The sequence below is a fragment of the Janibacter limosus NBRC 16128 genome (assembly GCF_001570985.1).
Taxonomy (GTDB): domain Bacteria; phylum Actinomycetota; class Actinomycetes; order Actinomycetales; family Dermatophilaceae; genus Janibacter; species Janibacter limosus.
In genome coordinates this window covers 1-114,220 of record NZ_BCSS01000003.1, presented here as the reverse complement: position 1 = coordinate 114,220, position 114,220 = coordinate 1, and the positions used below count along the sequence as shown (strand labels likewise).

The following is a 114,220-nucleotide window of genomic DNA, read 5'->3' as shown; positions in this document are numbered from 1 at the left end:
CCAAGATGTCCTCCGCGAGCAGCAGCTCCGCGAGTGCCACGGTCGTCACGACGACGGAGTTCGACAGGCTTCGCTCGACCGTGCTGGCCAGTGGTGCACGCGGCGCGGAGGTCAAGGTGCTCCAACGTGCCCTGGGTGGCATCGCGGTCGACGGCGCGTACGGCAGCGCCACGGTCAAGGCCGTCCGTGCCTTCCAGAAGTCCGAGGGTCTGTCGGTCACGGGCATCGTGGACGAAAAGACGTGGATCAACCTGGAGCGTCAGGAGCACCCCTTCCTGCGCTACCGCACCACCGTCCTCAAGCCCGGCTCGACCGGGCGGGCCGTGCGTGTGCTCCAGGAGGCACTGGGGCTTGAGGTCGACGGCATCTTCGGATCCGCGACCCGGGAAGCGGTCCGCGCACTCCAGGCGCGGGCGCACCTGACCCGCACCGGCTATGTCGGCGGTGTGACCTGGCAGGCACTCGAGCGGGAGGCCCGCTCCCCGCAGCGCTGATCGCCATCCGCGAGGGCGTCACCGCGACCGTCAGTCGGTCAGGCGGTGACGCCCTCAGCCTGTGCCCGACGTGCGAGGGCCGCCTCGTCCGTCGGACCCAGGTGCACGACGAGCGATCCCTCTGTCGACCACACAGCCAGTGCGGTGCGCAGGAGGGCCTCGGCCGATGGGTCGACGAGCTGGACCCTCGCCCCCTTCGTCACGGGGGTCGTGGACGTGCCGATGTCCTCGTAGGTCGTGTCTCCTCCTGCCACACGGAGAGCGATGTCCTCGCCCTCGGGCTCGGCCCACGGGCTGAAGAGGTCGCCGTGGGTGGACAGGTCCGCGGCCTCGTCCATGACCCCGTCGGGGAGGCTCATGCCAGCGTTGCGGGCGAGCGCGGCCCGGGTGACGAGCACGGACGGTCCATCGTGGGGCAGTGCAGCGGGGTCATCGGTCACCACGAGGTCGGCTGTGGCCTTGCCGTCGAGGTCGAGCACGGCACCGACAGACCAGACCGCCCAGGCCCAGTAGAGCTGGCGCCAGTGTGGTCGCATCGCGATGTGCACCACGGAGCCCGGCTCGATGTCCCACTCGTCCTGGAGCGCGTTGGCGGCCTTGCTGACCCAGTTGCCCAGGACCCGCGCCGACAGCTCGACCCGTTCGCCCGCTGTGGGACCGGGCACGTCGTCGTAGCACGTGATCCTCGGTGCGGCGGAGTCGGTGCGGATGATGTGTGCGAGGACCTCGGCAGGAGTGGGCATGGGGCCAGCCTACGAAGGGCAGGGGCTGGCGGCGGTTAGCGTGGGCGCCGTGGAGACCCCGAACGCCGAGCGTCCAGACCGTGCGCCCCTGCTCGAGCGGGCCGTGGTCGCAGTCGCCCTGTGGGTGATCCTCCTCGGTTTTGTCGGCTCCGTCATCGCCTGGCTCGGCGCCTGGATCCCGGTCGTGGGCTTCACGACGGCACTCGTCACCGCGGCCATCGCGGTGCGCCTCTCCGGCCGACTGCCCAGGCCGGCTGGTCGCCCCCTGGGTCCTGTGGCCGCAGGTGCCCTCGTCGTCGGCGTGCTCGCGGTGACGGTGTGGACCGGTGTCACGCACTCGGAGCAGGTCCTGCCGCGTCGGGACTCCGCGAGCTACCTGCAGGCAACGATCTACCTGGCCGAGACCGGCAGCCGTCCCGTGTCCGTCCCCGCGGAGTCGATCGGCGGGCCGGAGACACTCGCCGAGGAGGGACTGACGCTCGAGGCGCCGGCCTTCTACGAGATCGGGTCGCCCGCGGATCCGTCGGTGCAGCCGCAGTTCATGCCCGGCCCGGCGCTGGTCTACTCGCTGCCCTGGTGGGCTGGCGGGGCGACCGCGACCCTGTGGGCTCCGGCCGTCCTGGGCGGGCTGGGGTTGCTCGCGATCGGCCTGCTCGTGGCTCGCGTCGTCGGCCCATGGGCAGCGGCGCCGGCCGCTCTGCTCGTCGGTGCCTGCTTCCCGTGGCTGCACACCGCGCGGTCGACCTACTCCGAACCCCTGGCCGGACTCACCCTCGCGGCAGGGTTCCTCGCCCTGACCCTGCTCGTGCGAGCAGCCGAGGACACGGCCGACGGTGACCACGCGGATGCCTCTCCGGCGCGGCTGCGTGGGGCGGCGTTGGTCGCGGGCGTTCTCATCGGGGGAACCGCGATCGTGCGCATCGACGCGCTCCGCGAGACGATGCTGCTCATCCCTGTCGCAGCGCTGCTGCTGGCCCGCGGGAGGCAGTGGGCATGGCCCCTGCTCCTTGGCTCGATCGGCACGACCCTCGCGGGTTTCGCGGTGGCCGGCGTCATGAGCTGGCGGTACCTCGGCGAGATCGGCGGTTCGCTCGTCCCGCTCGTCGGCCTGGTGCTGGCGATGTCGTTGGTCTCGTGGTGGTTGCTGCGCCGAGCGCGCGCCGGCTGGTCCCTGCCGGCGTGGGTCACTGCGCGCATCCCGGCGGTCCTGGCCGGGGGAGTGGTCGTCGTCGGTGTGCTCCTGGCCCTGCGGCCGCTCTTCCTCACGACCCGGCAGGACCCGCGGGACCCGGGCGCGATGTACGTCGCCCGCATGCAGGCCGAGCTGGGGCTGCCCATCGACGGCGGCCGGACCTATGCGGAGGACTCCGTCGACTGGCTCTCGTGGTGGATCGGCCCGGCCGCCCTGGTCATCGCCCTCGTGGCGCTGGCAGTGCTGGCGCATCGTCTCGGGACCTGGTGGACGAATGGAGACGTCCTCCCGGCATGGGGCGCGGCGCTGTTCGTCACCACGGGGTCGACCCTGCTGACCCTCGTGCGTCCCGGGATCACACCCGACCATCCGTGGGCCGACCGCCGACTGCTCATCGCCCTCCCCCTGGCGCTCGTCCTGTGCGTTGCCGCTGCCTGGTGGGCCGGCGGTCGGGCTCGTGGGCGATGGGGGGCCTCAGCGGGGGCGTCTGTCCTCGTCGTCCTCCTGGCGGTGACAGCCATCCCGACCGCGCTGGCCACCTGGCCCCATCGAGCAGAGCGGGTGGAGGCCGGCGGGCTGGCTGCGGCGGCGACGTACTGCGAGTCGCTCGAGCGCGGGGACGTCGTCCTCGCCGTGGACGACTGGGCGGTCAACCACTGGACCCAGATCACCCGCGGCATGTGTGGGGTGCCGGCCATCGCGACGACAGGGCGGCTGCGCGACGACCCGGACCAGGTCCTCGCGGCCGCACGTCGGCTCGATGACCGGGTCAGGGAGCGCGGAGGGCGGGTGCTCCTCGTGGCCCACCGCGAGCCGCAGACACTGCAGGATCTGGGCGCCACCGACGTGCGCGTCGTCCTCGACACCGAGCTGATGGAGGACCCTCATGCCCTCACCGAGAGGCCCGAGAGGCTGGACCCGCTCCGCCTGGTCGTGTGGACGGGTCGCGTCCCGCGATGACCCGACCGGTCGCATAGGCTTCCCCGAGATGAGCGAGTACTACGACACCGAGCCGACCTTCCCTGATGAGTGACGCCTCGTTGAAGATCGCCGTCGTCGGGCCGACCCACCCCTACAAGGGCGGCGTCGCCTCGCACACCACGACGCTCGCGCACGAGCTCGAAGCAGCGGGCCACGACGTCACCCTCGTCTCGTGGAGCCATCTCTACCCGAGCTTCTTCTACCCGGGGGAGCAGTCGGTGCCCAGCTCCGGCGACCCGGACGTCCCCCCCTTCCCCCGCACCGTGCGGGCGCTGTCGTGGGCCCGCCCGGACTCGCTCGTGCGCGCGGGGCGCAGGCTGCGTGACGTGGACCTGATCATCGTCGTCCACGTCATCCCGCCCGTCGTGCCGCTCCACCTGACCTTGCTGCGCGCTGCTGGAGTGGGGCGCACGGCCATGACCGGTCGCGGTCCCCGCAGTGTCGTCATCGCCCACAACGTCCTGCCGCACGAGCCGCACCCGGGCGATGCAGCGCTGATGCGCACCTTCTTCCGCCGCGTCGATGCGGTCGTCGTCCACTCCGCGGAGCAGTCGCGCCTGGCGCGCGAGCTCGATGCCGAGCACGTCGTCGTCACGGACCTGCCGCCTCACCTGCCGGGTGGCGACCCCGTCGGGCGCCGTGACCACCACGGTCCGGCACGACTCCTCGCGCTCGGCCTGGTGCGTGGGTACAAGGGGATCGACGTGCTCCTGCGCGCGATGATGCGCGTGCCCGACGTGACCCTCACGGTGGCCGGGGAGATCTGGGGCGACGCCGGTGACGAGATCCGCCGGCTCGCCGAGCACCGTGACCTGCGCGGCCGCGTGCAGATCCACAGTGGCTACGTCCCGGCCGAGCGGATCGCTCCGCTGCTGGCCCAGCACGACGTGCTCTCCCTGACCTATCGCAGCGCGACTGCGAGCCAAAATGTCCTGCTCGCACACCAGCACGGCCTCGCGGTCCTGGCCTCCGACGTGGGGACCTTCGGCGATCAGGTGCGCGACGACCAGGACGGCTACCTCGTGCCGCCCGAGGACGAGGACGCGATCGTCCAGGTGCTCCAGCGGCTGGTCGATCCGGCCGAGGTCGCTCGCATCCGCGCCGGAGTCACGCCACCGGACCTGCAGGCACCGTGGGCTCGCTATGTCGGCACCCTCGAGGCGCTCAGCTCACCTGACGCGATCGCCGACCCCACCCTCCCCGCGCCCGTGCGTCGCCGCTCCCGGCTCGGTCGGGTCGCCGACCGCGCGGAGGACCTCGCGACCTTCGTCCGGCTCGCCCGCGCCCGACGACGCCCCCGACTCGATCTCGATCGGTCGGACTTCCCGTCCTGGGTGCGGGCGACCGATGTCCTGGCCCACGACGACGACGCGCGAGCGGCCCGCGAGGCCGCGCGCGAGATCGGCCTGCCCCGTGGCAGCGACGAGATCACGGAGTGGGCAGCCCTCGGCGCCCTCGAGGTGCTCGTCAGCATGCGGGACCAGGGGCGTCGCGAGGCCCTGATCATCGATGCGTCCGGGGGCGGTTCCCCCTTCGGTCGGTGGGCGCGGGCGGCTGGCTACGCACCCGTGGAGGTCGAGCTGACCGGCGCCCGCTCGTCCATGACGCTGCTCGACGTGGACACCGCGACCCTGGACTTCGTCACCCGGCTGCACCCCGACGACGCCAGCGCCACGGACGTCGACGAGACCCTCACCCAGGCGGGGTGGGCGCTGCGTGCCGGCGGCCTGCTCTGCCTGACGCTGCCCATCGGTGGCGACACCGGCGATGCCATCGGGGGAGCGGCCGACCTGCGGGCCGTCATCGCGCGAGCTGCCGAAGCAGGCTTGGACCTCGTCGGTGACGTGGACGGTGACCTCACCGCGCGGCTGCGACACGCGTCCCGGGTCACCTCCGACCCGGACGCGGCTCACGCCCTCGTCCGGCTGACCCTGCGGCGCCGATGAGCACGACGGAGACGGGCACGCTGCCGTCCCGGCCGAGCGGCCGCAAGCGTGTGCTCGACGTGCTGCGCATCGGCTTCCTCGTCGTCGTCCTCGTCGCGGTCGGCATCGCGCTGTGGAGCAACTGGGCAGAGGTCCGCGAGGACCTGGGCCGGCTCGGACCGGTCACCTTGCTCGCGGCCACGGCCTTCGCGCTGATGTCGCCCTTCTTCACCGTCCTCGGGTGGCGCGTCCTGCTCGCGGACCTCGGCTCCCGCCTGCACATCGCCCCGGCGAGCGGTGTCTTCTTCGTCGGGCAGCTGGGCAAGTACCTGCCCGGATCGGTCTGGTCGGTCGTCGTCCAGACCGAGATGGCCGCCAAGCTCGGCGTGCCGCGCCGGCGCAGCGCGGTCGTCGGGCTGCTGTGCATCGCGCTCTCGGCGCTCACCGGGATGATCGCCGGCCTGCCGGCACTGCCCGTGCTGCTCACGCGCGGTGACACCGTCATCCCCTGGTGGTCGCTGCTGCTCATCATCGCGGTGCTCGGCGTCCTGCTCTGGCCGCCGGTGCTCAACTGGGGCATCCGCACACTGCTACGGGTGCTCGGCCGCGAACCCCTGGACCACGCCCTCACGCCTGCAGCGGTCGGCCTGTCCAGCCTGTGGTTCTTGCTGTCATGGCTCGTGGGCGGCCTGTCGGTGTGGGTCATGGCCCGCAATGTCGCACCCGACGATGCTGATGTCTCAAGGCTCCTGCTCGTCGCGGTCTCTGGTTATCTCCTGGCCGCCGGTATCGGCATGTTCAGCATCGTCGTGCCGGCTGGCGTGGGTGTGCGGGACGGCGTCATGGTCCTGCTCCTCACCACGCAGATGCCGCTCTCGGCCGCGACCGCCGTCGTGGTCGTCGCCCGCTTCCTCACCGTCCTCGCCGACGTCGTCTGGGCGGCCATCGGCTGGCTCTGGGCCAAGTCGCACCACTTGCTGCCCGGTGATGACACGCCGGACCTCGACCCCGCCCCCTCCTCGTAAGGTGTCCTCCCATGTCTGACTCCACCTCCTCCAGCCAGGTCGCGGCGCCTCCGGGCGGACGGCTCCTGGCCGTCGCCAAGCGCGGTGCCGAGTACCTCCTGTGGGGCCGGGTCGCCGTCCAGCGTCGCGTCGAGACCCGGACGAAGGGGGAGCGTCCCGCCCCGACGAGCGTCTCGCCGACGGCGGTGCTCACCGACACGGCCACCTGGCGTCGCGCCACCGACGAGGCCAAGCGCCTGCGCCTCCCGCTCCACCGTGACCTCCCCAAGAACTGGGACGCCCTCGGGGCCGTTGGCGCCGTCCTCGATCTCGTCGACGACGGGACCCGCAGCGCACGCATCATGGACGCCGGAAGTGCGCGGTACTCGCCCGTGCTGCCGTGGCTGCGTCTCTACGGCTTCGGCGCGGCCCCGGGGTCGCTCATCGGCATCAACCTCGAGTTCGGGTCGCAGGTCACGCGCGACGGCGTCGTCTTCCAGTACGGCGATGTCACCGACACCGGCTTGCCGACCGGTCACCTCGACGCCATCACCTGCATGTCGGTCATCGAGCACGGGGTCCCGCTCGAGGGCTTCGTCGCGGAGTCGGCGCGACTGCTGCGCCCCGGAGGCGTCCTCGCCGTCTCCACCGACTACGACCAGGATCCGCCAGACACGACGGGCAAGGTCATCTACGGGTCCCAGGTGCACATCTTCTCCCCCCAGGAGATCCGTGACCTCGTGGCGATGGCCGACCGCCACGGCCTCGAGCTCGTCGGCACCCTCGACGACGAGACCCTCGCGCACACGGAACGCCCCGTCCACTGGGGTCGGGTCGACCTCGACTACACCTTCATCCTGCTGACCTTCCGCAAGCGCTGACGTCGGTCAGGGACGGGGGTCCCCGAGGAGTGGCTCCAGCACGCGCTCGTAGGCACTGACATCGGCCGGCTGGTCGCTGAGGATGCGGAAGATCGCAGCCCGGACCATGGCCTGACGGCGGGCGCCGACGACCCACTCGTCCAGGACGTGTGGGTCCGCGTCCCACGCCATGACGCAGTCGAGGACGACGACCGCATCGGCCCACAAGGCCGGGCGCCAGTACGGGGAGACGTCGACGACCACCGGAGCGCCATGCGGGTCGATGAGGACATTGCCCGCGAGGTCGCCGTGGACGAGCTGCGCGGGGCCCAGAGGGGCCGCCTCCCGGTCCTGGACGAGAGCAGCGAGCAGCGGCTCCATCGTGTCGGGTGCTGGGGCCTCGTCGAAGGCGATGCGCTCCGCTGCGGCCCAGCGGTCCTCGCGTGGCCCGCCGGTCCAGGACCTCACGGCCCGGGCCAGCTCAGCGTGCAGGACGGCCCCGACGGCACGCACTGCCGTCAGGTCGGTCAGCTGCCGGGTCCCGGGCTCGTAGCGGGTGGCGCCCCAGCCGTCGATGACCCAGCTGCCGTCGCGTGCAGGGACGGGCATGGCGATCCGCAAATCGCGGCGGTCCCGCCCCGGCCGGGTGTCCAGATCGACTGCGAGTCGCGCGAGCCGCGGGTTGAGCTCGTCTTGGGTCGCCGGGTCGCGCCCGGGGGAGAGCAGGAGGTCGCCGGCGCAGACGCTGTGGCCCTGCCCACCCGGCACGCGGTCGAGGTCCCCGGGCACCGCAAACATGTCCAGGACGTGCTCGCTCGGTCGCATGGTCGTCACCGTAGAACACCCGGCCGGGCACAATCGTCGGCGTGAGCACGCAACCAGGGGCCAGGACCCGCCGCCACCGACCGGAGTCCCCGGTCGACCTCGATCCGGTGCTGGCCCCCTTCGTCCGGGGGAGCGGGGATCCCACGAGCCGGGTGGCGCGCGACGGGTGGTGGTTCGCCTGGACGACGCCTCAGGGGCCCGTGACGCTGCACCTCGATGACGAAGGGAGCGATGTCCGGGCCTCCGCCTGGGGAGCAGGCGCGGACTGGATGCTGGAGCGGGTGCCTGACCTCCTCGGTGCCCGCGATGATCCCAGCGGCTTCACACCGCACCACGACCTCGTCGCTCGCGGGTGGCCGCGGATGGCCCGCTGGCGGGTGCCGGCCAACGGCCTCGTGGCCCAGATGCTCGTCTGCTCCGTCCTGGAGCAGAAGGTCACCGGACGAGAGGCCTTCTCCAGCCAGCGCCAGCTCGTGCGCCGCTTCGGCACGCCGGCACCAGGGCCTGGCGAGGAACGGGGCCTGGTCTGCCCGCCCAGCCCCGCGCACTGGACGCAGATCCCCTCGTGGGCCTGGCTGCGGGCCGGCGTCGACGGAGCCAGGTCGCGCGTCATCGTCACAACCATGCGGGTGGCAGGACGCCTCGACGAGTGCGCGGACCTGTCCCTCGAGCAGGCCCACCTGCGGATGCGCTCACTGCCCGGCATCGGCGTCTGGACGGCCGCGGAGGTCGCCCAGCGGGCCCTCGGGGACCCCGACTCGCCCAGCTTCGGCGACTACCACGTCGCCAAGGACGTGACCCTGGCGCTCGACGGTGAGGTCGGCGACGACGCCCGGATGGCCGAGCTGCTCGAGCCCTACGCCGGGCAGCGGTACCGGGCGCAGCGCATCATCGTGGCCACCGCCGGTCACCGACCGCGCCGCGGACCGCGGCGGTCCCTGCCGACGCACCTGCCGACGCGGTTCTGACGCGCTCGGGCCTGACCGACGGAGCGGACGGCTGGCTGAAGGAGCGGACGACACCGGGGTGGCCCGACTCATGGGCGAAGCCGGCTGGTCGACCGGCGTGAGCCAGAGGGAGACGCGCCGGCTTCGTCCTTAGGGCCGCCCCGGTCGTCGTCCGCGACGGACGAGAACTGGCCACGCTGTGTGCTTCAGACCGAGGCGAGGACGTCGGCTGGGGTGGCGTCCGCGGCGAGCCAGGTGACGCGCAGGTCGCGGTAGAGCGAGGCGATGCCGGCGGCGGTGGGGTCGAGGCCGACGGCCGCGAGCGACGGGCCGAGGTCGTCGAGCTCGGGGGTGATGCCGACGATCGGGGCGGAGGTGCCACGGAGGGCGTCACGTACCCCGGGCACGCCGAGGACGATGCCGGTCGCGAGGACGGGGTCGGCGGGAGCCAGGAGGACGAGGTCGGTCTCGCGCAGGGCGTCGAGCACTCCCGGCGCGGCGACTGCGCGATCCATGCCGGCGACGACGAAGCGGGTCGCCGGGGGCGAGCCCAGCTCGTGTCGCCACTGCTGGACGTGGACTGCCTGCTGCTCCTGCTCGCTCTCGAGGACCGCGTGGGTCTCGACGGGGACATCGCTCATGGGAAGCAGCCGGACACCACGCGTCGAGAGTCCGCGCTGTGTGGCCAGGCGCGCGGAGACCTCGCTGAGGGTCGCTCCCTGACCGAGCCACGCGGTGCGGGCGAGGTGGGTGGCCATCTCGCGGTCGCTCACCGGGTACCACTGCGGGTACACGTCGAGGGAGGCCAGCTCGTCGGCGACCGTCGTGGAGTCGCCTGACGCGTCATCCGACAGCTGGGTGAGGAGCGAGTCGATGTCCGGGCACACGCGCAGACCCCAGAGCGAGATGTCATCGCCGGTGTTGACGACCGCCGTGACCTCCGTCTCATCGGGAGAGTCCTCGAGGTGCTCGACGAGGCCGCGGACGAAATGGGCTCCGGTGATCCCACCGGAGATGACGGTGATGCGCATGCGCACATGGTCGCAGCCCGGCCTGACTGCGTCGCATCCGGCATACCGTTCGCAGACTCCATAGCCTGCTCGGCTTGACGACGCACGCATGACACGCATGTAATTACAGACATGTCACCGCCGAGTTCATCGGTGAGGACATGAAGGACAGGGTCGGGTGCCGAGGTCGAGGAGGGACCATGCACGAACTTCAGTTGATCATGGGTGGCGAGGCCACCGACGAGTCGTCGGAGATGTCATGGCAGGAGCGATCGCTCTGTGCTCAGACGGATCCGGAGGCGTTTTTCCCTGAAAAGGGTGGATCCACGCGCGAGGCCAAAAAGGTCTGCGTCGGGTGCGAGGTGCGACAGGAGTGCCTCGAGTACGCCCTGGCGCACGACGAGCGCTTCGGTATCTGGGGCGGATTGTCCGAGCGGGAGCGCCGCAAGCTCAAGAAGCGCGCAGTCTGACTGTTGGCGAGGTCGTGACGCAGCCCAGCCCCACGCCGACCTCCGCCTCACCTTCGCGGCGGACGACAGCACCTCCGGTGACCGTCACCGCGGTCGTCGTGGCGCGCACCAGAGAAGATGCCGGACAGGCCCTGAGCGCCCTCCTCGCGCAGGACCGTCTCCCCGATCGACTCCTCCTCGTCGACGGTGCCCTGGACGGGCTGGGCGACACGAGCGATCTGCTCCAGCCGGTGGACGACGCGGGTATCGACGTTCTGACGAGCACGCTGGGGCCACGCCGTGGCATCCGCCGGATCCTGCCGGCGATGGTCGAGCGGCTACCCCGTGCGACGGTCGGCCGAGACCTCGTGTGGGTGCTCACCTCACGCTCCCGCCCTCACCCCGAGGCCCTGCGGCGACTGATCGCCGCCACCGGTCGTGGTGTCGGGATGGCCGGTCCCAAGCTCGTCGACGAGAGCGACCCCTCACGCATCGTGCGGCTCGGCCTCCAGGTGACCCGCACAGGGCGGATCGTCCCCGACCCGGTCGCCGGCACGACGGACCAGGGCCAGCACGACGCCGATGTCGATGCGATCGCGGCACCCTTGGACGGACTTCTGCTCGACCGAGAGACCTACGAGTCCCTGGACGGGCACGACCCGACGCTCGGCGACCTCGGCGGTGACCTCGATCTGGGCTGGCGCTCGCAGCGTGCGGGCCGTCGAGTGGTGCTCGTCCCGGACGCGCGCGTCGCCGTCCACCCGACGGCCGCCGAGCGGCGCCCTACGACCAGCCACCGGCGACAGGCGCGCCGTGCCGCGCTGGCGCGCGCCCACATCACGGCCGCTCCCTTCCTTGCTCTGTGGATCGCCGTGAGCAGCCTCGTCACCGGGCTCGGCCTGATGGTGCTCAAGCGACCCGGCATGGGCGCCGACGAGCTGGCGAGCCTGCCGGCTGCCCTCGACGTGCGCACGCTGCGCTCCCGCCTGCGGGGACGCGCGCCACGCGAAGTGGCCCGCAGCGACCTCAAGGCACTGTTCGTTCCCGGCCGTGATGCCCGCCGACGGCTGGTCGATGACGCCCGAGGGTCCGTGGACCGCGACGGCGGGATCGAGGCTCGCTCGCTCGAGGTGGAGCGGGGCGGCGGATGGCTCAACCATCCGCTCCCATGGCTGCTCCTCGTCACGGTCGCCATGTCGGCGTGGTCAGCCCGCCACATCACCGGCGAGCTGCGCCACCGCGTCGACTCCGGACTCGTGGGCGGTGAGCTGCTCGGAGGTCGGGCGACCGCTGGGCAGCTGTGGGACTCGTGGTGGATGTCCTGGCATGGTTCCGGCTGGGGCAGTGCGGGAGAGCAGAGCCCTGCCCTCGTCGTGCTGGCGTTGCTGAGCAAGATCATCGCCTGGGTCCCCGGCCTGGGGGCCGCTCACTCACCCGCAGGAGTGGTGCTCTCGCTCCTCGTGGTGGGTGCCCTCCCCATGGCCGCCGTCGTCGCGTGGAGAACCTCCCGCACCTTCTCCGACCGCCGATGGCTGCGGGCTGCGGGCGCGCTCGCGTGGGTCACGTCCGCGCCCGCTGCGATGGCCGTCGGCGAAGGACGCATCGGCGCCCTCTGCGTCCTCGTGCTGATGCCCCGTGTCGCCGCCGGGCTCGTGCGCGCCTCCCGGCGCACTACCAGCTTCAGCGACTCCGTGCGCACCGCGCTCTGGGGCGCGCTGCTCGCGACAGTGGCGCCCTCCGTCGGGGTGGTGATCATCGCCATCGGCCTCGGCCTGCTGCTCATCGGCGACAACCGGCGCCGGTGGCGGGGGATCGCGCTGGTGGCCGTCCCCCTTCTCCTCGCCGGGCCGTGGTTGTTGACCCTCCAGTCCCAGCCCCGCCGCATCCTCGCCGGGTGGGGCCTGACGGACACGCCCGAGGCCGGCTCTGCGGGCATGCTCGCGCTCGGGCAGCTGTCGGGCGGTGCCGTCACGACCTGGTGGACGGCGGCCATCCTCGCTCTCGGTCTGCTCGCCCTGCTCGTCCCCGGCCGGCGCCCCGCATCATGGGGTGCGGCAGTGGTCGCGCTCGTGGGCCTCGGATGGGCCCTCGGCGCTCCACACGTCGTCATCGGGCATCGACCCGCTGGGGGCGCTGACGCAGGCGCTGCCATCACCCCCTGGGTCGGGACCGGCCAGATCCTCATGGTCGGTGCAGCCGTGGTGGCGGTCCTCGTCGTGGCAGACGTGCTGCCGCACGGGCTGCGTGATGGCGGGCGCCGCCGGTGGCTCCTGCTCCCGGCGATGGTGCTGCCGGTCGCGGCGATTGGCAGCGGCGTCATGGTGGCGCAGCACTCGTACGGCGACGACCTGACGACGTGGAAGGACCCCCGACCCATGGTGGCCACGGGTGCAGCGGAGAGCCCTCGAGCCTCACGCGCGCTCGTCATCGAGGCGAGCGACGAGGGCATCAGCTACCGCCTGATGGGCTCCGAGCCGGGCCCCCTCGTGAGGGATCTGCCGATGCCCCAGCCGCCGGTGCCGGGCGAGGAAGAGGTCGCCTCCGCCGTGGCCCAGATGCTGGGAGAGGGCGAAGGGGAGCAGGTCCCGGGCGATGTACTCGCTCGGCACGGCGTCTCCCACCTCGTGGTCGTCACGCCCACCGAGGCACAGCGGCGACTCGTCGACGCTGCGCCCGGCCTGGCTCGACTCGGGTCGAGTACGGGAACGACCACCTGGGCCGTGCGCTCCCCGGTCACGGCGGGGGAGATGCCCTCCCGTGTCCGCGTGACGTCCGCGCGGTCGAGCCACCCCGTCCCCACGCGGAGCCACGCCGACACCGACGGCGCGGTCCACGTGCCCGCCGCGGATCAGCTCGTCGTGGCGGAGTCCCTCGACTGGAGCGACCGCGCCCGAGTGCGCGCGGACGGCAGGCTCGTGCAGGCCCAGACGCACAGCGCGATCCCGACCTACGAGCTGCCGGACGGGACGGACGAAGTGAGCATCGACGTGGGCGCTGGGCACGCAGTCTGGAAGTTCATCCAGGGCTTGGCCCTCGTCCTCGCGCTCTACCTCGCACTGCCGATGGAACGACGTCCCGACCCCGAGGAGAAGCGATGAGCAGGCGGCGGCCCTCCGGGGGATGGGTGCATGGTGCCGGGCGCGTCGGTGTCGTGGCTGCAGCAGCGGCCGGTGTGGTCATCGGGGCCGGGCACATCGGTGCCGCGCCCGCGCAGCTGGACACGTCGTCCGACGGGGCACGGATCGCCGCGTCGCTCACGACCTCCTTCTGTCCGGGAGACCCCTTCAAGGGAGGCGACAAGGGAACCCCGCGTGTCGACGTGACCGGTGGTGTCGCAGCCCATGCAGCCCCGGACAAGGTCCTCGACGGCCTGGTCACGCCGTCGCAGGAGCCCGGTGAGATCACGATCGATGACCTGGGTGCCGTCACGCCGGACACCTCGGACAGCAAGCCGCGCAGCGGGCCGACGAGCGCAGACGTCGACTCTCTCGACGAGCAGCCCCAGCGGGTACGGGGGACGGCAGACCATGCGCCGGGGCTCGAGGCGACCCAGAGCTTCACCGCCTCCGGCAAGCGGGTCCGAGGCTTGGCGGCGACGCCCTGCCTGGCCCCGACCGCGGACGCGTGGCTGGTGGCCGGTGGTGGCGAGCGAGGGCGTCAGGAGCGCCTGGTGCTCGTCAACCCCGGCGGCAATGCCGTGACCGCGCGGCTGGACGTCGTGGGGACCACACAGACCGACTCCCCAGACCGCTCGGTCGTCGTCCCCGCGCACGGCCGCGAGGTCGTTCTGCTCGACGCGATCGGTGGGACCAGCGCGCCCCAGGCCGTGCACGTGACGGCCACGGGCGGTCTCGTCGTCCCGACGATCGTCGACAACCACCTCGACGGGCTGACCCCGGCCGGTGTCGAGACCGTCTCACCGACGATGGCGCCGGCCACGCGGCTCGTCCTGCCCGGAAATGCGCGGGGAAGCAGCCGCGGGATGGTCCTGGCTGCGCCCGGCACGCGGGACGCCGTCGTCCAGATCCGACGCCTGGGTGATGACCCGTCGCGCGGGGTCAAGGTCGTGACGATCCCTGCCAACGAGGTCGTCGATGTCGACCTGCCTGCCGGTGGCGGCGGGGTGCACAGCTGGGTCGTCGAGTCGGACGAGCCGGTCGTGGCGGCCGCCCATGTGACCACGACCGATGGCTCGGGCAGGTCCGACATGGCGTGGTCCGTGGCGACCCCCTCCTTCAGCGGTCTGGGCGGCGTCGCCCTCCCCGCTGCCCCTGCGGACGTCCAGCGTGCCGTCGACATCACGGCGACCGAAGGCCCCGCCAGTGTCGACGTGCTGGTGCTCGACGACGGTGCTGTCACGACGGAGCGGATCGAGCTCGAGGAGGACCGCAGCGCCGCGCTCGCGGTCAAGAGCTCGAGCGCGAGTGCGGTCTGGGTGCGACCGAGGTCCGGTCGCGTCCATGCCTCGGCGCTGTTCCTGGGGCGCGACGGGGGCCCCAAGGCCATGGCCACGTCGGTCCCCGTCCTCCCGGCGCGGGTCTCCGTGCGTGATGTGCCGGTGACGCAGGCCCGCTGACCCGACGGGCAGCCATTGGTCTATCGGCGGTCCGGGTCCACCTCACCGGGGTCCACGCCGAGCAGGAGAGCCACTTGCTCGACCATGACCTCGTGCACCAGGTCGACGTGCTCGCCTCCCCGCGCGGCGGTCTCGACTGGGCGTCGGTAGATGACGATCCGAGCGGGGAGGTTGCCCTGGGCGGGCCAGAGCCGCGCCAACGGCACGGCCTCCTCCCAGCCAGCCGGATCCGACGGGGGCACGTCCTCCACGGCGAACTCCACCGCAGACCATCGGCGTCCGAGGACATTCCGAAATCGCTGGGCCGTGTCGGCCACCAGATCGTCGAATGCCTGGGAGCGGGTCACCATGGCGGGCACCGAGGGCTCGGCCAGTGGCCCGCGCAGGCCCCGGCCACGACGATCCCGATGACGACTCACCTGTCCGATCGTAGAGCCCCTGCCACGGCGTGCCTTCGCCGATCGGGAGCGACGTGGCCTAGCCTGCACGGGTGACCCTCTCCCGCCAGTGCTCCCGCGCCGCGTGTGCGCGCCCCGCAGCCGGGACCCTCACCTACGTGTACTCCGACTCCACCGTCGTCCTCGGTCCCCTCGCCACCTATGCCGAGCCACACGCCTACGACCTGTGCGAGGACCACGCGCAGCGGCTCACCGCTCCGCGCGGGTGGGACGTGGTCCGGCTGGCCATCGACCAGCCCGCTCCGGCGACCTTCGACGACCTCGTCGCCATCGCCGAAGCGGTGCGCAAGCGACCCGAGCCGGCAACCGACTCCCAGCGGACCGCGCACGTGGCCACGAGCGCCCGACCTGAGCCGTCGAGCGTCACCGAGACCGGCCGCCGCGGTCACCTGCGTGTCCTGCGCGACCGCGACTGAGGCGCCCTCCGGGGTGGGGCGGAGCCGGTCCCGCGGCAAACTAGGCTGACGGTGTGACCACCAAGCTCTCTGACTTCGTCAAGGCCTATGACGTCCGTGGCGTCGTGCCCGATCAGCTCAACATCGATGTGGCACATGCCCTGGGTGCGGCCTTCGCCGAGGTCGTCGCACTCGCTGACGGCGCCTCCGCCGTCGTCATCGGCCACGACATGCGGCCCAGCTCTCCCGAGCTGGTGGACGCTCTGGCGCGCGGCATCTGCGCGCGTGGCGTCGATGTCGTCCTCATCGGTCTGGCGAGCACGGATGGCCTCTACTACGCGAGCGGCGCGCTAGGGCTCCCCGGGGCGATGTTCACGGCGAGCCACAACCCTGCGCAGTACAACGGGATCAAGTTCTGTCGCAGCGGTGCCCGACCCGTGGGGCAGGAGACAGGACTGGCCCAGATCCGGGACCTGGCCCAGCAGCACCTCGATGCGGGCGTGTCCGCCTTCGACGGTGTGCGACCCGGCACGATCACGCAGCGCGACGTCCTTGCGGACTACGCAGGCTTCCTGCGTGGGCTGGTCGACCTGTCGCGCAGTCGCCCGCTGCGCGTGAGCGTCGATGCCGGCAACGGCATGGGGGGCTTGACCGTGCCGGCTGTCCTGGGCACGGGCTCGGGGCTGCCCGAGCTACCACTGACGATCGACCCGATGTACTTCGAGCTGGACGGCACCTTCCCCAACCACGAGGCCAATCCTCTCGACCCCAAGAACCTGCTCGACCTCCAGGAGCGCGTGCGCTCCCACGGGGCTGACATCGGCATCGCCTTCGACGGGGATGCCGATCGCTGTTTCGTCGTCGACGAAAAGGGCGACCCGGTGAGCCCGAGCGCGATCACCGCGATGATCGCCCGGCGTGAGATCGCCCGCGAGGTCGCGGCCGGTCGTTCGGCCGCCGACGTGGCGATCGTGCACAACGCCATCACGTCCGCAGCCGTGCCGGAGATCATCTGCGAGGACGGAGCCCGCCCGGTGCGCACCCGGGTCGGTCACTCCTACGTCAAGGCGGTCATGAGCGAGCACGACGCCGTCTTCGGTGGCGAGCACTCAGCCCACTACTACTTCCGTGACTTCTGGTTCGCCGACACCGGCATGCTCGCCGCCATGCACGTGCTGGCCGCGCTCGGGGAGACCGATGCGCCGCTCAGCGAGGTCATGGCCCCCTTCGAGCGGTATGTCGCCAGCGGGGAGATCAACTCGACGGTCACCGATGCCGCGGCGATCACGCAGCTGGTCCGGGAGCGGTGGGCCACGGACGAGACGGTCGTCGACGAGCTCGACGGTCTGACGATCACCCGCTCCGGAGCGGCTGGTGAGCCCATGTGGTGGATCAACCTGCGTCCGAGCAACACCGAGCCCTTGCTCCGGCTCAATGTCGAGGCCGCCGACGAGACGACGATGGCCCGAGTGCGCGACGATGTCCTGACGATGATCCGAGAGGCCTGAGATGAGCGAGTCCACGATCGAACCCTGGTTGCGCGAGATCCTGCGCTGCCCTGCCTGCCGAGCCGAGCTGCGTGACGAGACGGGCTCTGGCGGGCCCGAGCTCGTGTGCACGGGGCCGGACTGCGGTCTGGCCTACCGCGTGGAGGACGGGATCCCGGTCCTCCTCGTCGACGAGGCCCGGCCGAGGGTCTGAGGCGACCATGGCCCCCTTCGACGAGACACTGCTCGACGACGAAGGGCGCCGTCACGCCGTCGACCGGAGCGACCTGCTGCGCGCCCTCGCGGGCGCGGGTGCCCAGGTGCGGGAGGCGCTCTCCCTCGCCAGCGAGAGCGACCTGACGAGGGTGGCCGGGGGCGAGCGACCCCGCGCCGTGCACGTCGCTGCCGTCGGCGGGGCCGACAGCGTCAGCACGGTGCTCGACCTGCTCATCTCGCGCAGTGGCCCCGTGCTGCTGACCTGCGACGGCTCCGGTCCGCTGCCGGGCTGGGTGGGCCCGCTCGACCTCGTCGTCGCGATCTCCCTGTCCGGCCGCGCCGAAGATCCCGTGCGTCAAGCGCGTGAGGCAGCCCGCCGTGGGGCGCACGTCCTGACGATCGGGGCCGCGGACAGCCCACTGGCGGCGGCGTCGGCGGCCGCGCACGGGGTCCACCTGCCGATCCGCCCGGAGGTCAGCCACTCGCGGACGGCGTTGTGGGGCATGGTCGCTCGCGCAATCCTGGCCATCAGTGCCTGCGGAGTCATCGACATCCGTCCCGCGGTCCTGTCGGCGGTCGCGGACCGGCTCGACGAGCAGGCGGAGCGCTTCCGGCCGGACGCGGAGTACTTCGTCAACCCTGCCAAGATGCTCGCGCTGGACCTGTCGGCCCTGACCCCCGTCGTCCTCGGGGACGGCCCAGTCACCGGTGTGGCGGCCCGGCGGGCGAGCGCCATGCTGGCTCGGACCGCCCGCACTCCCGCGACGTGGGGGCGGCTGCCTGATGCCGCAGCCCAGGTCGTCGCCTGCCTCTCGGGTCCCTACGCCAGCCCTGCGCGCACTGGCGGCGGAGCCCACGACATCTTCGCGGACCCCTACCTGGACGGGCCGAGCGGACCCACCTTGGGTCTGGTGCTGCTGCGTGACCCCGTGCCCTCCGCAGAGGGCGACCCTGCCGAGCACGAGCGTCACAACACCGCCCAGTCGGTGGCCGACCACGCGGCCTCGTCCGGCGTGCGGGTGCTCGAGCACATGTCATCTCCCGGCCACGACCTGGAGCGGCTGGCCGAGATGGTCGTCCTGACCGACTTCGCCGCGGCCTACCTCGCGATCGGCCACGGGCTCGACCCGGCAGCGGTCCCCGGACTCTCCGACCTGCACCTCCCACGGAAGGCAACAGAGTGATCGACGTCGACATCGCCGTCATCGGCAGCGGATCGGGCAACAGCCTGCTCACCGATGACCTGGCGGATCGCACCTTCGCCGTGATCGAAGGAGGCGATGTCTTCGGCGGGACGTGCCTCAACGTCGGGTGCATCCCGACGAAGATGTACGTCCACGTCGCCGAGGTCGCCACGACCGTGCGCGAAGGGGGGCCCCTCGGTGTCGACGCCGTCCTCCAGGGGGTGCGCTTCACCGACGTGCGCGATCGGGTCTTCGGCCGCATCGACCCCATCGCCGAGGCGGGGGAGACCTACCGCCGCGATGGCGAGGGCGTCGAGCTGCTGCGGGGCCACGCCCGCTTCACCGGGCCGCGGACCCTGTCCGTCGAGATGCCCGACGGCAGCACGCAGGAGGTGCGGGCCGGCCAGGTCGTCATCGCGACAGGCGCGCAGGCCGTCATCCCGGACGAGCTGAGCCGGTCGGCCGAGCGGGCCGGGATCACCCTGCACACCTCCGACACCGTCATGCGACTGCCGGACCTGCCCCGCCGGATGCTCGTCATCGGTGGTGGGTACATCGCCGCAGAGATGGCGCACGTCTTCTCCGCCTTCGGCAGCGAGGTGGTCATCGCGGTGCGCAGTGACGCCCTGCTGCGTCACCTCGACGAGGACATCTCCCGTGCCTTCACCGCCGCCGCCCTGGAGCAGTGGGACGTGCGCACCGGGGCCACCGTCACGGACCTCATCCGTGACGAGGGCGGCATCACCGCCACCCTCTCCGACGGGTCGACGGTCGAGACCGACGTGGTCCTCGTCGCCACCGGTCGCGCGCCGAGCACCGGCGACCTCGGGCTGGAGCACGCAGGGGTCGACCTCCACGACGACGGCAGGGTCGTCGTCGACGAGTACGGCCGGACCACCGCCGCAGGGGTGTGGTCCCTCGGGGACGCCAGCTCCCCCTTCCAGCTCAAGCACGTCGCCAACCAGGAGGCCCGTGCGGTCGCGCACAACCTCGCCCACCCGGACGACCTGCACGTCTTCGACCATGGCGCCGTCCCGGCTGCCGTCTTCACCCATCCACAGATCGCCTCGGTGGGCCTCACACAGGCCGAGGCCGTGGAGCAGGGGATCGACGTGACCGTCAAGGTGCAGGCGTACGGCGACACCGCCTATGGCTGGGCCATGGAGGACACGTCGAGCCTGTGCAAGGTCATCGCCGACCGGCGCACGGGACATCTCGTCGGCGGGCACCTCATCGGACCCCAGGCCTCCACGCTCATCCAGCCGCTCATCCAGATGATGGCCTTCGACCAGCCGGTCGCCGAGATGGTCCGTGGTCAGTACTGGATCCACCCGGCACTGACCGAGGTGGTCGAGAACGCGCTGCTGGGCCTCGAGCTCAACCCGGCCGAGGACGTCCTCGAGTCGCCGCCCGCGGCGTGATGGCGCCTCGGCGTCATTGCCGCTACTACGCTGTGCCCGTGCTGACGACCTACGCGACCGCAGGCCCCATCCGATGAGCGGCGGCCTTTTCGCCCTGCTGGACGACATCTCCGTCCTGGCGCGAGCTGCGGCGGCGTCCATCGACGACGTGGCTGCTGCCTCGGGCAGGGCCAGCGTCAAGGCCGCCGGTGTCGTCGTCGACGACACCGCGGTGACGCCGCGCTACGTCGAGGGGATCGACCCCAAGCGTGAGTTGCCGATCATCAAGCGGATCACCATCGGTTCGCTGCGCAACAAGCTCGTCTTCATCGTCCCGGCGATCCTGCTGCTCAACGCCTTCATCCCGTGGCTGCTGTCGCCGCTGCTCATGCTCGGTGGCACCTATCTGTGCTTCGAGGGCGCGGAGAAGATCTGGGAGAAGCTCTCGGGCCACGGGCACGCGGCCGAGGAGGACGCAGCGGCCGCCGGCGAGGACACGATCGTCAAGGGCGCCGTGACGACCGACTTCATCCTCTCGGCCGAGATCATGGTCATCTCGCTCAAGGCCGTCCTCGACGAGGGGCTCAACGACTCCTTCTGGTACCTGCTCGCCGTCATGATCGTCGTGGCGATCGTCATCACGCTCGTCGTCTACGGAACCGTGGGCCTCATCGTGAAGATGGACGACATCGGTCTGGCCCTGTCCCAGCGCGAGTCAGGTCTGTCGCAGCGCGTTGGTCGCGGTCTCGTCAACGGCATGCCCAAGCTGCTCACCGTGCTGTCCGTCGTCGGTGTCGCCGCGATGCTCTGGGTGGGCGGGCACATCATCCTCGTCGGCCTCGAGGAGACCGGCTGGCTGCCGCAGCCCTATGAGTTCGTCCACCACCTCGAGGTGGCCGTCCACGACGCGACCGGGGCACTCGGGGGAGTCCTCGGCTGGCTGACCAACACGGTCTCCTCCGCGATCCTCGGCTCGCTCGTGGGCGCGGTCGTCGTCGCGGTCATGCATGTCCTGCCCTTCGGCAAGAAGCACGAAGGGGAAGAAGCCGCGGCCCACTGAGATGGCTCCGTCGGATCTGCCGCTCGCTGCGCTCCGTGTCGAGGACGCGGAGACGATCGCGGTGCTGCAGAACAGCTTGTGGCGACTGACCTATGCAGGGCTGCTGCCGCCGGAAGTTCTGGCGGCGCGGGATGACCAGACCAACATCGGGGTCTGGCGTGACCGGGCGGCTGCCCATGAGAGCGCCGGGGTCTCGCCCGAGGGGGCGCGCACCCTCGTGGCGCATGACGAGCGCGGCACGGCCATCGCGTGGGCTACGACGGGGCCACCGAGGGACGCGAACCCGCCGACGACCATCGAGCTGTGGTCCCTATACGTGGCGCCCGAGCACCACGGGTGCGGGGTGGCCCTGCGACTGCTGGCCGCGGTCCTCCCTTCGTCCGCTGCCGCGCACCTGTGGGTGGTGAGGGGCAACGATCGGGCCATCGCCTTTTATCGCAAGGCGGGTTTCGCGCCCGACGGGGCGCTCAAGCACGACGAGCGCCTGGGCGCGGACGAGCTGCGCATGGTGAGGGGCATCTCCCAACGAGGGGCCCCTGGTTCGCGCGGATGGGACTCGGGCTCGCCGAGCCCCTAGACTGCTGGGTGCCGGCGTGGGTGATGACCCGCGAGAGCCCAGAAGGGCCGCGCCGGGTCCACACCCCACCTGTCACAGGAGTTTTCACGTGTCCTTCGACTACAAGGTCGCCGACCTGGGCCTCGCCGAGGCCGGCCGTCACCAGATCCGCCTCGCCGAGCACGAGATGCCCGGCCTGATGAGCATCCGCGAGGAGTTTGCGGAGTCGCAGCCCCTCAAGGGTGCGAAGATCGCCGGCTCGCTGCACATGACCGTGCAGACCGCGGTCCTCATCGAGACCCTCACCGCTCTGGGCGCCGAGGTGCGCTGGGCCAGCTGCAACATCTACTCGACGCAGGACGAGGCCGCTGCGGCCATCGTCGTCGGCGCCGGCACCCCCGAGGACCCCCAGGGCGTCCCGGTCTTCGCCTGGAAGGGCGAGAGCCTCGAGGAGTACTGGGACTGCACCGAGCAGATCCTCACCTGGCCCGACGACGCCGCGCCCAACATGATCCTCGACGATGGTGGCGACGCCACGATGCTCGTCCACAACGGGCGTGCATGGGAGCTGGCCGGCCAGGTGCCGCCCACGACGGAGGATGACCCCGAGGAGTTCACCGTCGTCAAGGCGCTCGTGCGCCGCACCCTGGAGACCGACCCGCAGAAGTGGACCAAGGTCGCCGCCAACATCAAGGGCGTCACCGAGGAGACCACCACGGGCGTCCACCGCCTGTACCAGCTGGCCGAGGCCGGGGAGCTGCTCTTCCCGGCGATCAACGTCAACGACGCGGTCACCAAGTCCAAGTTCGACAACAAGTACGGGACCCGCCACTCGGTCCTCGACGGACTCAACCGCGCCACGGACGTCCTCGTCGGTGGCAAGGTCGCCGTCGTCGCCGGCTACGGAGACGTGGGCAAGGGCGTCTCGGCCGCGCTCTCCGGTCAGGGCGCTCGCGTCGTCGTCACCGAGGTCGACCCGATCTGTGCGCTGCAGGCCGCCATGGACGGCTTCCAGGTCACGACCATGGAGAAGGCTGCCGAGTACGGCGACATCTTCGTCACGACCACCGGGTGCTACGACGTCATCACCGCGGACCACATGGCTGCGATGAAGAACAAGGCGATCGTGTCCAACATCGGTCACTTCGACAACGAGATCGACATGGCCGGCCTCGCTCGCACCGAGGGCATCACCAAGACCGAGATCAAGGCACAGGTCCACGAATGGACCTTCGCCGACGGCACCTCGATCATCGTGCTGTCCGAGGGGCGTCTGATGAACCTCGGCAACGCGACCGGACACCCGAGCTTCGTCATGAGCAACTCCTTCGCGGACCAGACGATCGCCCAGATCGAGCTCTTCAGCAAGGCCGAGGAGTACGTCGACGACAAGGGCAACCCGACCGTCACCACGCTGCCCAAGCACCTCGACGAGAAGGTCGCGCGCCTGCACCTCGACGCCCTCGGTGTCGAGCTGACCGAGCTGACCAAGGCCCAGGCCGAGTACCTCGGCGTCGACGTCGCCGGCCCGTACAAGCCGGAGCACTACCGGTACTGAGTCTTCTCTCGGTCCAGCACGGCCCGCGTGGTCGAACTGGATTGCGAGGCCCAGGGCCCGTTGAGTCGCGCCACAACGGCCCTGGGCCTCTTCTTGCTCCGTCGCCCCTCGGTGTTTCGGGCCGATCTATCGACGCCTCAGGACGACGGCGTCAGTCCCTGGGGTGGGAGGGGACCAGCTTGAGGCCGATGACGGCGGCGATGATGCCGGCGAGCAAGAGGGCCTTGGTGGGGGAGAAGGGCTCGTCACCGGTCGCCATGGCCCAGGTGACGGTGAGGGCGGCGCCGACCCCGGTCCAGACGGCGTAGCCCGTGCCGATCGGGATGGTGCGCACGGCGAAACCCAAGCCACTCATGCTGAGCGCCAGCGCGGTGAGGAAGACGGCCGTCGCCACGGGATTGCTGAAGCCGTCGGAGTGGCCGAGCGCCGTGGCCCACACGGCCTCGAGGATGGCGCTGAGCAGCAGGATCGCCCACGGCATGTCAGGCCACCACCTTCAGGCCGACGACGCACCCGACGAGCAGGGCGAGGAGTGCCAGCCGGGCGAAGGAGGCGAGCTCATCCCCCTTCGCCATGGACCACGCGACGGTAAGGGTGGCGCCGATCCCGACCCAGACCGCATACGCGGTCCCGGTGGGGATGCCCGTCATCGCCCGGGCCAAGCCGAGCATGCTGGCGGTCAGTGAGATGACGAAGACGGCCGAGGCGACGGGCCGGGTGAACCCCCGGGAGGCGGCCAGGGCGCTGGCCCAGACGGCCTCGAGCATCCCCGAGACGACCAGCACGATCCAGGACATGGGACTCCTCAGTGAGTCCGTCTTGTCGTGGTGCGGGTACGGCTCCCTCGTCCGCAGACCCGGTCGCGGGCCTCGCGCCACACACTATCGGCCACGGCTGCAGGGCGGGGCAGCTGCCCTGTGTGATGATTGGCGAACAGGTGTACACGTGGGAAGGGAACTGTCGTGAAGGGACGTGTCCTCGTCGTCGACGACGACCAGGCGCTGGCCGAGATGCTCGGGATCGTCCTGCGCAAGGAGGGCCTCGACGTCGCGCACGTCGCAGACGGCGCTCGCGCGATCGACGCCTTCCATGAGGCTCGTCCCGACCTCGTGCTGCTCGACGTCATGCTCCCGGGCATGGACGGCATCGAGATCTGCCGACGGCTGCGTCAGGAGTCCGGGGTGCCGATCGTGATGCTGACCGCGCGCACCGACACCGTCGACGTCGTCGTGGGTCTCGAGTCAGGCGCGGACGACTACATCGTCAAGCCCTTCAAGCCGCAGGAGCTCATCGCTCGACTGCGTGCCCGACTGCGTCGCGGAGATGAGCCGGAGCCCGAGCGGCTGACCATCGGCGACCTGGTGATCGATGTCGCCGGACACTCCGTCAAGCGGGGCGAGCAGTCCCTGGGGTTGACCCCTTTGGAGTTCGACCTGCTCGTGGCCCTGGCGCGCAAGCCGTGGCAGGTCTTCAGTCGTGAGGTGCTCCTCGAGCAGGTGTGGGGCTACCGGCACGCCGGCGACACCCGCCTGGTCAATGTGCACGTGCAACGACTGCGCAGCAAGATCGAGCACGACCCGGAGAACCCCCAGATCGTCGTCACCGTTCGGGGTGTCGGGTACAAGGCAGGACCGTCCTGACGATGTCCTCGGCCCCCGTCACGGAGGAGACCGAGACCTCGGACACGTCAGGCCCGGACGCTGCGGATGGGCCCGTGTCGTCCGGTGACGGCTTCATCGTCCGTCAGGTCAAGGCACTGGTCGGCCTGTGGCGTCGGTCGCTGCGGTTCCGCGTGGTCACGAGCACATTGCTCCTCGGCCTCGTCGTCGTCTCGATCATCAGCCTGACGATGTACCGGTCGATCGCGGACGGACTGGTCGACAACCGGATCAGCCTCGCCCAGGCCGAGTCCCGCAAGCTCACCGACGACGCGCAGGCTGGGTTCAACGGCTACACGGGCACCCCAGATCTGCCGGTCTTCGCGAGCAACCTCGTCAACCGCACCCTGAAGGCTCCAGCAGGGGACGAGAGCCGGTACGTGATCTTCACCCGGAGCGTCGACAACTCGTCCGACCTGAGGATCCCGTCAGAGGAGTCCGATCACGTCAGTCTCGAGTCGGTCCCCACCGCGCTGCGGCAGGCGGTGTCGGCCGACCCGACCCGTCAGCAGACGATGGTCATCGAGCTCGATCGGCCGACGACGGACGTCGTCGGCACCTCATTCCCCAGCCGCTCGACGGACTCGGAGACCGTCCCGGCCGTCGTCGTCGGGTCCCAGGTCGAGGTGCCGAGCGCGGACAAGTACGACATCTACTTCATCTACCCGATGGACCAGGAAGAAGCCACGCTCGGGACGATCTCCCGGTCCTTCATCCTCGGGGCACTCTTCCTCATCGCGCTGGTCTCCGCCATCGCCTACATCGTGACGAGCATGATCGTCACCCCGGTCCGTCGAGCCGCCGCTGCCGCCGAGCGACTGTCCTCGGGCCACCTCAACGAGCGGATGTCGGCGCGAGGGCACGACGACCTGGCGTTGCTCGGTCAGTCCTTCAACGAGATGGCTGACAACCTGCAGACCCAGATCCGCCAGCTCGAGGGCCTGTCGCGGGTGCAGCAGCGGTTTGTCTCGGACGTCTCCCACGAGCTGCGTACCCCCCTGACGACGATCCGCATGGCGGCCGACCTGCTGCACGCTTCCCGGGACGAGATGGACGCTGTCGCCGGTCGGTCCACCGAGCTCCTGCACGACGAGCTCGACCGCTTCGAGGAGCTGCTGGCGGACCTGCTGGAGCTCAGCCGCTATGACGCGGGGGCCGCAGTCCTGGAGCAGGACCCCGTCGACCTCTTCGCGATCATCGACCGGGTGGTCAACTCCACTGCGTCCATCGCTGATGCGCGGGGCAGCGATGTCACCGTGCACCGCGGGCCGGGCCAGACGGCTGTGGCCGAGGTGGACGCCCGTCGCATCGAGCGAGTCCTGCGCAACCTCGTGGTCAACGCCATCGAGCACGGCGAGGGTCGTCCCGTCGATGTGTGGGTCGCAGCTGACGACGAGGCCGCCGCCGTCCTCGTGCAGGACCACGGCGTGGGACTCAAGGCGGGTGAGGCATCTCTGGTCTTCAACCGCTTCTGGCGGGCCGACCCGGCCCGGACCCGCACGACCGGCGGCTCGGGCCTCGGCCTGGCCATCGCGCTCGAGGATGCGCGCCTGCATCACGGTTGGCTGCAGGCGTGGGGTGAGCCGGGCGCCGGCTCTCGCTTCCGTCTCACCGTCCCCTGTGCAGCGGGTGGGCCACTCACGCGTTCCCCGCTCCCGCTCACTCCTCGCGAGGGAGACCTCCCCGGGAGGTCAGGATGAGCAGCGAGTGGGAGGCGACACGGCGGACCGTGCTGGGCCTGGCCACCCTCGGGGCGCTCGCCGGGTGCGGGCTGGACTCCGACTCGACCGTACGACCGGGGCTCAAGGTCGATGGCGCGGCACCCGTGCCGCTCAACCGCATCCCCAACAAGCCGGATGAGGGTGCATCGCCCGAGCAGATCATCCTGGGCTTCCTGCATGCCGGGGCCACGAGCGGTCAACGGCTCGACATCACGCGCTCCTACCTCACCGAAACTCTTGCTCGCGCCTGGATCCCCGACAGCCAGACGGTCATCTACGACGGTGGGGAGCTGGAGGTCCGAGCCGTCAAGGGCCAACCGGACACCTACCGGACCAAGGTCCACGTCAGGGCCACGATCGACACCGAGGGTCGTTACTCGGTGGCGCCACCCAATCTGTGGCAGATCTTCGAATTCGCCGTGACCGCGATCGACGGCGAGTGGCGGATCGACCAGCTCGAGGACGGCTTCGGTCGGGTCCTGCAGATCCAAGAGGTCGGCTTCATCTTCCGCGACTACCCCGTCCACTACCCGGCCATCGGGTGGAACACCCTCGTCGTCGACCAGCGGTGGTTCCCACAGGACCAGTTGGCTACGCGACTCGTGCGGGCGCAGCTGGGACGTGTGCCCGACTACCTCGAGGACGCCGTCTCCACGGACACCGGCGCCCGACTGGTGGTCGACGCGGTGCCGGTGAGAGATGGCGTGGCACGGGTCGACCTCGACAGTGAGTCGGTCGCCGACGATGCGACGACGCGCAAGGCACTGGCCGCTCAGCTCGTCGCGACCCTGATGTCCTTGCCGGCCGTCACCGAGGTCGTGATCACCTTGTCGGGCAACGAGCTCAAGCTGGGGATCACCGAGGCGCTCACGACACCGGAGCAACTGGGGTTCGTCGACCGCACCCAGACCAACAGCCCGGTGGTCATGGCGCGACATGGCACCAAGCTGATACGCGTCGGGGACCGGCTCGGATCGGTCTCTCGTCAGCACATGAAGTCCGCAGCCTCGAAGTTCGAGCCCATCCCCACCAGCTCCACACGACTTGCTCTGCGCCTCGACGGCAAGGAGATCGCCGCCGTCTCGGGCAAGGGCAGCGAGCTCGTCAGATACCGCGAGGACGGCACCCACACGGAGGTCGCCTCCTTCGCGGCAGACATGGCCTACCCCTGCTACGACTACGGCGGCGTCCTGTGGGTGGGCGGCTCCGGGCTGGGCCGAGAGAGCGGGCATCGACTGTGGGCCATCAACGCGACGGTCGACGTCACCGATGAGGACGCCGCGGCGCCGAAGCACATCCCGACGCCGTGGCTCGGAAGCCGCCTCGTCCAGGCTGCCGTCGTCTCGCCCGAGGGCAGCCGTATCGCCGTCATCTCGGAGTTGATCCCGGGCGCCGGCAGTCGGCTCGAGATCGCGGGGGTGGCTCGGCAGGCCAACGGCCTGCCGACCAAGACCTCGCCACAGACCTTTCGGGTCGGCGCATCGCTCGTCGAGATGATCGAGGCGGTCTGGGTGGGGCCGACGACCTTGGCGGTCATCGGGCGGCAGGACAAGCAGGCGGTGCTGCAGCCCTACCTGGTGCACGTTGGCGGCCAGGTCGAGCCGATGACTGAGCGTCCGGGCGCGGTCAGCATCACGACGACCGGTGACGACAAGGATGTCGTCCTGACGAGCGCCGGCGGACGGGTCTTCCAGCGCTCCGGCGGGCGGTGGCAGGAGCTCAAGGCGCTCACCGGCGTGGTCACAGCGGGCGTCTGATCCACAGCCGGTACTGACCGGTCGAGGTCGTCCACCGGACGTGACCACGAGGGTGCTCAGCGCCGTGGGCCGGCGAGACTGATCTCGTGGACGCTGCACAGATCGGTCGGGTGCTCAGCTCAGCATTGGACCTCGTCCTGCCGCTCAGTTGTGCAGGCTGCAGCCGGCCGGGGCCCTCGATCTGCCCGACCTGTCGTGAAGAGCTGGCAGGGCTGGCGCTGTCCCAGCTCGGGGCAGTGGCGCCCAGCCCGGTTCCGCCGGGCTGGCCGGGGTGCTCGGGGACGCTTCGTTATGCAGGGGTGTCTGCCCGGCTCATGAAGTCCTTCAAGGACGGCGGACGACGCGACCTGACGGGTCCTCTCGCGCGTCTGCTCGCGGACTCGGTGGGACGTGCGGTCGCGGCCGATCCCGACGCGGGTCGCCAACAACCCATCCTGCTCGTCCCGATCCCGTCGTCACCGGCAGCGGTACGTCAACGCGGCGATCGTCCGATGCTGGTGCTGACCAGGCGGGTCGCCAGGATCCTGGGCCCGGCAGTCGCCGTGGCCCCCGCTCTGACGATGGCCCACGGCACAGCCGACCAAGCAGGTCTGGACCGGTCCGGGCGCCAGGCCAACCTGAGGTCGGCCATGCAGGTGCGGCAGGTGGAGAGGGTGCAGGGACGGGACTGCGTGCTCGTCGACGACGTCCTCACCTCAGGGGCAACGCTCAGTGAAGGCCAGCGTGCACTGCAGGCCGCGGGGGCGCGGCGCGTGGGGATGGCCGTCTGCATGGTCACGCAGCGAAGGTCGGCCACGCTCGCCCTACCTTTATGTCCGTCCTCGGACTAACGTGTCGTCATGGGCCCCTCACTCGACCGGAAGAGCCGGTGCGGAGCAGGGGCCCTCCACGTCCTCGGGCGGCAGCCCGCGACGATCGCACGTCCCCCTCGGGAGGTGATGCTCCGGTCACGACGCCCTCGCCAGGCGTGACAACTCGCATCACCGACGTCCCCAGGAGGACTCCGTGGAAATTGCCATCACCGGACGCAATGTCAACGTCTCCGATCGACTGCGCGAGTACCTCGACACGAAGTTGTCGAAGGTCCCGCAACTCGATCCCCGCGTCCAGCGGATCGAGGTCATGGTGAGTCACGAGCCCAATCCACGCCGCTCCAAGGCCAGCGAGCGTGTCGAGATCACCTGCCGCTCCAAGGGCCCCGTGATCCGTGCAGAGGCCTGTCACGACGACCGCCAAGCCGCCGTCGACCTCGCCGTCGAGAAGCTCCTGGAGCGACTGCGCCGAGCACACGACAAGCGCAATGTCCTCCGTGGCCGGCGTCGCACGTCGGTCGCTGAGGCGACCGCGGAGCTGACCGAGCCGCTCGCGACCGACCTGCCCGCAGAGGACTCCGCGGAGGAGCCCGATCCGTTCGGAACGATCGGCGACAGCCCGATCGAGGTCCGCGAAAAGGTGCACGAGTCGGCGCCGATGCAGCTGGCCGAGGCCGTGCGCCGCATGGAGCTCGTCGGACACGACTTCTTCCTCTTCCACGACTCCGACAACGGCCGCCCGAGCGTCGTCTACCGCCGACGCGGCTGGTCCTACGGCGTCATCCACCTCGATGTCCAGGAGCACGTCAACGGCACCGAGGTCGAGGAGACCGTGCCGGTGGGGTGAGTGATCCATGCCCCGACCACACACCTGTGGCTGGGGCGCGGATGAAGGCCGAACGCCCCCACAGGACGAAGCCCGGCTCGGACGACCACCCCTCGCGGGCGGTCCTTCGGCCGGGCTTCGCCCATGAGTCGGGACAGGTTGTCGGTGGGGTGCGGCAGTCTGGGAGTGTGACTCGCACACTGACACCGGGAGCCGCCCGCAGGATCGCGATCGCTGCGCAGGGGCTGGCGCGGCCGAGGCCGCAGCACGGGCCGACGACACGAGATCTGCAGCGCGTGGTCGACACGGTAGGGCTGGTGCAGATCGACAGCGTCAACGTGCTGGCCCGCAGCCAGTACCTCCCGTTCTTCTCTCGACTTGGGCCCTACGACACCGGGCTGTTGGACCGGATGCGCGACCGGGCACCACGGCGGCTCGTGGAGTACTGGGCGCACGAGGCGAGTCTGATGCCGCCGAGCACCTGGCCGCTCATGGAGCACCCGCGGATGAGGCGGGCTCTCGACGGCTCCTGGGGCGGCATGCAGCAGGTGGCCGGAGAGCATCCCGAGGTGGTTGCTGCCGTCCGTGCAGAGGTCCGAGGAGGGCGACCTCGGACCACGCGTGAGCTGGAGGCTGCTCTCGGCCACACGCGGGAGGGGGAGCGAGAGCACTGGGGCTGGAACTGGTCGGTGGCCAAGCACGCACTCGAGTACCTCTTCTGGGCCGGCGAGATCTCCTCCGCGGGACGCACCCCCCAGTTCGAGCGCCGGTACGCCGCGCTGGAGCGGGTCGTGCCGCCGGCGGATGCGCACGTCTGGCTCGATCCGGCTGCCCGACCCTCGGAGCCGGACGCCTATGTCGAGCTGGTCCGCATCTCCGGTCTGGCCATGGGCGTGGCGACGGAGTCCGACCTCGCCGACTACTTCAGGCTGGAGCGCCGGCACGTCCGACCGGCGATCGACACTCTCGAGCAGACCGGGGCGCTGGAGCCGGTGGCGGTGCAGGGCTGGTCCCGGCCCGCGTGGCTGCACGTCGACGCCCGGCGGCCCAGGGCGGTGCAGGCCAGGGCGCTGTTGTCTCCCTTCGACAGCATGGTGTGGTGTCGGCCGCGGGTGGAGCGTCTCTTCGACTTCCACTACCGCATCGAGATCTACACACCGGCAGCCAAGCGTGTGCACGGCTACTACGTGCTGCCCTTCCTGCTCGGCGACGACCTCATCGGTCGGGTGGATCTCAAGGCGGACCGGTCTGCGGGTGTGCTGCTGGCTCGGCAGGTCACGTGGGAGCCGGGCCGAGGGGGAGTCGACGATGCGCGGGAGCTGGGCGAGGAGCTCCGGCAGATGGCGACCTGGTTGGGTCTCACCGACGTCGTCGGGCCCTGATCAGGAGAGCCGCTCCCAATGGGTCGCCGGCCCGACGCCTCCGCCGGGTGCGTCAGCAGCCTCTTCGCGTCCCCATACTGAAAAGCCCGCGCCGCGCAGGACCCGGTTGCTCGCCTCGTTGTCCGCAGCAGTCCGGGCCACGAGTCGCCGTAGTCCTCGACCGCCTTCGGCCACCGGCCGCAGAGCGTGGTCGGCTGCCAGTCGCGCCGCCTGCCGAGCAAGACCACGACCCCGGGCGCTGGGCCGGATCGCGTAGCCGAGCTCCGCCGTCCCACCCGCGGCGAGCGTGCCGTCATGGACGAAGATCAAGACCTCGCCGAGCGCCTCATCCGTCGTCGTGTCAGCGATGCACCAGTTGATGCTCCTCCCCAAGGACATGCCCTCACGCCGACGCAGCAGCCAGTCGTCGAAGGTCTGCGGTGTCGGCACCGCACGTGCCGGCAGGAAGTGTGGCGGGTGGTCGTGCGGCTCCGCGATCGCCGTGTCGTCGTCGCGGATCGCACGCAACCGCAGGCCGTCGTCCTGGATGAGCGGCGACTCGATCCACGCGGTCGCGGGCAGCATCGGCTGGTCCGGCAGCAGCGAGGCGACCCAAGCGTCGGTGCCGGACCCATCGCGAGCGGCGAGGCGGTGGGGCAGGGTCGAGTGGAGAGTGAACCCGCAGGCGTGCGCCACTCGCCAGGACGCGAAATTGCCGCGTTCGGCGAACCAGTAAAGGCTCGGCGCCCCGTGGTCGAAGGCCCACGTGGCGGCCAGCCGGAGCGCAGTCGACATGACACCTCGCCCGCGCGCACCCGGGTGCAGGACGAAGCCGGTCTCCCAGGCCCCTCCCTTCGCATCCGGCCTCAGATCGATGATCCCGGCGAAGGGAAGTCCGCCGGCCGTATCGTGGGGCAGCACCTCGATCGCCCAGTGCTTGGTCCCTGCGGCGTCGGCCCAGCCCTCGGTGTGGAGCGAGAGGAAGGCACGGGCGGTGTCCAGGTCGTAGGGCCGGGGGACGGTGGTCCACCGGACGCTGTCGGGGTCATGGCTCTGCTCGACGACGAGGGGCAGGTCCACCTCTGACATGGCCCGCAGCCGGATCCGGTCGTCCCCGAGGACGGGGACGACCTGCGGAAAGATGCCGGAGGGAACCGCTCGTACGACCCGCTCGTTCATGGGGGTCAGGGTGCCCCGTCCGTCGAGGACCGTGCAAACGATTAGCCTGTGAGCAGACTGTTTCGGGCAGCGGTGCTCTGCCGTGCCCGGATAGACCACGTCAGGAGTTCAGTTTCGTGAAGATCGTCGAGCGCATCCTCCGCGCCGGAGAGGGCCGCATTGTCAAGCGGCTCGAAGGCATCGCTGCCCAGGTCAACGCCATCGAGGAGGACTTCGAGAAGCTCACTGACGCCGAGCTGCGCGCTGAGACCGATGTCTTCCGCAAGCGCCTCAAGGATGGCGAGACGCTCGATGATCTCCTTCCCGAGGCCTTCGCGGCCGTGCGCGAAGCGAGTCGTCGCACGATCGGCAAGCGCCACTTCGATGTGCAGATCATGGGTGGTGCAGCCCTGCACCAGGGCAATGTCGCCGAGATGAAGACCGGTGAGGGCAAGACCCTCGTCGCGACCCTCCCTTCGTACCTCAATGCCATCGAGGGCAAGGGCGTGCACGTCGTCACGGTCAACGACTACCTGGCCGAGTACCAGGCTGAGCTCATGGGTCGTGTCCACCGCGCTCTCGGTCTCGAGACCGGCGTCATCCTGTCGTCGATGAACCCTGAGCAGCGGCGGGCCGAGTACCTCAAGGACATCACCTACGGCACCAACAACGAGTTCGGCTTCGACTACCTGCGCGACAACATGGCGTGGAACACCGACGAGCTCGTCCAGCGTGGCCACAACTTCGCCATCGTCGACGAGGTCGACTCGATCCTCATCGACGAGGCCCGCACGCCACTGATCATCTCTGGCCCGGCAGACCAGCCGACCAAGTGGTACTCCGAGTTCGCCAAGATGGTCCGCAAACTGGAGAGGGGCCACGGCGCCGACCTGATGCGTGGCATCGAGGCCGAGGGCGACTACGAGGTCGACGAAAAGAAGCGCACCGTCGGCATCCTCGAGCCGGGGATCGAAAAGATCGAGGACCTCCTCGGTATCGACAACCTCTACGAGAGCGTCAACACGCCCCTGATCGGCTACCTCAACAACGCGATCAAGGCCAAGGAGCTGTTCACCCGCGACAAGGACTACGTCGTCATGGACGGCGAGGTCCTCATCGTCGACGAGCACACCGGTCGCATGCTGGCCGGTCGTCGGTACAACGAGGGCATGCACCAGGCGATCGAGGCCAAGGAGGGCGTGGACATCAAGAACGAGAACCAGACCCTGGCGACGATCACCCTGCAGAACTACTTCCGCATGTACGACGTCCTCTCCGGCATGACGGGTACCGCCCAGACCGAGGCCGGCGAGCTGAACTCCATCTACAACCTGGGCGTCGTCCCGATCCGCACCAACCGGCCAATGGTCCGCATCGACCAGGCTGACCTCGTCTACCGGACCGAGGTGGCGAAGTTCAACGCGGTGGTGGACGACATCGTCGAGCGTCATGACAAGGGCCAGCCGGTCCTCGTCGGCACGACGAGTGTCGAGAAGAGCGAGCACCTCTCCCAGGAGCTCGCCAAGCGCAAGGTCAAGCACGCGGTCCTCAACGCCAAGCACCACGAGCGTGAGGCGAGCATCGTCGCCGAGGCAGGCCGCAAGGGCGCCGTCACCGTGGCGACCAACATGGCTGGGCGAGGGACCGACATCATGCTCGGTGGCAACCCCGAGTTCCGTGCCGTTGCAGAGCTGCGTGCTCGGGGTCTCGACCCCGAGGAGACTCCCGAGGAGTACGAGGCAGCCTGGGACGAGGCGCTCGCCGAGGCGGAGAAGGCCGTCGAGACCGAGCACGAGGAGGTCACCGAGCTCGGTGGTCTCTACGTGTTGGGCACGGAGCGTCACGAGTCGCGACGTATCGACAACCAGCTGCGCGGTCGTTCCGGCCGTCAGGGTGACCCGGGGGAGTCCCGCTTCTACCTCTCCCTCGAGGACAGCCTCATGCGGTTGTTCAACGCAGGCTTCGTCGACCGCGTGATGACGACCGCCAAGATCGACGACGAGACGCCGATCGCGGGCAAGATGCTCACCCGCTCCATCGAAAACGCGCAGAGCCAGCTCGAGGGCCAGAACTACGAGACGCGCAAGAACGTCCTCAAGTACGACGACGTCCTCAACCGCCAGCGCACGGTCGTCTATGACGAGCGTCGTCGGGTGCTCAAGGGCGAGGACCTCGAGGAGCAGGTCCGGCACTTCATGACCGACGTCGTGGGCGGCTACGTCGACAGCGAGACGGCCAACGGCTTCTCCGAGGACTGGGATCTGGAGCGTCTCTTCACCGCGCTGAAGGCGATCTATCCGGCGTCGTTCACCCCGCAGGAGCTGGTCGACGGGGCCGGAGGCCTCGCCAGCCTGTCGGCTGCCGGTCTGCGTGAGGAGATCGTCACCGACATCCACGAGGCCTACGACCGCCGCGAGGAGGAGCTCACCGAGCCGGTCGCCCGCGAGCTCGAGCGTCGCGTCGTCTTGTCGGTCCTGGACCGCAAGTGGCGTGAGCACCTCTACGAGATGGACTACCTCAAGGAGGGCATCGGCCTGCGGGCGATGGCCCAGCGTGACCCGCTCGTCGAGTACCAGCGTGAGGGCTTCCAGCTCTTCGAGGCGATGAACGAGGCGATCAAGGAGGAGTCGGTCGGCTACCTCTTCAACTCCGAGGTCCAGGTCCCGACCCTGCCGGAGTCGACCACCGAACCCAAGAGCGTCGATGCGCTTCTCGGAGGCGGAGGCGAGGATGCGAGCAGTGCTCGACCCCGCGTCACGGCCAAGGGGCTCGAGGACGGCTCGCGGCAGCGCAAGCTGCACTACTCGGCCCCGTCGGAGGACGGCGGTGTCGAGGAGCGGGACGACGGGGGCTCCTCGAGCAATGGCTCGCGTTCCGAGCGTCGCGCCGCGGCCAAGAAGGCGAAGAAGGCCAAGAAGAGCCGCTGACGCGGTGGCGTCACCACATCGGCCCGGGACCTCTCACGAGGATCCCGGGCCGATGTCGGCTCAGCCGACCTGGAGTGCCTCGACGATCCACCGTCGATCGCGGGCGACCAGACGCAGGGCGAGAGCACGGACCCGCCCGCCGTCGACCAGGACGACCGAAGCCTCGATGACGTGCGGCGCCGGCTCGCACAGGTGCACTCGGATCACGCGCGTGCGGTGTGCCGATCCCGGGGCGACCCGGCGGCGGGCTGCGCGTGAACCCCGACGGGCGACCACGGCGTAGACCTCGGGGTGGGTCCACCGCATGACCTGGCTCGGGGGGCGGACCCCGTGCATGACCTCGACGAGGCCCTGAGCGATGTGGGCGGCCCAGTCGCGAGGATCTGGTAGGTCGGCGGCGCGGGGAGTCCGGGGGGCGAAGCTCGGCTCGTCGGCCTCGGCCGTGAAGTCAACGGCGAGGGCGTCCTGGACGTAGGGAGTGACAGCTCGGGCGCGCTCTTCGCGGCCCTGGGCGTGGGTGGGCAGGGGCACTCCCGGGGGACAGTGTCGAGGTGCCGGCAGGACCTGGAGCTGTGGTGTGGCGGTCATCGTGTCCCCTTGGTGGTCGGGGTCGCCGACGGGTCGTGGTGGTGGGTTGGTGGAGTGAGGCGGGTTCCTGGGAGCAGGAAGTGCGGGTCGGCGCCGATGCGCTCCGCGTTGGCGGCGTGCCACCGGGGCCAGGCCCGGGCGATCTCGGCATCGGTGGCGTCCTGTCCGAGGTGCGCTGCAGCGATGGACCAGAGGGTGTCGCCACGACGGACGACGATCTCATTGCCGTGGTCGTGGCGGTGGTTGCCGGTGAGCAGGCGCGGATCGGTGCGATGTCGGGCGGGTGGTCGTCGGGGGGTCCATCCGGGTACTGCCCTCGGGGACCCGCTGGACTGCGACGTGACAGTGGGACCCCATCCCGGGGAGGGGACATCCGTGGGTGCGGTCGTGAGTCCCGGCGTGGTCTCGCTGGTCGAGGTCGTGGCTGTCGGGTCCCACCCGGGCCCGACGGCGCCGGCGCCGACGTGAGTGGTCCGGACGGAGGCCGCGACCGAGGTGCCCGGCAGGGCGGCGGCCGTCATCGAGGCGCCCAAGACGATCGCGGCCCATCGACGCACGATCGTGGGGGTGACGCGGTCGCGCAGCCGCAGCGCCCACCGTCCGATCTGGCCGGGCAGGAGGGCGATGAGAGCCAGGAGCAGAGTGAGCGTCAGCCATCCGACGATGAGCGCTGCCACGAGGCTGGCCAGTCCGACGACCGCAGCGGCGGGATCGCCGCCGGGTGCCACGCCGTCGGCAAGGACCCGGCAGCCGCCGGTCGTCAAGGAGGCCGTGAGAGCCAGGCCCCCGGGCAGGGCAGCTGCGGAGAGCACCGTCATCTGTGTGCGTCGCATGTCGCAGCTCCTTTGGCGTCCAGGACATTCTTTGATGTCGTTTGGTGTTGTTTGATGGTGATCCATAGCAAACCATGCCAGGTGATGTGTGACAAGAGCCGCTCGGCGCAGGATCTCGGACCGGCCTAGATTGGGTGGATGCGCTGGGACCGGCTCTTTGACGACCTCGAGGCACAGGTGGCTGCCCAGACGCGGCTCGAGCTGGACGCCGAGGTGGCCGAGCGCACCAGGACCGAGCGATCCAAGATCACGCTCGGTGAGCGAGCAGCGGGGGCCGTGGGGTCGGCGCTCGTGGTGCGCCTGCAGGGCGGTTCAGTCGCCCGTGGCCGCCTTGACGACTCCGGTGACGGCTGGTTGTTCCTCGTCGAGGACGGCGGTCGTCAGCTGTTGGTCTCCACCGCTGCCGTGCTCGCCATCTCCGGGCTCGGTCGTCCGCGCGATGACAGCCGAGCCCGACGGTTCGGGATCGGGTCGGCAGTGCGCGGCATCAGTCGTGACCGACGTGCCGTCGCAGTCATCGATGTCGACGGTGGCGCGGTGCACGGCACGATCGATGGCGTCGGGGCGGACGCTCTCGACATCACCGAGCACCCTCTGGACAGCCCGCGCCGGGCCGAGAACATCCGAGGCGAGCGGGTCATCCCCTTCGCCGCGGTCGCACTCATCAGCTCATCCTGAGCAGCGTGGGCGGATCAGTCCTCCGCGCCGCCGCGCTGGACGAACTCCCGCGTCTGGGCGTACATGCGCTCGATGTAGGCATCGAGCTGATCGACCTCGACCCGCCACTGACCGCGGCCACCCACCTTGATGGCGGGGAGCTCGCCGCTGCGCACGAGGGCGTAGGTCTGTGCGGCCGACACGCCGAGGACCTCGGAGACCTCGGTGAGCGGAACGAATCTGCGAGCCATGGGGGCAAGTCTGCCACCGAGCGGCACGAGGTCGGAGCACCGACCGTGGCCCTGTGGATGATCACCGGGCGAGCAGGCCGCCATCGGTGCATGATGCTGGTGACCCAGACATCGACTCGTGAGGAGTCTCGTGAGCTCCCTGCCCACGCCCACCGCCCGACGGTTGACCACGCCGTCGTGGAAGGACACCCGCCTGCTCATCGGCATCCTGCTGGTGCTCCTGTCCGTGATCATCGGGGCCCTGGCCTTCCGCGCAGCCGATGACCGTGTGGGTGTCTGGGCGGCCAGCACGACGCTCACACCCGGCGAGTCGATCGCCGAGAGTGACCTCACGAGGGTGGACGTCCAGCTGGGAGACGGAGCGAGCCGATACCTGAGCTCCGAGCAGGCGCTGCCCGATGGAGCGGTCATCGACCGTGAGCTGCGCGCGGGTGAGCTGTTGCCTCGGTCCGCGATCGTCAGCCCGCTCGACCTCGAGGTGCAACGTGTGCCGGTGCGGGTCGACCCCGTGTCGCTGACCAACCTGACCAAGGGCTCGCGGGTCACCGTGCTGGCGCCCACGATGCCGTCGGCCTCGGATGGCCGGCGCTCGCGCGAACGTCCGACCTACGAGGTCTTCGCTCGCCGGGTCACGGTCCATGCGCTGCCGAAGTCCTCGGGAGGCGTCATGGGGACGGGCAATGGGTCCGCAGCCATCCTCGTCGTCCCCAAGGACCTCGTGGCCGATCTGCTGTCCCTGGACGACAAGGACCACCCGATCAAGCTCGTCATCGAGGCCGGCAGCCCGGAGAAGAAGGACTGATGACGCTCACCGTGCTCACCGCTCTGTCCCATGACTGGGAGGGGCGGATGGTCGAGGTCGTCGACCGGCTGCCCGGTGTCAGCGTGGGTCGACGGTGCGTCGACCTCGCCGACCTGCTTGCTGCGGCATCCGCAGGTCTTGGCGACGTGGCCCTGGTCTCCGCGGACCTGCGTGGGCTCGACCGGGACGCGTTGGCCCATCTGCGTGCCCACGGGGTCGCTGTCGTGGGGGCGAGCCACGCCGCGGACGAAGGGCAGGAACGCCGTCTGCGGCAACTCGGCGTCGATCGCCACGTGCAGGTCGCCACCCCGGGTGAGGATCTCCTGGCGACGCTCACGTCCGCTCGTTCCGCACGGACCGCCTGCGCGACGGATGCGCAGGTGGGCTGGCCCGGGGAGGATCCGCCCACCGCGCCGATCGAGCCCGTCACCGACCTCACGCCGCCTCCTCCGACACCCGTCGAGCCAGCGCGCGGTCAGGTCATCGCCGTCTGGGGGCCCACGGGAGCGCCCGGCCGCAGCACGCTCGCGGTCAACCTTGCGAGCGAGCTCGCGGCAGCCGGTGCGCCCACCGTCCTCATCGATCTCGACACCTATGGTGCGGCCGTCGCACAACTGCTGAGCGTCCTCGACGAGGCTCCCGGGCTGGCGTCGGCCGCCCGAGCCTCCGAGCTCGGGACCCTCGACCTGATGGGTCTGGCGCGACTCGCCGTCGAGGTCTCGCCACGCTTTCGGGTCCTCACCGGTATCCCAACCCCGAGCCGCTGGCCGGAGGTCCGGTCCGCGGCCGTCGAACACATCATCGAGCTCTCCCGATCGCTGGCGGCGTTCGTCGTCCTCGACCTCGGCTTCGGCATCGAGGACGATGAGGAGCTGAGCTACGACACCGCGGCTCCGCGACGCAATGCGACCACCCTGGGTGGGCTGGCCGAGGCGGATGACCTGCTGCTCGTCGGAGCGGCAGACCCCGTGGGACTGCAACGGATGGTGCGGGCCGTCCAGGGCGTGGGGCAGGTGGCCTCGCCCCCGCCGCGGCCGGTGGTCAACCGGCTGCGGGCATCGTCGGTGGGCTCCGACCCGCGTCGCCGCGTCGAGACGTCGTTGGCGCGCTTCGCAGGAGTCGACGGCGTCGCCTTCCTCCCGGACGACCCGGCCGCTGCGGATGCGGCCCTGCTCGCCGGTCAGACGCTCGCCGAGTGCGCGCCGGACAGTCCGCTCCGGCAGGCGATCGCGCAGCTTGCGGCGACCTTCACCGGGGGAGCGGTCCCTGCGGGCAGGGCCTCCGGGCGGGGCCTGCTGCGACGACGGGCCTGATCGCGTCTGCGGTCACAGGACGAAGGGGGGTGCCTCACCCCCTTCGTCGTGTCACCATGTCCTCGTGGTGAACAGACTCGGTGCCCTGGACGCGGCCTTCCTCTATGTCGAGGAGCCCACCCTGCCGATGCACGTCGGCTCCGTGATGGTCTTCGAGCCTCCGGCCGAAGGCTTCGACTACGACCGGTTCGTCGCCGTCGTCGGTGACCGCATCGCGGGTCACGGTCGCTATCGCCAGCGCATCCGCCAGGTTCCCGGCCGTCTCGACAACCCGGTCTGGGTCGATGACCAGCACTTCGACCTGACCTACCACGTCCGGCGCTCCGCGGTGCCGAGCCCGGGGTCTCGGGGCGACCTCGAGGAGTTCGTCGCACGGATCATGGCCCGCCACCTCGACCGGGACCGCCCCCTGTGGGAGGCGTACTTCGTCGAGGGGCTTGCCGGTGGCCGCTTCGCGGTCGTCACCAAGGCCCACCAGTCCATGGTGGACGGCATCCACGCCGTCGACCTCGCTCATCTGCTCGTCGACCCGGATGCCGTGCCGGTCGACGACTCGGGATCAGCACCGCGCTCGGAGCCGTCGGACCTGCGTCTGGTGGCCGATGCTCTCCTCGGCTCGGTGCTCAACCCGGCCAGGGTCGTCGCGTCGGTGGGCGGCGGGCTACGAGACGTCTCCAGCACCGGCCGTCGGGCGGCCGAGACCGTCGGTCGCGTCGTCGCGACCCTGGCCAAGGTCGGCACTCGGCCAGCGCCCGACTCTCCCCTCAACACGCCCGTCGGTGCTGCGCGCCGGTACGTCATGGTCGACACCGACCTGGACGACTACCGCAAGATCCGCAGCCGCCTCGCCCGGGGCAAGTACGCGGAGGACGTCACGGTCAACGACGTCATCCTCGCCACGGTGACGGGCGCCCTGCGGGTCTGGATGCAGACCCGTGGGCTGCCGGTGACCGGCACCTCGACGATGCGGGTCATGGTCCCCATCAGCATCGTGGACGGGACCGGCGATCCGCTGACTGACGCGGCCATGGCCGCCTGCTTCATCGACCTGCCCATCGGGGAGAACAACCCTTCGATGAGGCTGCACCAGATCTCCTTTGCCATGCGTCAGCAGATCGAGTCGGCGTCGGCCGAGGGGGTCGGAGCGACCTCGTTGTCCTCGATCGGAGGGTTTGCGCCGCCGACCCTGCACACGCTGGGGGCACGGCTCGGGAGCGCCATGTCCCGCCGCCTCTTCAACCTCGTCATCACCAATGTCCCCGGTCCGCAGCAGGAGCTGCACGTCGAGGGCAGCCGGCTGGTCGAGACCTACCCGGTCATGCCCCTGGGCCGTGGTCAGGGCCTGGCCATCGGACTGACGTCGTACAACGGTCGGGTCTATTACGGACTCAACGGAGATCGCGACTCGATGACCGACCTCGGCCTGCTCGCGCAGGCCATCGAAGACGCACTGGCCGAGCTGAAGTCGGCCCAGCGCTCGAGGGGGGCGTGACCGTGCGCGCCTACCTCCCACTGGTGCTCTCTGAGCTGACGGGGGTCATCGCCGGGGGGCGTCTGCCCCAGCGCACCGGCTATGCGGTCACGACTGCACTGCGCTCGTGGGACCCGGCGGCCGACGAGGAAGACCTTGAGTTCGAGGCGATGTGTCAGGCCCTCGACGCGGCTCGCGAGCTGGGCGCCGGGCGACGGGTGGTCGCCTCGGCCGACGTGCGGGACTCCCCGGGCACGTCACAGGACGCCCGTCTCGACGACGTGCTCGACGTCGAGCTGCGCGACGTGGTGTCCTTCCACGTCGAGGAGGCCGAGGGCGCTGTGGGCGCAGGATATGACGACCTGCTCTGGTACGACGTGACCGAGTTGTCGGAGCTGGTCCGCGCCGAAGGGTGACCCGGCGGTCCGAGACCGGATCAGGCCAGGTGGGCCGTCAGCTGGCTGACCTCGTGGTCGATCGATTCTTCGATCGCCGGCTTGGCCGCCTCCTCGATCTTTTTGCCGAAGAGGGGGATCGAGCAGGTCAGGTCGGCGTCGATCGACAGTGACGACGCGGCACCGGTGGGGGAGAGCGTGATCGTCCCGACGAGTCCGAGTGGGACGCCCGCCACCGTGAGCTCGAGGTCGGCGTGACGGGCTCCGTCACCCTGTGCCGGTCGCCAGGTTTGCTGCTCCGTGATCGTCAGCGTGTCACCGACCATCGAGACGACCGGTCCGGGCATGCCGGTGGTGGGCAGGTGGCGCACGGAGCGCACCAGGACGCTGCCTCCGGCCTGGTCGGTGACGGTTGCGGTGGCGCGCGGCGCCTGTGCCTCGACCTTGGCCTGCTGGTACCGCTGCGTCGCGATGACGGCAAAGGCTTCCTCGACGCCGGCGGGCAGGGTGGCGCTGCGCGTGATCTTCATGGACACACGCTAGCGCGCAGCCGACGGTTCCTCATGCACGCAGGGCCGAGCTCGCCTCGGTGAGCAGGAGGGTGGCGTCGCGGCAGTCGGCCGCGAGTCGGGAGCGCTGTCGTCCCATGGTGGTGAGGAGCTGGTGGAGGCGGTCCTGCAGCCCCTCACGCAGCCGGTCGCCGTCGTGCTCGGCGCTGCCGTCAGCAACTCCTGTGATCCCCCAGGCGCGCATCAGTCGTCCCTCTCGCACCTCGAAGCCGGCTGTGGCGGCCTGCTCCTCGATCGCGCGCAGGTCAGCCGCGGAGCTCGCGAGGTCGGTGGCAGCGCGTTGGAGGGAGCGTGCGCAGGAGTCCATGGCGTCAGCGACCGACTCGAGCGAGTCGATCACGGCCGCCGTCCGGCGGCGGGTGGTCATGGCGACCGGACCGGTCCAGCCGGGGGCGCTGTCCTCGAGTGCGGGGGCCATCTGCTCCGCATCGTTGCGCAGCTGCAGGGCCGTGCGGCGCAGGCTTGCGGCGAGGGCGCTGAGCGAGGCCGGGTCACCGATCAGACGGTGGCTCATCGCAGGGGCCTGACCCGGGGCGCGCGGGTCGCGTCCTCCACCTGGCGGGTGCCAGCAGATCGGGGAAGTGCTGCCCCGATGCCCAGAGCGCCCTCGCGGCAGCTGGCGGAGATCTCGCGGAGCGCATCGACCGCTGCGTCGACGGCCCCGTCGACCGCGGACTGGGTCGTGTGGTCACCGACGGTGACCATGTGGTCGAGCAGTTGTTCCCCGGCCGTGGCGGCATGCTCAGCCGTGCTGGACATGGCGCTCCAGAGGGCGGCGAGGTCCTCGGGCCGGGGATGCGAAGGGGGCATGGTGCGACTCAGCCTAGCGACGCCGTTCCCACGCGGGCCGGGGCCGTCCACAGCCGTGTGAGTCGGTCCGCGGGACGATGACGTGACGCACGTCATGAGCGATACGCTCGAGCGGACGGGACAACGACGTCCCGTGACCACGTTGCGAACGCAGATCGAGGACGCCCCACACATGGCTCAGCTGCCTGCCCACACCGCCACCGACCACGCACCCGGTTTCACCGGGGAGCTCGCGAGCGCCGCCACCGCGGCCGGCGTCGAGCCCACCTTCGTCGAGCGGTACCTCCGACACATTGATGAGACGGCACTGCGCGAGCGCAGTCCCGAGCAACTCATCGCTCTGGCGACCTCGCACCGCGACGTCGCCGCGAGGCGTGCGCCCGAGGAGACGATCGTCGAGGTCGTCGACGGGGCGCTGTACATCGTCACCTCCGACCGCCCCTTCCTCGTGGACTCGGTCCTGGGGGAGCTCGGCGTCGAGGGCGTGGGTGTGGCCCTCTTGCTCCACCCTCTCTTCGTCGTCCGTCGGGCTGCCGACGGCACCCTCATGGAGGTCCTCGACCAGGACCCGAGGACCGAGCACTCCGACCCCGATCTGCGCGACGAGTCGTGGATCCGCATCGAGTTCGTGGATCGCGTCGACCTCTCGTTGCTGCGCGAGCGGGTGTCCGAGGTGGTTGACGCCGTCGCGGCGGCAGTCGACGACTGGGGCGCCATGAAGGCGGCGGTCGTCCAGGCAGCGGCCCTCCTGGAGGAGGCCCGCAGCATCGGGTCGGAGCAGTCCCAGGGGGCAACAGCCGAGTTCCTGCGGTGGCTCGTCGACGACCACTTCACCTTCATCGGGTCGCGCGACCATGTCGTCGAGTTCGACGGGGATGCCGGGGGAGTCGTCACTCCGATCCCCGGCAGCGGTCTGGGCATGCTGCGGTCGGACTCGACCGCGGAGTCGGTCACCCCGCTCGGCCGGGGCGCCCGCGACATCGACTGCCTGTCCATCGGCAAGTCGCGCGCCGTCCTCCCGGTCCACCGCGTCACGCACCCGGACCTCGTTGCCGTGCGCTTCACCGACGACCAGGGCCGCATCATCGAACGGCGCCTGGCGGGCCTCTTCTCGTCAACCGCCTACACGAGCTCGGTGCTGACGATCCCGCTCATCGCGGACAAGGTCGAGCAGACCCTCGCTGACATCGGTTGGGCCCGCGACAGCCACTCCGGCGCCTTCGCGATGCGCCTGTTCGAGACCTTCCCCCGGGACGAGCTCTTCCAGGCCCCCGTCAGCCACCTGCGCGAGGTCGTCACGCGGATCCAGCAGATGGTCCACGGCATGCGGACCGCGACCTTCCTGCGTCTGGACTCGGGGCAGCAGTTCGTCACTGCGATCGTCTACCTCCCCCGGGATCGGTACACGACCGTCGTGCGCCACCGGATCGAGGAGCGGCTGTGCGAAGCGACCGGTGCCGATGAGGTCTCCTACACCGCGCACGTGTCCGAGGAGCCGATGGCGCGGCTGTACTACATCCTGCGGGGTTCTGGCGGGGTCGTGCTGCCCGAGGGGGACGCCCACCGTGAGCTCGACGAGGCCGTCGCCGACGCGGTGCTCACGTGGGAGGAACGACTCGTGCGCGCCGCCGACACCCTGGTCGGAGGTGACGTGGCCGCGAGCCTGCTCGGACCGTGGGCCGGCGGGTTCCCCATCGACTACGAGGATGACTTCGACGCGGCCCAGGCCATCGCCGACCTGAAGAACCTCGTCACCCTCGGGGAAGCCACCCCCTTCGCCGGCGCCCTGTACCACCCCCGGCGTGGACACGGTGGCGGGGAGGACCCGCGGATCCGGCGGTTCAAGCTCTTCAGCATCGAAGAGGTGATCCTCGACGACCTCATGCCGATCTTCCGCGACCTGGGGGTCAAGGTGATCGAGGAGGAGCCCTACACCCTCACGCGGGCCGACGGCGTGACCGCAGGGATCTACGACCTGAGCCTGCGCATCGACGACCCAGCACTGTGGGAGGCGCACACCCACGAGGAGCTGCGCGAGCTCGTCGAGTCAGCCGTGCTGGCCGTGCGCTCGGGACGGACCGAGTCGGACGGGTTCAACGCGCTGATCATCCGCGCGGGACTGACCTGGCGCCAGGTCGGACTGCTCCGCGCGATCGGTCGGTACCTGCGGCAGGCCGGCGGTAGCTGGGGACAAAAGAGCCTCGAGTCCGCACTGGTCGACAACCACCTCATCGCGGCCGACATCGTGGCCCTCTTCGAGGCCCGGTTCGACCCCGAGACGCACGAGGGAGTCGCCGGTGAGGAGCGCGCGGCCGCAGAGCAGGAGATCGCCGACCGCATCGATGCCGCGCTCGAGGACGTCAGCTCGCTCGAGCACGACCGGATCATCCGGGCCTTCCTCGGCGTCATCGCCGCCACCCTGCGCACGAGCTATTTCGTCCGCGACGACGAGGGGCAGCCGTTGCCGCGGATGTCGTTCAAGCTGGAGCCGGCCAAGGTCCCGGACATGCCCAAGCCGCACCCGGCCTTCGAGATCTGGGTCCACAGCCCCCAGGTCGAGGGTGTCCACCTGCGCTTCGGTGCCGTCGCGCGTGGCGGACTGCGCTGGAGCGACCGGCGTGACGACTTCCGCACCGAGGTCCTCGGCCTGGTCAAGGCGCAGATGGTCAAGAACGCCGTCATCGTCCCCACCGGCAGCAAGGGTGGCTTCGTCGGCAAGCAGCTCCCGGACCCGGCGCTCGACCGTGAGGCGTGGATGCAGGCCGGTCGGTCCGCGTACCGGGCCTTCATCTCCGGACTGCTCGATGTGACCGACAACCGTGTCGACGGGGACATCGTCCCGCCGCAGCAGGTGGTGCGGCACGACGGAGACGACTCCTACCTGGTCGTCGCTGCCGACAAGGGGACCGCGACCTTCTCGGACCTGGCCAACTCGATCGCCCGCGAGTACGGCTTCTGGCTCGATGACGCCTTCGCCTCCGGCGGGTCCGTCGGGTACGACCACAAGGGCATGGGCATCACGGCACGCGGTGCGTGGGAGTCGGTCAAGCGGCACTTCCGCGAGCTGGGCCACGACACCCAGAGCGAGGACTTCACCGTCGTCGGCATCGGTGACATGAGCGGCGATGTCTTCGGCAACGGCATGCTCCTGTCGGAGCACATCCGGCTCGTCGCGGCCTTCAACCACCTGCACATCTTCATCGACCCGCAGCCCGACGCAGCCGCATCCCACGCCGAGCGGAGCCGGTTGTTCAACCTGCCGCGGAGCACGTGGGACGACTACGACCGTTCGCTCGTGAGCGAGGGAGGCGGCGTGTGGTCCCGCAGCGCCAAGTCGGTGCCGGTCAGCGAGCAGGCGGCTGCAGCCCTCGGTCTCGACGGCCCGACGTCGATGACCCCCAACGAGCTCATCCACCTCATCCTGCAGGCGCCGGTCGACCTGCTGTGGAACGGCGGCATCGGCACCTATGTCAAGGCCGGCGCCGAGTCGCACGGTGATGTGGGCGATCGCGCCAACGACCCCATCCGGGTCGACGGGGCGCAGCTGCGCACGCGCGTCATGGGCGAAGGGGGCAACCTCGGTGCCACCCAGCGTGGCCGGATCGAGGCGGCCGGAGCCGGGGTGCGCATCAACACGGACGCGGTCGACAACTCGGCGGGCGTCGACACCTCGGACCGCGAGGTCAACATCAAGATCTTGCTGGGTGAGGCGATCCGGCAGGGCACGCTCGACCCGGAGGACCGCGTCGAGCTGCTCGCCTCGATGACCGACGAGGTCGCGGAGCAGGTGCTGCGCGACAACTACGAGCAAAATGTCCTCCTCGGCAATGCCCGAGCCCAGGACGGGGCGATGCTCGTGGTGCACGAGCGGCTCATGGAGGAGCTCGTCGAGCGGGGCGATCTCGAGCGCGACCTGGAGTTCCTGCCGAGCAGCTCCCAGGTCGCCGAGCGGATGGCTGCGCACGAGGGACTGTCCTCGCCCGAGCTCGCGGTCCTGCTGGCCTACTCCAAGATGTCCCTCAAGGCCGACCTGCTCGAGTCGGATCTGCCTGATGACCCGGCCACGGAGCGTCAGCTCACCGACTACTTCCCGTCGCCGCTGCGCGCGACCTATGGCGAGGCCCTGCGGTCACACCCCCTTCGTCGCGAGATCGTCACCACAGCGGTCGCCAACGACCTGGTCAACCGCGGGGGGATCACCTTCGTCCAGCGGGCGGTCGAGGAGACGAGCGCGACCTCTCCCCAGGTGGCCCGAGCCTTCCTCGTCAGCCGCGAGGTCTTCGGTCTCGACGACTTCGTCGCCCGGGTCGAGGCCCTGGACAATGTCGTCCCGACCAAGGTGCAGACCAGGCTCTATCTCGAGCTGCGCAGGCTGATGGACCGGTCCGTGCGGTGGTTCCTCGCCAACCGTCCGGGTCGCTTGGACGTGGCGCACGAGATCGAGCGGTTTGCGCAGCCGGTCTCGCAGATCGCTCCCCAGCTCCCTGAGCTGTTGCGGGGTTCGCAGGCAGAGCGGCTGGGGCGCAAGGCCCAGGACCTCGTCGATGCCGGCGTGCCGACCGACCTGGCTCGCCGCACGGCGATCCTGCTCGACCTGTACTCCGTGCTCGACATCGTCGACATGGCTCACGAAGGTGGACGCACGCCCATGGAGGTGGCGGAGTGCTACTACCTGCTCTCCGAGACCTTCGGCATCGACGAGCTGCTCATCCTGGTCACGCGGTTGCCGCGCGAGGAGCGGTGGGATGCCATGGCACGTGGAGCGCTGCGGGACGACCTGTACGCCACCCTGCACTCTCTGACGAGCTCGGTGCTCGGACGAGACGGGCAGGACGCTGCGGCTCGGTTCGCCGAGTGGTCCCGGGAGCACGACGAGGCGGTCGAGCGGGTCCAGACGCAGCTGGCGGGCATCCGGCAGCTCTCCTCGCCCGGCGTGGCGGCGCTCTCGGTGGCGCTGCGCACCTTGCGCTCAGTCACTCGCTGATCGAGGGGGAGGCCCCGCCCGTGTCCGCACGTCACTAGGATCGCGGCGTGCGGACACTGGCGGACTTCCTGCGGATCACACCGGGCCTCGACGAGGCAGACACGGAGCGCTTGCACCTGCTCGTGGAGGACTGGCACCTGCTGGCGGACCTGTCCTTCAGCGACCTCGTCCTCTGGGTCGCCCACGCAGGGGGCTGGGTCGCGGCTGCGCACACCCGACCGATGACGGGCCCGATGGTCTTCGTCGAGGAGGTCGTGGGCCAGGAGGCGAGCGTCATCTTCGGTGACCTCATCATGCGTGCCGCCCGCGACGGCCAGAGTGAGCATGTGCGCGAGCGCGGTCAGGACCTCATCCACGAGCGCGCCCGCCTCGTCCGCCGCTCGGGTCGCGTCCTCGGGATCCTGAGCATCCATGACCAGCTCGACAGCGGCCGCCCACAGACCCGGCTGGAAGAAAACTATGCGGGCATGGGGGACGAGCTCTTCACCATGGTGGCCGAGGGCACGTGGCCGACGTCGGCGTCCCCCAGCGGGGCGCACCGCGGAGCCCCCCGTGTCGGTGACGGGGTCATGCGCATGGACGAGGCGGGCACCGTCGAGTACGCCTCGCCCAATGCCCTGAGCGCGGTCCGGCAGCTCGGCCACCAGGGGAGCGTCGAGGGAGAGGTCCTCGTCCAGATCCTCAGCAGCCTGCCCCGCGAGGCAGGGCATCTCGACGAGGGGCTGGCGCTCGTGGCCATGGGGCGAGCGGCATGGCGCTCGGACATCTCCGTGGGTGGAGCAGCCTTGGCCATCCGGGCGATCCCGCTCATGCGGGGGCGCGTGCGGCACGGCGCGATCGTCGTCGTCAGGGATGTCTCGGAGCTGCGCCGGCGCGGCAGCGAGCTGATGACCAAGGACCAGACCATCCGGGAGATCCACCACCGGGTGAAGAACAACTTGCAGACGGTCGCGGCTCTGCTGCGCATGCAGTCGCGCAGGGTCCCCGACGAGTCGGCCAAGGAAGCCCTCGACGAGGCGGTTCGCCGCGTCGGAGTCATCGCGATGATCTACGAAGCGTTGAGCACCGGGTTTGCGGAGACCGTCGACTTCGACGATGTCGCCGTCCGGGGACTGCGGGCGATTGTCGAGGTCGCCCGCACGAGCGGGGCGATCGACTCACGAGTCACCGGGTCCTTCGGCATGGTCCGGGCGGAGGACGCGACCGCGGTCGGCCTCATCCTCTCGGAGCTGGTACAAAACGCCGTCGAGCACGGCATACCCGAGGGCGGGGTCGTGCGCGTGGATGCCCAGCGCACGAGTGCGGACGGGGGCGACGACATCCTGCGGGTGACGGTCGTCGACGACGGCGCCGGGCTCCCCACGGGCTTTCGGCCCAGTCGGGCTGGCCTCGGGACCCGCATCGTCACCTCGATGGTGCACGACCTGGGCGGGCAGATCCGGTGGGACGATGTCGACCCCCACGGGACGCGAGTGCGCTTCAGCGTGCGTCTGCGCGGCGTCGAGACCTGATCGCTCCAGACACGACGAAACCGCCCCCGAGCGGGTGCTCGGAGACGGCGGTCAGGTGCAGGTGAGGTCAGCCGGCGCGGCGGGCGCGGGCCTTGCGGCGCTTGAGGGCGCGGCGCTCGTCCTCGGACAGGCCACCCCAGACTCCGGCGTCCTGGCCGGACTCGATGGCCCACTTGAGGCAGGTGTCAACGACCTCGCACCGGCGGCACACCTTCTTGGCCTCCTCGATCTGCGCGATCGCGGGGCCGGTGTTGCCGATGGGAAAGAACAGTTCCGGATCTTCGTCCAGACAGGCTGCGCGGTCGCGCCAATCCATGAGGGTGGTGCTCCTTGTTGTCGGGGAGGTCGTTGTTGCTCGGCACACGGTGCCGTGGACGACCGGGAGTGCACCAAGCCGTGGACGAGCCACGACTCAATACACACACCATTGTCCAAGATACCGCTCGGTATGCCAACGGTGTGGGAGAACGGCTTGTTCCTTCTACGCGTGTGTTCGGTCACCTACGCTGCTGGTCGTGACCCCGAGCAACCCCCTTCCCCCTCCCACGCCCCCCGCACTCGCTGCCGCTGGCGTCTGCCTGATCGAGGCCCTGCTGCTCGTCGTGACCGCGGCCCTCTACGGGTTGGAGCTGGCCGACGGGCGCGCCGCGGATGCCAACACCGCCTCGATGTCCCTCGTGGTGTGCCTGATCTTTGCCATCCTCCTGGCCGTGCTCGCGGCCGCCTGGCACAAGGGGGCGAGGTGGCCGCGCACGCCGACGCTGGTGTGGAATGTCCTGCTCCTCCCGGCGGCGTGGACGCTCACGACGACCAACGGCATCTGGGTCGGGCTGACGCTCGCCGTGGTCGCCGTGGCCGGGATCCTGGCCTCGCTCCTCGCCCCCTCCGCGGACCTCCCGGATCGGACCCTCTGACATGGGCACCTTCGACGTCGTCGAGGCGGACATCGCGTCCCTGCGTGCAGCCCTCGCATCCGGCGAGACGACCAGCGAGCAGCTCGTCACCGCCTACCTCGCCCGCATCGCGGCCTATGACGACGACGGCATCCGGCTCAATGCCGTCGTCGTCCCCAACCCGGACGCGCTCGAGGACGCTCGGGCCAGCGATGCCCGGCGGACGCAGGGGGAGTCGTTGGGTCCGCTCGACGGGATCCCCTACACGGCCAAGGACTCGTACCTCGCCCGGGGACTGACGTGCGCGAGCGGGTCGCCCGCCTTCGCCGACCTGGTGGCGCAGCGTGACGCCTTCACCATCGAGCGGCTGCGGGGCGGGGGTGCGGTGCTCATCGGCTTGACCAACATGCCACCGATGGCCAACGGCGGCATGCAGCGCGGCGTCTACGGTCGCGCGGAGAGTCCCTACAACGGCAGCTACCTCACTGCTGCCTTCGGCTCGGGGTCGTCCAACGGGTCAGGGTCGGCGACGGCGGCCAGCTTCGCCGCCTTCGGGCTGGGTGAGGAGACCTGGTCGTCGGGGCGTGCGCCGGCCAGCAACAACGCGCTGTGCGCCTACACCCCTTCCCGTGGTGTGATCTCGGTGCGAGGCAACTGGCCCCTCGTCCCCTCGATGGACGTCGTGGTCCCCCACACGCGGACGATGGCCGACCTGCTCGAAGTCCTCGACATCATCGTGGCTGACGACCCGGACACCACCGGCGACCTGTGGCGCACCCAGCCGTGGATCGCGGTGCCGGACGCCTCGGCGCTGCGCCCGCCGTCGTACCCAGCACTGCGGACGGGGGACACGTCCCCCCTTCGCGGGCTGCGTCTGGGGGTGCCGCGGATGTATCTGGGGACCGACGAGGAGGCCGGGACCGGGATCGGGTTCGGCGGGCCGATCGGCGATCGGATCGAGCCTCGCCCGAGCTCGTTGGAGCTCTTCGAAGCGGCGCGCGCAGACCTGGAGGCTGCGGGCGCCGAGGTCGTCGAGACCGACTTCCCTGTCGTCTCCAATTACGACGGCGACCGGGCCGGAGCACCGACGGTGCGCACCCGGGGCCTGCTGCCCGACGGGTATCTCGACGAGGAGATCTGGGACCAGGCGATGTGGGGCTGGGAGACCTTTTTGCAGGCGAACGGCGACCCGGACCTCCACCGGCTCGTGGACGTCGACGGGCCGCAGATCTTCCCTCACCCCGCGGGCTCGTTGCCGTATCGCTACGGCGACCTCGACTTCGACCTCGCGGACTACGTCACCCGAGCCCAGGAGGTGGGAGTCGTCGAGGACGTCACCACCCTGCCCCTGCTCGAAGGGGGCTTGCGCGGCCTCGAGGAGACCCGTCGGGTCGACCTCGAGGAGTGGATGGACGATCTCGGGCTCGACGCCGTGATCTTCCCGGCCGTCGCGGACGTGGGTCCCGCCGACGCCGATGTCAACGAGGAGTCGGCTGACATCGCGTGGCGCAACGGCGTGTGGGTGGCCAACGGCAACCTGGTGCCACGTCACCTGGGCATCCCCACCGTCACTGTCCCGATGGGCACGATGCCCGACATCGGCATGCCGATCGGTCTGACCTTCGCCGGGCGAGGGTGGGACGACAACCGACTGCTGGCGATCGCCGCGGCCTTCGAGGCCGCCGGTCACCGTCGCACCGAGCCGCCGCGCACGCCGCGTCTGGACTGAGCCGCAGGTCGCGCCGGGGGGTCCGCTCAGGTGGGTGGCAGTGCCTCGACGTCGGGGAGGGCGACCTGCACCTCCTCGGCCCGGCCGTCGACGATGAGGTATCCGCGGCCGGGGGTGCGCGTGAGCGGGGGCACCCGCAGTCCGAGTGCGTCACCGTCGGAGCGCGACGAGGGCTGCAGCAGGATGCCGGCGCGGGCGCGCGCCAGGTCTGAGACGAGCCCTCGCACCTGGCTGGCGGCTGTCTGGGTCGACGTCGAGCCGATGACCAGGCCTCGGTCAGCGTCGAGCCGACGCAGGATCTCCTTGATCACGTCGGCAACCGGGGCTGCGTCGAGACGGTCGAGCTCGTCAGCCACGACGGCCAGGTCCGGATGCCGCTGCCGCAGGGCGAGGAGCTCGTCCCGGTCGTCAGGACCCAGGGTCGGGCAGCCGAGTCCGGCGGCGATCTCACCGGAGCCCACGACGACGAGGGGCTGTCCCGCTGTCGCCACCTGCCGGGCGAGCAGCGCCAGCGTGGTGGTCCGTCCGCTGCGGGGCGGACCGCAGACGAGGAGACGTCGGGCACCATCGGTGCGCCAGACCAGGGGCTCGCTCCCGACACCGCCGACCCCGACCGGGATGCGCTCACGGTCAGCGGGTGGCAGCAGGGTGAGGGCGATGGACGTGGGCAGGGGCTCGACGGCCCAGGGCGGGACGCGCGTGGGTGGGTGCTCCTGCGTCGTGGAGGAGGTTGCTCCCGGCTGTGCCACCTGGACGAGGTGACCACCAGGTTGCAGCCGCGCCCGCCCGGGGACGAGTCGGTCCGAGATCTCGGTGCGAGTGAGCCCCGCGAGGGCCGCGTCGCCGCGGTCGCTCAGGTGCAGCACGAGCCGCGTCGTGACGAGTGACGACACCCGACCGGAGAGCAGCTCGCGCCCTCCGGTGACCAGGACCCGCAAGCCGACCGCAATGCCGTCACGCATGAGGGTCTCGAGGGCCTCGGCGCTCTCGCCCAGGTCCATTGACCCGCGGGGGCGGGTGACACGACCCCACCCGTCGATGGCCAGCAGGAGGTGGGGTGGTGGCATCGGACCGCTCGGGTCCTCCTCATGTGCCGTCCACCAGGCATCGAGGGTCGAGTGGCCGCTGCCGCGCAGGAGGGAGCGCCGCTCGGCGATGTCGTCCTCGAGCCGGTTGAGGAACCGGCCGACCACCGTGGTCTCCTCCCCGTCGACGATGCTGCCGACATGGGGCAGTGCCGTCAGGGTCGACAGGCGGGCCGACCCGTCGCCGATGATCTGCACCTGCAGGCGGTCGGGCGACCACGGGCGCGCCGCAGCGGTGACGAGCGAGGCGATGGTGCTCGTGCGCCCGGAGCCGGGGCCGCCGACGACCATCCAGTGTCCCTCGACGGTCGACCAGACCAGCGGCGACTGACGCTGCTCGGCCGGCAGGTCCACGAGGCCGAAGGACGCGCCGCCCGCTGCTGCGTCCGGCAGGTCGGCAGGGTCGAGCGTGTCGGGCAGGGGCGGCAACCACGGCCGGTGGGGCGTCGGCAGGTCCAACGATCCGGCGAGCCGGACCATCGTGCTCGTGAGGCACTGCAGGTCGGTCGGACCGGCGTCCTCGACCGCTGGGGGAGGAGGCCAGGGGTCTCCAGGTCGGCGCACGAGCAGTGCGCCGCCGGCCCCCTCGGCGTGCCCGGCAACCCGACCGGTCTGGAAGGGCCGTGCCGGGCTCCCGCCGGTGCTCGCCAGGGCTCGGCCGGGCGAGGCCTCTGGGATGTCCACGGCGTCCGGGCAGCCGATGACATCGTCACTGTCGACCCGGTCGCGCACCCGCAGAGCGATGCGCAGGTTGACATTGGCCTTGATGTCCGCGGAGACGATGCCGCCCGGTCGCTGTGTGGCGAGCACGAGGTGGACGCCGAGTGAGCGACCGACGGCAGCGATGCGCATGAGGTGGGCGAGGGCGTCCGGCTGCTCCTCGGCGAGCATGCGGAACTCGTCGATGACGATCATCAGCCGGGGCAGCGGCTCGCCACGGTGGTCGTCGATGTCCTTGGCTCCCGAGGCGGCGAGCACGTGCTCGCGCCGGGTCAGCTCGGCGTCGAGGCTTGTCAGCGCCCGCTCGGCCGCGGCCGGGTCGAGGTCAGTGAGCATGCCGACGGTGTGCGGCAACCGGGCGCACTCGGCGAAGGCGGCGCCGCCCTTGTAGTCGACGAGCACGAAGGTGATCTCTTGGGGTGACAGGTGCGCGGCGAGCGAGGCCACCCAGCTCTGCAGGAACTCCGACTTGCCGGATCCCGTCGTCCCCGCCACCAGGGCGTGCGGGCCGTCCCGGCGCAGGTCGATGCGCACGTCACCCTCGCCGGCTGCGCCGACGATGACACCGAGGTCAGGGGGACGCTGCGAACTGGCGGCTCGCCACCGCCCGTGGATCACCGACTCGTCATCGGGGGAGAGATCGAGCAGGTCCACGAGCCGGGCGGACGAGGGCAGGGTGCCGCCCTGGGTGTCAGGTGTGGCATCCCGCAGCGGTGCGAGCGCGGTGGCGATCCGTCGTCCCCAGCTCTCGCCCGTGCCGTCGACGACTCCGCGTGCGGCCTGCTCGCCGGCGAGCAGCAGCCGCAGGTCATCGCCGTCGAGGACCGCCACGGCCCGCGCCTCGTGGGGCAGCTCGGACCGGCTGTCGGCGAGGGCGATGACGAGGACGCGCTGGGGGCCCCCTTCGCTCATGGTCGTGCGCAGGCCGGGGTCGGCCCGCCAGGCACCCGCGCCGTCGACGAAGACGATGTGTGCCACCGGTGGTGGCTCACCCTCCCGACGGCGGTCGGGGGACGTGGCGGTGCGTTCGGCGGTGAGGCGGGCGAGTCCGGCGAGCAGTGCAGCTCCGGTCTCGGGGGTGATGGCGACGCGGGCCGAGTCCGGCAGGTCGTCGTGGCCGCGCAGGTGGACCAGCCCGGCGAAGGGGGACCACCACCCCTCGTCGTCTGCCACCACGCTGACCCGGACGTCGTGGTGCGAGTGCAGGACGAGCAGCTGACCGAGCAGGTGCCGGGCAAGCCGATGGCGCACTGCACTCGGTCCGGCCACCCCGAGGACCCCGACCTCCGCGAGGTCGACGGTGAGGGGCACGTCCTCGAGCACCGGATGGTCGCGCACCCCGGCGCTGTGCTCGACCTCGAGCTTGGCCGGTAGCGCGCCGAGCCCCAGCCGCAGGCAGAGGTGCTCGTCATGCTGGGCGCGCCTCTCCCACAGACGGGCCGACTCGCCACGGGCGGCGTCGAGGAGCGCGGCCGGGTCAGGGGCGGCGCGCAGCCGCTCACGCCGCTCCGAGGCCATCGCCGCGGACAGCCGCGCACCCGCGCGGGAGCGCTCGCGGACCCACGCGGCGTGGGCCTCGCGGTGCTCACGCCGCGAGCTCGTGCGATCCGACAGGGTGGAGCCGAGGACGAGGAGCGGGGAGAGCAGACCAAAGAGCAGCATCCGCGGTCCGAAGAAGTAGGCGAGCACCCCGGCAAAGGGCAGCGGGAGGAGCACCATGACCCAGGGGATGCGCCGCCGGGCAGGGGCTCGTGGCTCCTCGGGCACGCGGATGGTCACGGGAGTGCCGGAGCGAGGCAGGTGCGGGGTGGGATTGACCCCGAGCGTCCCCTGGCCGGTGGGGACGCGGCGCGCCGGTCGTGGTCGACGGGTCTCGAGGGCGAGGCTGCTGTGCCCGGCTCGCAGATGGCTGCCGGCACGCACCCGGACGCCGGTGGGTGGGAGGTGCTCGCCGTCGATGAGGGTGCCGTTTGTCGTGTCGAGGTCGCGCAGGTGCACCCCGTCGCGGTCGACGGTCAGCTCCAGGTGCTCGCGGGAGAGGGCGTCATCAGCCAGCCGGAAGGTGGCAGCGTCGCCGCGCCCGACCGTGTGCCGGCCCGGAGAGAGGTCATGGGTCCGCCCGGCATCGGGTCCGCACGTCGTCACCAGGCGCAGGGGCGCGCGCCTCGGCTCGTGTGCACGCGCGCCGGCATCGCCCAGGACGAGGATGGCTCCGTCGAGCAGGGGCGGAAGGCCGACCGGCGCGCTGTCGGCGAGGCGCTCGCCGCCGACGTGCACGGGCGCGCCGGGACGCCCGATCGAGGCCAGCAGATCACCGAGCTCGTGGTGCCCCTCGGCGCGCACGTCGATGGTCTCGGCGCCTGCACCGTGAGTATCGATGACGCTCATCCGCAGCTGCATGTGGGCACGGTAGGTCGATCGGCCTCGTCCGTGTCGTGGGTTGTCCACAGGCCCGCTCCGGCTCAGTCGTCGAAGCCCCTCGCTGCGAGGGCGTCCCCCATGGCGTCAGCTCGCCGCAGAGCGCCCACGATGAGGGGGACCGCGAAGGCGCGTGGGCTCGCACCCAGCCCCCGGGCGTGCTGTGCCTCGCGCACCCGCCTGCCCAGGTCGATGACGAGCGGCACGGCCCGGGTGGCCAGCTGCAGCATCAGGCCGACTCGCTCGGGATTGACCCCGACCCGTCGCAGCGGGCTGCAGACGCGGACGACGACGTCGATGAGGTCGCTGGTGCGGGTCGACAGGGTCACCAGGTTGGCCAGCAGCACCAGGGCGACGAGGACCCCGACGATGACGAAGGCTCGCTCCCACCCGGCCACGACGGTCTGGAAGACGCCGAGAGGCACCATCACGAAGAGGAGCGGCCGCAGCATCTGCAGAAGCACCCGCGGTGGCATCCGCGCGATGGCGTAGCCCGCCACCACGAGGGCCAGCGCCGCGGCGGTCACCACGCTCGACCGGACGAAGGGAGAGGCCAGGCCCGCGAGCAGGAGTCCGGCGAGCTTGGCCCCGGCCGGCAGTCGGTGCAGGAGGGAGTCACCGTCGCGGTAGAGCCCGATCACCGGCCGCGGTCCATGAGGTCGAGGTAGAGAGCGATCGAGTCCGCTGGGGTGCCGTCGTGCACGAGGCGGCTGTCGTCGAAGACGAGCACCCGGTCGAAGTCGGTGAGCAGGTCGAGGTGGTGCGTCACGAGGACGACCTGCTGGGGGAGGGCCCGGACCGCGTCGGCGACCCGACGGGCATTGCGGATGTCGAGCAGTGTCGTCGGCTCGTCCATGACGAGCAGGTCGGGCTCGGTCACGAGCACGGCCGCCAGGGCGAGCAGCTGTTTCTGCCCGCCGCTCAGCAGGTGCGCGGGATGGTCGCCACGACCGGCGAGCCCGTGCGCCGTCAAGGCGGCGTCGACGCGGGCAGCGATCTCCCCCTTCGTCAGTCCGCGGCGTCGCAGGGAGAAGGCGACGTCCTCGGCGACGGTCGGCATGACGATCTGCGCGTCGGGGTCGGTGAAGCAGAAGCCGACGCGTTGGCGCACCTCGCGGCCATGCTTCGCCGTGTCGATCCCGTCGAGCGTGACCGTGCCGTGCTCGGGCACGACCAGCCCGTTGAGCATCCGGGCGAAGGTCGACTTGCCCGACCCATTGGCACCGATGACACCGATCCGAGGCTCGTCGAGTCGGACCGTGAGATCGCGCAGCACCGGTGTGCCGCCGTCGAACCCGTGCGTCACGCCCGTGACATCGATCAACATGCCTGCACCACCATCGCGACTCCTTGACCGCCGCCGGCAGCGATGGCGGCCAGGCCGATCCCACCCCGTGCGCGCTGGGTGACGAGCTGGTGGAAGAGCCGCACGGCGAGCACGGCACCGGATGCGCCCCACGGGTGGCCGAGGGCGAGCGCTCCGCCGTCCGGGCACACGCGAGCGGCGTCCAGTCCGAGCTCGTCGCAGCAGGCGAGGATCTGCCCGGCGAAGGCTTCGTTGAGCTCGATGACGTCGATCTCGTCCAGGCCCACGCCAGCCTGCTCGAGGGCGACGTGTGTGGCCGGGACGAGGCCGCGACCGGGGCGGTTGGGCTCGACCCCAGCGGTCGCGGTGGCGAGGATGCGCAGCCCGGGCACCTCGAGGCGGGCGCGTGTCGTCTCGTCGACGACGGCCACGACAGCGGCGCCGTCGCTGATCCCGCAGGAGTTGCCGGCGGTCACGGATCCACCTGTGCGGAAGGCCGGTCGCAGCCTCGCCAGCTTGTCGACGGTGAGCGTCGGCTTGGGCCGGTCATCACGCGCGACCCCGTCGACGGCGACGATCTCGTCGTCGAAGCGCCCCGCCTCGCGAGCCGTCACGGCCCGTGCGTGCGAGCGGGCGGCGTACTCGTCCTGGCGCTCCCGGATGATGCCGGCCTCCTGGGCCAGCAGGTCGTTGGCCAGGCCCATCTCCGGGTCGTCCCACCCGGCAGGAGCGAAGGGGGCCCGTTCGTACCGCACGGGGTCGGCGCCGTCGACGGGTGGCCAGTGCCGCCACGGGGCGGTGCTCACCGACTCCACGCCTCCGGCGAGCACGGCGTGGGCACCGCCGCGCACGAGCTGCGCGGCGATGTCGATGGCGGCCAGTCCGCTGGCGCACTGTCGGTCCACGGTCAGCGCGGGGACGTGGACGGGCAGCCCGGCGGCCAGTGCCGCGGAGCGGGCGACATTGCCGCCGGGCCCCATGCAGTTGCCCAGGATGACGTCCGAGATCTCGTGTGCCGCAAGGCCGGAGCGCTCGAGGGTGGCGGCGAGGACGGGGCCGGCGAGCTGGTCAGCGCTCCGGCTGGACAGGGAGCGACCGGCCGTCCCGATGGGGGAGCGGGTCGCTGCGATGATGACGGGGTGGGTCATCGCGTCGCCTCGAGAGCCACGCGCACGGCTGCCCGGTCGACCTTGTGGTTGGCGGTCACGGGGAGCGGGTCGAGGTGCATCCAGCGGCGCGGACGCTGCGCGGGGGCCAGCTGCTCGCGGGCGAGGGAGGTCAGGCGGGGCACGTCACCAGCATCGGTCACCGCCGCCGCGACCACCTCACCGAGGTCGGGGTGCGGGAGGCCGATGACCACGACCTCGCCGGCGGCCAGGGGGCGCAGCACGCGCTCGATGTCGGCGATGCTGACGGTCGCGCCGGCGGTCGTGATGCCGCCGGATCGTCCGTGGACGACGACCCGGCCATCGACGATCTCGCCGCGGTCACCGACGGTGGTCCAGCCCCCTTCGGTCTGCAGCTGGTGCTCCGGCTCGCGGTAGCCACGGCTGACGAAGGGGGAGCGGACCCACAGCTGGCCGTCGCGGGCGTCGACGCCGACGCCGGGGAAGGGACGCAGTGCGTCAGCGTGCTCGCCCCAGGCGACGAGCGAGAGCTCGGATGCGCCGTAGTAGTGGTGGGTCCGGCCCCCGGCGTCCGCCACGTGCTCGGCAGTGCGCGCGTCGAGCCGGTCGCCGGCGACGACCAGCTGGCGGCCGGAGAGGTCGGCGCCGTCGGCGAGCAGACGGTGCAGGGCGGCGGGTGTCAGGTGAGCGTGGGTGGCCTCGTGGAGGAAGTCGACGCGCGTCGCTCCGGACCACTGCGTGTGGACGGCGGCGAAGAGGTTCATGGTCGCGGTCATCGGTCCGGGGATCCACACGCGGCTGTCCTCCGTCGTCCCGGTGAGCTCGCTGACGTCGACGAAGGAGTCCGTCCACGAGGACGTCGTGCGCACGATCGTGCGGGGGCGGCCGGAGGTGCCGGACGTCGGCAGCGCGACGGGCCGACCCGTGCGGTGGGCATCGAGGAAGGCGGCGACGGGATCGGCCGTCGACAGCACCTCCAGCTCAGACGAGGACATCCTCACGCGCCGTACGGCGGGAACGGATGAGCCCGGGGTAGGCGGCGTGCACCCCCTTGGCGACGACGGCGCAGATGACGGCCTTGACGAGGTCGCCCGGCATGAAGGGCGCAGCCGCCACGAATGCGGCGCCCACGCCGAGGTCGGCGCGCAGGATCATGCCGATGACGCCGAGCAGGTTGAGCAGGAGGACCCCGCCCACGATGTTGATGCCGATGCCGGCAGCGACGCGGTAGGGCGTGCCCATCGCATTGGTCATGACGCCGACGACGAAGGCCGCGATCGGGTAGCCGATGAGATAGCCGACGCTCGGCCCGGCGAAGACCCCGAGGCCGCCACGGCCGCCGGCGAGGAGCGGGAGGCCGAGCGCGACGAGCGCGAGGAAGACCAGGACGGCCAGGCCGCCTCGACGACCGCCGAGGATGGCGCCGGCGAGCATGATGCCCAGCGACTGCGCGGTGATCGGGACGGCATTGCCGAAGGGAGCGACCGCCGGGATGAGGCCGAGGACGGCGATGATGCCGGCGAAGGTGGCGATCTGGGCCAGGTCGCGGCCGGTGTGACGCTGCGGGGACAAGGGGTGCCTTCCGGGTCTGGGGACGGCCCGCGGGTGGGTTGTGGCGCACGGGACGTCCGGTCTCGGGCACCGATCATGGCACGATCCGGAGCATTTGCCGAACGGTGTTCAGTTGGTGGTTGTCCACAGCCCTGCAGATTCTCGAGATGCGAAGTCTGTACAAATCGCTAGCGTTTCTGGTCGGTGGGCCGGGGAGGTTTGCCCACGACACAGCGATGCAGGAGCGAAGGGGGAGGCGTGGACGCCGTCGAGACCGTCGAGACCGAGGTCCGCGAGCTCATCCGACGCTCGGGGGTGGACCCGGTCCGCGAGAGCGCAGAGGTCGCCGATCTCGTCCGGGCTGCCGTCACCGACTACGACGAGCGGGCCATCCAAGGCGGTCTGCCGCTGCTCGGCAACTTCGAGGCCGCCGTAAAGTCGGTCCTCGACACGGTCGCGGGCTTCGGTCCGCTGCAGCGCTACTTCGACGACCCGCTCGTCGAGGAGATCTGGATCAACAGCCCCAGCCAGGTCTTCGTCGCCCGCAATGGTGTCTCGGAGCTGACGAGCACGGTCCTGACTGCCGATGAGGTGCGCGATCTCGTCGAAAAGATGCTCAAGTCATCCGGCCGCCGGATCGACCTGTCCTCTCCCTTTGTCGACGCGACGCTGCCGGACGGCAGCCGACTGCACGTCGTCATCCCTGACATCACGAGGGAGAACTGGGCGGTAAACATCCGCAAGTTCGTCGTCAAGGCAGACCATCTCGATGACCTCGTCCGCCTCGGCACGCTGACCAAGGAGGCCGCCAACTTCCTGCAGGCCGCCGTGGCCGCCGGGCTCAACGTCCTCGTCGCGGGAGGGACCCAGGCGGGCAAGACGACTCTGCTCAACTGCCTGTCCGCGGCCATCCCGGCCCGCGAGCGGGTCGTGACGTGCGAGGAGGTCTTCGAACTCAAAATCCCGATGCGGGACGTGGTCTCGATGCAGTGTCGGCAGTCCAACCTCGAGGGCATGGGCGAGATCCCACTGCGCCGCCTGGTCAAGGAGGCGCTGCGCATGCGCCCCTCCCGCATCATCGTGGGTGAGGTGCGCCAGGCGGAGAGCCTCGACCTGCTCATCGCCCTCAACTCCGGTCTGCCGGGGATGTGCACGATCCACGCCAACTCGGCCCGTGAGGCCGTGACCAAGATGTGCACCCTGCCCTTGCTGGCGGGTGAAAACGTCGGGTCCCGCTTCGTCGTGCCCACCGTCGCAGGCTCCATCGACCTCGTCGTCCACGCGGCGCTCGAGGCGGACGGGACGCGCAGGGTCCGCGAGATCGTCGCACTGCCCGGGCGTATCGAAAACGACGTCGTCGAGATCAGCGACATCTTCACCACGCGTGACGGGCGGCTCGTCCGCGCTGACGGCTATCCGCCCCATCGTGATCGCTTCGCTCGGGCGGGCTACGACGTGGCGGCGCTCCTGACGGGTGGGCCCTCATGACCGGTGTCGTGATCGGTGCGCTCTTCGGTGGCGGCCTCTTCCTCCTCTGGTGGTCCATGTGGCCGCAGGAGGAGCGGGAAGCGCCAGCGCGCCACGACAACAAGGTCCTTCGGCGTCTGCGTGACGAGCTCGCGCAGGCTGGATACCGAGGCATCGGTCCGGCTGGCCTGCTCGCGGCCTGCGCGATCGCCTTCTTCCTGGTCTTCGTCACCGGCGTCGCACTCACCAGGGTCCCGTCCATCGCTCTCTGTTTCGCCGTGATGGCCGGGTGGGCACCGGTTGCCGTCGTGAGCATGCGGGCGCGGTCGCGCCGCGCCCATCTGAGGGACCTGTGGCCGGACGCGGTCGACAACGTCACGTCGGCCGTGCGAGCCGGACTGGCGCTCCCAGAGGCACTGGCCCAGTTGTCTGTGCGGGGCCCGGAGGAGCTGCGGCCGGCATTCGCCGAGTTTGCCAGCGACTACCGCACGACGGGTCGGTTCAACGACTGTTTGGACCGGCTGAAGGATCGCCTGGCAGACCCCGTCGGGGATCGGCTCGTCGAGTCCCTGCGCATCGCCCGTGAAGTGGGCGGCTCGGACCTCGGCTCGCTGCTGCGCACCCTGTCGACCTTCCTGCGCGAGGACGCCCGGACCCGCAGCGAGCTGGAGACGCGGCAGTCGTGGACCGTCAACGCGGCCCGCCTGGCGGTGGCAGCTCCGTGGCTGGTCCTGGCCCTGCTCTCCACGCGACCGGAGTCGGTCCAGGCGTACAACACGTCCAGCGGAGTCCTGGTCCTCGGCGTCGGCGCTGCGACGACCTTCATCGCCTACCGGGTCATGGTCCGGATCGGGCGGCTCCCCGAAGAGGAGCGGGTGCTGCGATGACCGATCTCGTGCACTCCATCGGTCTGGGGCGCAGCGGCGCCCTCCTCGGCCTCTTGGTCGCCCTCGGTCTGGCGCTCGTCTACCAGGGCCTGCCACGGCACCGCCGCGCGACCTTGGACGACCGGCTCGCGCCCTACCTGCGTGACACGCCCAAGCCCTCACGGCTGCTGGCCATCGACGACGTGTCGCTGATCGCGGTCATCCCGACGGTGCTGCGACCGCTGGTGACCGACCTCGCCCAGCGGGTCGAGTCAGTCCTCGGTGGAACCGCCTCCGTGCGTCGTCGCCTGCTGCGGGCCGGCCGGAAGCCGGACACCGACCACTTCCGGGCCGAGCAGGTCGTGTACGGCTTCGCCGGTGCGGTCCTCGGAGGCATCCTCGGCATCGTCTACGTGACTGGCAAGGGTCGCTCACCGATCTTCCTGCTCGTGCTCGTCCTGCTGGGCTTCGCCATCGGGGTCGTCATGCGCGACACCCTGCTCAGTCGCGAGGCCGACCGCCGCGAGGCCCGGATGCTCGCTGAATTCCCTACGGTCGCCGAGCTGCTCGCGCTCGCGGTCGGTGCGGGGGAGGGGGCTGCCGGTGCCCTCGAGCGAGTTGTCCGCCTCTCTGGCGGTGAGCTGTCTGACGAGGTCGGTCGATGCCTCGCGGATGCCCGCGCCGGCGCGAGCCTGCCGTCAGCGTTGCAGGGCCTCGCGGACCGGACCGGACTGACCTCACTGGCCCGGTTCGTCGACGGCATCGTCGTCGCGGTCGAGCGCGGCACCCCCTTGTCCGACGTCCTGCGAGCCCAGGCGCAGGACGTCCGCGAGCAAGGACGCCGGCTGATCATGGAGGCCGGTGGCAAGAAGGAGATCGCGATGATGGTGCCGGTGGTCTTCGGTGTCCTGCCGGTCACGATCCTCTTTGCTCTGTTCCCGGGCCTCGGCTTCTTCCAGTTCCAGATGTGACCAGACAGCACCACGCCACCAAGGAGATTGCACATGACTGACCCACTCATCAAGGCTCACGTCCGCCTGGCCGGGACCCTCCGTCGCGCGGCGGCCCGATGGGATGACGAGACGGGCGATGTCCCCGGCTGGGTCCTCATCACCCTGATGACGGCAGCCCTCGTCACCGGGATCTGGGCGATCGCGGGCGAACAGCTGAAGGACATGTTCGAGAGTGCCCTCAATGGCGTCACCGGGCCCGACCAGGTCCACGATTGAGCGGTGCCCGGCGCTTCGGCGATGACCGCGGATCGGCCGTCGTCGACTTCACCCTGACCTCGACGCTGCTCCTCTTCGTCTTCCTTGCGGTCTTCCAGCTGGGGCTGGCCCTGCACGTGCGCAACACGCTCATCTCGTGTGCGAGCGAGGGCGCGAGGTACGGCGCCCGCCAGGGCTCGTCGGCGGAGCAAGGCGCGGCCAGGACTCGCGACCTCATCGGTCGGTCGTTGTCCCCGAGGTACGCCCGCAGCGTGAGTTCCAGGACCGCGACGACGAGATCGGGTGTCGAGGTGGTCGTCATCGATGTGGCAGCACCAGTGCCGGTCGTCGGGCTGATCGGTCCCGGTGACGGTTTCGATGTATCGGGCCGAGCCTTCCTGGAGTCTCAGTGAGCAGCCACCTCCCGTCGACCCGCGACCGCCTGGCTGACGAAGGGGGGACCGCCGTCATCGAGTTTGTCTGGTTGGCAGTCCTGCTGCTCGTTCCCCTCATCTACCTCGTCCTGTGTTTGACACGGCTCCAGGCTGGCTCCTATGCGGTGACCCAGGCGGCACGCGAGTCGGCCCGGGCATTCGTCACCGCGACGGATGACCCGTCGGCCAGGGTTCGCTCCCAGGCCGCAGCGGACATCGCCTTCGAAGACCAAGGGTTTTCCGGCGGCGGCTCCCTCGCGGTGAGCTGCTCGGGGACTCCGTGCCTGACACCGGGGGAGTCGGTGACGACGCAGGCAGCGGTCAGTGTCCCCCTTCCGCTCGTCCCGGCCTTCCTCGGCGACGCGGTGCCCCTGGGGATCCCGGTCTCGGCGTCACAGGTGGCTCCCGTCCCGCGCTATGAGGTCCGATGACCTCGCTGCGCGCCCTGGTGCGCACGAGGTGTCGCGACGACCAAGGGCAATTGAGCATCCTCATCCTCGGCCTGACCGTCATCGCGATGACGCTGATCATCGGAGGGCTGGCGGTCACCTCCGTGCAAATCTCCCGGATGCGGTTGCTCGACGCGGCCGACTCCGCAGCGCTCGGCGCCACCGACGACGGCGCCGAGCAGATCTATGTCGGAGGGGTGGGCCGTGACCTCCCCCTCGATGACGCCGGTGTCCGTGAGAGCGCAGCAGCCCACCTGTCCGAGCGTTCGCGGCCCCACGGTCTGGAGAGCTGGGCCGTGGCACCGGGCACCGGCAGCCCGGACGGTCGCACTGCGGTCGTGGTGCTCACGGGCGAGGCAGACCTGCCCCTCATCGGCGGGCTGCTGCAGTCGATGGGTGGCTCGGTCACGGTGACGGTCGAGTCGCGGGCTCGGGCTGACGTGGTCACTGCGCCGCGATGACTTGTCCCGGCGTCCGTGTGGGCGAAGTTGTTGGCCCAGCGCGGTGCACGCACGCAGCAGACGCTTGCGTTGTGGGTGACCAGCACCGTGAGTCCCCGACGACCCAGGACCAGCAGATGCTCCGGCGCTGGGCGGATGGCACGCCCGCATACCGGATCTCGCAGGAGAGCTGTGCGTCGCCCACTCGAGGGTCCAGGATCGACTGACGGAGACGCCTCTGCGGCTGATCGCGCCTCACCTGGAGGATCTACCGCGGAGGGTGCAGGCCCGAGCCGCCGGGGTGGAGGACGACGTCATCGCAGAGTTGTCTGGCACCACGCCTACCGTGGCGTCGTTGGCACTGGACGGGTGGCCGAGGTCGCGAGCGAAGCACGCATCACCCGAGAGTGTCGTCGAGGCACATTGCTGCTGGCGGGCAGGTGGCTCGCGCGCCGAGGTGGCCCAGGCGCTCGGCGTCCCATTGGAGCGATTGGTCAAACAGCTGCACACCGGTGAGAGCGAGTTGTTGCCGCGCCGGCTGATGAGCACCGATCTGCGGGAGCGCTTCGGATGGGCTTCTTCTTCGACGGTGTCGCTCTACCGCCGCAAGGGTCGGTTGCCAGCGCCGGACGGTCGAGACGGTCAGCGCGACTGGTGGTGGGAGACGACCATCGACGCGTGGGAGACCGAGCACGAGCTGTCGTGGTGCCGACCCTGCAGCCACGCGTTCGTCACCAAGGTTGGCTTGAAGGAGCACCGCACGCGCGTGCACGACTGATGCACGAGGTGCGCTAACACAGGGTGCTGGGTGCCCTCCTGTCAGCTGAAGTGCTCCTTCAAGCGCGTGGTGTCGTCAGCAGTCCCTCCATCCGAAAGACCTCGACGTGACCGACGCTACCCCGCCGGCCGGCCTCGGCCGCCCTGATCTGACCGCCTTCGCGTCTCATCCCAATCGACCCTGATCGGGTCTGCTGACCCCCTCGACGAGAACGCAGCGACATCACAGCCACCCAACCCCGACCGGACGGGAAGCCGGGGCACGTCACATGGCCTGTGCTGCGGGCGTGTCGAGTGGGTCGTCCAGGGGCGACGCAGGAGCGTCGACGCGACGTGCTGAGAGGTGGTTCCAACCGGGCGCTAGGACACCGGCTACAGGCATGGCGATAGGTCAGGAACGGCGTCGCTCCCTGCGCAGGAGGGAGCGCAGAGTCTCGGCGTTCGCGTAGCCGACCCGTAGCGCGATCTCGGCGGAGGTGAGGTCCGTGGTTGCTGAGAGGTGCCGAGCTCGTTCGATGCGAAGCCGTTGGACGAAGCCGAGCGGAGTGAGGTTGAGCGCCGCACGGACTCGTCGTTCGAGGGTGCGCCGGCTGGTGCCGAGCGACTGCGCGACGAAGGCGACGTTGAACGGTTCGTCCAGGCGGGCGCGCACGAAGCGTTCGAACTCGACGACGATCGGGTCCTCGTGCCGGAGATGTTCGTAGGCGACGAAGGCCGCCTGCGACGGACGCTCGTCGATGATGAGGAGCTTGGCGACATGTTGGGCCAGGTCGGGGCTGATCGATCGCACGAGTGAGAGCGCGAGGTCGATGTGGGCGAACGCGGCGCCGGCGGTGACGAGGTTCCCGTCCACGACGACCATGGTGTCGAGATCGAGGGCGACGGTCGGATAGCGCTTCAGGAACTCCGGCCCCAGGAACCAGCTGGTCGTCGCCCGCCGATGATGCATCCGTCCGGTCTCGGCGACGGCGAACACGCCGGTGCACGCCGCGGCGATCCGGGTGGTCGCGTCGTCGAGGCGCCCGAGCGAGGCGATGACCGAACGAGCATCTCGGCTCTGGAGGGCGTCGTTGGTAGCGGCGGCCGTGAGGGTTCCAAGCGCAGGGACGACGACCACGTCGAACTCTCCGGACTCCGACAGCGGGTGGTCAACCGACAGGGTCATCGATGCCGTCGTGGTCACTCGCCGTTTCGGTCCGAGGATGGCGAGTTCGATCGGGTCGATCCGCGGGTCGATATCGCCGCGGGCTCCGTCGGCCACCCGCATGATGTCGATGACCGACGCGACAGCCGAACCGAAGCAGCCGTCGATCGCGATCAGTCCGATGCGCATGGCGCGAACAATAGCAATACTGTCGTATACGCCACTCCCCATCGGCCCTCGCTCGTCATACGCTGAACTCGCCCCACGAAGAACCCCGACTTCCAGGAGAACCCCTCATGTCCACACCCGCATCACTTCCGTATGCCTTCGTCGCCAAGATCGTCGCGGCCGATGGACAGCACGACGCGCTCGCCGATCTGCTCGCCGGCGCTGTCGCACTCGCCAACGAAGAAGTGGGAACGATTGTCTGGTTCGCGGCTAGAACCCACGCCGACACCTTTTGGATCTTCGATGCATTCCCCGACGAGGCCGCTCGCGACGCCCACGCCAACGGCGCCATCGTCGCAGCCCTGATGGCCAACCAGCACCTCCTCGGCGCAGCACCCGAGATCCTGGCGGCCGACGTCCTCGCGTCCAAGCTCCCGTAGTCCGCCAACGCACGAGACGATCGCGCCCCGCCGAGCCGTCGGACCCGACCGCCTCGACACCCGCACCACGTTGACGATCCCCGACGGGCCGATCACGAGGGGGGCCAGGCCACACCAGGCGCAAGCCTGGAGCGGCAATGGTTCACCGGTGGTCATCGAGAGAGCCAGCGCGGTTCCATGGCAGCGCAACTGTGTCAACTTGCCCTCCGTCCCGCTAGGCGCCGTGGGCGGGTCTTGGTTGCGATCCGTTGCCGTGACGGGAGACGCGTTGCGCGTCGCAGCGATGACGGGTCGTTGGCGTTCCGGGGCGTTGCGTTCGTGCGCGTCGCCCGTGCGGCATGGAACATCTCGCTGCGCACACAACGATCGCTGCGCCGACGCACCGTTGACCTCGCACGTCCAGGTCGCGACACAACGCCGCGTTGCCGAGCGGAGCGAGGCCTATCGGCACACGGACAGGATGCCGGCCGCGAGCGCTCAGCCGGCGAGGGGTCCGTCGCAGAGGAGAGCGACGTCGGTGTCGGGCAGAGCCGTGAGGCCAGCGCATCGCGCGACCACCAGAACCGAACCGCCCCTGCCCTGCGTTTCCGCAGGTCAGGGGCTGTTCGCCAGAGCCGCCTGTCGGAATCGAACCGACGACCTAATCACGTCGGCTTTGCGTCTATCCCTTGATGCGCCCACTGGGCGAACGAGCCGCTGACCTGCGCAAACGCCGAGAGTGGGGGGCGCCGCCATCCGGTGGTGACCGACGACGACCGACCAGTACCGACCGTTTCACCGGAGCTTGCGGCGGCGTCGAAGCCGAGCAAGCTCCATTCTTTTAGCTCACCGCGCCCTCCTCCTAGCCGGTCCCGTCGTCGTCGAAGACGTTTCAGGGGTTTCCCCGATGACGGTGTAGGTCGGCCGGGCGCGTCGGTCCGCAGATAGACGTCGAGGTCTCCCGACGACGGAGGTTCCTACGCCATCCATCCGAAAGACCTCGACGTGTCCGACGCTACCCCGCCGGCCGGCTTCGGCCGCCCTGACCTGACCGCCTTCGCTCGACTCGACGGCCTCGGTCTGAGCGTGACCGGGCAACGACTTGAACCGGATCGTGCGGTCCTCGCGTGCCGCGTGGTGGAACCAGATCAGTGGTGCCGACGGTGCGGCAGCGAAGGCGCTGCTCGTGACACCGTGATCCGGCGGTTGGCCCACGAGCCGCTGGGCTGGCGACCGACCGTGCTGGAAGTTGTAGTGCGCCGCTACCGCTGTGCCGACTGCGGACACGTGTGGCGCCAAGACACCAGCGCCGCGGCGGAGCCACGCGCGAAGCTCTCGCGCACCGGGCTGCGGTGGGCGCTGGAAGGGATCGTGGTCGCACACCTCACCGTCGCCCGTGTCGCCGAGGGACTCGGGGTCGCGTGGGACACCGCCAACAACGCGGTCCTGGCCGAAGGCAAGCGGCTGCTGATCAACGACCCCACGCGGTTCGAGGGCGTGAAGGTCATTGGCGTCGATGAGCACGTCTGGCGCCACACCAGGCGTGGCGACAAGTACGTCACCGTGATCATCGACCTCACCCCGGTCCGCGATGGCGCCGGCCCAGCGTGGCTGCTGGACATGGTCGAGGGCCGGTCGAAGGCGGCGTTCAAGACCTGGCTCGCCGACCGCGACGACGCCTTCCGTGACGCGGTCGAGGTGGTCGCGATGGACGGCTTCACCGGGTTCAAGACCGCCGCTGCAGAGGAGATCCCGGACTCGGTCACGGTGATGGATCCCTTCCACGTCGTGGGCTTGGCCGGTGACGCCCTCGACACGTGCCGGCGCCGGGTCCAACTCGCGATCCACGGGCGCCGTGGGTTCAGGGACGACCCGCTCTACAAGTCGCAGCGCACGCTGCACACCGGCGCGGACCTGCTCACCGACAAGCAGAGCGACAGGCTACGCGCGCTGTTCGTTGATGACGCTCACGTCGAGGTCGAGGCGACCTGGGGTGTCTACCAGCGCATGATCGCCGCCTATCGCCACGAGGACCGGCAACGTGGCCGCGAGCTCATGGAGAAGCTGATCACCGACCTCAGCGCCGGCGTCCCCAAGGTGCTCACCGAGCTCACCACCCTGGGCCGGACCCTGAAGAAGCGAGCCGCTGACGTGCTCGCCTACTTCGAACGACCCGGCACCAGCAACGGGCCGACCGAGGCGCTCAACGGACGGCTCGAACACCTGCGCGGCTCCGCACTCGGGTTCCGCAACCTGACCAACTACACCGCCCGAAGCCTGCTCGAGACCGGCGGCTTCAGACCCCAACTTCTACACCCCCGATTGGGATGAGCCCTTTTAAGACACAGGCGCGTGGCTGCCGTGGGTCCGGGTACACCACCCAGAAGAGAGATCAGGACTGCGGGACTGTTGCGTCGCCCGAGCCCAGGTCTGCAGGAGGTCGATGTGCGGCCCCGTCTCGGTGACCCTCGCGTCTTGGGCCCGGGCCGCAGTGGCCACCGAGCAACCACGACCCGACAGCGGTCCCACGAGACTGCTCGAGGTGACACGATGACGTCGCGGGATGACCGCACCATTCGTCCGGGGAGAGGTGTACGCGTGGAGCAAGAGCGGTCCGAGGACCAGCCGCTGACTGAGGCGGCTGAGGCGGAGGAGGTCGACGCGTCATCCGAGCCCGTGCCCACGGAGCCGGCCCCCACGGAGTCGGACGAGGACCTGCCGGCCGAAGACACGGACGAGGTCGTCCACACCAGCGAGGGTGAGGTCCTCGACGAGGACGAAGGGGCGGCCGACGCCGAGACGATCCCCGTGAGCGAGGTGCGCACTCCCGCGCCGCATCACGAGCACGACGACATGCGACCGACCGCGCGTGTCTCGCTGCCACCCACGCTCACCCTCCTGCTCGGCCTGGCCGCGACCGTCATCGCGATCGCCGGACTCAAGCAGGTCGCGGGCATCATCGCCCCGACCTTCCTCGCCGCCACGCTGATCATCGCCGTCTACCCGATCTACAAGGTGCTGCGTCGTTTCCTCGGGGGAGCGATCGCTGGGCTGCTGCTCATCGTGATCCTCTACGGGATCCTCGCGGCACTCGGCGCATCGATCGGGATCGCCGCCAGCAAGTTCGCGTCCGAGCTGGCCAAGCCGGAGTACACCAGCACCTTCACCGGCTTGGTCTCCGATGGGCGCGACTTCCTGACGTCCAAGGGGATCGAGGCCCAGGAGATCGACGACGCGATCGCCAACTTCGACCTGCGCAACCTCACCGGCTTGGCCAGCTCGCTGGCCAACACGGTCACCGGGTTGACCACGACCATGCTCTTCCTGCTCACCGTGATGATCTTCCTCGTCATGGACGCCGGTGGGTTCGCGCGGCGGCTCGCGGCGATCCACCGCCACAAGCCCGATGTCGCCGATGCGCTCGTCGACTTCGGCTACCGGGTGCGCAAGTACTGGATCGTCTCGACGGTCTTTGGCGTCATCGTCGCCGTCATCGATTACATCGCGCTGATGTGGCTGGGGGTACCGCTGGCGATGACCTTCGGCTTGCTGTCCTTCGTGACCAACTACATCCCCAACATCGGCTTCGTCCTCGGCCTGATCCCGCCCGCCTTCATCGCGCTGCTCTCGGGTGGGGTGTCGACGATGGTGTGGGTCATCGTCGTGTACTGCGTCGCCAACTTCCTCATCCAGACGATCCTGCAGCCGAAGTTCACGGGTGACGCGGTGGGGATCAACGGCAGCACCGCCTTCTTGTCGTTGATGTTCTGGGCCTATGTCTTCGGGGCGCTCGGTGCCCTGCTCGCGATCCCCTTCACGCTCCTCTTCAAGAGCCTGCTCATCGACCGCGACCCCAGCGCGCGGTGGGTCAACCAGTTCATCTCCAGCTCCCCGGAGGAAGGGGTCAGCGCGCAACCGCGGTAGCCCCACCTGTGTGGACCCGTGGAGGGGACGGTCCCGCGTTGCGCGTGGATCGGTCCCGGACCTCATCGAGTGGCTCCAGGGACTCGCTGGAGCACCCGAGGGCCGGCGGCGGGGGTGGTGGCCCGTCTCCGTGCCTGCCGTAAGGTGGCGTGCTGTGGCTGTCGACTTCGAGACCGAGATCAAAAACCTCCGCACGACCATGGGCTCGGTGCGCGAGGTCACGAACGTGCCTGCTCTCGAGGTGCAGATCGCCGACCTGGAGGAGCAAGCCGCCGCCCCCGACCTGTGGGATGACCCGGACAAGGCCCAGGGCGTGACCTCGGCCCTGTCCCGCGCCAACCACGAGCTCGAGCGCATCAACACCATGGACGCGCGCATCGACGACCTCGAGGCCCTCGTCGAGCTCGGCCAGGAGGAGCGCGACGCCGAGACGCTGGCCGAGGCCGAGGCCGAGCTGACCAAGATCACCAAGGCGGTCGGCCTGCTCGAGGTCCGCACGCTGCTGTCGGGGGAGTACGACGAGCGCTCGGCCGTCGTGACGATCCGCGCCGGCGCCGGTGGCGTCGATGCCGCGGACTTCGCCGAGATGCTCATGCGCATGTACTTGCGCTGGGCCGAGCGGCACGGCTACCCGACCAAGGTCATGGACACCTCCTACGCGGAGGAGGCGGGGCTGAAGTCCGCCACCTTCGAGGTCAACGTCCCCTACGCCTACGGCAACCTCTCGGTCGAAGCAGGGACCCACCGCCTGGTGCGCATCTCGCCCTTCGACAACCAAGGCCGTCGTCAGACCTCCTTCGCCGCCGTCGAGGTCATCCCGCTCATCGAGGGCACCGACTCCATCGACATCCCCGACAACGAGCTGAAGATCGATGTCTTCCGCTCCTCGGGCCCCGGTGGCCAGTCGGTCAACACCACGGACTCGGCCGTGCGCATGACGCACATCCCGACCGGCATCGTCGTGTCGATGCAGAACGAGAAGTCGCAGATCCAGAACCGCGCCGCAGCCCTGCGCGTCATGCAGTCTCGACTGCTCCTGGCGAAGAAGGCCGAGGAGGCCGCCGAGCGCAAGGAGCTCGCTGGCGACGTCAAGGCGACGTGGGGCGACCAGATGCGTTCCTACGTGCTGAACCCGTACCAGATGGTCAAGGACCTGCGCACCGAGCACGAGACCGGTAACCCGTCCGGTGTCTTCGACGGTGAGATCGACGCCTTCATCGAGGCGGGCATCCGCTGGCGCATCGAGCAGGCCAAGTCCGAGGACTGAGCCGGCTGCCCGTCGCCAGACGGGTAGTCCTCCCCACTGCGCATGTGCCTGATTGCCCCTAGCGTGGGGAGCAACAAATGGGCGTGTAACGGGCTCGGTCACCCGACGTCCGCGACGTGCAGGATGCGCTGGAACATCGCCTGCGATGGGTTGGACTGGGCTCGGGGACTCTGTATCCTCGGCCGAGAACGGGGAGGATGCTGATGCGCGAAGTGCGCGAATTGACGGGGGCGGCCGCCCTGTGCGCTGCCCTCATGACGACGGTGGCCGGGTGTGGTGACAACGGCGGCGGCGAGACGACAGAGTCTTCGACCACGTTCTCCAGCAGCACCTCGTCGCAGCCCACCTACGACGAGGACCACGTCATGGACCAGGTCCAAAAGGCCAACACGGCCTTCAACGCCGTCGAACCGAACGCGACGATCCCTGACACGGCGGCTTGGGCCACGGCTGCGTACCGGAAGAAGTACAACGATGGCCTGGCCGAGTACCGGGACATCGGGGCTGTCGTGAAGGGGAAGGTCAGCTCATCGTCCCTCCACCTCGCGTCGTCGAAGCCCGACGCACCCGGGGGATGGGACGTCACCGTCTACAACTGCGCCGTGTCGACCCAGCGTGTGTACATCGACGGCAAGGACGCTACGACAGATCCGGAGAACCCGGCAGAGACGCTCCCCAAGGGGCCCCGGCACGAAGTGTTCCTGGACAGCTACACGACACCCGATGGCGGTAAGACATGGCAGTTGAACAACACTCAGCTCGTGAAGGGCAAGAAGGCAGAGGAGTCGCCATGCGCAGACTGATTGCCGGGGTATTCGCCACCATTGTCGTGCTCGCATCTGCATCCGCAGCATCGGCGGACGTGACCACCTCCACCAAGCAGTGTGGATCGTGGGTGACCGTGGGGCGGACCAGCGTCTTCGTCGTCAAGGAATGCCCCCAAGATGGTCCGTCGCGTGAGGGGGAGCACGGGGATCCCCCCGGAGACGCGGGCGATGACTCTCGCACAGGAGGCGGCGATGGCTCGTCGAAACCCCCTCGGCGCACGGTGACGCGCGAGGTGTACAACGAACTCTTGGACAACTGCAGGCGGGGACCGAACCGTGACGCGCTGTCGATCCAGTGCGTGGCAGGGTTGCCGGACGTAGCGGAAGACGCCGACCCGGCTACGCCGGGGACGCCGCCTCTGACGGTGAATCAGGTGCGTCAGGTCGCGATTGCTCGCATCAACATGGGGGCGCCGGAAATCGGCGCGTCCCCGTGTCTGTCCGCGCCGGGTGCGTGTCGTGGCACGGTGGGTGTGCCGGTGTGGTTGTGGGTCGGTGATGGCACGGGTTCGTTGCCGTCGGAGTCGGCGACGGTGACTGCGGGTCCGTACACGATCACGGCGACGGCGAAGGTGTCGAAGGTGAAGTGGTCCCTGGGCGATGGTCAGAGCGTGACGTGTGACGGCGTAGGGACGGCGTACGACCCCGAGCGTGATGGCTGGTCTTCACCGGCATGCGGTTTCGACGCCGGGTGGAAGCAGAGCGGCACGCACACGTTGACAGCCACGTACGTCTGGGAGATCACGTGGTCGGGCTCTGCTAGGGGATCGGCAACACAGAACCTGTCAACGACCGAGCAGGTCACGGTGGGTGAGCTGCAGAGCGTGGCGACGACGGGCTGACCCAGAGGGGAATCCTCCCCAGTGCGTGCGCCCAGCGGTCTGCCCATGGCGACGTGACAGGTACCGCGCGGACGACCTACGAGAGGAAGTCGATGCGTCACGCGAGCCATCTGATCGCGGTCTGTCCGGTCCTCATGCTCAGCCTCGCCGGATGCGGCGGAGGTTCCGACGCCAACGACTCCACCACGAGTTCGTCGTCCGTGCCGACTGGATCAGCGATCGCTACCGCCAGGCGTACAACGACAACCTCGCGAAGCTGAAGAAGGCCGGCGTCACGACCAAGGGCAAGGTCGAGACCACCTCGATGCACGTGGCCGAGTCGGACCCCGATGCCGCGGGTGGGTGGGAGTTGTCCATGTACGTGTGCGTCGTGAGCACCGTCCGGCTATGACACAGCGGGCAAGGACGTCACCTCCTATCCCGATGACACCAGCAAGCCCCTGCCCAAGGGGCGCCACGAGGCTGTCTACCTCCGTAGCCATGTGACCTCGGACGAGCGGGAGTCTTGGCAGGTGGATCGGTCGCAACGACTGACCGGCAAGGAAGCGAAGGAGGCGTCGTGCGACGACACGTGATGGCCCTGACTGTGGCGATCGGTGTGCTCGCGGGACCATCGGCGCACGCCGCCACCGCCGTCGGCCTCCACACTGAGGCCAGCACCGAGGTGTCCAAGCGGGGCAGGGGGGGCAGCGGCTTCGACCTGGAGAGGGGCGGGTCTGCTCCAAGCGGAGTCCACGCGCACTGTCAGGTCCCCGGCCACCCATGGCGGACACCAGGGTGGCGGGTCCGCGGCCGAGGGCGCGGAAAGCGCCCTGTCCGTCCAGGATCGGATGACCCAGGCCCAGTGGATCGGAGCCTGTATGGGAGCCGCGGCAGGCAACCCGTTCGCCGTCCCGCTCGTCCCGATCTGCGCTGGCGTCGTGCCGACGGATGCCGGGGCCGGGCAGGCCGCGGCCACGTCGGCTGCCGTCGTGCGTCAGATCGCTCTGGCTGGGCAAGATCGAGATGCCGGCACCTGCCGTCGGACTCCGCGTCTGCGACAGCCGGGCCGTTCTCGATCACGGCGACGGCGAGGGTGTCGAAGGTGAAGTGGTCGCTCGGTGACGGGCAGACGACGGTGTGCGAGGGAACGGGGACCCCGTACGACAAGGATGTGCACGGGTGGTCCGCGCCGGACTGCGGGTTCGAGGCAGGGTGGAAGGCCGCGGGTACCTACACGTTGACGGAGTCATACGTGTGGGAGATCTCGTGGTCAGGCGACGAGAGGGGATCGGCGACCCAGACGCGGTCGTCGACCGAGCAGGTCACCGTCGGGGAGCTGCAGAGCGTGGCCACGACCAGCTGACGGTCGCGTCAGCCTCTCTTGGAGGTGACCGCCTGGTACTCGCCCACCGTGACCTGCTCGGTCGAGGTGCGCGTGACCGTGGTGCTGCCGGTTGCGTCCCCGCCGAAGGTCACGTCGTAGGTGATGGTCGCGGTGGCGGTGTAGTTGCCGGCCTTGGTGTAGCCGTTGGGCAGCCCGCAGTCGGGGCTCGAGGCCCAACCCATGCTCGAGGTGTAGGGCGTACCGGCACTGGTGCAGGTGACCGACTGACCGTCACCGAGTGACCACACCACCTTGGACGGCTTGGCGCTGACGCTCACGGTGAGATCTCCTGCGCTGGCGCTGTCGCTGTAGGTCCTCCACTGGTTGCCCTCCAGCCAGAACCACACCGGGACACCGACGGTGCCCTTGCAGCCCGCGCCCGCGCAGGGCGCAGAGCCCATGGCAGGCTTGGGGAGCGAGATCTTGGCCATGGCCATCGAGATGACCTGCTCGATGGTCACCCTCGGAGCGGTGGGGGCCTCGGGGGTCTCCTCGTCCTCGCAGGCCTCGTAGGCGTAGGGGACGACGAGGACGCCACACGGCGGTGGCCCTGCGGGCTCTCCGGTGATCGGGTTGAAGGCGCCGGGGTCCTGCCTCTCCCACTCTGCCAGTGCCGCCTCGCGGTCGTAGTCGTTCATGTCGAACGACGGCTCGTACCCGGGCTCGGAGGGACCGCTCGGGGTGGTGCCCGTGGATGGAGCTTGTGGGGACGAGGTCTCCTCGGACCCAGGCTCCTCGGTCCGCGTCTCCTCGTGGGACACGGCGATCGTGGTGCAATTTCCCTGCTCGTCGCAGACCTGCTTCGTCTCATGGTGGGCCTGAGCGGGCGCAGCCGTGGCCAGCGCCATCGCCGCGGGCAGGAGAGCGCAGGCAGCCATCCGGGAGATCGTCATCATGATGCTTCCTTGTCCAGGTCGCAGGTTGACTTGTAGCCGACCTCGGTGGCGCTGACCTGCCAGTCGGAGGAGGTCGTCGCACGCTCGAAGGTGATCAGGTTGACCATCTCGGTGCCGTCCTTGATCGGTTTGCCGTTGCGATCGGTGCGGAGGTTGGTCCCGGCGGGGACGGTCTCGGTGCCGTTGTCGTAAGCCTTCTTGGCAATGAGCTGCCGGTGGACCTCATAACAGACCTCGACCGTCGCCTTGGTGTCGGAAGAGGTCCTGGTCTCACTCGCCGTGAGCTCGTCCTTGCCCCTGACGGTCACAGCGGGAAAGACCTTGGCCGACTCGGCCTGTCGCTCGTAGGACTCGGCGCCCAGCACCGCCTTGAGCTCCGTGCTCGGGGGCTCGGACGGGTTGGCCTCGTTGCTCAGGCGCCAGTAGTCGCGGAAGACCTCAGCGACCTGGACCTCACCGGCATCCTTGGACGGAAGGGGGGAGGTCGCCGACTCCTCGGACTCCGCTTGTCCTCCGCACGCGCTGGCCAAGAGACCGGTCGCGGCGATGACGCCTGCGGTGACCATCGTCCGAGCGGCAATCACGTGCTGTCTCCTGGAGGATCGTGGACTGGCAACACTTCAGTTCACCACATCACCATAGGATGCGCACGTTCGTGAATTGTGCCGACTCGCGTTGAGGCGCAGGTTTGGTTACCGTCAGCGCGTTGACGCTGGACAAGCAGGGGGAGCGCCACCAGATGACCGTAGGACCGCAGATCGAGGCTTCAGCGCCTCCAGCTGGACCATCCGCACCCGAGCAGGTCGGGGCCGTCAAGCCTCGCCGCAACATGCGTCTGGTACTCCTCGGCGTGGCTCTCGCCGTGGTCTTCGCGCTCCTGGCCGTCTGGGCCGTCAACCGAGCGGGCGAGGCCCGCAGCGTCGTGGTCGTCATCCACGACGTACGGGCAGGCGACCGCATCGAGTCCTCGGACCTCGCCACGACCCAGCTGCGTGGAGGCGACGAGGTGCAGACCGTGCCGGGCTCCAAGCTCAGTTCGCTCGTCGGCAAGCGGGCCGTGCAGTCGATGCCCTCCGGCAGCCTCGTCAGCGAGTCCGACTTCGCCAATCGGATCACCCCCCGCTCCGGCGATGCCGTCGTTCCCATCCCCGTCACCTCTGGCCAGTACCCCGCGAGCGGACTCCAGCGAGGTGACGTCATCCGCGTGGTCGTGACAGGTGGGGGCCAGAGCGTCGAAGGGCTCGAGCCGGGTACCACCTTCAACGGCGTCGTGCTCGCGCTCGGGGATGCTGACGAAAAGGGGACGATGACGGTGGACGTCTCCATCTCGACCACTGACGCGCCCTCAGCCGCTGCGGCTGCCGGCACTGGTCGCATCTCCATCATCAATGTCGCACCGGGCGGCACGGGTCAGGACGGCTGAGTCGTGGCGCTGCACATCCTCACATCCTTGAGCGGATCGCCCGGGGTCACATCGACCGCCATGACCTGGGGACAGATCAGCGACCGGCCGACCCTGATCATCGAGGCCGACCCTGCGGGCGGATCCCCCATGCTGTGCATCGGGTGGGGCGGCACGCACCCGCACAACCGATCGATCCTCGACCTGGCCGTCCACCCTCCCGGCGAGTACGTCGAGCGCATCTGGGAGCTGGCGATCCCGCTGCCCGGCCGTGAGCGACAGGCCTGGCTCGTCCCCACCGTGGGGCTGGCTGCACAGATGCGTTCGCTGATGAGCGTCTTCGGACCGCTCGGCGAAGCCCTGGCACGCATCAGCCGCGACAGTCATGTGGATGTCCTCGTTGACCTCGGCCGGCTCGGGGCGGCGGGTGCCTCGACCCAGTTGTGGCAGCACGCGGACACCGTCCTGCTCTTCACGGACACGACGCTCCAAGCCCTCAACACACTCGCCGTCGGCGCCCCGGCGGTCGTCGACGAGCTGGACGCGATCGGGGCCAGGCACCGGCTAGCGGTCGTGCCCGTCCTCGGCGACGACAAGGGTGCGTCCAACCGCCCCTACGGTGTGCGCGAGATCGCTGGGATCACGGACGGGGTCCCGGTGCTGCCCGGAGTCGCTCGTGACGCCAAGGCTGCCGGCTCGCGCACCTGGGGCAGGCGTGGTCGATACCCGCTCAGCGTCAAGCGACTCATCGCGAGTGTCGACCAGCACGCTCGTGAGGCCCACGACGTGCTGGGTATCCAAGGAGCACCCGCATGAGTTCCAAGTCGACGCCGCCGGAGCCGACCCAGCCGACGGACCTGCCGATCTTCGCCCAGCGCCCGAGGCCCTCCTCACGGTCGCTCGGAGGCTCCACCCCGACCGCCCCTCGGAACTCAGCCTTCCCGCCGCCGCCACCGGCCCCGTACGTCTCCGGTGGACAGGCGAGCTCCCACACCGGCGACCTCGCGCACGAGGCCCCCGAGTCGACGGCTCCCCGCTCGACGCTGCCTGCGAGCCAGCCACCCCCTCCGATCGAGGTCACCACGTCACGGCGCGAGCGGCGCGAGCGTGAGCGTGAGCGGGAGCCCGAGGGCAGCCGTCAGGACCAGATCCGCGATGCCCTCGATCGCCTCAAGGCGGTTGACTGGGCGGCCGTCCAGCACCTGCGCAGCCAGGTCAGTGCCGCGCTGACCCTCGTCTCCGAGGACACCGCCCTCGACGAGTCGCGTCACCGCACGACGGTGACCCGGCTGACGACGCAGGCCCTCGACGACTGGACCCAGGACCGGATCGCGCGCGGCGAAGGCGTCGTGTCGCTTGACACCCAGGCGGCGTTGCGAGGTGCTGTCCTCGACTCGATGTTCGGCGCCGGGCGACTGCAGCCTCTCCTCGACCTGCCGGGGATCGAAAACATCGAGATCGAGGGCCACGACGGTGTCACCCTCGAGTTCAGCGACGGCTCGCTCGAGACCGGCCCGCCGGTGGCCGACAGCGACGCCGACCTCATCACGGAGATCCAGCACATCGCGCGCACCTCCACCACGGGTGAGCGGCAGTTCTCCATGGTGCGGCCATGGCTGCGCCTCGCACTCCCTGACGGCTCGCGCATGGCGGCCGAGGCGTGGCTGTCGCACCGCCCCTCCATCACGATCCGCAAGCACCCGTACATCGACACCGACCTGGCCCAGATGAAGGAGCTGGGTGCGATCGACGACTCGCTCCACGCCTTCCTCTCGGCGGCGATCCGCGCTGGCAAGAACGTCATGGTCTCCGGCGACGCGGGTGCTGGCAAGACCACCCTCGTACGGGCGCTGCTCAACGAGCTGGACCCGCGCGAGCGACTGGCGACCATCGAGGCCCAGTACGAGCTGCTCATGCATCGGCTGCCCGAGCGGCACCACCGGGTGTGGGCGGCAGAGGCGCAGGGCGGCGGTGAGGTCGGTGCCGACGGTCGTCCTGTCGGTGAGGTGACGTTGACCCGCCTCATCGAGCTCAGCCTGCAAAAGAATGTCACCCGCATCGTCGTCGGCGAGGTGGTCGGCGAGGAGGTCATGGCCATGATGGAGGCCATGCAGGGGGGCCGTGGCTCGATCTCGACCGTCCACGCCCACTCGGCCCTCGACACGGTCGAGCGTCTCGTCACCCTCATCACTCGTGCCCGCGGCAATGTCGACACCTCCTTCGGCTACCGCCTCGTCGCGCAAAACGTCGATCTCGTCGTCCACGTCGGGCTGGTCGACGAGTCGCACCTCGACGGCGGCCGCAAGTGGCGGCACGTCGACGAGGTCGTGGCGCTCGAGGTCTCACGCGACACGCACGTGGCCCACACCAGGATCTTCACGCCTGACGAGTTCGGCCGTGCCTGCCCGACGGGTCAGCTGCCCGACTGGATCAGCGATGTCGAGCGGCACGGGTTCGATGCGGGATGGCTGGACCCGGCGGCGAGCACCTGGGGGCCGCCTCCGGAGCTGCTCATCCGGCACAGGGGCACCTGATGAGCGCCCTGGCGATCATCGCCGCGCTGGGCCTGGCCGTGGGCCTGACGCTCATCGCTGCCGGGCTCACCACACCTCCCCCTGCTGCGACCCGCCCGCGTCGCCGTCGCAAGCAGAGCGCGACCTTCAGCGCCGTCGACCGTCGCAACTTCGTCGTCGGTGCGCTCGCGGGCCTGGTGCTGGCCCTCTTCGGCTGGGTCATCGCCCTGATCATCATCCCCGTCTTCGCCGTCGCCCTGCCTTGGCTCATGCGGGTGGACCGGGGCACGACTCCGGAGGACCTCGAGGCCATCGAGGAGTGGGTCCGGTCCCTCTCCGGTGTCATCGGTGCGGGGCAGGGCATCTCCGGGGCGATCATCGCCACACGGGTGTCGTGTCCTGACCGGATCCGCCCCCAGGTGGAGATGCTGATCAGTCGCATCCACGCGCGGCGTCCGCTGACCGACGCTCTCTACGCGTTTGCTGATGACCTCGACAACCAGATCGGAGACTTCGTGTCGACGGCCCTCATCCAGGCCGCCCAGCACGAGGGTGCTGGCCTGCGCGAGGCACTCAGCGGGATCGCCGCCGACGTGACCGAGGAGGTGCGGGCGCGTCGTGACATCGAGGCCTCGCGCTCGGGCGCACGCACCCAGGCCCGACTCATCACCGTAGTCGTCATCGCGGTCCTCGGGCTCTTCGTCTTCGTCACTCCCGTCGGGGCGCAGTACCGCTCCCCGGACGGACAGGCCGGACTCTTCATCCTGTCCTTGCTCTTCCTGGGGGCCCTGTACTGGCTCAAGAGAGTCGCCACGGTCAAGCCCCTGGCCCGGTTCCTCGTCCGTCCTGCTTCGTCGGAGCCCCAGCGATGAGCCCGCTCGTCATGGCCATGGCGATCTCGGCCGTCGTCGGCATCGCCATCGCTCTCGTCGTCGCCGGCCTCACCCCATCTCGGCCGGACCTGGCTGCCGCCGTCGAGCGGATGCGCCCGCAGACGCTGCGCTCTGCCCGTGCACCGGACGTGGGGCCGACCGACCGGACACGGACCGAGAGCATCGGGGCCTGGGCGCGTCACCGCGCCGACCGGTACCCGGTCCTGCGGGCCCCGATGGAGGATTTGGAGCTTCTGCAGGTCCCGGTCGAGGAGCACTATGGCAAGAAGGCCATCGCCTCGGGCGCAGCGCTCGTGGGGTGCACGCTGCTCCCCATGGTCATGGGCTTCGGATTCATCATTCCGTTCGGTATCGGTCTGGCCTTCGCAGCCTTCGCGTGGTTCGTCCCTGACCTGACGGTCCGTGACCGCGCCAAGGACAGCCGCGAGGACTTCGCCTACGCGGCCGTCTCCTACCTGCGACTCGTGGCCATCGCCAGACGCGCCGGGCTGGGTCTCGTCGCATCACTCGACTCGGCGGCGCACAAGTCCGACTCATGGATGTTCGTGCGCATCCGCGAGGAGCTGCGCCTGGCGCGCTGGTCCGGTGAGACCTCGTGGGACGCCTTGGACCGACTGGCCGGACGGACCAAGGTGCCTGAGCTGAAGGAGGTCGCGGACATCATCCGTCTGGCCAATGACTCGGGCGCGAGCGTCAGCGACAACCTGCTCGCGCGCGCCGCGTCGATGCGCGACCGCCTGCTCACCCGGGAGCAGACGGCCGCAAACGCCGCCACGAGCTCGATGGGGATCCCCCTCGCCGTGCTCGCCGTGCTCTTCCTCATCGCCATGCTCGTCCCCGCTGCCATGCAACTCTCGCCGGGCTGAACCGCTCGGCCTTCGGCACACTAGATTCCAGAACACCACCCAGGAGGAAACGATGATCCGCTTGTTCGCCATGATGTCCATGATGTGCATGCTCCCCGTCCGACGTCTCGACCGCGCACTCGAGGCCCGAGGCCAGGACGCGGAAGCTGGCCTGACCACTCTCGAGTACGTCATCCTCGGCGCCCTCGTCCTGGCTGTCGTCGTCACCGTCGCAGCCGTCATCACCGGCAACCTCGAGGGCTGGGCCGACCGGATCCCGTCAGCTCCCTGATCGGGCGATGTCAGTGACACGTCGACGGCCACCGGCGCCGCCCCCCTTCGATCGGCTTCGTGCCGAGTCGGGAGTGGTGGCGCTCGAGGGCGCCATCATGGCGCCGGTCGTCATCCTCGCGACGATGATCATCGTCCAGGCGGCGTGCTATTTCATGGCCAACACGACGGCGACCAATGCCGCCCAGATCTCGGCCGAGATGGCTCGGGTGCGGGGGGCGACGGACGCCGATGGAGAGCGGGCCGGCCGTGACTACCTGTCACAGGTCGACGCGATGTCCGACGCGCGGATCAGCGTCACTCGGTCCGACGGACGGGTCACGGCGACCGTGACGGCCCCGGCGCCGTCCATCGTGCCGCTCGTCCCGATGCCGGACGTGCGCTCCGAGATCAACGCCCCGGTCGAGCGGGTGACCCGCCCGTGATGCGCTCGGACGACGGCAACATCTCCCTCGAGATGGCGATCTGTGCCCCGCTCCTCCTGGGCATGCTCGTCCTCGTGGGGATGTTCGGGCGCACCGCGACGGCCAACTCCCACGTCGACGGGGCGGCCTTCAGCGCCGCTCGTGCCGCGTCCCTCGAGCGCAGCGGAGGAGCGGCTCAGACGGCCGGTGCGTCAGCAGCGCGCGACTACCTCGATCAGCAGGGCCTGTCCTGCGAAAACATGAGTGTCTCCATCGACACGAGTGGGTTCTCGGCGCCAGTGGGGACATCGAGTCAGGTGCGGGCCGAGGTCTCCTGCCGGGTGCCGCTGTCCGACCTGGCTGTTCTCGTCCCGACAGGGGACAAGACCTTCACAGGCGTGGCCGTCAGCCCCATCGACCGCTACCGAGGAAGGTGAGTCACGTGCACGACATGACTCGACGGCTCTCTGACGAGAGCGCGTATGTCGCCGTGTGGACCGTCGTCATCGGCAGCGCACTCATGCTGGCCGGCGGCGTCGTCTACGACTCTGCGGACAAGGCCAACGAGTCACGGAGGGTGACCCTCGTGGCCAACGAGGCGGGCAGAGCTGCCGCCCAGGAGGTGTCCTCAGAGGTCATTGCCGGCACCTCGGCGAATGTCGATCCCTCGCGAGCTGCACAGGCGGCCCGCGACTATCTGGCTGCCACGGGCATCCGCGGCGACGTGAGCGTCAGCGGCAGCACGGTGACGGTGACGGCGTCGCAAGAGTGGTCGCCCAAGGTCATGCCGGTGCTCCAGCCTGACACCCTGACCGCGACCTCCGTGGTGGACCTGGAGAGGGTCGACCCCGGGACCGCGCCGTGACCCGCATGCCCCAGAGATCACGAGGGCAGGTGCTCCTGCGGGGACTGCTCTCGCTCATCGGCATCGTCCTCATCCTCGTCGGGCTGCCCGCAGCGCTGGTCGTGCTCGGGGGCAACCCCCTTCCTGCAGAAGTCCCGACGCTGACGCAGCTGGTGGACGCCCTCAGCCGCCCCGATGACGGGACGCTGCTCATCGGCATCATCACCGTCGTCGGCTGGTTGGTGTGGGCCACGTTGGCGCTGTCCTTCGTCGTCGAGATCCCAGCAGCGGTGCGGGGCGTCCCGGCACCGCGTCTACCGGGCCTGTCGTGGCAGCAGGGACGAGCCGCCGCCATGACCGGTGCCGTGGTCGCCATGCTGGCCATGGGTGCCGGTGTCGGCGCCACGCCCGCAGGCGCCGACACAGGGGTGAGTGCGCCGACCGCCACGACCTCGTCGACCGCTCAGCAGGTCACCGCCAGCACCTCCGCGATCATGGCGGGCAGCACCAGCGTGGGCGACGACACCGCTTCCGGAGGAGCCGAAGGGCATGTCGTCACCGTGCGCTCCGGCGACACCTTGTGGGACATCGCCGACCGTGAGCTCGGGGACGCAGAGCGATACCCCGAGCTCGTCGAGTCATCACAGGGCCTGCCCCAGCCCGATGGCGGTCAACTCACCACCGCGGACGACATCCGCCCCGGGTGGCAGATCATGATCCCGACGCAGACGCAGGCTCCTGCACCAGCCCCCGCCGTACCTGCGAGCACGACCTCCGTGGCGTCGGAGCTGGACGATGCGATGAGCAACGCTGACGGCGGGGCTCCGTCCTCCGCGGACTCCGCCCAGATCGCGCAGGTCTCGACCTCCGACACCCCCGACCAGCCAGCGACGCGGCCCGGCACGCGATCGCACGTGAGCGCGTCCGGGCTCGGATCGGCGCCCGTGGCGCCGGAGCACGAGGTCACCATCCAGGAGCAGCAGGGCCCATCGGCGACGACGGGCCTCGGACTGCTGGCAGGTGCCGGTGTCCTGGCCTTCGTGGAGGCCCGGCGGCGGCGCCAGCGCAGGAGCCGGTTGCCCGGATGGCGCATCGTGCTGCCCTCGGATGCGGCATCCCGTGCCGAGGCGTGGCTGCGGGCAGGGGCGGACGCCCCCGGTCACGCGGACCTCGACGCTGCTCTCGCTGACCTTGCGGCCCGCTGCGCCCCAGGGCGCCTCCCGTCCTTGCGCGCAGCGCGTCTCGGCGACACCGAGATCGAGGTGTACATCGTCGAGGAACATCTCGAGCTGCCCGCGCCATGGGTCGCCGCCGGTGGCGGCACCTGGGTGCTCGAGCGGCGCCATGTCACGGGGCCGGCGCGGCCGCTCCCGACCCCATGGCCGGCGCTGGTGATGATCGGCGAGGACGAGGCCCACGCCCGGATCTTCATGAACCTCGACGAGATCGGGATCCTCGAGCTGCATGGTGACGACCCCGGCACGGAGGCGGTCCTCACGGCGCTTGCCGTCGATCTGGCGACCTCGGAGCAGGTCCGAGGTCAGGTCACGGTCGTGGGCGCGCTGGCTGAGCTCGCCACGGCCGTCGGTGGGTCTCGTCTCACGTACCTTCCCGACGTGGACGAGGTGCTCACGCGGCTGGAGGGTCGCTCCGGTACCAGCGGGGCGGACCCAGAGATCCTGCTCATCGCCTCCACGCCGAGCCAGGGGGACGTGTCACGTCTGCGCGCCTTGGTGGCGGGGGCGCCCAAGGGCTCCTTGTCGGTCGTCTCCACGAGCCGCGGTCTGAGCGACTGGTCCCTCGACGTCGAAGGGCGTCACGAGGGCCTGTCCGCCGTCCTGGCGCCCGTCGGGATGGCTCTGCGCCCAGCGGCACTCAGCCGTCCCGGCTACGACGAGCTCCTCGAGCTGCTCACCTCCACCTCGCAACCGAGCGTGCCCGGTCCGGCCTGGACGGCCGGGGCCGACCTCGACCCGCTGACGCTCGCCACGGTGCCTCGCCGCCGGCTCCAGACACAGTCGGGCGCGGTCGACGACGCCACGACCAATGTCTCCCAACTGCAGACCGGGCGCTCACCCCAGGTGCGTGTCCTCGGCCAGGTCCAGGTGACCGGTCACGGCCCGCGACCGGACGACGAGGCCCTGGCCACGGAGCTGGCGACGCTCCTTGCCCTGCACCCCGGGTCGGACATCGCGGGTGTGACCGCGGCACTCGGAGTGGCCGCGCACACCGCCTCCCAGTCCGTGGAGGCCGTCGACCAGTGGCTCGGCTCGTCGGGCACGCCCGGCATCAGCACATCCTCAGGCGGCCTCGTGCTCCCCGGGACGCTCCTCGACTGGCAGCAGCTGCGGACGCTGGTGGGGCCCGCGGTCGCGACCGCGGACTCGAGCAGTGTGCGTGCTGCCCTGACCCTCGTGACGGGCTCTCCCTTCGGCGGGACACCGCCAAAGCGCTACGGCTGGGCCGCGGCGGACCGCTGGGAGATCTGTGCTGCCGTTGCGGACATCGCACACGAGCTCGCCCAGCGATGCCTGCGCGAAGGTGACCCCGACGGCGCCTCGTGGGCGGCTGCCAAGGGGCTCCTCGCGGAGCCGGTGAGCGAGACCCTGTGGCGGGACGCACTCCACGCGTCGTGGCAGAGCGAGCGCACCGACCGGGTCCGCGACACCACCACTGCTGCCCGACGCACCCTGGAGGACCTGGGCCCACTCGCGGACGAGACGACACGTGCCGTGCAGCAGATGGCGGTCCGAGCATCAACCGACAGCGCCGTGACGCTGCGTCCGCAGGCCTAACGCGCCGAGGTCACGGGGGTGTCACGAGGCCACGCCTCAGCGGCATATCCTGCAGGCGGCCGTTTACCCCCTTCGTCCCGCTGAGGCCCCGAGCACCTGATGATCCGTTTTGAGAACGTCACCAAGCGATACCCCAACCAGAGCCGCCCAGCGCTCGACGGGATCGACCTCAACATCGAGCGTGGAGAGTTCGTCTTCGTCGTCGGCGCGTCCGGCTCGGGCAAGTCGACCCTCGTGCGGCTGACGATCCGCGAGGAGGTCGTCAGCTCCGGCCGCCTGCTCGTCGGTGGTCACGACCTGCGCCGCATGCCGCAGCGCAAGGTGCCGCAGCTGCGCCGCCAGGTGGGCACGATCTTCCAGGACTTCCGTCTGCTGCCCAACAAGACGGTCCAGCAAAATGTCGCGTACGCGCTGCAGGTCATCGGCCGCCCACGTCGTGCCATCCGCGCGCTGGTCCCCGAGACCCTCGAGCTGGTCGGCCTCGCCGGTATGGAAAAGCGGATGCCGCACGAGCTCTCCGGTGGCGAGCAGCAGCGCGTCGCCATCGCTCGCGCGGTGGTCAACAAGCCGCCGGTCCTGCTCGCCGACGAGCCGACCGGCAACCTCGACCCCGCGACCAGCCTCGACATCGTCCGGCTGCTTCGCCGCATCCACGACTCCGGCACGACCATCGTCATGGCCACCCATGACAATGTCATCGTCGACGAGCTGCAAAAGCGCGTCATCGAGCTCGAGGGCGGCCAGATCGTCCGCGACGAGGAGGGCGGCAGCTACGTGCCCAAGGCCGTCGACACCCGCGACCTCGAGGAGCACGAGACCGAGCGCGAGGATGCCGTGGGCGAAGGGAGCGGCCCGCCGCCCGAAGACCGCCCCATCGGTGAGGTGAGTGCCCTCGACGCCTGGGACGACGACGCGGAGGACCTGCTGCGATGAAGCCTTCTGTTTTCGCCGACGCCTGGGAGGGCCTGCGGCGCAACAAGTCGATCGCCGTCTCGGTGATCCTCGTGACGATGATCTCGCTGTACCTGCTCGGGGTGGGCCTGCTCGCCCAGCGACAGGTCGACCAGATGAAGGGGTACTGGTACGACCGGGTCCAGGTCTCCGTCTACATGTGCACGGGGAACTCCACGCAGCCCAACTGCTCCGGTTCGGACGAGGGTGCGACCCAGGACGAGAAGGACTCGGTGGCCGCGCAGCTGGAGGAGATGAAGCCGCTGGTCAAGGAGGTCTACTACGAGTCCGAGCAGGAGGCCTTCGACCGCTTCAAGGAGGACTACAAGAACTCCCCGCTCGCCAGCAACATCCGCGTCGGTGACATCCCGCCGAGCTATCGGGTGCAGCTGAGTGACCCGGAGGAGTTCGACACCGTGGCATCAGCCTTCGAGGGCGCCCCCGGCGTCGCGAGCGTGCCCAACCTGCGCCAGGTCTTCGCGCCGCTCTTCCGTGCGATCAACATCATCACGGGTGTGATGATCGGCCTGGCTGCGCTCACCCTGATCTCGGCCGTGCTGCTCATGGCCACGACCATCCGACAGGCCGCGTTCACCCGTCGCCGCGAGATCGCGATCATGAAGCTCGTCGGTGCGTCCAACCGCACGATCCGTACCCCCTTCATCATCGAGACGGTGGCCTCGGGTCTCCTCGGGGCGGTGATGGCGGTCGGCCTGCTGTGGGTGTCGGCGTGGGCGCTCTTCGACAAATACCTGCTCGACCAGCCGAGCTCCGGCACCGCCTTCATCTCGACGGCGGACGTGTGGGTCATCGCCCCCTTCCTGCTCGTCGGGGTGGTGCTGATCGCCGTCGGGACGTCGACGGTGACCCTCTGGCGTTATTTGCGGGTCTGACGGGCCACGCCGAACTCATCCGGATGCTGTCGTCCGGAAGGATTCGTGGCTACCGTTGTCTCCGATGCAGCGCCCCTCCCGTCCCCAGGCCTCCCGTCGGACCCGTGCTCTCACGGGTGCGGCCTTGTCGCTGTGCCTCCTGGCAGGCGCCGGTCACGCGTTCGCGGCTGACCCCGACCCCGAGACGCAAAAGGGTCAGGTAGATCAGGACCTCAAGGACGCCCAAGGGGACCTGCACGACACCTCCAACGAGCTGGTCGCCGCCTACAGCGATCTGCGGGCGACGCGCAAGAAGCTCCCCGGGGCGCGCAGCGCAGCGGCGTCGGCAGAGCGCGCGGAGACGACGGCGCAGGGGGAGTACGACGACGCCGTCGCCGCCTATGACCTGGCCAAGGCCAACGAGGACAAGGCTGAAAAAGAGCTGAAGTCGACCAGCACCAAGATCACCACGTCGCGTCGGGCCGTTGCCAACTTCGCCGGGCAGGTCTACCAGCAGCAGGGCCTGGGGACGATGTCGGTGGTCGTCGGGAGCGAGGACCCCAGCGCCTTCGTCGACAAGATGATCATGGCGGAGGCCGTCGGTGACACCCAGAGCTCTGCGCTCGAGGAGCTGAGCACCTCCAAGGCCAACCTCGTGTCCACGGGGGACCGGTTGGAGGCCCTGCGAGAGAAGACCAAGGACGCCAAGAGCACGAAGCAGACCACGCTCACGGCAGCGAAGGATGCGAGCACCAAGGCGGATGCCAAGCAGGCCGACCTGGAGTCGCTCGAGCAGGACCAGAAGAGCCAGTCGGCGACACTGAGCCGCGAGAAGAAGAAGGACCAGAAGCGGGTCGACAGCCTGCAGGCCCAGTCCGACAAGCTGACCAAGGTCCTCGAGGAGCGTGCCCGCAAGGCCCGCGTCCGTGAGGCAGCGATCCAGAAGGCCCGCAAGGAGCAGGAGCAGCGGGAGGCCGACGCGCGGGCCCGCGCTGCCCGGGCCACCCCGAAGCGGGGCAGCGACTCGTCGTCCTCGTCCCCCGGCCCCAGCGCGCCTGCTGACCCCAATCCGCCGGCGCCGTCCAGCAGCGGTGTGCTGCAGGCGCCGAGCACGGCACCCGTCAGCTCGGAGTTCGGGCTGCGCTTCCACCCCATCCACCACACGTGGCGATTGCACGCCGGGCGCGACTACGCGGGCAACTGTGGCAGCCCGATCTACGCCGCGGACAGCGGCACGGTCATCTCGGCGCTCCCGCCGGGGTCCACCGGTGGGTACGGCAACCAGGTCGTCATCGACCACGGGGTCAAGCGCGGCTCCTCGCTGGCCACGACCTACAACCACCTGCAGTCCTTCGCGGTCCGCAGTGGTCACGTCTCCCGTGGTCAGATCATCGGCTATGTGGGCACCACAGGCAGCTCGACCGGCTGTCACCTGCACTTCGAGACCCGCGAAAACGGAACCCCTGTCGATCCCCGCGGTTGGCTCTGAGCCGTCGCCTGCGACAAACCGGCGGGACTCCCGCCGGGGTCACGGGGTACCGTGGCCCGTCAGCACGTCGGACCTGCGAAGGGGGAGCACCATGGCCAAGAAGACCACCCAGGGCGAGCTCGTCGTCGCGCGCAACCGCAAGGCCCGCCACGACTACCTCATCGAGGACACGTACGAGGCCGGCCTCGCGCTCATGGGGACCGAGGTCAAGGCCCTGCGCATGGGCCGGGCCAGCCTGACTGATGGATTCGCGATCTTCTACGGCGATGAGCTCTACCTCGAGGGGGTCCACATCCCCGAGTACGTGCAGGGCACGTGGACCAACCACACTCCGCGTCGCCGCCGCAAGCTGCTCCTGCACCGCTCCGAGCTGGACAAGATGGCGGTCAAGGTCCAGGGGAGTGGTCGCACGATCGTGCCGCTGTCCCTGTACTTCAAGAACGGCCGGGCCAAGGTGGAGATCGCCGTGGCGACGGGTAAGCGCGAGTACGACAAGCGACATGCACTGCGCGAGCGTCAGGACCGTCGCGAGACCGATCGGGCCATTTTCGGCCGCGGGCGAGACTGACCGCGGGAATGCGTTTGGCCCCTCGCGCTGTTGAGGGGATACTGAGTGACACAACTCAACAGCGTGACGTGTTCATTCCATGGGGGTGATCGGTTTCGACATTGGCCGGTCCTTCAGGAGAAGCGGGTCGAGGATGCACGGTTATCTCGTAAACGCTCCGTGCAAACTAATAGGTGCCGATTCCAAGCGCACCGACTTCGCCCTCGCCGCCTGAGCGAGCCCGAAGTCCGTTGGCCTAGGTTTGATCTCGACCTAGTTCCCAGCGTCAGCTAGAGATCTTGCTGCGTCGTCATGTCGGGGGACGGCGCGGGACTCTTACTCGACTGGGCCTGTCGGGGAACGTGTGCGCGCGAGCCCCGGGGCCGAGAAAATCCATAGCGCACTGCACCCGGAGAAGTCCTGTTCGTCTGTCAGTGGACGCGGGTTCGATTCCCGCCACCTCCACCATCTTGGGCACGTCACGCACCGCAACGCCGAAGGGCGGGACCGTCACGGTCCCGCCCTTCGTGTGTTCGTGCTGGATCAGAGGATCACTTGAAGGCGTCCTTGACCTTTTCGCCAGCGGCCTTCAGGTCGCCCTTGGTCTCCTGTGCCTGACCCTCGGCCTGCATCTGCTCGTCATCGGTCGCGTCGCCCGCAGCGCCCTTGGCCTTGCCAGCGAGCTGGTCCTTCGAGTTTTCGATCTTGTCGCCGATACCCATGGAGTCCTCCTGGTGGTGGGTGGTCTTCCACGCAACCACAGGTTGCGCTCCAGCGCCACCTCTCGACGGGAGGAACGGGCGAAGGGAGAAGTCAGCCAGCGGACTCGTTGGCGGCGACCTGCGCCTTGACCTCGTCCATGTCGACTCCCTCGACGGCGTCGAGCAATTGCTCGAACTGCGCCTTGGGCAGGGCGCCAGCGCTCTGGTGCAGGAGGATCCCGTCGCGGAATGCCATGAGGGTGGGGACGGACGAGACATTGGCCAGCGACGCCAGCTCAGGGTTGTCGTCGATGTCGACCTTGGCGAAGGTGACGTCCTCGCGGTTGTCCGCGGCGGCCTCGAAGACAGGGGCGAACTGGCGGCACGGTCCGCACCAGCTGGCCCAGAAGTCGACGATGACTGTGCCTTCGCCGGTGACTGTGGAGCGGAAACTCTCGAGATCGAGATCGGTGATCTTGCTCATGAACTCCACCATAGGCCGACCGGTGCGCGGACGACGAAGTGTGGTGTGTTGTGCTGGCCCGCGTGGCCGCCCGAACCGAACGTCGTTGGCTGGTCCCCGGTGCGCTGGGGGCCGTCTGCGTCCTGCAGCTGATCGTGCTCTATGCCCCGGAGGCGCCAGGGCCGCCGTCGCCGATCCCCAACAGCGACAAGCTTGTTCATGCCCTGGTCTTTGCCCTGCCGGTCCTCGTCGCTGGGCTCGGTGGACGTCGTTGGTGGCCGCGGGTGGCAGTGGTGTGCGCGCTCCACGCGCCTGGGAGTGAAGTCATCCAGCAGGTGGCCCTGAGCCAGCGCTCTGGGGATCCCTGGGACGTCGTGGCCGATCTCGTCGGTGTCGGGCTCGCCTCAATAGGGGTACTATTAGTGGTTCGGCGACTCCGGCGTCGCCGCACTGAGAAACTCGCACGTTCGCTTCCGACCTGAGATGTCGCCCGCGCCCTTGTGTGCGGGTTTACCCATTTCAGAGACGAACGAAGGATCATCTGTGCCTGCGAAGAAGAAGCCCCGTTGGACCACCTCCCAGAAGAACACGGCGAAGAAGTCCAACCCCAAGGGCCCCAAGAAGGCGCACCACCGGGGGCAGGCGCCCACTGACGCCCCCCCGCGCTCCAAGGACCGCTGGCGTGAGCGCGACGACGCGACCGGTGGCGAGCGCCCCAAGCGCGTGCGTCGCGACGGCACCGAGGATCACGGTCAGCGCGGCTGGGAGCGTCGCGAAGACCGCGGTGGCTTCCAGCGCCGCGAGGACCGCGGTGGTTACCAGGGTCAGCGTCGTGACAGCCAGGGTGATGACCGTCGTGGTGGTTACCAGCGCCGCGATGACCGCAATGACGACCGTGGTGGGTTCCAGCGTCGCGAGGACCGTGGTGGTTACCAGGGTCAGCGTCGTGACAGCCAGGGTGATGACCGTCGTGGTGGTTACCAGCGCCGCGATGACCGCAGCGAGGACCGCGGCGGCTTCCAGCGTCGCTCGGGCTCGGAGGATCGGCGCCGTGGCCCCGCGCCGCGCTTCGACCGTGAACAGACCGGCGGCCGTCCGGCGCGTTGGCAGCGCGACGGTGACGACGCCCGTCGCGGTTCGGCGCCGCGCTTCGAGCGTGAGCAGAACCGCCGTGGCTTCGCACCCCGTCACGACCAGACCGAGGACCCGGAGGCACTGCGCCAGGAGGCCGACACCTGGACCTCCTCCGCACGCTCCTCGGTGAGCGGTCCGGTCGAGGTCGCGCAGGACAACGGCTTCGCCGCACTCGGTGTGCCCGATGTGCTCGTGGAGCGGCTGGCTCGCGAGGGCATCACCACTCCCTTCGCCATCCAGGAAGCCGCCCTGCCCGACGCGCTCGCCGGCAAGGACGTGCTCGGTCGCGGTCAGACCGGATCCGGCAAGACGCTGGCCTTCGGCCTGCCGATGCTGGCCCGGCTCTCCGGCGGTCGTGCCCGCAGCCGCAAGCCCCGCGCGCTCATCCTCGTGCCCACCCGTGAGCTGGCGATGCAGGTGAGCGACTCCCTCGAGCCGCTCGTCCACGTCTGCGGCCTGCGGATCAAGCTCGTGGCCGGCGGCCTGTCCTACACGGGCCAGACCGCAGCGCTCGACAAGGGCGTCGACGTCCTCGTCGCGACCCCCGGCCGCCTCGTCGACCTGCTCGACCGCGGCGCGCTCACCCTCGACGAGGTCGAGGTGGCCGTCCTCGACGAGGCCGACCACATGGCCGACATGGGCTTCCTGCCCTCCGTCACCCGGATCCTCGACGACTGCGCCCCCGGGGGGCAGCGGCTGCTCTTCTCCGCGACGCTCGACCGTGGTGTCTCCGACCTCGTCGACCGGTACATGACCGACCCGGTCACCCACAACACCAACGACGTCGGTGCCAGCGTCACGACGATGGATCACCACCTGCTCCTCATCGAGCCGCAGCTGAAGAAGCAGATGACGGCGAAGATCGCGGCCCGTCCCGGCCGCACCGTGATCTTCGCGCGGACCAAGCTCGGCTGCGAGCGCATCGCCGGCCAGCTGCGTGAGGAGGGCATCGCCGCTGCGCCGCTGCACGGAGGGCTGACCCAGTCCTCGCGCAACAAGACGATCGGCGCCTTCCGCACGGGGACCCTCCCGGTGCTCGTCGCCACGGACGTCGCGGCACGTGGCATCCACGTCGACAATGTCTCGCTGGTCATGCAGGTCGACCCGCCGGCCGACCACAAGGACTACCTCCACCGCGCTGGTCGCACCGCTCGCGCCGGGGAGAAGGGGAGCGTCGTCACCCTCGTCCTGCCACACCAGCGCAAGGACGTCACCCGCATGGCTGCCCAGGCGGGCCTCGAGGCGCGCCCGATCAAGACCGATCTCGACGCCGAGGTCCTCACGGACATCGGGGCGGTCGAGCCCAGTGGCCAGCCGATCTCGGATGCCGACTTCCGCGCACTGGTCGACCCGCGGCCTGCGCGTCGCCACTCGGGCACCGGTGGCCCCCGTGGTGCGCGTGATCACCGTGGTGGCAACCGTGGTGGCGGCGGTCGCCAGGGTGGCTACCGGGGTCGCCCGCGCGGCTAAGGTCTGAGGATGGACACCTCGCTCGCCGGTCAGCTCCTCGTGGCGACACCGGACCTCACGGACGACCTCTTCGCCCGCAGTGTCGTCCTGGTGCTGCAGCACGACGAGACGACCGCCGAGGGGGTCATCCTCAACAAGCCGCTCGAGACCTCCGTCGACGACGTGCTCCCTGGCTGGCAGGCAGGATCGAGCCTGCCGCAGCGCGTCTTCCAGGGCGGTCCGGTGCAGCTCGACTCCGCGATCGGGCTCGCTGGTCTCCCCGGAGACGCCGATGAACCCCCTGGGGTCAAACGTCTCTTTGGCGCGATCTCCTTGGTCGACCTCGACTCTCCGCAGGAGATCATCTGGCCGCAGGTCAGCGCCCTGCGCATCTTCGCCGGGTACTCCGGGTGGAGCGCCGAGCAGCTCGCCGACGAGCGGGCCAACGGCGGCTGGTACGTCGTCGACAGCGAGGTCGGCGACATCTTCGACGAGGACCCGGCCACCCTGTGGCGTCGTGTCCTGCGACGCCAAGGCGGCTCCTTGGGGTGGGTGTCCACCTTCCCGGTGGACCCGGACCTCAACTGACCCTTCGAGCCAGCTGCTGCGCAACCTCCTCAGGGAGCGGGGCGTCCTAGGATGGGTGGCATGAGCACGCCTGCCGATCCCACCCAGCCCGGTTCTCCGGTCACCGACCCCGGTGGCCCCTCGACGTCGACGGCGGTGCTCGAGCGCACCGAGCCGACCCCGCAGCTGGCCGAGCCCGGTGACCACGAGCGGTTCAGCCACTACGTCCGCAAGGAAAAGATCCTCGAGAGTGCCCTCTCCGGGGAGCCGGTCAAGGCGCTGTGCGGCAAGATGTGGGTTCCCGGGCGGGATCCTGAGAAGTTCCCGATCTGCCCGATCTGCAAGGAGATCTACAACGGGCTGCGCTCCCCGCAGGACGGCGACGGGGACGAGGGCTGATCACGGGTGGGCTCCTTCTACCGTCAGGTCGACGAGCACACCTTCGACTCCCTTCCCTCCACCGCCGGCCCCTGGAGTCCGCGCGCCCAGCACGCCGGTCCTCCGGCAGCCCTGCTGGCCCGCGTGATGGAGCAGCACGAGTCCGCGCCCGGCACGCGGTTGGCCGATGTGCGGTTGGACATCCTCGGACCGATCCCCGTCGCACCACTGACGGTCGAGGTCGAGGTGCTCCGGGGTGGACGATCGATGCAGCTGCTGCAGGCCACCGCGAGCGCGGATGGTCGACCGGCAGCGATCGCTCGCGCGTGGCGCATCACGAGGGCGCCTGAGGACTTCCCCCGCTTGGAGGGGCGTCGTCCCGCGACGCTGGAGCAGGTGCCGGAAGCCGACGGAGACGGCCACCTGCAGATGCCGGGAGCCCACGTGGACGGGTACCTCAAGGCCATCGAGTGGCGCATCGTCTCCGGGGGAGTGGGTGCCGGCGGCACGACCGTGGCCTGGGGCCGACAGCTCGTCCCCCTCGTCGAGGGTGAGGAGCCGACCGGCTGGCAGCGAGCCCTCGTGCTCGCCGACTCCGGGGGCGGCATCACCCTGACGCTCGACCCTCGGCAGCACACCTACATCAACTGCGACCTGCATGTGGCGCTCGACCGTGACCCCGCAGGGGAGTGGGTCCGGATGGACTCGCAGGCGCTCGCCAGCCCCGGGCACGGCGGCACGGTGCACACCACGCTTGCCGACTCCATGGGCGAGCTGGGCACCGGCTTGCAGACCATGGTGGCCATGGACGCCCGACCCTGACCGGGCACGCTGTCGGCGGTCAGCGCGGGCGCCATTCGGTCCTGTCACCGCGGCGATCTACAGTGGCCCTGCGATGAGTCAGTCTGCTGCGTCCAACCTGTCACCCGCCTTCCCCAGGCGGGCGGCGTGGGGTACCGCCGGAGCCCTGCGCGCCTGGCAGGCCGACGCGCTCCAGGGCTATCTCGCCTCCGGACAGAGGGACTACCTCGCGGTCGCGACACCCGGTGCCGGCAAGACGACCTTCGCCCTGAGAGTGGCCGCAGAGCTGCTCTCGGCCGGTGAGATCACCGCAGTGACCGTCGTGGCTCCCACGGAGCACCTCAAGACCCAGTGGGCCGATGCCGCAGCCCGCGTCGGGATCCACCTGGACCCCAAGTTCTCCAACTCCACGGCCGTCACCTCGCGGGACTACGACGGGGTCGCCGTCACCTATGCCCAGGTGGCCTCGCGTCCCTCCGTCCACGAGAGCCGGACCCGGGCTGAGCGCACGCTCGTCATCCTCGACGAGATCCACCACGGTGGTGACAACAAGTCGTGGGGAGACGGCATCCGCCAGGCCTTCGAGCCGGCGGCCCGACGTCTGTCCCTGACGGGGACCCCCTTCCGCTCGGACACCAACCCGATCCCCTTCGTCGGCTACGAGTACGGCGACGACGGCATCCTGCGCTCCAGCAGCGACTACACCTACGGCTACGCCGACGCCCTGCGTGACGGCGTCGTGCGGCCGGTGCTCTTCATGGCCTACGGCGGGGCGATGCGCTGGCGTACCCGAGCCGGCGACGAGGTGGCCGCGCGACTGGGCGAGCCGATGACCAAGGATCTCGTCGCGCAGGCCTGGCGCACCGCGCTGGACCCCAAGGGGGAGTGGATCCCTTCTGTGCTGGCAGCCGCTGACAAGCGCCTGACCGAGGTGCGCCGCGGTGTGCCCGACGCGGGCGCGATGGTCATCGCGACCAACCAGACCCAGGCTCGCGCCTACGCGCGCATCCTCACCGAGATCACCGGCGACAAGCCGACCGTGGTGCTGTCCGACGACACCGGTGCGTCGCAAAAGATCGAGGACTTCTCCGGGAGCACCTCTCGCTGGCTCGTTGCCGTGCGCATGGTCAGCGAAGGAGTCGACGTCCCCCGGCTGTGCGTCGGCGTCTACGCGACATCGACCTCCACGCCGCTCTTCTTCGCGCAGGCCGTCGGGCGCTTCGTGCGGGCACGCGGCCGCGGCGAGACGGCCTGCGTCTTCCTGCCGAGTGTCCCCATCATCCTGGCCCACGCCGGCACCCTCGAGGAGCAGCGCGACCACGCGCTGGACCGTCCCGAGGCGCGAGAGGACGAGGCCCCCCTCTGGTCGGAGGAGGACGGCATGCTCGCGGCGGCCAACCGCAGCGAGGGCGCGAGCGATGACCTGCTCGGTTCCTTCGAGGCGCTGGAGTCCGACGCCCACTTCGACCACGTCCTCTATGACAAGCAGCAGTTCGGGCTGCACGCCGAGGTCGGCTCCGAGGACGAGCAGGACTACCTGGGCCTGCCCGGCCTCCTCGAGCCGGACCAGGTGCACGCCCTGCTGAGCGAGCGCCAGACCAAGCAGTCCAAGCGCACCGGACGCACCCGCAAGGATGACGACGCCCCGATCGCTGCCCACCGGGCCCTGGCTGCCCAGCGCAAGGAGCTCAACAAGCTCGTCGCGGCCTATGCGACCAAGACGGGCTCGCCGCACGCCAACATCCACATGGACCTGCGGCGTGCCTGTGGTGGGCCGGAGCTCGCACAGGCGACGAGCGAGCAGGTCACCGAGCGGATCGAGCGGATCCGTCGTTGGTTCGTGGGCAAGCGCTGATGGACCCCCGGGCTGCGCGCGAGGTGCGCACGTCCTTCATGACCAACAACGAGTTCGTCGGCTGATCCCGTGCGGACCGCGGACTTCTGGAAGAGCACGTGGTACGACGACCACAACGGGTTCGCCTGCGTCGTGGGGATGTGCGCCTTCTGGATCGGGCCACTGATGTTCGGGGCCATGTCGATCATGGTGCCGGGGACGATCCGGCAGGTGCGCCGGTCTGAGCCCGGGAGCCTCGTGGACGTGACCCCCACGCGGTCGTTGGTGGTGCCTGCACTGCTCATGGTCGTCGGCATCGTCATCTGTCTGCTGTCCTTCTGACAGCCACCGCTGTTCCCGATCCGGACCGGAGCGAGGCATCATGGGGGGCATGACCGTACTCGCGTGGATCCTCGTCGCACTGGCGATCCTGGTACTCGTCCTGACGCCATTGCGTCTGCGTGGCGCGCGTGGGCGCGAGGGCATGGTCGATTTTTCGGGGTGGGCGCTCAACCTGCACACGATCACCCTCTTCGTCGGGCTCGCCCTCATCGCGCTGCGACTGCTCGGTGTGCATGAGTCCGGCTTCGCCACGTGGGTCGCGATCCTCGCCCTGGCCGTGGCTTCGCTGATCGGGCTGAGCTTCCTCGCCCGCTGGCGCCGATCGGGATCGCGGCATGCCGTCGCCTTCGGCGGCGACGGGTGGACCCGGGGGCCGTGGCTCTCGCAGATCGCGCACATCGGGCTGGCGATCGGCACGGTCGTCTTCGCCTGGCTGATGCTCGCCGACAAGATCTGAGGTAGTCGCCCCTCAGGGAGCGGTGGCGTGGCGGGCGGCCGCCTCGACGAGTGGCCCGGTGCGCATCTCCAGGTGCGTCACCAGGGCGATCGAGGTGCTCGCGCGCACGACGTGCGTGTCGTCGATGATCGAGTCGATGACTCGACCGAGGTCAGCATTGTCGGTGGCGACGATCCGGATGATCAGATCGCCCGCGCCGGTCGTCGAGTGGATCTCGAGCACCTCCGGGATGGCGAGCAGATGGTCGACGACGGCCTGATGGCCCAGCCGCTGCCTGATCTCCAGGGTGCACAGCGCCGTCACCGGGTAGCCGAGCGAGGCGGGGTCCACGGTCGGTGCGAAGGAACGGATCACTCCCTTGGTCTGCAGTCGGTCGAGGCGAGCCTGCACGGTCCCGCGGGCCACGCCGAGCAGACGAGAGGCGCCCAGCACGCCGATCGTGGGGCGCTCGGAAAAGACGGCGATGAGGCGGGCATCGAGCTCGTCGATGACGGATGGGCGAGAGGCGCTGGCAGGCATGGTCAGATTGTCGCTTGACCAGGGGTCTGAGGACAACAGATTGCGCAGCGTGTGCATCGTGGCCAGGCCCAGTTGCACATCGCTCGTCGCGACAGCATCCTGACGACATGTCCAACACCGTGGTTGAACTCACCAGGCAGGAGCGCGAGGCCCAGCTCGACCTCGACCAGCTCAAGCAACTCGTCGGGCTCGTGGCGTACGACGAGGAGTCCGATCCCTTCCCGGTCACCGGGTGGGACGCGATCGTCTTCGTCGTCGGCAACGCCACGCAGGCGGCGCACTACTACCAGTCGACCTGGGGAATGCAGCTCGTGGGCTACTCCGGTCCGGAGAACGGCAACCGGGACCACAAGGCCTTCGTCCTCACGTCCGGCTCGATCCGCTTCGTCATCAAGGGCGCCGTCAGCCCCGACAGCCCGCTCATCGCCCACCACACGGCGCACGGCGACGGGGTCGTCGACATCTCCCTGGAGGTCCCCGACGTCGACAAGTGCATCGCCCAAGCCCGGGCCGCCGGTGCCACGGTCGTGCAGGAGCCCGAGACGGTGTCCGATGAGTTCGGTTCGGTGCGCATCGGCGCGATCGCGACCTACGGCGAGACGCGGCACACCCTCGTGCAGCGCACCATCGACGGCCAGACCTACGCCGGCGCCTACCTGCCCGGCTACGTCGAGCGGACCTCGTCCTTCGTCAAGCGTGACGGGGCACCCAAGCGGCTCTTCCAGGCGCTGGACCACATCGTCGGCAATGTCGAGCTGGGCAAGCTGGATGAGTGGGTCGGCTTCTACAACCGGGTCATGGGCTTCGTCAACATGGCCGAGTTCGTCGGGGACGACATCGCCACCGACTACTCGGCCCTGATGTCCAAGGTCGTCGCCAACGGCAACCACCGGGTGAAGTTCCCCCTCAACGAGCCGGCCATCGCCAAGAAGCGCAGCCAGATCGACGAGTACCTCGACTTCTACGGGTGCCCGGGAGCCCAGCACCTGGCTCTGGCGACCAACGACATCCTGCGCACCGTCGACGAGCTGCGCCGCGAGGGTGTCGAGTTCCTGGACACGCCCGACGCCTACTACGACGACCCCGAGATGCGCGCCCGCATCGGTGAGGTCCGCGTGCCGATCGAGGAGCTGAAGTCGCGCAAGATCCTCGTCGACCGCGACGAGGACGGGTACCTGCTGCAGATCTTCACCAAGCCTCTCGGTGACCGCCCGACCGTCTTCTTCGAGATCATCGAGCGGCACGGCTCCCTCGGCTTCGGCAAGGGCAACTTCAAGGCACTCTTCGAGTCGATCGAGCGGGAGCAGGACAAGCGCGGCAACCTCTGATCCTCCTCGGGCGAAGGGAGCGGGCCACCGCGTGGTGGCCCGCTCCCTTCGCCATGAGGCACCGATAGTCTGCGGTGACCCTCACCAAGGAGCGGCGTGACCTGGTCCCACTTCGTCCCGACCTTTGCGGGGCTCTTCGTCATCGTCATGCTGCGGGCCAATGCCACCTACTGGATCGGCCGCGGTGCGGCTGCCGGCACGCGGCGATGGCGACGGCTCGAGGGGGAGCCCAGCCCGGGCTGGCTGCGGGCGCAGGGGCTGGTGCACCGCTGGGGTCCGATCGCGGTCATCCTGTGTTTCCTGACGATCGGCATCCAGACGGCTGTCAATGCGACGGCGGGTCTCACGCGCATGCCGTTGCGCCGGTACCTGCCGGCGGTGACGCTCGGCTCAGTGCTGTGGGCCACGCTCTACGCCAGCGTGGGACTCGCCGCGGCCCAGGCCTGGCTCGCGGCGGCTGCGCGCTCGCCGATGGTGGCGACGCTCGTCGCGGTCCTGCTCGTCGGGGGAGTGATCGTGCTGGTCGTGCGCAGGCGTGGTCGCACGACATGAGATCGTGAACGCATGAGCACCCCCGAGCGCGCCGGTTGGTACGACGACCCGGAGGACACCTCCCAGCTGCGGTACTTCGACGGGATCATCTGGAGCGAGCGCACCGTCCCCCGACGGGGCCGGCCAGCGGAACCCGTCGCGCAGGGCGGACCTGGTGCACCAAGCACGGATGTCTTCGGGCGCCCCACGACGACCGGCCCCGTCGCGCCGCCGAGCGTCCCGGGCGCTGGACACCACGGCAGCCCCTCGCCCTACGGGGCCCCCACGGCGGGTGCCTCCTCCTCGCGGACTCCGGAGCCGACGACCGACGACGGCCAGCCGCTGGCCTCGTACGGCGTGCGGGTCGGTGCCTATGTCATCGATTCCCTGATCATCGGGTTGCTCAACCTGCTCATCGCGGGGTGGGCCTTCGCCCTGTGGATGTGGGACTACTTCGCCTTCGCCTGGGACGCGGCAGAGGCCGGCGACCCGTCGCGTGTCGAGGGGCTGACCCCCGAGGCGGTGCTGGCGATGATGGACTGGAAGTTCTTCTTCGTCGGTCTGGCACTCATCATGCTCGTGCAGGCGATCTACCAGATCGGGTTCCTCACCACGCGCGGTGCCACGCCCGGCAAGGCGGTACTGGGCCTGTCCGTGCGTCAGGCCGTCCGTGGGGGGACCATCTCCGTCGGGACGGCCTTCATGCGGGTGCTGCTCCCGCTCTTCCTCCAGGTGCTTGCCTGGGTCCCGGGTCTGAGCCTGCTGGTGTTCGTGCTGAACCCCGCCGATCTGCTGTGGCCGCTCAGGGACCCCAAGCGTCAGGCACTGCACGACAAGATCGCGGGGACCGTGGTCGTGGTCGGCAAGCAGTCCCGGTCGACTGCGCGGGGCGACTGACCCGGTAGGTGCCGCTGCTCAGCCGGTGATGAGGCCCACGCCGGTCAGCTCACCCAGCGGGTCGGTGACATCACAGCACCCGTAGCCCGCGAAGGCGGCGCGTACGGCAGCGATGTCAGAGGTGGACCACCCGCGGATGATCTCGGCGAGGGGCTGCGTCTCCCGGATCTCGAGGAGCTCGCGCACGGTCTGGGCATCGGCCCCGCCGGCGCTGGCATGCACCGCGACGAGCACATTGAGCAGGCCGTGCTGGGGCGAGTCCTCCCCGTCGACGACGTGATCGGCTCGCACCACGTGGTGCAGCCCGCCCGTCAGGACGAAGGGGAGGTGGCGCCGTCCCGCCGCGAGGATGAACTCGGACAGCTCCGTGGCGTCCGGCCAGGCCCAGGTGGCCGTGGCGCCCGTACGGAACTTGGCCCGGGCGTCGACAAAGCCGCTCGCTGACTCGATGTCGGCCAGGGCGGCCTCGGTGTCCTCTCTGCCGACCTCGAGGTGGATGGGCAGGTCGCCCACGTCGACGCTGCGCCAGCCGGTCTGCCACGCCATGTCGATCGACACCAAGCGGATCCGTGACTCGCCACGCAGGGTCGCGCAGGCGGACGAGATGTCCTCTATCGCGGTCCCCGGGAGGGCGACCAGGCCCACTGCAGCGGGAGCGGAGGCGCCGGCATCGAGCGCGGCGATGAGGTCGCTGACCGCAGCCACGCCGACGAGGAAGTGACCGACGGCGTCAGCGTGCGGGCCCGACCGGTGGCTGGCGTGCGCTGCCAGCGCGTCGGTCATCGTCAGTGCGGCCGGCGGGAACAGCGCGGCGTCGTTGACGAGGGAGATGAACAAGGCCGGGTGCGCGGGCCGGGGAGCGGGGCTGGGGCTGCTCGACATGGCAGGAACGCTACCCGTCGGACTCGGATCCGCCGTCCCCGTGGTGGACGAGCACGGCCCGCACCAGCGCGCCCATCCGGCTGCGCTGGGGGACGAGGGGGGTGACCCCCTTCGCCAGGAGTGGTGCGGCGGTGACCGGGCCGACGGCAGCGAAGAGGACGGTGTCGTGGGAGCGGAGGACGATCTCGTCGGTGACGCCGGCGGACTCCGCCGCCGCCCACCAGGCCTCGACGGCAGGGGCCGAGGTGAAGATGACGTCGCTGATCTCACCCGCGGCCACGGCTCGCACCGAGGCGGTGACCGCGGCAGGGTCCGGGGCGGGGCCCCAGCGATAGACGACGAAGGGAGCCACCTCGGCCCCTGCGCCGCCGAGTGCCTCGTCGAGGCCGTCCGAGCCGCTGCCATGGTGCTGGACCGCGACCTTGGTACCGGTCACGCCCTCCGCGAGCAGGTGCTCGGTGATCTCGGCCGTGGTCTCGGAGGCGGCGACCCACTCCACAGGCAGCCCGGCAGCGATGAGGGCTCCCTTGGCCTTGGGGCCGCGCGCGAGGATGCGCGCCGTGCCCAGCACGCGGCGCAGGTCCTCGCCGATCCCGGCGACATCGGCGGCTGCCAGCCAGCCCTTCAGCCCAGCCCCGGTGGTCACGACGAGCAGGTCCGGTGGGGCAGCGAGCAGGGCGCGGGTGTCTTCGACGAGCCGCTCGTCGTCGCTGTGGTGGACGATCGACATCGCCGCCGCGTGCTGGATCGTGGCGCCGCGACGAGCGAAGGCCTCGGCCAGGTCGTCGCTACGGCGATCGGCGGTGATGAGCACGGTGCGTCCGGCCATCACTGCGGGGAGTGGTGTGCTCATGCGCTCGAGCTCGCCGTGGTCGCGCCCGCGTCGACCATCTCGACCAGTGCAGCCTCGGTGGTCTCCGGTGCGACACCCGCGATCGTGTCGGCGAGGAGCCGCACGGCGAAGCCCTCGCTCAGCGCGTCGAGGACCGTGGCCCGCACGCAGTGGTCGGTGGCGATGCCGCCGACGTCGAGGTCGGTGATGCCGCGCCCGCGCAGCCAGTCCGCCAAGCCGGTGGTGCTGTCGGAGGCCGCGCCCTCGAAGCCGCTGTAGGCCGCTTCGTACCCGCCCTTGCGGAAGACCTCGTCGACGTGGGGGAGGGCCGGCTGGAGCGAAGGGTGGAACTCGGCTCCCGGTGTCCCCGCGCCGCAGTGCACGGGCCAGGTCGTCGAGAAGTCGGGCTCACCGTCACGCGCCCAGTGCTCGCCCGGGTCGTGGTGCCAGTCGGCCGTCGCGACGATGGCTGTGTACTCGCCGGAGACCCTGTCGCGGTCGGCGAGGACCCGTTCGGCAGCCCGGGCGGCGACGACCGCGCCACCCTCGACCGCGAGGGAGCCTCCTTCGCAGAAGTCGTTCTGGATGTCGACCAGGACCAGTGCGCGGCTCATGTCGTCGAGCATGTCATGGCGGGTGCGGCGCATGCCGTCACCGTCAGGCGAAGAGGGACCAGAAGTGGTCGAAGGCGGTCATGGTGCCGGGGTGCGTCGACGCTCACCTGGGTGGCGAGGAACTTCACTCCGGTCCGAGGAACCCTGCTGCGCGCAGCGCAAGCGAGTTGCCTCAGGCCAGCGCCAGCCGGTAGCCACGCTTGACGATGGTCTCGACGACCCGACGGTCGCCGATGGCCTCGCGCAGACGTCCCACCGCGACCTCCACGGCGTGACCGTCGGTCGACTCTCCGGGGAGCACCCCGAGCACCTCGGCACGGCTCACGACGTCTCCCTTCGCGCTGGCGAGCAGGTGGAGCACGGACAGGCCGCTGGGGGAGAGGGCGAGGACCTCGTCCCCGAGGACCGCGGCGGTGCTGCGCAGCTGCAGCCGTCCGCCGACGGTCTCGATGGCGGTGGCGGTCATCGCTTCGTAGTGACCGACGACCGCGCGCACGAGGGCCCCGAGACGGCTGCGGTCAGGCAGGAGAGGAGCGAGCCCCGCAGCGCGAAGGGGGCCAGCCGTCACCTCCCCGATCGCCGCCATGACGAGGGCCCCGCTCCGCGCGCGCCCGATGACCGAGGGGAGCACCCCTGCCGCATCTGCTGCGTCCAGCCACGCCGCCGCCGCCGGCGCGGACGTGAAGACGACGACGTCGACGTCGCCGACGGCCACCTGCTCGATCCCGAAGGTCACCGCCTCGGGGTCCACGGGTGGCCCCCACCGGTAGACCACCAGAGAGACGACGTCGGCACCTGCGGCGGCGAGGTCGACATCGAGCTCGTCGGCGCCGGCACCGTGGTGCTGGACCGCGATGCGTTGTCCCGCAACACCTTCGGTGAGGAGCGCATCACGGATCTCGGCGGACGTCTCGGACTGGGCCACCCAGTCGGTGTCGATCCCCACGGCCTGGATCGCTCCGCGCGCCTTGGGGCCGCGGGCGATGACCCGGGCCGAGGCGAGCACCTCGTGCAGCTCGTCGCCGATGCCCGCGGCGTCCGCCGCCTCGATCCACCCGCGGAACCCGATGGCCGTCGTCACGACGACGACGTCCGGCGGCGACGCGACGAGGGCATGGGTCTCGCGCACGAGTTCGGCGTCCGCCGTGTGGGGAACGATCGCCAGCGCGGGCGTGTGCACGACCCTGGCCCCCCGACGCTCGAGGGCTGCGCGCAGGTCGCCGGAGCGCCGGTCGCTCGTGACGAGCACGACGCACCCGGCGAGCAGCTGCGGCAGGCTCATCCGCGGTCGGTGGCGATGGCGGCACCACCCACGAGGACGGCTCCCTCGACGACCCGCACGGGCCACGTGCGCAGGGCCATCGGGTCGCTGCCTGCACCGTCGAGGCATTCACCCGTGCGCAGGTCCCACACCTGCTTGTACATCGGCGAGATGACCGTCGGCACGTCCCCCCGGGTTCCGACGAGACCACGGGCGATGATCTGCGCCCCGCTGTACGGGTCGCGGTTGTCGAGGGCGTACACCCGCCCGTCGTGCGTGCGCACGATCGCCACCTGGGCACCACCGACGAGGGCGACGGAGCCCCGCTCGGGGACGAGGTCGGTGAGGGCGCACACCCGGACGGCGGCCTCGGGGCGTGCGGTGGGTGCAGCGGTCATGCTCGGACCTCCAGGGTCGTACCGGCGATGAGGACGGATCCCGTGGCGCGTTCCTGCGCGGTCGCCGGACGCGCCTGCCCTCGCTCGCCCACGTAGGCGAGCGAGTCGTCGACCGCGTCCGGCGCATTGACGAAGAGGGCGAAGCGCGCCAGCTTGTCGGGGTCGGCGAGGGTCGCGGCCCACTCGTCGCGGTAGCCGTCCACGTGGGCGGCCATCGCGGCGTCGAGGTCCTCGGCGATCCCCAGGGCGTCGTCGAGGACGACGGCGCGGATCGCGTCGAGCCCCCCTTCGTGCTCCTCGATCCACGGGGCGGTGCGCTGCAGGCGGTCAGCGGTGCGGACGTAGTACATGAGGAAGCGGTCGATGGTGCGCACGAGCTCGTCGGTGTCGAGGTCCTCGGCGAACAGCTGCGCGTGGCGGGGTGTGAAGCCGCCGTTGCCACCGACGTAGAGGTTCCAGCCGTTGTCGGTGGCGATGATCCCGACGTCCTTGCCGCGCGCCTCGGCGCACTCACGGGCGCACCCGGAGACACCGAGCTTGATCTTGTGCGGGGAGCGCAGCCCGCGGTAGCGCAGCTCGAGGTCGATCGCCAGGCCCACGGAGTCCTGCACACCGAAGCGGCACCACGTGGAGCCGACGCAGGACTTCACGGTGCGCAGCGACTTGCCGTAGGCGTGCCCGGACTCGAAGCCCGCGTCGACGAGGCGCTGCCAGATCTGCGGCAGCTGGTCGATGCGCGCACCGAAGAGGTCCACCCGCTGGCCGCCGGTGATCTTCGTGTACAGACCGAAGTCCCTCGCGACCTCGCCGATCGCGATGAGCCCCTCGGGGGTCACCTCGCCGCCGGGGATGCGCGGGACGACGGAGTAGGAGCCGTCCTTCTGCAGGTTGGCCATGACGAAGTCGTTGGTGTCCTGGATCGTCGCGCGCTCGCCGTCGAGGATGTGCCCGGTGCCGAGCGAGGCGAGGATCGAGCCGATGACCGGCCGGCAGATGTCGCACCCGCGGCCCCTGCCGTGCCGCGCGATGATCTCGCTGAAGGTGGCCAGTCCCTGCACGCGCACGACGTCGAAGAGCTCGGCGCGGGACATCGTGAAGTGCTCGCACAAGGCCCGGCTGACCTCGACCCCGGCGGCCTCGAGCTCGCTCGTCACGAGCTTCTTGACCAGTGGCAGGCAGGAGCCGCAGCTCGTCCCCGCCTTCGTGCAGGCCTTGACGCCCGCCAGGTCGGTGCAGCCCCCTTCGCCCACGGCACAACGGATCTCGCCAGCGGTCACGTTGTTGCACGAGCAGACCGCGGCATCGTCGGGCAGGTCGCCCGCAGGAGCGGGTGCCAGGCCCTCGGGCAGCAGGTGGGCGGCCGGGTCGCCACCGAGCTCACGACCCACCATGGGACGCAGCGACGAGTACGCCGAGGCGTCACCGACGAGGATGCCACCGCGCAGCGTCCTGGCGTCGTCGCTCATGACGAGCTTCTTGTAGACGCCCGCCACAGGGTCGGAGATGACGACCTCGAGCGATCCCGGTTCCTGGGCGAAAGCATCGCCGAAGCTCGCGACGTCGACCCCGAGGAGCTTGAGCTTCGTCGACAGGTCCGCGCCGGGGAAGGTGCCCGACCCGCCGAGCAGACGGTCGGCGACGATCTCGGCCATCGTGTATCCGGGGGCGACGAGACCCAGGCACCGGCCCCCGATGCAGGCAACCTCGCCGATCGCCCAGATCGAGGGGTCCGCCGTGGCGCAGGCGTCGTCGACGACGACCCCGCCGCGCTCGCCGACCTCGAGCCCCGCATCTCGGGCGAGCTCGTCACGGGGCCGGACCCCGACGGCGAAGATCACCACGTCGACGTCGAGCGCCGGCCCCTCGCTGAACCTCATCCGCGAGACCGTGCCCCGCTCGCCGACGATCTTCGAGGTCGCGGTGGAGGTCCGCACGCTCACCCCGAGACCCTCGATGAGCCGCTTGAGCGCCTCGCCGCCACCGTCGTCGACCTGCAGCGGCATGAGCCGTGGGGCGAACTCGACGACCGTCGTGTCGACCTCGAGCGCGCGCAGCGCACCGGCCGCTTCGAGACCCAGGAGGCCACCTCCGACGACCGCACCACGCACCGGTCGGTCGACCTCCCCCCGGCGCTGCTCGACGAAGGCGCGCAGGTCGGCGACGTCGTCGATCGTGCGGTAGACGAAGGCTCCTCGCAAGTCCTTGCCCGGCACGGGAGGGACGGCGGCGTAGGAGCCGGTCGCGAGGACGAGCGCGTCGTAGTTGACAACCTGGCCGGTGCTCGTCGTGACCGTCCTCGCCGTGCGGTCGATGGCCTCGGCGCGCACACCGCGACGCAGCGTGACGAGCGGGTCGTCCCACAGCTCCTGCCCACCGAGGGCCAGGTCCTCCGGCTCGCGGCCGGTGAAGTAGGAGGTGAGCGCGACGCGGTCGTAGGGCGCGCGGGGCTCCTCGGCGAGCAGCGTGACCGCCCAGCGGCCCTCGCCGTCACGGGCGCGCAGCGCGTCGATGAGCCGGCGAGCGACCATGCCTCCGCCGATGATGACGAGGCGCTGCTGGGCGGTGGGTGCGGTGTGCTCTGGCATGACGATCACGTTAGGAAGCCCTCGTTTCTGATCGGTCTTGCTCGTGTTTCGCCTGTGTGAACCTGTCCTCACGGGCTGCGGGAGCGGTGGGAGAGGGGGCATCCCCCGCGTGCAGCCAGTCGAGGATCCCGCACACCGCATCCGTGCATCCGCCGCAGCCGGTGGTGGCGCGGGTCGCCTCGGCAATCTGATCGACGGTCGTTGCGCCGGAGGCGAACTCGGAGCGGATCTCCCCCTTCGTCACGCCGTTGCAGCGGCAGATGGTCGTCCGATCCGGGATGAGCGAAGGGGAGTCCCGTTGCGTGCCCGAACCTGCCGGCGCGATGGCCGGCAGGAGGAGGTGCGCCGGGTCCGCGGGCAGCGGGGCCTGCCTCGTGTAGCTCGTGACGAGGTCGGTGCCGATCCGGCCGGCGCCGACGGCGGTGGCGCCGACGAGCCGCCCGTCCCGCACGACGATCTCCAGGTGACGGCCGACGGAGGGGTCGCTGAGCCTGACGACGCGCAGTGCGGGGTCGTCGGTGCGGCCGCTACCGCAGATGCCCATCGTCACGAGGTCGACGCCGGCCGTCTTCGGTCGGACGACATCGCCCACGCCAGGGGTCGCCGGAGCGGGGGCGCCGCTGGTGAGCAGACCGGCCAAGCGGTGCGCCTGCTCCCACCCCTGCCCGACGAGCCCGCTGGCGCCACAGGGCGGCTGGGCACAGTCGCCGATCGCGTGGATACGCGGGTCGGCGGTGGTGAGGTCCTCGTCGACGACGATCCCGCGCTCGACGGCGAGCCCGCACCCCTCGGCGAGGTCGGCACGTGGGAGCGTCCCTGTGGTCAGGACGAGCAGGTCGGCGGCCAGGACCTCCCCGTTGTCGAGACGGACCCGCCGCAGCCGGCCCTCCTCGACGACGACCTCCTCAGCGGCGACCCCGACGCGCTGGTCGACGCCCGTGCGCCGCAACGTCGACTCGACCACCCGGCTCGCGGCCTCGTCGAGCTGCCGGTCCATGAGGGCCGGGGCGGGGTGGACGACGGTGACCGCGAGGTCGCGTCGGGCGAGACCGCTCGCGGCCTCGAGCCCGAGCACGCCCCCGCCGAGGACGATCGCCCGTCGGGCGTTGAGCGTCGCCGCGATGATCTCCCGGGCGTCGTCGATCGAGCGCAGGACGTGGACGCCGCGCGGCAGCTCGGGCTCGTCGAGGCCGGGCATCGCGGGGACGCGCGCGGCGGCACCGGTGGCGAGCACGAGGTGGTCGTAGGGGATCCGGGAGTCGTCGGCGAGCACGACGTCCTGCCGCTCGCGGTCGATGGTGCGCACCGTGGTGCCGCGCTGCACGCTGACGCGTGGATGGACGGGGGAGGGCATGGAGATCGACGACAGGCCCCGCGACCCGGCCACGACATCGCTGAGCAGCACGCGGTTGTAGGTCTCCCCGGCCTCCTCGCCGAGCACCGTGACGAGGTGTTCGCCCGCGGCGTCGGCGGTGGTGAGGTCCTCGACGAAGCGTGACCCGACCATCCCGTGGCCGATGACGACGATGTGACTCATGCGAGGACCTCCTGGGCGATGGTGTCGGCGGCCCGGAGGGGCCGGACCTCGACCGCGCAGACCTTGAACTCCGGCATCGACGAGATCGGGTCCACGGCGTCGTTGGTCACGCGGTTGACGCTCCCCGCACCCGGGTGGTGGAAGGGCATGAATACCGTGTCCGCCCGGACTCGGTCGGTGACCCTGGCCGGGGCGATGACGGACCCGCGGGCGGTGACGAGCTCGAGCTCCTCGCCCTCCTCGACGTCCAGACGGTGGGCGAGCAGCGGGTGGACCTCGGCGAAGGGGGTGGGCTGCGCCGCGAGCAGCGCCGGCACCCGCCGCGTCTGGGCGCCCGACTGGTAGTGCTCGAGCACCCGTCCCGTGATGAGGAAGAGCGGGGCATCGGCACGCAGCTCCTCGGCCGGCCCGGCGTGGTTGACGGCGACGAACCGCGCCCTGCCGTCGGGGGTGGGGAAGCGGTCGAGTAGGGCACGCGGGGTGCCCGGGTGCGGTACCTCCCCTTCGTCGGTGGCGGGGCAGGGCCAGTGCAGGTCGGCCTCGCGGTCGAGGCGTGCGTGGGACAACCCGGAGTAGTCCGCGCGTCCGCCGGCGCTCGCCCGGGCCAGCTCGTCGAAGACCTCGGCCGGGTCGGTCGACCACGAGCCCGGGGCTGCGAGGCGCTGCGCGAGCTGCGACCAGATCCACAGCTCGGAGACCACCCCCGCCGGTGGGTCGATCGCCTTGCGGCGCCTGATGATCCGGCCCTCGAGATTGGTCATCGTGCCCTCCTCCTCGGCCCACTGGGTGACGGGCAGGACGATGTCCGCGAGCAGGGAGGTCTCGCTGGGGAAGATGTCGCAGACGACGAGGAGATCGAGCGCGCGCAGTCGGTCGACGACGGCGCCCGAGCGCGGGGCGCTGACCACGGGGTTGGCCCCGTGCACGAGCAGGGCCCGAGGGCCACCGGGCGTTGCGAGCGCCTGCAGCAGCGCGACCGCCGGCAGCCCCGGGCCGGGCAGGTCCTCGGGGTCGACGCCCCACACGCCAGCGACGTGCTCGCGCGCTGCGGGGTCGGTGATCATCCGGTATCCGGGCAGCTGGTCGGCCTTCTGCCCGTGCTCCCGGCCGCCCTGCCCGTTGCCCTGGCCGGTGAGGGCGCCGTAGCCGCTCCCTGCGCGCCCGACGAGCCCGAGCGCGAGAGCGAGGTTGATCGCGGCGGTGACCGTCGCGGTGCCCTGGCTCGACTGCTCGACCCCGCGTCCGGTGAGGACGTACGCGCCGGCCCCACCTCGGGCCGGGCTGGAGCCGGCGAGCAGCCGGGCGGTGCGTCGCAGCTCGTCGGCGGGGACCCCGCACACCTGCTCGGCGCGCTCGGGCCACCACGCGGCGACCGTGCGCACGACGTCCTGCCAGCCGGTCGTGCGTGCGGTGACGTACTGCTCGTCGACGAGCTCCTCGGCGACGAGCACGTGGAGCAGGGCCTGGAGCACGACGAGGTCGGTGCCGGGCACCGGCTGCAGGTGCACCCCGTGGCCGTCCTCGGTGAGGTCGGCGGTGGCGGAGCGACGGGGGTCCACGACGACGAGGCCCCCGGCGTCGCGGGCGCCGGACAGGTGCGGGACGAAGGGGGGCATCGTCTCGGCGACATTGCTCCCGAGCAGCAGGACCGCTCCCGCCGTGTCGAGATCGGTGACGGGGAAGGGGAGGCCCCGGTCGAGACCCAGCGAGCGGTTGGCCGCGGCCGCTGCGGATGCCATGCAGAAGCGGCCGTTGTAGTCGATGTTCTTGCTGCGCAACGCGATCCGCGTGAACTTGCCGAGCTGGTAGGCCTTTTCGTTGGTGAGGCCACCGCCACCGAAGACCGCCACGGCATCGGGCCCGTCCTCGGCGGCGATAGCCCGCAGCCGGTCGGCCAGCAGGTCCAGCGCCGACTCCCAGGTCACCTCGCGCAGCTCCCCGCCTTGGTCACGCACGAGGGGAGCGGTGAGTCGGTCCGGCGCCCGGAGCAGCTCCGCGGAGGTGCCGCCCTTGCGGCACAGGCCTCCCCGGTTGGTGGGGAACTCGCGTCCGGCCACGAGCAGGGGAGGGAGGCTCCCCTCGGCGTGGGTGAGGGTCATCGCGCACTGCAGCGCGCAGTACGGGCAGTGGCTGTCGGTCATCAGATGCCCTCGCCGGCCAGGCGGGCGCCACGACGGAGGTAGACCGCCCAGGTGAGTGCGGCCATGACGGCGTAGGCGGTGATGAAGATGGCGATCGCCGGGACGAGCGAGTCGTACACAGTGGTCGACATCGCGAAACCGCGCGGCACGAGGAACCCGCCGAGCGCCCCTACGGCCCCGGCGATGCCGATGCACCCGGCGGCACCGCGTCGCGCCGTCGCGAGCTCGTCGCCGCTACGGACGCCGGCGCGGAAGACCGCGGGGATCATCCGGTAGGTCGCACCGTTGCCGATCCCCGCCCCGACGAAGAGGACGAGGAAGGCGGTGAGGAAGAGTGCGAAGGAGTGCATCGACAGGGCGAGGATCGCTGCTCCGGCTGCGGTGCCCATGACGGCGAAGGCGGCGATCGTCACCCGGGCACCCCCGAACCGGTCGGCGACCATGCCCCCGAGCGGCCGGCTCACCGCGCCGAGGACCGCCCCGAGGAAGGCGAGCGAGGTCGGCGTCTCGGGGAACTGTGTCGTGAGCAGGGTGGGGAAGGCGACGGAGTAGCCGATGAAGGAGCCGAAGGTGCCGATGTAGAGGAAGGAGATGATCCACGTGTGCGGGTGCGTCGCGGCCCGGGCCCAGCTGCGGTGGTCGGACCGGGCCGTGCCGAGGTTGTCCATCCCGCGCCATGCACCGATGGTGGTGAGCAGCACGAGGGGGACGAAGACCAGGCCGGCGCGCTCGAGGTGGATCCCGGCGCCGACGGCGATGACCGCGGGGATGACGAGCTGGACGAGGCCGGTGCCGAGGTTGCCGCCGGCCGCGTTGAGCCCCAGGGCCTTCCCCTTCTCCGCCTCGGGGAAGAAGAAGGAGATGTTGGTCATCGACGAGGCGAAGTTGCCGCCACCGAAGCCAGCGAGGGCGGCGACGGCGAGCAGGGTGGCGAAGGGGGTCTCGGGCCGGCCCACGACCCACGCCAGGGAGAGGGTGGGCAGCAGGAGGAGCAGCGCCGACACGATGGTCCAGTTGCGTCCGCCCATGAGCGGGACCATGAAGGTGTAGGGCACCCGCAGGAAGGCACCGACGAGGCTGGGTACCGCGATGAGCCAGAACTGCTGGTCGAGGGTCAGCGCGAAGCCGGCCGCGGGCAGCTGCGGGACGACGACGCTCCACAGCGCCCACACGCAGAAGCCGAGGAGCTCCGCGAGCACGGACCAGCGCAGGTTGCTCTGTGCGACGGCGCGGCCACCCGCTGCCCAGAAGCCGGCGTCCTCCGGGTCCCAGTGGTCGATCCACCGCCCGGCCCGTCGGACGGGTCCCGCTGGGGCAGCGGCGATGTCGGGCGTGGCGACAGTGGTCGGGGAGGTCATGCCAGGAGACTCGCAAGCGCGTGTTTCGCGCTCCCACGGGTGGGGTTAATCTCGTGTTAACCGCCCCGCACGTCCCCGACCGTCCACCTGTGAGGGGGAGGGTCAGGGAGGCCGGTCAGGGGGTCTCGGTGAGGAAGATCGTCTCGACCGCTGGCTGACCCTGGCTGAGCTGGTGGGCGGACCGCGGCAGCTCGGCCACCGACGCCTCGTGCCGGGCACGGCCCGCCTCGAGCGTCGCGTGCTCCCGCCCGACGACCTCGCCGTCGGCCACGAGCCGCACGAGCAGGTCGCGGTCGTCAGCGTCGCCGACCGGCTCCT

The 114,220-nt window shown here is 70.2% G+C and carries 108 protein-coding genes, 1 other RNA gene, 1 pseudogene and 1 riboswitch; of the genes and pseudogenes, 74 read left to right on the top strand and 36 right to left on the bottom strand.

The genetic code is table 11. The features are described from left to right. Window positions 1-494: peptidoglycan-binding domain-containing protein (locus JLI01S_RS02100; RefSeq protein WP_169797271.1), on the top strand; the 494-nt coding region annotated here is incomplete at its 5' end. A gap of 38 nt (window positions 495-532) precedes the next feature. Here JLI01S_RS02100 and JLI01S_RS02095 read toward each other — a convergent pair. Next, window positions 533-1,237: a TIGR03089 family protein gene (locus JLI01S_RS02095; protein WP_068259145.1), complete on the bottom strand. Its 705-nt coding sequence runs from the start codon at window positions 1,235-1,237 to the stop codon at window positions 533-535. A gap of 49 nt (window positions 1,238-1,286) precedes the next feature. Between JLI01S_RS02095 and JLI01S_RS02090 the strand changes: the two genes are divergently transcribed. From JLI01S_RS02090 to JLI01S_RS02075, 4 genes are all read left to right on the top strand, one after another. Then, the gene (locus JLI01S_RS02090) at window positions 1,287-3,389 is read left to right on the top strand and encodes a hypothetical protein (RefSeq protein ID WP_068259142.1); all 2,103 of its coding nucleotides are present in this window, start codon (window positions 1,287-1,289) and stop codon (window positions 3,387-3,389) included. A gap of 65 nt (window positions 3,390-3,454) precedes the next feature. Beyond that, window positions 3,455-5,356 (top strand): glycosyltransferase family 4 protein, encoded by a 1,902-nt coding sequence (locus JLI01S_RS02085; RefSeq protein ID WP_068259139.1) that lies wholly within the window; start codon window positions 3,455-3,457, stop codon window positions 5,354-5,356. Then, a complete protein-coding gene (locus tag JLI01S_RS02080) occupies window positions 5,353-6,360 on the top strand; it encodes a lysylphosphatidylglycerol synthase transmembrane domain-containing protein (RefSeq protein WP_068259137.1) in 1,008 nt (335 codons plus the stop codon). The genes JLI01S_RS02085 and JLI01S_RS02080 overlap by 4 nt, the downstream gene beginning before the upstream one ends. A gap of 11 nt (window positions 6,361-6,371) precedes the next feature. Next, window positions 6,372-7,220 (top strand): class I SAM-dependent methyltransferase, encoded by an 849-nt coding sequence (locus JLI01S_RS02075; RefSeq protein WP_068259132.1) that lies wholly within the window; start codon window positions 6,372-6,374, stop codon window positions 7,218-7,220. A 6-nt stretch (window positions 7,221-7,226) separates the two neighbouring features. Here the strand turns inward: JLI01S_RS02075 and JLI01S_RS02070 are convergent, their stop codons facing one another. Continuing rightward, window positions 7,227-8,024: an aminoglycoside phosphotransferase gene (locus JLI01S_RS02070; protein ID WP_068259195.1), complete on the bottom strand. Its 798-nt coding sequence runs from the start codon at window positions 8,022-8,024 to the stop codon at window positions 7,227-7,229. Window positions 8,025-8,065: 41 nt separating this feature from the next. Here JLI01S_RS02070 and JLI01S_RS02065 point away from each other — a divergent pair, with 41 nt between their 5' ends. Further along, window positions 8,066-8,992, top strand: a complete 927-nt coding sequence (locus JLI01S_RS02065) for a DNA-3-methyladenine glycosylase family protein (RefSeq protein ID WP_068259129.1) — start codon at window positions 8,066-8,068, stop codon at window positions 8,990-8,992. A gap of 185 nt (window positions 8,993-9,177) precedes the next feature. Here the strand turns inward: JLI01S_RS02065 and JLI01S_RS02060 are convergent, their stop codons facing one another. Further along, window positions 9,178-10,002, bottom strand: coding sequence for a 2-phospho-L-lactate transferase CofD family protein (locus JLI01S_RS02060; protein ID WP_068259126.1), 825 nt, complete (start codon window positions 10,000-10,002; stop codon window positions 9,178-9,180). A 179-nt stretch (window positions 10,003-10,181) separates the two neighbouring features. Here JLI01S_RS02060 and JLI01S_RS02055 point away from each other — a divergent pair, with 179 nt between their 5' ends. From JLI01S_RS02055 to JLI01S_RS02045, 3 genes are all read left to right on the top strand, one after another. Then, on the top strand, window positions 10,182-10,451 hold the full coding sequence (locus tag JLI01S_RS02055; RefSeq protein WP_068259123.1) for a WhiB family transcriptional regulator: 270 nt from the start codon (window positions 10,182-10,184) through the stop codon (window positions 10,449-10,451). Between the two features lie 77 nt (window positions 10,452-10,528). Beyond that, window positions 10,529-13,528, top strand: a complete 3,000-nt coding sequence (locus JLI01S_RS02050; RefSeq protein WP_068259120.1) for a glycosyltransferase — start codon at window positions 10,529-10,531, stop codon at window positions 13,526-13,528. Then, window positions 13,525-15,006 carry a DUF5719 family protein gene (locus tag JLI01S_RS02045; protein ID WP_157074783.1) on the top strand — a complete coding sequence of 494 codons (1,482 nt, stop codon included), beginning with the start codon at window positions 13,525-13,527 and terminating at the stop codon, window positions 15,004-15,006. The genes JLI01S_RS02050 and JLI01S_RS02045 overlap by 4 nt, the downstream gene beginning before the upstream one ends. 20 nt (window positions 15,007-15,026) lie before the next feature. Here the strand turns inward: JLI01S_RS02045 and JLI01S_RS02040 are convergent, their stop codons facing one another. Further along, the gene (locus JLI01S_RS02040) at window positions 15,027-15,425 is read right to left on the bottom strand and encodes a metallopeptidase family protein (RefSeq protein WP_245634492.1); all 399 of its coding nucleotides are present in this window, start codon (window positions 15,423-15,425) and stop codon (window positions 15,027-15,029) included. A gap of 71 nt (window positions 15,426-15,496) precedes the next feature. Between JLI01S_RS02040 and JLI01S_RS02035 the strand changes: the two genes are divergently transcribed. The 8 genes from JLI01S_RS02035 to ahcY all read left to right on the top strand — a co-directional run bounded on the left by JLI01S_RS02035 (window position 15,497) and on the right by ahcY (window position 23,320). Then, window positions 15,497-15,880, top strand: coding sequence for a DUF3499 domain-containing protein (locus JLI01S_RS02035; RefSeq protein WP_068259111.1), 384 nt, complete (start codon window positions 15,497-15,499; stop codon window positions 15,878-15,880). 53 nt (window positions 15,881-15,933) lie between these two features. Further along, on the top strand, window positions 15,934-17,367 hold the full coding sequence (locus tag JLI01S_RS02030) for a phosphomannomutase/phosphoglucomutase (protein ID WP_068259107.1): 1,434 nt from the start codon (window positions 15,934-15,936) through the stop codon (window positions 17,365-17,367). 1 nt (window position 17,368) lies between these two features. Continuing rightward, complete coding sequence (locus tag JLI01S_RS02025; protein ID WP_068259102.1) at window positions 17,369-17,560, top strand: Trm112 family protein; 192 nt, start codon at window positions 17,369-17,371, stop codon at window positions 17,558-17,560. A gap of 7 nt (window positions 17,561-17,567) precedes the next feature. Next, complete coding sequence (locus JLI01S_RS02020) at window positions 17,568-18,746, top strand: SIS domain-containing protein (RefSeq protein WP_068259100.1); 1,179 nt, start codon at window positions 17,568-17,570, stop codon at window positions 18,744-18,746. Then, window positions 18,743-20,167 carry a mycothione reductase gene (gene mtr / locus JLI01S_RS02015; RefSeq protein WP_068259097.1) on the top strand — a complete coding sequence of 475 codons (1,425 nt, stop codon included), beginning with the start codon at window positions 18,743-18,745 and terminating at the stop codon, window positions 20,165-20,167. The genes JLI01S_RS02020 and mtr overlap by 4 nt, the downstream gene beginning before the upstream one ends. 73 nt (window positions 20,168-20,240) lie before the next feature. Then, window positions 20,241-21,206, top strand: coding sequence for a DUF808 domain-containing protein (locus JLI01S_RS02010; RefSeq protein WP_068259095.1), 966 nt, complete (start codon window positions 20,241-20,243; stop codon window positions 21,204-21,206). A gap of 1 nt (window position 21,207) precedes the next feature. Beyond that, window positions 21,208-21,783, top strand: coding sequence for a GNAT family N-acetyltransferase (locus JLI01S_RS02005; RefSeq protein WP_068259092.1), 576 nt, complete (start codon window positions 21,208-21,210; stop codon window positions 21,781-21,783). Window positions 21,784-21,871: 88 nt separating this feature from the next. Next, window positions 21,872-23,320 (top strand): adenosylhomocysteinase, encoded by a 1,449-nt coding sequence (gene ahcY, locus JLI01S_RS02000; protein WP_068259089.1) that lies wholly within the window; start codon window positions 21,872-21,874, stop codon window positions 23,318-23,320. A gap of 151 nt (window positions 23,321-23,471) precedes the next feature. On the opposite strand, the gene JLI01S_RS01995 is transcribed toward ahcY, so the two are convergent. Both JLI01S_RS01995 and JLI01S_RS01990 read right to left on the bottom strand, forming a co-directional pair. Then, window positions 23,472-23,801, bottom strand: coding sequence for a DMT family transporter (locus tag JLI01S_RS01995; protein ID WP_068259086.1), 330 nt, complete (start codon window positions 23,799-23,801; stop codon window positions 23,472-23,474). A 1-nt stretch (window position 23,802) separates the two neighbouring features. Then, complete coding sequence (locus JLI01S_RS01990) at window positions 23,803-24,117, bottom strand: DMT family transporter (protein WP_068259083.1); 315 nt, start codon at window positions 24,115-24,117, stop codon at window positions 23,803-23,805. 10 nt (window positions 24,118-24,127) lie between these two features. After that, window positions 24,128-24,193, bottom strand: a riboswitch (guanidine-III (ykkC-III) riboswitch). Window positions 24,194-24,282: 89 nt separating this feature from the next. Here JLI01S_RS01990 and mtrA point away from each other — a divergent pair. From mtrA to JLI01S_RS01960, 6 genes are all read left to right on the top strand, one after another. Further along, window positions 24,283-24,960 (top strand): MtrAB system response regulator MtrA, encoded by a 678-nt coding sequence (mtrA, locus tag JLI01S_RS01985; RefSeq protein ID WP_068259080.1) that lies wholly within the window; start codon window positions 24,283-24,285, stop codon window positions 24,958-24,960. Between the two features lie 2 nt (window positions 24,961-24,962). Next, window positions 24,963-26,678: an MtrAB system histidine kinase MtrB gene (gene mtrB, locus JLI01S_RS01980; RefSeq protein WP_084349113.1), complete on the top strand. Its 1,716-nt coding sequence runs from the start codon at window positions 24,963-24,965 to the stop codon at window positions 26,676-26,678. Further along, entirely contained in the window at window positions 26,675-28,456 is a 1,782-nt protein-coding gene (locus JLI01S_RS01975) for an LpqB family beta-propeller domain-containing protein (protein WP_068259077.1), read from the top strand. The genes mtrB and JLI01S_RS01975 overlap by 4 nt, the downstream gene beginning before the upstream one ends. Window positions 28,457-28,542: 86 nt before the next feature. After that, entirely contained in the window at window positions 28,543-29,286 is a 744-nt protein-coding gene (locus tag JLI01S_RS01970; protein ID WP_157074782.1) for a ComF family protein, read from the top strand. A 175-nt stretch (window positions 29,287-29,461) separates the two neighbouring features. Continuing rightward, window positions 29,462-30,115 carry a ribosome hibernation-promoting factor, HPF/YfiA family gene (gene hpf / locus JLI01S_RS01965; protein WP_068259069.1) on the top strand — a complete coding sequence of 218 codons (654 nt, stop codon included), beginning with the start codon at window positions 29,462-29,464 and terminating at the stop codon, window positions 30,113-30,115. A 167-nt stretch (window positions 30,116-30,282) separates the two neighbouring features. Then, entirely contained in the window at window positions 30,283-31,476 is a 1,194-nt protein-coding gene (locus JLI01S_RS01960) for a winged helix-turn-helix domain-containing protein (protein WP_245634491.1), read from the top strand. Here the strand turns inward: JLI01S_RS01960 and JLI01S_RS01955 are convergent, their stop codons facing one another. After that, window positions 31,477-32,634, bottom strand: coding sequence for a GNAT family N-acetyltransferase (locus JLI01S_RS01955; RefSeq protein ID WP_068259063.1), 1,158 nt, complete (start codon window positions 32,632-32,634; stop codon window positions 31,477-31,479). A gap of 116 nt (window positions 32,635-32,750) precedes the next feature. Between JLI01S_RS01955 and secA the strand changes: the two genes are divergently transcribed. Next, window positions 32,751-35,540: a preprotein translocase subunit SecA gene (gene secA / locus JLI01S_RS01950; protein WP_068259060.1), complete on the top strand. Its 2,790-nt coding sequence runs from the start codon at window positions 32,751-32,753 to the stop codon at window positions 35,538-35,540. 60 nt (window positions 35,541-35,600) lie between these two features. Here the strand turns inward: secA and JLI01S_RS01945 are convergent, their stop codons facing one another. Both JLI01S_RS01945 and JLI01S_RS01940 read right to left on the bottom strand, forming a co-directional pair. Then, the gene (locus tag JLI01S_RS01945) at window positions 35,601-36,128 is read right to left on the bottom strand and encodes an Rv3235 family protein (protein ID WP_068259057.1); all 528 of its coding nucleotides are present in this window, start codon (window positions 36,126-36,128) and stop codon (window positions 35,601-35,603) included. Next, a complete protein-coding gene (locus JLI01S_RS01940; protein ID WP_068259054.1) occupies window positions 36,125-36,961 on the bottom strand; it encodes a LysM peptidoglycan-binding domain-containing protein in 837 nt (278 codons plus the stop codon). The genes JLI01S_RS01945 and JLI01S_RS01940 overlap by 4 nt, the downstream gene beginning before the upstream one ends. Before the next feature lie 138 nt (window positions 36,962-37,099). Between JLI01S_RS01940 and JLI01S_RS01935 the strand changes: the two genes are divergently transcribed. Continuing rightward, the gene (locus tag JLI01S_RS01935) at window positions 37,100-37,639 is read left to right on the top strand and encodes a hypothetical protein (protein ID WP_068259052.1); all 540 of its coding nucleotides are present in this window, start codon (window positions 37,100-37,102) and stop codon (window positions 37,637-37,639) included. 14 nt (window positions 37,640-37,653) lie between these two features. On the opposite strand, the gene JLI01S_RS01930 is transcribed toward JLI01S_RS01935, so the two are convergent. After that, the gene (locus tag JLI01S_RS01930; RefSeq protein ID WP_068259047.1) at window positions 37,654-37,869 is read right to left on the bottom strand and encodes a helix-turn-helix domain-containing protein; all 216 of its coding nucleotides are present in this window, start codon (window positions 37,867-37,869) and stop codon (window positions 37,654-37,656) included. Window positions 37,870-37,999: 130 nt separating this feature from the next. Between JLI01S_RS01930 and JLI01S_RS01925 the strand changes: the two genes are divergently transcribed. The 4 genes from JLI01S_RS01925 to JLI01S_RS01910 all read left to right on the top strand — a co-directional run bounded on the left by JLI01S_RS01925 (window position 38,000) and on the right by JLI01S_RS01910 (window position 41,871). Next, window positions 38,000-38,671: a hypothetical protein gene (locus tag JLI01S_RS01925; RefSeq protein WP_068259045.1), complete on the top strand. Its 672-nt coding sequence runs from the start codon at window positions 38,000-38,002 to the stop codon at window positions 38,669-38,671. Next, window positions 38,671-39,984 carry a CpaE/TadZ family protein gene (locus JLI01S_RS01920; RefSeq protein ID WP_068259043.1) on the top strand — a complete coding sequence of 438 codons (1,314 nt, stop codon included), beginning with the start codon at window positions 38,671-38,673 and terminating at the stop codon, window positions 39,982-39,984. The genes JLI01S_RS01925 and JLI01S_RS01920 overlap by 1 nt, the downstream gene beginning before the upstream one ends. A 64-nt stretch (window positions 39,985-40,048) precedes the next feature. Then, complete coding sequence (locus JLI01S_RS01915) at window positions 40,049-41,476, top strand: WS/DGAT/MGAT family O-acyltransferase (protein WP_068259040.1); 1,428 nt, start codon at window positions 40,049-40,051, stop codon at window positions 41,474-41,476. A gap of 2 nt (window positions 41,477-41,478) precedes the next feature. Next, window positions 41,479-41,871, top strand: a complete 393-nt coding sequence (locus JLI01S_RS01910; protein WP_084349120.1) for a DUF6912 family protein — start codon at window positions 41,479-41,481, stop codon at window positions 41,869-41,871. Between the two features lie 20 nt (window positions 41,872-41,891). On the opposite strand, the gene JLI01S_RS01905 is transcribed toward JLI01S_RS01910, so the two are convergent. From JLI01S_RS01905 to JLI01S_RS01895, 3 genes are read right to left on the bottom strand one after another with little or no spacing between them, the layout of a single operon-like run. Next, a complete protein-coding gene (locus JLI01S_RS01905; protein WP_068259035.1) occupies window positions 41,892-42,380 on the bottom strand; it encodes a DUF2505 domain-containing protein in 489 nt (162 codons plus the stop codon). A 31-nt stretch (window positions 42,381-42,411) separates the two neighbouring features. Next, on the bottom strand, window positions 42,412-42,933 hold the full coding sequence (locus JLI01S_RS01900; protein WP_068259033.1) for a hypothetical protein: 522 nt from the start codon (window positions 42,931-42,933) through the stop codon (window positions 42,412-42,414). Continuing rightward, window positions 42,930-43,229 carry a hypothetical protein gene (locus JLI01S_RS01895; protein WP_157074781.1) on the bottom strand — a complete coding sequence of 100 codons (300 nt, stop codon included), beginning with the start codon at window positions 43,227-43,229 and terminating at the stop codon, window positions 42,930-42,932. Before JLI01S_RS01895 ends, JLI01S_RS01900 begins: the two co-directional genes overlap by 4 nt. Window positions 43,230-43,401: 172 nt before the next feature. Here JLI01S_RS01895 and JLI01S_RS01890 point away from each other — a divergent pair, with 172 nt between their 5' ends. Next, the gene (locus JLI01S_RS01890; RefSeq protein WP_068259025.1) at window positions 43,402-48,213 is read left to right on the top strand and encodes an NAD-glutamate dehydrogenase; all 4,812 of its coding nucleotides are present in this window, start codon (window positions 43,402-43,404) and stop codon (window positions 48,211-48,213) included. 47 nt (window positions 48,214-48,260) lie between these two features. Continuing rightward, window positions 48,261-49,724: a sensor histidine kinase gene (locus JLI01S_RS01885; RefSeq protein ID WP_068259023.1), complete on the top strand. Its 1,464-nt coding sequence runs from the start codon at window positions 48,261-48,263 to the stop codon at window positions 49,722-49,724. Window positions 49,725-49,791: 67 nt separating this feature from the next. Here JLI01S_RS01885 and JLI01S_RS01880 read toward each other — a convergent pair whose 3' ends face one another. After that, a complete protein-coding gene (locus tag JLI01S_RS01880; RefSeq protein WP_007925026.1) occupies window positions 49,792-50,040 on the bottom strand; it encodes a WhiB family transcriptional regulator in 249 nt (82 codons plus the stop codon). Window positions 50,041-50,239: 199 nt separating this feature from the next. On the opposite strand from JLI01S_RS01880, the gene JLI01S_RS01875 reads away from it, so the two are divergent. Further along, on the top strand, window positions 50,240-50,638 hold the full coding sequence (locus JLI01S_RS01875; protein WP_068259021.1) for a hypothetical protein: 399 nt from the start codon (window positions 50,240-50,242) through the stop codon (window positions 50,636-50,638). A 1-nt stretch (window position 50,639) separates the two neighbouring features. Continuing rightward, window positions 50,640-52,346 carry an amidase gene (locus JLI01S_RS01870; RefSeq protein ID WP_068259011.1) on the top strand — a complete coding sequence of 569 codons (1,707 nt, stop codon included), beginning with the start codon at window positions 50,640-50,642 and terminating at the stop codon, window positions 52,344-52,346. Between the two features lie 26 nt (window positions 52,347-52,372). Here the strand turns inward: JLI01S_RS01870 and JLI01S_RS01865 are convergent, their stop codons facing one another. From JLI01S_RS01865 to JLI01S_RS01840, 6 genes are all read right to left on the bottom strand, one after another. After that, window positions 52,373-56,551 carry an FtsK/SpoIIIE domain-containing protein gene (locus JLI01S_RS01865; protein WP_068259009.1) on the bottom strand — a complete coding sequence of 1,393 codons (4,179 nt, stop codon included), beginning with the start codon at window positions 56,549-56,551 and terminating at the stop codon, window positions 52,373-52,375. A gap of 62 nt (window positions 56,552-56,613) precedes the next feature. Then, window positions 56,614-57,210, bottom strand: a complete 597-nt coding sequence (locus tag JLI01S_RS01860) for an energy-coupling factor transporter transmembrane component T family protein (protein WP_068259007.1) — start codon at window positions 57,208-57,210, stop codon at window positions 56,614-56,616. Next, complete coding sequence (locus JLI01S_RS01855; RefSeq protein ID WP_068259006.1) at window positions 57,207-57,896, bottom strand: energy-coupling factor ABC transporter ATP-binding protein; 690 nt, start codon at window positions 57,894-57,896, stop codon at window positions 57,207-57,209. Before JLI01S_RS01855 ends, JLI01S_RS01860 begins: the two co-directional genes overlap by 4 nt. Further along, window positions 57,890-59,023 carry a thiolase family protein gene (locus tag JLI01S_RS01850; protein WP_068259005.1) on the bottom strand — a complete coding sequence of 378 codons (1,134 nt, stop codon included), beginning with the start codon at window positions 59,021-59,023 and terminating at the stop codon, window positions 57,890-57,892. Before JLI01S_RS01850 ends, JLI01S_RS01855 begins: the two co-directional genes overlap by 7 nt. Further along, complete coding sequence (locus tag JLI01S_RS01845; RefSeq protein WP_068259004.1) at window positions 59,020-59,997, bottom strand: AMP-binding protein; 978 nt, start codon at window positions 59,995-59,997, stop codon at window positions 59,020-59,022. The genes JLI01S_RS01850 and JLI01S_RS01845 overlap by 4 nt, the downstream gene beginning before the upstream one ends. Further along, complete coding sequence (locus tag JLI01S_RS01840) at window positions 59,984-60,574, bottom strand: biotin transporter BioY (RefSeq protein ID WP_068258997.1); 591 nt, start codon at window positions 60,572-60,574, stop codon at window positions 59,984-59,986. The genes JLI01S_RS01845 and JLI01S_RS01840 overlap by 14 nt, the downstream gene beginning before the upstream one ends. Window positions 60,575-60,811: 237 nt before the next feature. Between JLI01S_RS01840 and JLI01S_RS01835 the strand changes: the two genes are divergently transcribed. From JLI01S_RS01835 to JLI01S_RS01800, 8 genes are all read left to right on the top strand, one after another. Continuing rightward, window positions 60,812-62,041: a TadA family conjugal transfer-associated ATPase gene (locus JLI01S_RS01835; protein WP_068258995.1), complete on the top strand. Its 1,230-nt coding sequence runs from the start codon at window positions 60,812-60,814 to the stop codon at window positions 62,039-62,041. Then, window positions 62,038-62,907, top strand: coding sequence for a type II secretion system F family protein (locus JLI01S_RS01830; RefSeq protein ID WP_068258993.1), 870 nt, complete (start codon window positions 62,038-62,040; stop codon window positions 62,905-62,907). Before JLI01S_RS01835 ends, JLI01S_RS01830 begins: the two co-directional genes overlap by 4 nt. After that, window positions 62,904-63,857, top strand: coding sequence for a type II secretion system F family protein (locus tag JLI01S_RS01825; protein WP_174521299.1), 954 nt, complete (start codon window positions 62,904-62,906; stop codon window positions 63,855-63,857). The genes JLI01S_RS01830 and JLI01S_RS01825 overlap by 4 nt, the downstream gene beginning before the upstream one ends. A gap of 33 nt (window positions 63,858-63,890) precedes the next feature. Next, the gene (locus tag JLI01S_RS01820) at window positions 63,891-64,115 is read left to right on the top strand and encodes a hypothetical protein (RefSeq protein WP_068258991.1); all 225 of its coding nucleotides are present in this window, start codon (window positions 63,891-63,893) and stop codon (window positions 64,113-64,115) included. Continuing rightward, a complete protein-coding gene (locus JLI01S_RS01815) occupies window positions 64,112-64,507 on the top strand; it encodes a TadE/TadG family type IV pilus assembly protein (RefSeq protein ID WP_068258989.1) in 396 nt (131 codons plus the stop codon). Before JLI01S_RS01820 ends, JLI01S_RS01815 begins: the two co-directional genes overlap by 4 nt. Next, the gene (locus JLI01S_RS01810) at window positions 64,504-64,959 is read left to right on the top strand and encodes a TadE/TadG family type IV pilus assembly protein (RefSeq protein ID WP_068258987.1); all 456 of its coding nucleotides are present in this window, start codon (window positions 64,504-64,506) and stop codon (window positions 64,957-64,959) included. Before JLI01S_RS01815 ends, JLI01S_RS01810 begins: the two co-directional genes overlap by 4 nt. A 50-nt stretch (window positions 64,960-65,009) precedes the next feature. After that, a complete protein-coding gene (locus JLI01S_RS01805; RefSeq protein ID WP_245634489.1) occupies window positions 65,010-65,438 on the top strand; it encodes a pilus assembly protein TadG-related protein in 429 nt (142 codons plus the stop codon). A 436-nt stretch (window positions 65,439-65,874) separates the two neighbouring features. Then, complete coding sequence (locus JLI01S_RS01800) at window positions 65,875-66,195, top strand: hypothetical protein (RefSeq protein ID WP_068258984.1); 321 nt, start codon at window positions 65,875-65,877, stop codon at window positions 66,193-66,195. A 390-nt stretch (window positions 66,196-66,585) separates the two neighbouring features. Here JLI01S_RS01800 and JLI01S_RS01795 read toward each other — a convergent pair whose 3' ends face one another. Continuing rightward, on the bottom strand, window positions 66,586-67,527 hold the full coding sequence (locus JLI01S_RS01795) for a GlxA family transcriptional regulator (protein ID WP_068258983.1): 942 nt from the start codon (window positions 67,525-67,527) through the stop codon (window positions 66,586-66,588). 107 nt (window positions 67,528-67,634) lie between these two features. On the opposite strand from JLI01S_RS01795, the gene JLI01S_RS01790 reads away from it, so the two are divergent. The 8 genes from JLI01S_RS01790 (at window position 67,635) to JLI01S_RS01755 (ending at window position 76,130) form a co-directional block, all read left to right on the top strand. Continuing rightward, window positions 67,635-67,946, top strand: a complete 312-nt coding sequence (locus tag JLI01S_RS01790) for a putative quinol monooxygenase (protein WP_006247389.1) — start codon at window positions 67,635-67,637, stop codon at window positions 67,944-67,946. Between the two features lie 984 nt (window positions 67,947-68,930). Beyond that, window positions 68,931-70,256, top strand: coding sequence for an ISL3-like element ISPfr2 family transposase (locus JLI01S_RS01785; RefSeq protein WP_068258982.1), 1,326 nt, complete (start codon window positions 68,931-68,933; stop codon window positions 70,254-70,256). 267 nt (window positions 70,257-70,523) lie between these two features. Continuing rightward, the gene (locus JLI01S_RS01780) at window positions 70,524-71,849 is read left to right on the top strand and encodes an AI-2E family transporter (RefSeq protein WP_068258977.1); all 1,326 of its coding nucleotides are present in this window, start codon (window positions 70,524-70,526) and stop codon (window positions 71,847-71,849) included. 154 nt (window positions 71,850-72,003) lie between these two features. Then, window positions 72,004-73,116, top strand: a complete 1,113-nt coding sequence (gene prfB, locus JLI01S_RS01775) for a peptide chain release factor 2 (protein WP_068258975.1) — start codon at window positions 72,004-72,006, stop codon at window positions 73,114-73,116. Window positions 73,117-73,370: 254 nt separating this feature from the next. Further along, entirely contained in the window at window positions 73,371-73,919 is a 549-nt protein-coding gene (locus JLI01S_RS01770; protein WP_068258973.1) for a hypothetical protein, read from the top strand. Further along, window positions 73,907-74,785: a hypothetical protein gene (locus JLI01S_RS16830; RefSeq protein WP_157074780.1), complete on the top strand. Its 879-nt coding sequence runs from the start codon at window positions 73,907-73,909 to the stop codon at window positions 74,783-74,785. Before JLI01S_RS01770 ends, JLI01S_RS16830 begins: the two co-directional genes overlap by 13 nt. Before the next feature lie 151 nt (window positions 74,786-74,936). Next, complete coding sequence (locus tag JLI01S_RS01760) at window positions 74,937-75,176, top strand: hypothetical protein (protein WP_068258970.1); 240 nt, start codon at window positions 74,937-74,939, stop codon at window positions 75,174-75,176. Window positions 75,177-75,869: 693 nt separating this feature from the next. Continuing rightward, complete coding sequence (locus JLI01S_RS01755; RefSeq protein ID WP_068258966.1) at window positions 75,870-76,130, top strand: hypothetical protein; 261 nt, start codon at window positions 75,870-75,872, stop codon at window positions 76,128-76,130. 8 nt (window positions 76,131-76,138) lie between these two features. Here JLI01S_RS01755 and JLI01S_RS01750 read toward each other — a convergent pair whose 3' ends face one another. Both JLI01S_RS01750 and JLI01S_RS01745 read right to left on the bottom strand, forming a co-directional pair. Next, window positions 76,139-77,047 carry a hypothetical protein gene (locus JLI01S_RS01750; RefSeq protein ID WP_068258964.1) on the bottom strand — a complete coding sequence of 303 codons (909 nt, stop codon included), beginning with the start codon at window positions 77,045-77,047 and terminating at the stop codon, window positions 76,139-76,141. Next, window positions 77,044-77,631 carry a hypothetical protein gene (locus JLI01S_RS01745; RefSeq protein ID WP_157074779.1) on the bottom strand — a complete coding sequence of 196 codons (588 nt, stop codon included), beginning with the start codon at window positions 77,629-77,631 and terminating at the stop codon, window positions 77,044-77,046. Before JLI01S_RS01745 ends, JLI01S_RS01750 begins: the two co-directional genes overlap by 4 nt. Window positions 77,632-77,876: 245 nt before the next feature. On the opposite strand from JLI01S_RS01745, the gene JLI01S_RS01740 reads away from it, so the two are divergent. From JLI01S_RS01740 to ssrA, 15 genes are all read left to right on the top strand, one after another. Continuing rightward, window positions 77,877-78,470 (top strand): SAF domain-containing protein, encoded by a 594-nt coding sequence (locus tag JLI01S_RS01740; RefSeq protein WP_068258960.1) that lies wholly within the window; start codon window positions 77,877-77,879, stop codon window positions 78,468-78,470. A gap of 60 nt (window positions 78,471-78,530) precedes the next feature. Beyond that, window positions 78,531-79,265 carry a hypothetical protein gene (locus JLI01S_RS01735; RefSeq protein ID WP_157074778.1) on the top strand — a complete coding sequence of 245 codons (735 nt, stop codon included), beginning with the start codon at window positions 78,531-78,533 and terminating at the stop codon, window positions 79,263-79,265. Next, window positions 79,262-80,983 (top strand): TadA family conjugal transfer-associated ATPase, encoded by a 1,722-nt coding sequence (locus tag JLI01S_RS01730; protein ID WP_068258952.1) that lies wholly within the window; start codon window positions 79,262-79,264, stop codon window positions 80,981-80,983. Before JLI01S_RS01735 ends, JLI01S_RS01730 begins: the two co-directional genes overlap by 4 nt. Further along, a complete protein-coding gene (locus JLI01S_RS01725) occupies window positions 80,983-81,834 on the top strand; it encodes a type II secretion system F family protein (protein WP_169797270.1) in 852 nt (283 codons plus the stop codon). Before JLI01S_RS01730 ends, JLI01S_RS01725 begins: the two co-directional genes overlap by 1 nt. Continuing rightward, window positions 81,831-82,721: a type II secretion system F family protein gene (locus JLI01S_RS01720; protein WP_084349108.1), complete on the top strand. Its 891-nt coding sequence runs from the start codon at window positions 81,831-81,833 to the stop codon at window positions 82,719-82,721. The genes JLI01S_RS01725 and JLI01S_RS01720 overlap by 4 nt, the downstream gene beginning before the upstream one ends. Before the next feature lie 52 nt (window positions 82,722-82,773). After that, window positions 82,774-82,992 carry a hypothetical protein gene (locus tag JLI01S_RS01715; RefSeq protein ID WP_068258943.1) on the top strand — a complete coding sequence of 73 codons (219 nt, stop codon included), beginning with the start codon at window positions 82,774-82,776 and terminating at the stop codon, window positions 82,990-82,992. A 7-nt stretch (window positions 82,993-82,999) separates the two neighbouring features. Continuing rightward, the gene (locus JLI01S_RS01710; protein ID WP_084349107.1) at window positions 83,000-83,416 is read left to right on the top strand and encodes a TadE/TadG family type IV pilus assembly protein; all 417 of its coding nucleotides are present in this window, start codon (window positions 83,000-83,002) and stop codon (window positions 83,414-83,416) included. Further along, window positions 83,416-83,832 (top strand): TadE/TadG family type IV pilus assembly protein, encoded by a 417-nt coding sequence (locus JLI01S_RS01705; protein ID WP_068259184.1) that lies wholly within the window; start codon window positions 83,416-83,418, stop codon window positions 83,830-83,832. The genes JLI01S_RS01710 and JLI01S_RS01705 overlap by 1 nt, the downstream gene beginning before the upstream one ends. A 5-nt stretch (window positions 83,833-83,837) precedes the next feature. Beyond that, entirely contained in the window at window positions 83,838-84,260 is a 423-nt protein-coding gene (locus JLI01S_RS01700; protein WP_068258939.1) for a hypothetical protein, read from the top strand. Next, window positions 84,257-87,034, top strand: a complete 2,778-nt coding sequence (locus JLI01S_RS01695; RefSeq protein WP_157074777.1) for a LysM peptidoglycan-binding domain-containing protein — start codon at window positions 84,257-84,259, stop codon at window positions 87,032-87,034. The genes JLI01S_RS01700 and JLI01S_RS01695 overlap by 4 nt, the downstream gene beginning before the upstream one ends. A 99-nt stretch (window positions 87,035-87,133) precedes the next feature. Next, window positions 87,134-87,967 carry a cell division ATP-binding protein FtsE gene (ftsE, locus tag JLI01S_RS01690; protein WP_068258937.1) on the top strand — a complete coding sequence of 278 codons (834 nt, stop codon included), beginning with the start codon at window positions 87,134-87,136 and terminating at the stop codon, window positions 87,965-87,967. Further along, window positions 87,964-88,878: a permease-like cell division protein FtsX gene (ftsX, locus tag JLI01S_RS01685; protein WP_068258934.1), complete on the top strand. Its 915-nt coding sequence runs from the start codon at window positions 87,964-87,966 to the stop codon at window positions 88,876-88,878. The genes ftsE and ftsX overlap by 4 nt, the downstream gene beginning before the upstream one ends. A gap of 64 nt (window positions 88,879-88,942) precedes the next feature. Beyond that, window positions 88,943-90,346: a peptidoglycan DD-metalloendopeptidase family protein gene (locus JLI01S_RS01680; RefSeq protein WP_068258933.1), complete on the top strand. Its 1,404-nt coding sequence runs from the start codon at window positions 88,943-88,945 to the stop codon at window positions 90,344-90,346. Between the two features lie 91 nt (window positions 90,347-90,437). Then, complete coding sequence (smpB, locus tag JLI01S_RS01675) at window positions 90,438-90,914, top strand: SsrA-binding protein SmpB (RefSeq protein WP_068258932.1); 477 nt, start codon at window positions 90,438-90,440, stop codon at window positions 90,912-90,914. 81 nt (window positions 90,915-90,995) lie between these two features. Next, window positions 90,996-91,361: a transfer-messenger RNA gene (gene ssrA / locus JLI01S_RS01670) on the top strand. A gap of 83 nt (window positions 91,362-91,444) precedes the next feature. Here the strand turns inward: ssrA and JLI01S_RS01665 are convergent. Together JLI01S_RS01665 and trxA are read right to left on the bottom strand one after the other, a co-directional pair. Then, entirely contained in the window at window positions 91,445-91,615 is a 171-nt protein-coding gene (locus JLI01S_RS01665; protein ID WP_068259173.1) for a CsbD family protein, read from the bottom strand. Window positions 91,616-91,706: 91 nt separating this feature from the next. Then, window positions 91,707-92,078, bottom strand: a complete 372-nt coding sequence (gene trxA, locus JLI01S_RS01660; RefSeq protein WP_068259170.1) for a thioredoxin — start codon at window positions 92,076-92,078, stop codon at window positions 91,707-91,709. Window positions 92,079-92,600: 522 nt separating this feature from the next. Between trxA and JLI01S_RS01655 the strand changes: the two genes are divergently transcribed. From JLI01S_RS01655 to JLI01S_RS01625, 7 genes are all read left to right on the top strand, one after another. Further along, the gene (locus JLI01S_RS01655) at window positions 92,601-94,661 is read left to right on the top strand and encodes a DEAD/DEAH box helicase (protein WP_245634488.1); all 2,061 of its coding nucleotides are present in this window, start codon (window positions 92,601-92,603) and stop codon (window positions 94,659-94,661) included. Between the two features lie 9 nt (window positions 94,662-94,670). Further along, entirely contained in the window at window positions 94,671-95,228 is a 558-nt protein-coding gene (locus tag JLI01S_RS01650) for a YqgE/AlgH family protein (RefSeq protein WP_068258927.1), read from the top strand. Between the two features lie 60 nt (window positions 95,229-95,288). Beyond that, window positions 95,289-95,606, top strand: a complete 318-nt coding sequence (locus JLI01S_RS01645) for a DUF3039 domain-containing protein (protein WP_068259165.1) — start codon at window positions 95,289-95,291, stop codon at window positions 95,604-95,606. 6 nt (window positions 95,607-95,612) lie between these two features. Further along, window positions 95,613-96,407 (top strand): thioesterase family protein, encoded by a 795-nt coding sequence (locus JLI01S_RS01640; RefSeq protein ID WP_068258925.1) that lies wholly within the window; start codon window positions 95,613-95,615, stop codon window positions 96,405-96,407. Between the two features lie 73 nt (window positions 96,408-96,480). After that, window positions 96,481-98,241 (top strand): DEAD/DEAH box helicase, encoded by a 1,761-nt coding sequence (locus JLI01S_RS01635; protein WP_068258923.1) that lies wholly within the window; start codon window positions 96,481-96,483, stop codon window positions 98,239-98,241. Window positions 98,242-98,310: 69 nt separating this feature from the next. Beyond that, window positions 98,311-98,562, top strand: a complete 252-nt coding sequence (locus JLI01S_RS01630) for a hypothetical protein (RefSeq protein ID WP_068258921.1) — start codon at window positions 98,311-98,313, stop codon at window positions 98,560-98,562. 49 nt (window positions 98,563-98,611) lie between these two features. Then, window positions 98,612-99,019, top strand: a complete 408-nt coding sequence (locus tag JLI01S_RS01625; protein WP_157074776.1) for a hypothetical protein — start codon at window positions 98,612-98,614, stop codon at window positions 99,017-99,019. 12 nt (window positions 99,020-99,031) lie between these two features. Here JLI01S_RS01625 and JLI01S_RS01620 read toward each other — a convergent pair whose 3' ends face one another. Next, the gene (locus JLI01S_RS01620) at window positions 99,032-99,538 is read right to left on the bottom strand and encodes an Lrp/AsnC family transcriptional regulator (RefSeq protein WP_068259161.1); all 507 of its coding nucleotides are present in this window, start codon (window positions 99,536-99,538) and stop codon (window positions 99,032-99,034) included. Between the two features lie 107 nt (window positions 99,539-99,645). Between JLI01S_RS01620 and hppD the strand changes: the two genes are divergently transcribed. The 3 genes from hppD (at window position 99,646) to JLI01S_RS01605 (ending at window position 102,294) form a co-directional block, all read left to right on the top strand. Next, window positions 99,646-100,866, top strand: coding sequence for a 4-hydroxyphenylpyruvate dioxygenase (hppD, locus tag JLI01S_RS01615; protein WP_068258916.1), 1,221 nt, complete (start codon window positions 99,646-99,648; stop codon window positions 100,864-100,866). A 96-nt stretch (window positions 100,867-100,962) separates the two neighbouring features. Then, window positions 100,963-101,418, top strand: a complete 456-nt coding sequence (locus JLI01S_RS01610; RefSeq protein WP_084349105.1) for a DedA family protein — start codon at window positions 100,963-100,965, stop codon at window positions 101,416-101,418. Between the two features lie 12 nt (window positions 101,419-101,430). Beyond that, on the top strand, window positions 101,431-102,294 hold the full coding sequence (locus JLI01S_RS01605; protein ID WP_068258914.1) for an RDD family protein: 864 nt from the start codon (window positions 101,431-101,433) through the stop codon (window positions 102,292-102,294). 18 nt (window positions 102,295-102,312) lie between these two features. On the opposite strand, the gene JLI01S_RS01600 is transcribed toward JLI01S_RS01605, so the two are convergent. The 10 genes and pseudogenes from JLI01S_RS01600 to JLI01S_RS17090 all read right to left on the bottom strand — a co-directional run. After that, complete coding sequence (locus JLI01S_RS01600; RefSeq protein WP_068258912.1) at window positions 102,313-103,176, bottom strand: hypothetical protein; 864 nt, start codon at window positions 103,174-103,176, stop codon at window positions 102,313-102,315. 10 nt (window positions 103,177-103,186) lie between these two features. Further along, complete coding sequence (locus JLI01S_RS01595; RefSeq protein WP_245634487.1) at window positions 103,187-104,029, bottom strand: uroporphyrinogen-III synthase; 843 nt, start codon at window positions 104,027-104,029, stop codon at window positions 103,187-103,189. After that, the gene (locus tag JLI01S_RS01590; RefSeq protein ID WP_068259155.1) at window positions 104,026-104,622 is read right to left on the bottom strand and encodes an isochorismatase family protein; all 597 of its coding nucleotides are present in this window, start codon (window positions 104,620-104,622) and stop codon (window positions 104,026-104,028) included. The genes JLI01S_RS01595 and JLI01S_RS01590 overlap by 4 nt, the downstream gene beginning before the upstream one ends. 172 nt (window positions 104,623-104,794) lie before the next feature. Continuing rightward, window positions 104,795-105,904, bottom strand: a complete 1,110-nt coding sequence (locus JLI01S_RS01585) for a uroporphyrinogen-III synthase (RefSeq protein ID WP_068258908.1) — start codon at window positions 105,902-105,904, stop codon at window positions 104,795-104,797. After that, entirely contained in the window at window positions 105,901-106,281 is a 381-nt protein-coding gene (gene nirD, locus JLI01S_RS01580; RefSeq protein WP_068258906.1) for a nitrite reductase small subunit NirD, read from the bottom strand. Before nirD ends, JLI01S_RS01585 begins: the two co-directional genes overlap by 4 nt. Beyond that, on the bottom strand, window positions 106,278-108,866 hold the full coding sequence (gene nirB, locus JLI01S_RS01575) for a nitrite reductase large subunit NirB (protein ID WP_068259152.1): 2,589 nt from the start codon (window positions 108,864-108,866) through the stop codon (window positions 106,278-106,280). The genes nirD and nirB overlap by 4 nt, the downstream gene beginning before the upstream one ends. A gap of 10 nt (window positions 108,867-108,876) precedes the next feature. Beyond that, complete coding sequence (locus tag JLI01S_RS01570; RefSeq protein WP_068258904.1) at window positions 108,877-110,403, bottom strand: FAD-dependent oxidoreductase; 1,527 nt, start codon at window positions 110,401-110,403, stop codon at window positions 108,877-108,879. Further along, a complete protein-coding gene (locus JLI01S_RS01565; RefSeq protein ID WP_068258902.1) occupies window positions 110,400-112,544 on the bottom strand; it encodes a molybdopterin oxidoreductase family protein in 2,145 nt (714 codons plus the stop codon). The genes JLI01S_RS01570 and JLI01S_RS01565 overlap by 4 nt, the downstream gene beginning before the upstream one ends. Next, a complete protein-coding gene (locus JLI01S_RS01560) occupies window positions 112,544-113,902 on the bottom strand; it encodes an MFS transporter (protein ID WP_068258900.1) in 1,359 nt (452 codons plus the stop codon). The genes JLI01S_RS01565 and JLI01S_RS01560 overlap by 1 nt, the downstream gene beginning before the upstream one ends. Before the next feature lie 115 nt (window positions 113,903-114,017). Beyond that, window positions 114,018-114,220 (bottom strand): annotated as a pseudogene (locus JLI01S_RS17090) (nicotinate phosphoribosyltransferase); the annotation flags it as partial.

Coding starts and splice junctions, on each gene's coding strand:
- ftsE (WP_068258937.1), top strand. CDS start 87,134: ATGATCCGTTTTGAGAACGTCACCAAGCGATACCCCAACCAGAGCCGC.
- JLI01S_RS01680 (WP_068258933.1), top strand. CDS start 88,943: ATGCAGCGCCCCTCCCGTCCCCAGGCCTCCCGTCGGACCCGTGCTCTC.
- ftsX (WP_068258934.1), top strand. CDS start 87,964: ATGAAGCCTTCTGTTTTCGCCGACGCCTGGGAGGGCCTGCGGCGCAAC.
- JLI01S_RS02070 (WP_068259195.1), bottom strand. CDS start 8,024: ATGCGACCGAGCGAGCACGTCCTGGACATGTTTGCGGTGCCCGGGGAC.
- JLI01S_RS01975 (WP_068259077.1), top strand. CDS start 26,675: ATGAGCAGCGAGTGGGAGGCGACACGGCGGACCGTGCTGGGCCTGGCC.
- JLI01S_RS01600 (WP_068258912.1), bottom strand. CDS start 103,176: ATGTCGAGCAGCCCCAGCCCCGCTCCCCGGCCCGCGCACCCGGCCTTG.
- hppD (WP_068258916.1), top strand. CDS start 99,646: ATGTCCAACACCGTGGTTGAACTCACCAGGCAGGAGCGCGAGGCCCAG.
- JLI01S_RS01905 (WP_068259035.1), bottom strand. CDS start 42,380: ATGAAGATCACGCGCAGCGCCACCCTGCCCGCCGGCGTCGAGGAAGCC.
- JLI01S_RS02020 (WP_068259100.1), top strand. CDS start 17,568: ATGGCCCCCTTCGACGAGACACTGCTCGACGACGAAGGGCGCCGTCAC.
- JLI01S_RS01570 (WP_068258904.1), bottom strand. CDS start 110,403: ATGAGTCACATCGTCGTCATCGGCCACGGGATGGTCGGGTCACGCTTC.
- JLI01S_RS01590 (WP_068259155.1), bottom strand. CDS start 104,622: ATGAGCCGCGCACTGGTCCTGGTCGACATCCAGAACGACTTCTGCGAA.
- smpB (WP_068258932.1), top strand. CDS start 90,438: ATGGCCAAGAAGACCACCCAGGGCGAGCTCGTCGTCGCGCGCAACCGC.
- JLI01S_RS01720 (WP_084349108.1), top strand. CDS start 81,831: ATGAGCCCGCTCGTCATGGCCATGGCGATCTCGGCCGTCGTCGGCATC.
- JLI01S_RS01930 (WP_068259047.1), bottom strand. CDS start 37,869: ATGGCTCGCAGATTCGTTCCGCTCACCGAGGTCTCCGAGGTCCTCGGC.
- JLI01S_RS01715 (WP_068258943.1), top strand. CDS start 82,774: ATGATCCGCTTGTTCGCCATGATGTCCATGATGTGCATGCTCCCCGTC.
- JLI01S_RS02080 (WP_068259137.1), top strand. CDS start 5,353: ATGAGCACGACGGAGACGGGCACGCTGCCGTCCCGGCCGAGCGGCCGC.
- JLI01S_RS02025 (WP_068259102.1), top strand. CDS start 17,369: ATGAGCGAGTCCACGATCGAACCCTGGTTGCGCGAGATCCTGCGCTGC.
- nirD (WP_068258906.1), bottom strand. CDS start 106,281: ATGACCGCTGCACCCACCGCACGCCCCGAGGCCGCCGTCCGGGTGTGC.
- JLI01S_RS01740 (WP_068258960.1), top strand. CDS start 77,877: ATGCGTCTGGTACTCCTCGGCGTGGCTCTCGCCGTGGTCTTCGCGCTC.
- JLI01S_RS01825 (WP_174521299.1), top strand. CDS start 62,904: ATGACCGATCTCGTGCACTCCATCGGTCTGGGGCGCAGCGGCGCCCTC.
- JLI01S_RS01890 (WP_068259025.1), top strand. CDS start 43,402: ATGGCTCAGCTGCCTGCCCACACCGCCACCGACCACGCACCCGGTTTC.
- JLI01S_RS02075 (WP_068259132.1), top strand. CDS start 6,372: ATGTCTGACTCCACCTCCTCCAGCCAGGTCGCGGCGCCTCCGGGCGGA.
- JLI01S_RS01770 (WP_068258973.1), top strand. CDS start 73,371: ATGACGACGGTGGCCGGGTGTGGTGACAACGGCGGCGGCGAGACGACA.
- JLI01S_RS01895 (WP_157074781.1), bottom strand. CDS start 43,229: ATGCCCCCTTCGCATCCCCGGCCCGAGGACCTCGCCGCCCTCTGGAGC.
- trxA (WP_068259170.1), bottom strand. CDS start 92,078: ATGAGCAAGATCACCGATCTCGATCTCGAGAGTTTCCGCTCCACAGTC.
- JLI01S_RS01705 (WP_068259184.1), top strand. CDS start 83,416: ATGCGCTCGGACGACGGCAACATCTCCCTCGAGATGGCGATCTGTGCC.
- JLI01S_RS01870 (WP_068259011.1), top strand. CDS start 50,640: ATGGGCACCTTCGACGTCGTCGAGGCGGACATCGCGTCCCTGCGTGCA.
- JLI01S_RS01735 (WP_157074778.1), top strand. CDS start 78,531: ATGACCTGGGGACAGATCAGCGACCGGCCGACCCTGATCATCGAGGCC.
- JLI01S_RS01865 (WP_068259009.1), bottom strand. CDS start 56,551: ATGCAGCTGCGGATGAGCGTCATCGATACTCACGGTGCAGGCGCCGAG.
- JLI01S_RS01920 (WP_068259043.1), top strand. CDS start 38,671: ATGACGCTCACCGTGCTCACCGCTCTGTCCCATGACTGGGAGGGGCGG.
- JLI01S_RS01605 (WP_068258914.1), top strand. CDS start 101,431: ATGAGCACCCCCGAGCGCGCCGGTTGGTACGACGACCCGGAGGACACC.
- JLI01S_RS01940 (WP_068259054.1), bottom strand. CDS start 36,961: ATGCGACGCACACAGATGACGGTGCTCTCCGCAGCTGCCCTGCCCGGG.
- JLI01S_RS02045 (WP_157074783.1), top strand. CDS start 13,525: ATGAGCAGGCGGCGGCCCTCCGGGGGATGGGTGCATGGTGCCGGGCGC.
- JLI01S_RS01935 (WP_068259052.1), top strand. CDS start 37,100: ATGCGCTGGGACCGGCTCTTTGACGACCTCGAGGCACAGGTGGCTGCC.
- JLI01S_RS01565 (WP_068258902.1), bottom strand. CDS start 112,544: ATGACCGACAGCCACTGCCCGTACTGCGCGCTGCAGTGCGCGATGACC.
- JLI01S_RS01900 (WP_068259033.1), bottom strand. CDS start 42,933: ATGAGCCACCGTCTGATCGGTGACCCGGCCTCGCTCAGCGCCCTCGCC.
- JLI01S_RS02085 (WP_068259139.1), top strand. CDS start 3,455: ATGAGTGACGCCTCGTTGAAGATCGCCGTCGTCGGGCCGACCCACCCC.
- JLI01S_RS02060 (WP_068259126.1), bottom strand. CDS start 10,002: ATGCGCATCACCGTCATCTCCGGTGGGATCACCGGAGCCCATTTCGTC.
- JLI01S_RS01790 (WP_006247389.1), top strand. CDS start 67,635: ATGTCCACACCCGCATCACTTCCGTATGCCTTCGTCGCCAAGATCGTC.
- JLI01S_RS01625 (WP_157074776.1), top strand. CDS start 98,612: ATGACCGTACTCGCGTGGATCCTCGTCGCACTGGCGATCCTGGTACTC.
- JLI01S_RS01995 (WP_068259086.1), bottom strand. CDS start 23,801: ATGCCGTGGGCGATCCTGCTGCTCAGCGCCATCCTCGAGGCCGTGTGG.
- JLI01S_RS02095 (WP_068259145.1), bottom strand. CDS start 1,237: ATGCCCACTCCTGCCGAGGTCCTCGCACACATCATCCGCACCGACTCC.
- JLI01S_RS01795 (WP_068258983.1), bottom strand. CDS start 67,527: ATGCGCATCGGACTGATCGCGATCGACGGCTGCTTCGGTTCGGCTGTC.
- JLI01S_RS01560 (WP_068258900.1), bottom strand. CDS start 113,902: ATGACCTCCCCGACCACTGTCGCCACGCCCGACATCGCCGCTGCCCCA.
- JLI01S_RS02005 (WP_068259092.1), top strand. CDS start 21,208: ATGGCTCCGTCGGATCTGCCGCTCGCTGCGCTCCGTGTCGAGGACGCG.
- JLI01S_RS01760 (WP_068258970.1), top strand. CDS start 74,937: ATGCGGCGGAGGTTCCGACGCCAACGACTCCACCACGAGTTCGTCGTC.
- JLI01S_RS01845 (WP_068259004.1), bottom strand. CDS start 59,997: ATGTCCTCGTCTGAGCTGGAGGTGCTGTCGACGGCCGATCCCGTCGCC.
- JLI01S_RS01730 (WP_068258952.1), top strand. CDS start 79,262: ATGAGTTCCAAGTCGACGCCGCCGGAGCCGACCCAGCCGACGGACCTG.
- JLI01S_RS16830 (WP_157074780.1), top strand. CDS start 73,907: ATGCGCAGACTGATTGCCGGGGTATTCGCCACCATTGTCGTGCTCGCA.
- JLI01S_RS01820 (WP_068258991.1), top strand. CDS start 63,891: ATGACTGACCCACTCATCAAGGCTCACGTCCGCCTGGCCGGGACCCTC.
- JLI01S_RS01645 (WP_068259165.1), top strand. CDS start 95,289: ATGAGCACGCCTGCCGATCCCACCCAGCCCGGTTCTCCGGTCACCGAC.
- JLI01S_RS01665 (WP_068259173.1), bottom strand. CDS start 91,615: ATGGGTATCGGCGACAAGATCGAAAACTCGAAGGACCAGCTCGCTGGC.
- JLI01S_RS01945 (WP_068259057.1), bottom strand. CDS start 36,128: ATGACCGCCACACCACAGCTCCAGGTCCTGCCGGCACCTCGACACTGT.
- JLI01S_RS01710 (WP_084349107.1), top strand. CDS start 83,000: ATGTCAGTGACACGTCGACGGCCACCGGCGCCGCCCCCCTTCGATCGG.
- JLI01S_RS01750 (WP_068258964.1), bottom strand. CDS start 77,047: ATGATGACGATCTCCCGGATGGCTGCCTGCGCTCTCCTGCCCGCGGCG.
- JLI01S_RS01830 (WP_068258993.1), top strand. CDS start 62,038: ATGACCGGTGTCGTGATCGGTGCGCTCTTCGGTGGCGGCCTCTTCCTC.
- nirB (WP_068259152.1), bottom strand. CDS start 108,866: ATGCCAGAGCACACCGCACCCACCGCCCAGCAGCGCCTCGTCATCATC.
- JLI01S_RS02055 (WP_068259123.1), top strand. CDS start 10,182: ATGCACGAACTTCAGTTGATCATGGGTGGCGAGGCCACCGACGAGTCG.
- JLI01S_RS01725 (WP_169797270.1), top strand. CDS start 80,983: ATGAGCGCCCTGGCGATCATCGCCGCGCTGGGCCTGGCCGTGGGCCTG.
- JLI01S_RS01620 (WP_068259161.1), bottom strand. CDS start 99,538: ATGCCTGCCAGCGCCTCTCGCCCATCCGTCATCGACGAGCTCGATGCC.
- JLI01S_RS01880 (WP_007925026.1), bottom strand. CDS start 50,040: ATGGATTGGCGCGACCGCGCAGCCTGTCTGGACGAAGATCCGGAACTG.
- JLI01S_RS01955 (WP_068259063.1), bottom strand. CDS start 32,634: ATGAACGAGCGGGTCGTACGAGCGGTTCCCTCCGGCATCTTTCCGCAG.
- JLI01S_RS01585 (WP_068258908.1), bottom strand. CDS start 105,904: ATGAGCCTGCCGCAGCTGCTCGCCGGGTGCGTCGTGCTCGTCACGAGC.
- JLI01S_RS01855 (WP_068259006.1), bottom strand. CDS start 57,896: ATGTTGATCGATGTCACGGGCGTGACGCACGGGTTCGACGGCGGCACA.
- JLI01S_RS01650 (WP_068258927.1), top strand. CDS start 94,671: ATGGACACCTCGCTCGCCGGTCAGCTCCTCGTGGCGACACCGGACCTC.
- JLI01S_RS01595 (WP_245634487.1), bottom strand. CDS start 104,029: ATGAGCACACCACTCCCCGCAGTGATGGCCGGACGCACCGTGCTCATC.
- mtrB (WP_084349113.1), top strand. CDS start 24,963: ATGTCCTCGGCCCCCGTCACGGAGGAGACCGAGACCTCGGACACGTCA.
- JLI01S_RS01635 (WP_068258923.1), top strand. CDS start 96,481: ATGAGTCAGTCTGCTGCGTCCAACCTGTCACCCGCCTTCCCCAGGCGG.
- JLI01S_RS01850 (WP_068259005.1), bottom strand. CDS start 59,023: ATGACCCACCCCGTCATCATCGCAGCGACCCGCTCCCCCATCGGGACG.
- JLI01S_RS02010 (WP_068259095.1), top strand. CDS start 20,241: ATGAGCGGCGGCCTTTTCGCCCTGCTGGACGACATCTCCGTCCTGGCG.
- JLI01S_RS01990 (WP_068259083.1), bottom strand. CDS start 24,117: ATGTCCTGGATCGTGCTGGTCGTCTCGGGGATGCTCGAGGCCGTCTGG.